The sequence below is a fragment of the Rhodomicrobium lacus genome (genome assembly GCF_003992725.1).
Classification (GTDB): Bacteria; Pseudomonadota; Alphaproteobacteria; order Rhizobiales; family Rhodomicrobiaceae; genus Rhodomicrobium; species Rhodomicrobium lacus.
The window spans coordinates 458,085-573,111 of the sequence record NZ_RZNF01000012.1; the positions used below are offsets into that span (position 1 = coordinate 458,085).

A 115,027-nucleotide genomic window follows, 5' to 3' on the forward strand; every position below is an offset into this window, starting at 1 on the left:
GGGCACGCCGAGATTTTCGAGCCGCTGCCGCGCGCCGCGACCCGCCGGCAGGGCTGTGTCCTTGATGCCGAGGTCGGTGACATATTGCGCCGCCGCCGCCGACAGCGTCGCGCTGTAGACATGCATCAGCGGCTCGCCCTTCTTCACCTTCGCGCCTGTTGTGATATGCGCGAGGTCGTCCAGGAAAGCGTCGAAGCGCAAGGCTACGACCGTCTGCCGGTGCTCGTCCGCCGCGATGGTGCCCGGCGCGCGGATCTCCGTCGCGATGACGCGGCGCGTGGCAGCCTCGGTCTGCACGCCCGTACGCTGAAGCCTTCCGGGCGCGACCGTCACCGCGCCGTCGTCGTCCGCGTCGCCCTCGTAAACGGGGATGTAATCCATCCCCATGGAATCCTTCTTCGGCGTTTGCGAAATGTCGGGCAGGCCCATCGGATTCCGGTAATAGAGGATCTTGCCCGTGCCCTTGGGCTTCTTCGGCTCGGCGGCCTTGAAGGTCGGCTCGTCCTCCTCATACACGGGGAGGTAAGCGCGTCCGTCCTTCGTCTTCTTCGGCTCGGGCGAGAAGTCGTTCTTTCCGTCCGGGTCCTTGTAATAAAGCGCCGCGCGCCCGGCCGCATTCGCGGCCAGAAGCGTGAAGCCATGGTCCGCGCCCGCCTCATATCGATGGAGAGCGACGGAGGACGCGAGGGCCGCCAGCGCGGCGGCCCTCGCGAGAGCTTTAGCGCGCGCCATGGCCGCTATGCGTAGCCGAGGCATCGCCCGCCGTCACGACGACGGAGCCTGACACTGTCTCGCTTTCCCCGGGCACCTTCGCCTGAAGCTTCAGCGCCCAGCGGCCCGGCATGGTGAAATCGCCCTTGAAGCGATAAACGCCCTTTTCTGTCGACGGCTCGCTCGTCACGCGCTCGGCCATGTCGCCCATGCCGTCCGGCTCCATGTCGAGGCGGGCGCGGAAAATCACCGCGTTCTCGACAGGTTTTCCGGTGCGCTTGTCGAAGAGATGCACCGCGACTGGCTGGTCGTCGGCGACCTTTACCGTGGCTGTTGCGGCGTGGAACTCGTAGTCGGTTGCGCCTGCGAAAGCCGGGCAGGCGACCGTCAGCGCCGCGAGGCCGAGGCCGGCGGCAGCGAGAAATTTCGAAGTCATCGTTTCAAATCCTGTTCGTCGGATATGCGGCGCGCTGCCTGACGCTCCGAACTCGGCGTTCGGACGCGAACCGGCGCTAACGCGCACGCGGGAGCACTGCTATCGGATGGCGAACGGGATCAGAGTTGGGGAGGAGGGGGCGGCGGCTGGCGCACGCTTCCCGGCGGAAGCGCGACAAGCGCGATCTCGTGACGGACGACGATCAGCCGGGCGCCGGTGTCGGCCGGTTTCAGGATGGCAGCCGCGCTGAAGCATTTGATGCAGGAACAGGATTGGTGCGCGCATTTCCCCTTGCCGGAGCAATGTTCGCAATCCTTCTGCACGGTGTCCGGTGTGGATCGGGCCGACGGTTCATGACATCCGCCGGTCTTCCCGACCGATGCGCCCAGCGCTTGCCCGTGGTGGCTGGATGCGGAGGAACCGGTCTGGCCTGCGTGGCCCGCAACAGCGGAGGCGTGATGCGGAGCGCTCTGGGTGCCACTCGCGGCCATGACCTGCCCGCCCGGTGCGAAAACCAGGCAAAGCGTCACGATCAGGGCCAACAGTCTTCGCATAGGCGCGCTCCCTCCTGCGAACTATGGCGTCCTAAGCGGTGGCGTCAAGCCCCTTCCGGCTCCGGGGCAGCCACGCACACATCGGCGCGGGGAAGGATCATTTGCATTTCTTCGAGAGCATTGCGCTCGCAACGGCGATCTCCTCGCCCTTGAGGCGTGCGATCTGGCCCTTGACGTCGGCGGCTTGCGAGCCCGCTTTTCCGGCCGAGACGGCGGCGAGGTCTTCGGAGATGCGCGCCTTGTCGCCCGCAAGCCTCTCGCAACTGAATCCCTTATAGGGCGCGGGATTGACCTTCGCCGGTTCGATGGCAGCCACCTTTTCGGCGGAAACCGGCTCGGATGCGGCGCCAGGTGTGCCCGCGGTGAGCCGCGTGTCGCCGCCCGTGGCGCATGCGCCGAGCACCGACGAAATCATGATGACGCCGATTTTCCGCACCATCCCCTCCCCTCTTGTCCGGAGCAAGGCTCCCTGGTCCGACTTGTCCGCCGGTTGACCTCTCCTTACGGATGACCGGCCGCGCCATCAACGAGACTTAGGGCGAATCCGCCTCGCCCTGCGGCGACGGCCAGCATTCTCCGGCAAAAGGCCAGCCATGCCGCAACCGATGGCGGCTTTTACACATTTCGCTCAGGCGCTATATCGATGCCGACCGCAAAGGCGCGAATTCGCACCTTTGACTTTGCTTGAGAAGCGCCGTTCGGTCACACTATATGCTTCTATGTAACCCCTTTTGCGCAGCGACAGGAAGACTTGCCCCAGGCCGTACTTTTTGCGTGCAATTACAATGCGATCAGGTCGCCCATGGCGGCCGCGATCCTGCGTTTCCTCGCGGGAACCCGGATCTATGTGCGCTCGGCGGGCGTGCGCGAGGGTGAAATCGATCCCTTCGTGATCGTGGTCATGGACGAAATCGGCATCGACATCACCCACCACCAGCCGCGCATAATCGAGGATCTGGAGGACACGTCCTTCGACCTGATCGTGACGCTCGCGCCGGAAGCCCATCACAAGGCGCTCGAATTCACGCGCACCATGGCCGTGGATGTCGAGTATTGGCCGACGCTCGATCCCTCCGCCGGCACCGGCAACCGCGAGCAGATCCTCGAAGGCTACCGCGCCGTGCGAGACCAGCTTTTCGAGCGCATCAAGAAGCGCTTCGACATCTCCGGCATGCCGCAGGCTTGAGCGCTTTCCGGTTCACCCACGCATCCCCACATCTCCCGCATGCAAGCCTTCGCCGCCCTTCTCGACCGGCTCTATTACACGCACTCGATCAACGACAAGGCCGCCGTGCTGAAGGCATATCTCGCGCGGACGCCCGACCCGGATCGCGGCTTTGCCGTCGGCGTGATTGCGGGCACGGTCACGTTCGAGCTGTTCAAGCGTGCGCTCGTGCGCGATCTCGTGGCCGAGCGTGTCGATCCGGTGCTGTTCGACCTGTCGTACGAGTACGTGGGCGAGATGTCGGAGACGGTGGCGCATATCTGGCCGCGCAACCCGCATCGCACGATCCTCAACCGCCTGCCGCCGCTGCATGTGGCGATCCACGAATTTCGCGCGCGCGGCAAGCCCGCCATTCGCGAATATCTCGCGCTGCTGCTCGACAACATGACGCCGCCCGAGCGCTGGGCGCTCCTCAAACTCGGCACGAGCACGCTGCGCATCGGCATGTCGGCGCGCTCGGTAAAGCACGTGCTGGCGGAGTTCGGCGGCGTTGAAATCGGTGAGATCGAGGAGGTGTGGCACGCGCAGACACCGCCCTATCTCGATCTGTTCGCGTGGCTCGAAGGCCGCGCGCCGAAACCCCAGGCGAAAGATGCTGTGACGTTCCATCCCGTGATGCTCGCGCATGCCATCGAGGAAACCGAGCTGGCGGCGATCACGCCTGACGCCTTCATGGCCGAATGGAAATATGACGGCATCCGCGTGCAGATCGTCTCCACGCCCGTCGGCAAGGCGCTCTTCTCGCGCACGGGCGACGACATCTCAGGCGCGTTCCCGGACGTCCTGGCGCGCGTCCGCTTCCGCGGCGTGCTCGACGGCGAACTCATCGTTCGCGAGGGCGAGCGGATCGCGAGCTTCAACCACCTTCAGCAGCGGCTGAACCGCAAGTCGCCCGATCCGAAGCTCATCGCGGCCTGGCCGGGTCACGTCATTCTCTACGACGCGCTCGACATCGACGGCCGCGACCTCCGCGCGCTGCCGCTCACCGAACGAAAGGCGGAGATGGCGCGCTGGTTCGGGGCGGCGCGGCCCGACGGCATGGAACTCGCCGCGCCGCTGACATTCCGCAATCCGGGCGAACTGCAAGCCCTTCGCGCGGAGGCCGCCACGCTCGCCTCGCCGCATATCGAAGGGCTCATGCTGAAACGGCTCGACAGCACCTATGTCGCGGGGCGCCCAAAAGGACTGTGGTACAAGTGGAAGCGCGACCCGATGCTCGTCGACGCGGTGGTGATGTACGCGCAGCGAGGGACGGGCAGGCGCTCGTCCTTCTATTCAGACTACACGTTCGGCCTTTGGCAAGACGGCGCGCTCTCGCCCATCGGCAAGGCGTATTTCGGCTTCACCGACGAGGAACTGAAGGAACTCGACAAGTGGGTGAGGCATCACACGGTGGCGCGTTTCGGGCCGGTGCGCGAGGTGGAAAAGGCGCTCGTGTTCGAGGTGGCGTTCGACGCCGTGCATCGCTCGACGCGGCACAAGTCGGGCGTGGCGCTGCGCTTCCCGCGCATCAATCGCATCCGCTGGGACAAGCCGGCAGCCGAGGCCGACGAACTGAACGCGCTCCTGAAGTGGGTGGATTAGGTTGGCCTGCTTAAGTCGGACTCGTGAGTTGCGCAGGATGCGGTAGACCCGGAACGCGCGACGCGGATCAAGCTGCCTTCGGCAGTGTCAGAGCCGGAAACGGTCGCGGACGATGGACCAGACCTTATCCTCGACGCGCGTCGGCGTATCGGACGCGTCGACCACAGCGCACCTCTCCGGCTCCGCCTTGGCGATGGCGAGGAACTCGCTGCGCAGGCTGCGATGGAAGGCGAGGTTCATGTTTTCGAAACGGTCCGGGGGTGGGGCATCCGAAGACGAAGAAGAGCGGCGCGTTATCGCGTCGTCGGCCACCGCGCCGGGCGCGTTTTCGGCGCTTGCCGGCGCCCGTTCCTCGGTGGAAGCGACCGGAGAGATGCTGTCGCGCCGCCGCTCGGCCGCCCGCCTGAGGCCAAGTTCGGGCGGCAAGTCGAAGATCAATGTGAGATCGGGCCTCGTTTCGCCCACCACAGCCTTGTCGAGCGTCTCGATCACCGAAAGCGGCAAGCCGCCCGCCGCCCCCTGATAGGCGCGCGTCGAATCGCTGAAGCGGTCGCAGATGACCCATGTGCCGCGTGCGAGCGCAGGACGAATGCCGAGTTCGAGATGCGATTCCCGCGCGGCGTAAAACAAAACCGCCTCGCCGAGCGCGCCGTAGCGCTTCGCCTTGCCCGACAGCAGCACGTCCCGGATGGCTTCGGCGCGGGGCGTTCCGCCCGGCTCGCGCGTGAGGAGCACATTGATGCCCTTGCGGCGAAGACGTTCCGCGAGCACCTTCGCCTGCGTGGTCTTGCCGGCGCCCTCGCCGCCTTCCAGCGTTATGAAGCGGCCGCGCACGTCAGGACTTCGGCGTGACGGCGGGCACCGCCGTATTCACGGGCTGCGTGTGCGGCTTCTTCAGATATTTCGTCACGGCCTGCGAGACATAGGCGTTCACGCCGAGCAGCAGCGAATCGACGCCCTTGGCAATGATCCCGCCCGCTTCGAGATCGGCCGCCGCGTAGAGAGGCGCGCTGTTGGATGTGCCCGCTTCGGAGGTGATGCGCACCTCTCCGACCGGATCGCCTTCCTTCAGCGGCGGCTTGACCGGCCCCTGATAGGCGATCTGTGCGCGGATGCGCTGATCCTTTGCGTTTACCGGGAGAAGAACGACAACGTCTTCCTTCGCCTTGACCGGAAGCGTCCATTTCTGGCCGCCCCACACGCGCACATCGCCCACCACCTCGTCCTTGTCGAAGACCTTGTAGGGCTTGAAGTTCACGAAGCCCCAGTTGAGCATCTTCTGCGCTTCTTCGCGGCGATCGCGCTCGCTTTCGAGGCCGTTCATCACGAGCACCAGCCGGCGCCCGTCGCGCACTGCGGATGCCGCGATGCTGTAGCCTACGCCTTCGGTGAATCCCGGCTTGAGGCCGTCGGCGGCGATGGCGGTCGCCTGCAACGGATTATGGTTCTTGAAGTTGAAGGTTCGGTATTTGAATTCCTTCTGCCCGAAGAACGGATACCATTCCGGATAGGTCTTGATGACGTGGATCGAAAGCGCGGCCAGCTCGCGCGCGGTCATCTGGTTGCCGGGATGCGGCAGGCCGGTGGAGTTACCGAACGTGGATTTCTGCAGTCCGAGCGCGCGGGCTTCTTCCGTCATGAGCTTGGCGAAAGCGTCTTCCGTGCCCGAAATGCCTTCCGCCACCGCAATGCAGGCATCGTTTGCATTCTGCACCGCGATGCCCTGTATGAGGTCGCTGACCTTCGCCGTCTGATTGAGCGGGATGAACATCGACGTCGTCCGCGAGGGCGCGCCGCCGTTTCTCCATGCGTAGAGGCTCACCGGGAATTCGGTGTCCATGGTAATCTCGCCGGCCTTGAGCTTTTTGAAGATGACGGCAAGCGTCATGATCTTGCTCATGCTCGCGGGCGCAAACAGCCTGTCCGCGTTTTTCTCGAAGAGGGTCGCGCCCGAGTCGACGTCGATCAGCGTCGCTTCCGCCGCAGCCGTCTGATAGCCGCCCGAAGACTGGGCGAGCGCGGGCTGAAAAATCTGGATGAAAACAAAAAACAAGAGGGCAAGGCGCATGGGCGTCGGTCCCGGTGAGTCGGCAGGGAAATCATAACAAACCGACCGCCTGTTGGCTAAGGTTCAGGCCAATGTCCCTTTACATAGTCTCACCGGCCGCCATTAAAAGCCATGCCCGTGGAGAAGGCAGGCCGCGAGTTTGTCGACCAACCGCTGCCCGTGTCCTGAACCGAGGCCTCAAAGCCCCCTTTCTTGACGACCAGAGGCTTGTCAAAGGGTTCCACCGAAGGTGCGGAAGCCGTGGCCGATGCCATGTACGTTTCGGACGGAAGCGGAGGAGGTGTAGCAGCGGCCGCCTTCACCGGAGGCGCTGTTTTCGCCGGCGCGGCGGCTTTGGCAGCGGTCGCCTGACGCGTCGGAACGGTCGTCGTGACCACGGGAGCCCAGGCGGTCATCGTGGCCGAGACGGCCACGGGCGCTGAAGCCGACTGCGCGCGCACCGGCGCAGCGGGCGCGGTTGCTTGCTTGCGGGCCGGAACGGCGGTGGCGGCGGCGATCTGAACGCTTGACGATGCCGGAGCGCTTGCCACCTGCGGGCGCGCGGGCGTCTGCACGCTCGAAACCGAATGCGTGGCCCAGGGCTGTTTGGCAAGAATGGAGCGCTCGAAGTGATCGTCGCCGTTCAGCGGAGCGGGCGCGAAGTAGCGCACGCGCACTGCGGCGGTGCCGCGTCCATGGAAACCGAGAAGCTCCGCCGCCTTGCGCGACAGGTCGATGATGCGCCCATCGTGGTAGGGGCCTCGATCATTGATGCGCACGATCACGGTGCGATTGTTTTCGAGGTTCGTCACCTGCGCATAGGTCGGCATCGGCAACGTGGGATGCGCGGCGGTCAGCGCGCCCATGTCGTATATTTCACCGTTGGCCGTCTTGCGCCCGTGGAAGAAATCGCCATACCAGGACGCAAGCCCGACCTGATCGTAATTCACGTCGTTGACGGGGGTGTACCACTTGCCGTTGGCGAGATAGGGGCTGCCGAGCTTGTATTCGCCGCCGCCCTTCGGAACCGGATCCCCCACCTTGATCACACGCGGACTGAGCGTGTGGGTTTCGTCGACCGGACCCTTCTGGGTAGAACACGCACTAAGCGATGCTACAAGCGCTGTGACGATCATGACCCTGCTTAAGGATTTGTTGACAACGCCCCGCAACTCGAACCGAAGGCGGGGAGAAACAAGTCCAGTAGGCAGATTCGGGCGAATGCTGGGCGCGGTTTTCTTCTTGCACCAAACTCGCGCGTTTGCCGCCGCTTTTTGCGGCAGGGACGCCATCGGGCAACAGTCGCAGATGCAAACTCGGCTCATGGGACACGCAAAACCCGGACACAACTTAAGGCTGCGTTGAGGCTAACCGCGGGTGGTTAACAGACCGTTGCGCTCGCTGAGACTCTCGGTCATTGTCTGCGGCTGGCGGCGGGCCGACGCGACCACCGCGCTTCTTTTCAAGGACCGATGGCATTGCGCAAGGCGTCGCCCGCTTTCTGGGAAAGGCTCGCCCATGAGATCGAGGGCGACGCTTCAAGCGACCTTTTCACGCGAGGCCGCTACGCCACCGACGCATCGATGTATCAGAGCTTCCCGGCGGGAGTGGCTTGCCCGAAGACCGAGAGCGACGTGGCCATCGTCCTCGAAATGGCGCGTGAGGAAGGGCTTTCCGTCATTGCGCGCGGCGGCGGCACGTCGACTGCGGGGCAGGCGCTCGGCGAGGGTGTCGTCCTCGACCTTACGAAATACATGCGCGGCATCGGCGCGATCGACGCGGAGAACGCGCGGTGCGTGGTGGCACCCGGATGCACGCCGGCGGCGCTCGCGGCGGCGCTCGAACCGCACGGCCTTTTCTTCCCCGTAGAGATCGCCTCCGCGCAATCGGCGACGATCGGCGGCATGCTCGGTAACAATTCGAGCGGCCTGCGGGCGCTGCGCTACGGCTCGATGCGCGACCGCATCCTCTCGGCCATGGCGCTCATGGCCGACGGGCAGCGCGTGCATTTCCGCGCCATCGGCGAGGATGAAACGGCAAGATTCCCCGGCCGCGACCGGCTGCTCGATCTCCTGCAATTCGGCGAAGCGCACGAAAAGGATATCGCGCGCGAGTTTCCGTTGCGCGCGCCGGGAACGCCGGAGCCGCCCGCCTACGATCTGCGCGCGCTGTTGCCCTATTCCGAAGACCAGAACCTGGCGCGACTTCTTGCGGGCTCCGAGGGTACGCTTGCCGTCGCCACGAGCCTGGAACTGAAGCTGGCGCGGCTCCCTCGAACGCGCGCGCTCGGGGTCTGCCGCTTCGCCGATCTCGGCGGCGCGCTGCGCGTCATCCCGAAGATCGCGCTCCTGAACCCGACCACCATCGAACTCCTCGACCGCACGCTGATCGACATCGTCGCGTCGCGGCGCGACCCGCACGCCGCCCGCCTTCTGCAGGGCGACCCCGAGGCGCTGCTGATCGTGGAGTTCGACGAGGAAAACCCGGTCGACAACACGCGGCTCCTCAAGGGCCTCTCCGACACCGTGGCCGAGGCCGACAAGGGCCGCTTCCCGCTTGTGGAAATCATCGGCGAGAATAACCGTGCCGCGCTCTGGCGGCTCCGGCACAACGCGGTGACGCGGGCGTGGCGCATGAAGTCGGCGGCACAGCCCCTGTCTTTCATGGAGGACGGCGCAGTGCCGCTCCACCGCCTCGCCGTCTACGGAGCGGAGCTTGAGGCGCTGCTCGGCAGGCACGGCGTCCGCTCGGCGCTCTATGGCAGCGCGGGGCGCGGCTGCCTGATCGTGCGGCCCGTGCTGAACCTGCGCCATGCGAACGACCGGGAGCGCATGCGCGCGCTGTCCGACGAGATGGCGGCGCTGATCGTCCGCCATGGCGGCGTTTTGAGCGGCGGCCATGGCATTGGCATCGCCCGAAGCGAGGCGCTGGAGCGCGCTCTTGCTCCGGGTGCGCTGCGGCTGTTCACGGATCTGAAGACGCAACTCGATCCGGGCTTCGTTCTGAACCCCGGCAAGATCATACGCCCGCCGGATTTCGACGATGCGGCGCTGCTCCGCGCCCCGCGCGAGGGGAAGCCTGCCGATGTGGCGGTTGCCCTTTCATGGGACGCCGAAGCGACGCCCGCGCGCGCGCTGGAGCATGCGCGCCGCTGCGCCGGGCACGCGCTCTGCCGCACGGCTGAACAGCGCTTCGCCTGCCCGTCCTATGCGGTGACGCATGACGAGCGCGAGTCCCCGCGCGGCCGGGCGCAGACGGTGCGGCTCGCCCTTTCTGGCCAACTCGGAGACGAGGCGCTCGGCTCGCCCGCGATGCTCGAAACCATGTCGCTTTGCGTGTCGTGCAAGGCGTGCAACTCCGCTTGCCCATTCGGCATCGACATCCCGAAGATGAAGATCGAGGCACTCGCCGCCGCGCGCGCGGCGGGCCGCTTTTCCCGCGCGCAGGAGCTTTACGCGAACCTCGCGGAGTACACTGATCGAGCGGCCCGCTGGCGATGGTTTCTCGCCCTCCGCGATCTGCTGCCGGGGCTGGCCCGCTTCACCGAGAGGAAGCTCGGGCTAGCCGCCGACCGCCCATGGCCGCGCTGGGCCGGGCGGAGGTTCCGCGCGCCGATCGAGGCCGAGCCGGGGCCGCGCGGGCTTGTGGCGCTGTTCGCGGACACGTTCAACCGCTCGTTCGAGACGGCGAACCTTCGCGCGGCGCAGAGCGTGCTTGAAGCGGCGGGCTACGGCGTCGTTGCCTTCACCGACGGTGAAGACGGCGCGCTGTGCTGCGGGCGCTGCGCCTACGATGCGGGCGACATCGAAAAGGCGCGGGCGCAGGCGATGCGCCTCTCCCGCGCGGCGGCGGCCTATGCCGAGCGCGGCGTCCCCGTCGTCGGCCTCGAACCGAACTGCGTGCTGATGATGCGCGACGAATATGCGGCGCTCGGCGTTGCGGTGGCGGACCCGCCGCCCGTGCAGCTGTTCGAGGAATTCATCGCGCGGCGCATCGAAGACGGCTTCCCGCTCCCGCTGAAGGCCATCGAGGCGACCGTGGTGCTGCATTCGCATTGCCACGAACGCGCCCACGGCGTCGACGCGCATGCGGAAGCGGTGCTGCGCCTCATTCCCGACCTTGCCATAACGCCAGCGCCGCCCTCCTGCTGCGGGCTGAACGGCCTCATGGGCATGACGCCCGACACGCTGGACGCATCGCTTGCCATTGCCGAGCAGGCGCTGTTTCCCGCGATCCGCAAGGCGGGCCGTGACGCGCTCGTTTCCGCCACGGGCTATTCCTGCCGCAAGCAGATACAGGATGGGCTGGGCCGCCCCGCGCGCCATCCCGCCATGCTGCTCGACCTTGCGCTGAAAGGCAACGCGGAAATCGTGGGATAATGCGCGGCGCTACCGCGTCGTGCGGTAACTCGGACGCGACCGACGCTGCCAATGCCGATTGCCGAGCTTGCCTGCGCCGAATCGGACCCGAGTTGACGCAGCGATCTAAACGCCGCCTGCGCGCAACCGCGCCAGCACTTTCAGCCCGGCATAGCCGTCCGCCGGCTGCATGCCGACCTTCCGCTGGAAACTCTGAATGGCTTTCATGGTATCCTTGCCGACGCGGCCATCGGTGCCGTCCGTGTCGAAACCCGCCGCCGTCAGCCGCTTCTGCAGTTCCTGAACCTCCGCCAGCGTGGGCGCGCGCTCGCCGCCCGGGAACTGCTGCACGAACGGCCCTTCGCCCTTCAGCCGGTCGCCGAGGTGGGCAATCGCCAGCGCGTAGGTGTTCGCCGGATTGTACGACTTGATCGCATCGAAATTCCGCGTGAGGAGAAACGCCGGGCCGCGCGCCACCGGCTGCCAGAGCCGCGCTTGTTCCGTGGGCCTCGGGAAGGGCTTGCCGTCCGCCCGCGTCACGCCCCTGTCCTGCCATGCCGCGATGGATTTCCAGCCGCCCGCGCCTTCCGCCGGCACGCGGACCTCGTAACCCCAGCCCTCCCCGCGCCGGTATTTCCCGCGTTTGGCGATATATTGTGCAGTGCCCGCAAGCGCATCATCAGGCGAGCCGAAGGGCGAGATCTTGCCGTCGCCGTTGAAATCCACGCCCATGTTGAGCCAGACCTCGGGCATCCATTGCGTATGCCCCATCGCGCCTGCCCACGAGCCGATCATCTCTTCCGGCTTCGCCCAGCCGCGATCGACGATGACGAGCGCGTTCAGAAGCTCCTGCTCCCAGTAGCTGCGGCGGCGCGGTTCGCCCCAGGCGAGCGCGGCGAGCGCCGGGAATACGGGGCGCATATGCTTCGGGTTCGTGACGACATCGCCGAACGCGCTTTCCATGCCCCAGAGGCCGAGCATCACATAACGGTCCACGCCGTAGGTACGCTCGATCTTCTCCAGCAGCGGCGCATATTCGCGCGCGCGTTCCATGCCGATGCCGATGCGCCAGTCGGACACGCGGCGATTGAGGTACTGCCAGACTTCTTCCTTGAATTCGGGCTGCGCCTTGTCGAGCGCGTAGACGGAGGTGTCGGGCTTGAGCGATCCCATGACACGCGCATAGGTCGCACCCGAGATGCCGCGCGACCGCGCGCGGGCGCCGAACGCCTCTACCCATTGCGAGAACGGCATGCGCGCGGATTGTGCAAATGCCGAGGGGGCAACGGCGCCGATTCCACAAGCGCCGGAAACCAGAGTGGCGAGCGCGCCCTGAAGCACCGCTCTGCGTGAGAAATTCATGGTCATCGCGTCGAGGTTGCCGAAAACAACAGCGAAATTGTGGTCGTGCCTTTAATATCAAGGACATCAGGAATTTTGGTGAATGCCGTTCGGCGCTCCGCACCTCCGAGCGCAGACTGAGCCACACCCAAAAGTGGCAGGAATTAACCATCCCCAACCTTGGCCTAAAAATTGCCTTCGATGGAGAGCAGTGGTCTTTTCGTCGAAGCAAGGATTCGTTTACCTTTTTTTCCCGCTCAGGTGACCGGCCCTTCAGCTTGCAGCAATTGGAAGGTTGATAAGTAATGCGGAAAAAGGAACTCGCGCTGGGTGCGTTCCTCGTCGCGCTGGTCGTTACCGGCGGATTTCTCTCCATGCCGCTCGTTCAGCGCCAACCCGCTCAGGCGACGAGCCCCGAAATCTACAAGAAACTCGAACTGTTCGGAGACGTGCTGGAGCGCGTGCGCGCGGAATATGTCGAGAAGCCCGACGACGCGAAACTCATCGAAAACGCGATCAAGGGCCTCGTGAACGGGCTCGATCCGCATTCGGCCTACCTCACGCCCAAGGAATATCAGGACGAGCAGGCCGACACGCGCGGCGAGTTCGGTGGCCTCGGCATCGACGTGATGATGGAAGAAGGCGCCATCAAGGTCATCGCGCCGCTCGACAACATGCCAGCCGACCGTGCGGGCGTGCTCGCGGGTGATGCAATAACGGCGCTCGACGGCCAATCGGTGAAGGGACTGAGCATGGATGCGGCCGTGGACCGGATGCGCGGACCGGTCGGCTCGCCGGTGACGCTCACGATCCAGCGAAAGGGCGCCACCGCCCCGATCACCGTGAAAGTCGTCCGCGATATCATCAAGGTCAACCCCGTGGCGTACAGCGTCGAGGGCGACGCGGGCTGGATCAAGGTGAAATCGTTCGAGAATGAGCATACGACCGAGTATGTCCAGAAGGCGGTCGAAGACATCAAGAAGACGCTCGACGGCAAGGTCTCGGGCTATGTGCTCGACCTGCGCAACAATCCCGGCGGTCTCCTCGATCAGGCCATCGACCTGACCGACGCGTTCCTCGACAAGGGCACCATTGTCGTAACGCGCGGTCGCGGCGCCGATGACATCGAGCGCACGACCGCGAAGCAGGGGGACATTTCCGACGGCAAGCCGGTGATCGTGCTTCTCAACGGCGGTTCGGCGTCGGCTTCCGAAGTCGTGGCGGGCGCGCTTCAGGACCACAATCGCGCGACGCTGCTCGGCACGCGCTCATTCGGCAAGGGATCGGTGCAAACGCTCATCCCGCTTGCCAACAAGGGCGCGATCCGCGTCACCACCGCACGCTATTTCACGCCGTCGGGCCGCTCGATTCAGGCGACCGGCATCGAGCCGGACTATGTTGTGGAGCCCGAACTTCCGCCGGAGCTGAAGCTGCAACTCGCCAGCGTGCCCTTCGAGTCCGAGGCTCAGCTGCGCGGCCATCTCAAGAACGCCGCCGCGACGGAGGAAGGGGGTGGCAGCATCTCCTACGTGCCGAAAGAGAAGGAAAAGGACAACCAGCTTCAGGCCGCGCTGGCCCTCCTCCACGGTCAGTTGCCGCAAACGGGAAAGAAGGCGACAGAGTCGCTGGATCAGGCGCGGGCCACGACTCCGGCGTCGAGCCCGCTGTCGAACGGCCCGTCGGGTGGCTGACCGCCGCCGTGCGTAAAGCCCGCGCACGCGCGGGCCATCGGCTGATGCCATACGACAGGGCGAACAAAAGGCCGTCACGCCCGCGCAGGCGCGGACTATCGATTGTCACGAGCAGCACAGCCACCACTGTGACCGTCACTCCCGCGCACGGGGGGGCCATCGGCGAAATGCGGTAGCTCCCCGGCCGAGCGAAGCGGCGAGCCGGCCAACCGGTTTGCGGCCTCGAAACCGTCTTGCAAAGCGCCGGAAGCGCGGGCGCCCTCCAGCGTCGCGGCGCAAACCCGGAAACGGCACAACGCGTACGATCGATCGAACTTCTTCGCGTGCGATCCATCCGATTCGACGCAGGTCTGATCCAAATCCCATCGCCCATCAGGAACGCGCTTTTCGACCTCTTGGCCTGCGAGCGCGGAATTTTCGGCAGGTACAACGGATCGGCCTGCGTTAAGTCGGCATCGATTTGACGGCAGAGAAGCTGATCGACACCCGAAACTTCGGCGTCCTGCTGCTTCCGGTTGGGCACGAAGCTGTGTTCGGGGGATTGGAAATCGCGGGCGAAAATCGCCGAAACAAGCGGCGCGTCGAGCGCGGATCGCGGACCTCCGGTCAGCGTCGCGGATGCCTGCCCCGAGCGCCCGATTCAGGCTGACCGCTGATTACGCCAGAGGCACCGCCTTTGATGAGTATCAAAGGCCCCCGCTCGATCCTTTGATTATCGCGTCTTGACGGAATACCCCGTCAAACTTTTGCGGCGCACTCTCCGTGGCCCGGCTCGGCTTCAGGAACGCTTTTCACCGAGAAGGGCCTGCAATTCGGCCTGTTCTTCGGGTGTGAGCGGCTTCGCACCCGCCGTTTCGAGGGGTTTGCGGCGGACGAGACGCGCGGCAAGCAACAAGCCTCCCCCGATGAGCAGCACAGGCGCTGCCCATAACAACAGGGTGTTGAATGTGAAAGGCGGCTTCAGAAGCACGAAGTTGCCGTACCGCGCCACCACATAGTCGAGCACTTCCGTGTTCGTTCGCCCTTTTTCGAGCTGCTGGCGGACGATGATGCGCAGATCCTTGGCGAGCGGCGCGTCGGAATCGTCGATGGACTGGTTCTGGCAGACGAGGCAGCGAAGCCCGGCAGAAATGTCGCGCGCGCGCTGTTCGAGGGCCGGGTCTTTCAGTTGCTCCTGCGGATCGACGGCGAGCGCGGGCGTGACCGCGGCGGCGAACGTCAGGGCGAGCAGTGCAAGGAAGGAACGCATGTCTTACTCCGCTGGCAGGGCCGGGCCGATCTTGGGCGATTGCGAAAGCGGCGGCTTCCCCGCTCGCTGGCCAACGCCGATGCGCAGGCGCCGATCGAGCAGAGACAGGAACCCGCCGATGAACATGAGAACCGCGCCGCCCCAGATCCACCGCACGAACGGGTGATAATAGGCACGGATCGAATAGGCACCGCCCGGCGCCTCATTCCCGAGCACCACGTAGACATCCGCGAACGGACGCACCGCGATGCCCGCCGCCGTGGTGGATTGCGGAGGCGCATCGTATTTTTTCTTCGCCGAGGTGATGGTGCCTATCACGCGATCGCCGCTCTTCAGCTCGAAGTCGCCAGCCTGCGCCGTGTAGTTCGGCCCCGGCTCGTCATAGACCTTCTTGAAGGTGATGCTGTAGCTGCCGACATCGATGCTGTCGCCGGGCTTCATGACCGCGAGATGCTCGGCATTCCATGCGGTCGTGCCCGCGATGCCGATGACGCTGACAGCGAGGCCGACATGTCCGAGCGTCGCGCCCCATTGGCTGCGCCGCATGTTGGCGATGCGCCGCGCCGTCTCGCCGAAGGAAACCTGGGCAAAACGCGCGCGCCAGAGCACTTCCCACACCGCGCCCGCGAATACCCATGCGCCCAGCGTCAGCGCGAGGCCGGTCTTGAAGCCGGCTCCCGCCATGACGGACGCGATCCCGACGATAACAGCGGCGACCGCAGCCGGGATGAGCCGGCGCGCCGCTTCATCGAGATCGCCACGCTTCCACGCGGTGAAGATGCCGAACGGAAGGAGAAGGAGCAGCGGCAGGAAGATCCAGACGACCGTCGAATTGAAGAACGGAGCGCCGACCGAAATCTTGTCGCCGGTGGCGGCTTCCAGCGCGAGCGGATAGAGGGTGCCGACAAAGACGACGCCGCAGGACACCGTAAGGAACAGATTGTTCAGCACGAGGCTCGATTCGCGCGACACCACCGAAAAGGCCGTGCTGGCGGCAAGCGAATTCGAGCGCCAGGAGAAAAGGAGCAGGCCGCCCGCCGTGAACAGACTCACGATGACGAGAATGAAGACGCCGCGCGACGGGTCCGATGCGAAGGAGTGCACCGAAGTCAGCACGCCCGAACGCACGAGGAAGGTGCCGAGCAGGCTGAAGCTGAAGGTAAGGATCGCAAGCAGGATCGTCCACGCCTTCAGACTGTCGCGCTTCTCCATCACGATGGCGGAATGCAACAGCGCCGTGCCGGTCAGCCACGGCATGAGCGAAGCATTCTCCACCGGATCCCAGAACCACCAGCCGCCCCAGCCGAGCGTGTAATAGGCCCACCAGGAACCGATGGCGATGCCGATGGTGAGGAAAATCCATGCAGCGAGCGTCCACGGCCGCACCCAGCGCGCCCATGCGCTGTCGACGCGCCCGAGAAGCAGCGCCGCAATGGCGAAGGAAAAGGCCATCGAGAAGCCGACATAACCCGCATAGAGCAGCGGCGGATGGATCGCGAGCGCCGGATCCTGCAGGATCGGGTTAAGCCCCTGCCCTTCGAACAGCGCATTCGGGATGCGGACGAACGGGTTCGATGTCACGACGATGAACAGCGTGAATGTGAAGAGGATCAGCCCCTGAATGGAGAGCACCGCCGACCGCAGATCGAGCGGCAGGTTCTGGCCGAACAGCCAAACCGCCGCGCCGAACAGTGCGAGGATCAGCACCCACAGGAGCATCGAGCCTTCGTGGTTCCCCCACACGCCGGAAATCTTGTAGAGAAGCGGCTTTGCCGAATGGGAGTTTTCCCAGACGTTCGCCACCGAGAAATCGGAATTGATATGCGCCCAGAGCAGCGCCGCGAAGGAGCCCGCGATCAGCAGGAAAGCGATCGGAGCGGCGGCGTCGGCCATGGCCATGAGGCGCGTATCGCGCATGCGCAAACCGGCGAGCGGCGCGGCAAACTGCACAACGGCGACGAAGAGAGCGAGGATGAGGGCGAAGTGGCCCAGTTCAACGATCACGGTCTTCTTTCTCCCATGCGCCTCTGGCGTTTTCGGTCGCCGTTTCGCGTGATTGTCTGTCGTTGCCGAGGTCCGCACGCCTTTGCCAGGATCCGGTTGCGTTCCTCGGTTCGCCAAGGTTCATCGAAAGGTTTCAGCCTTCCGATTTGAAAGCTTCTCGTTCGCGAGCCGAAATCGCTTCGCTGAAAATGCTCCCGGTTCCAAGCGCGCCCGGTCAGGTGCCGGGCGTCGGCGCGGGTTGCTTCCCGCTCTTCTCCTGCCAATGGCCGTTCTTTTTCAGCGCGTCCGCAACCTCCGGCGGCATGTAATTCTCGTCGTGCTTTGCGAGCACGGTATCGGCAACGAACACGCCGTTCACAAGGCGTCCCTCCGCGACCACGCCCTGCCCCTCGCGGAACAGGTCGGGCAGGATGCCCTTGTAGCTCACGGGCAAGGAAGCCGCGTTGTCGGTGACAGAGAAAACATTCACCGCGTCGGCTTCGCGCTTGTAGCTGCCCGCTGCAACGAGGCCGCCGAGGCGGAAACGCGTGGCAGGATCGGGCGCGGCCTTGGCCACCTCGGCCGGGCTCATGAAGAAAGTGACCTGCGTCTGGAGCGCACTCAGCACGAGCGTCGAGGCCACGCCGATCAGCGCAAGGCCCATCACGATCAAAACCGCGCGGCGTTTCTTTCTCGTCATGTCCTCGGTTGCCCTCCCTGCCCGTTGGCGCCAAGTCCGGCTTCTTTTACGGCGGCTTCGATCTCTCGAAGAGCCTTCGCGTCGGATGCGAAAGCTTGCCGCGCGGTTTCGGCGGCGTCTTTAGCCTTGTCGTTTTCCTTCAGCACCGCGTAGGAGCGGATCAGCCTTATCCAGCCTTCGAGGTCGGACTTGTTCTCCTTGAGGCGCGCGGCAAGCCCGTCCACCATGCCGCGGATCATCTTGCCCTGCTCTTCGGGGCTTGCCTGGGCGACATCGTTCGATTGATCCGGCGCAGAAAGAGCTGCAAGGCGCTGGTTCACAAGCTGCCTGAGCCCGGGATGCAGTTCGCCGGCGAGCATCGCCTTGTAAATTTTCTCGGCCTCGCCTCTGCGGCCATCCTGCTCGGCGATAAGACCGGTCCAGAGGCGGACGCGAAGCGACGTCGGGCTGAGCTTGGCCGCCGATTCGAAGGCGAGCCGCGCGCGATCGTTGATGCTGCCATCGTTGGCGAAGGTCAGCGCCTCTCCAAGGCCGAGAAGCTTCTCCTCGTCCATGCCGCCATATTCAATGGCGCGAGAATAGGCATCGGCTGCCTTGTCGAACAAACCGTTACGGAAATAGACCGGCGCGATGCGTATCCATCCGGCTACGTCTTTCGGGTTCGCTCGCAGTTCGCGCTCAGCCTTCGCGATATAGACGTCGACGGTCTGCCTCTCGGGCGGCACGTTCAGACGGGCTTCGAGCGGCATATCCCGCAAGCCGGGCTGTCCATAGACGACATAGGTCGCGATGGTGCCGAGCGCGAGCAGCGCAGCCGTGGCGGCAGCGGCCACCGCGCTGTTTCCGCCGAACCCCACGCCCACGCCTTGCGATGAAGCGTTGCCCTGCCGGCTGGCGCGCAGCAGGCGCCGCGAAAGTTCAAGCCTCGTCTGGCGGGTTTCCTCCTGCCCGACGGTGCCGCGTTCGGCCTCGCGGTCGAGTTCGGCGAGCTGCGCCTTGTAGACTTCCACCTCTGACGCGCCCGCATGGGCATCGGCGGGCGCGCGCCTGAGCGAACGCGTCACCGCCAGAATTACGCCGGCCGTCAATAAAGCAAAGATTATCCAGATCATCGCGCGCGACAGTACTCCGACAGCTTCGGGTGTCAAGGCTGTGAAAGACCAGTTAATGGGGACGAGATCAAGCTGTTCAAGCCGCCTCGCTCATTGGCGGAAGCCGGTCGCGGCGATTTTCGCCGGGAGGCCCCGAAGGCCGTCAAGCGGCGAAAGACGAACCAAGCCAAGCAGGCGCGGCCTCCGCGCCCCGACGCCGAAAGGACGCGCCGCCGGAGCGACGCGCCTTCGGGCGCGGCAATCGGTCCCGTCGAGCCATCGAAAAACCGCGCCGCCCCGCGCTAGCCCTTCTTGGAAAAGATCTTGCAGTAGCCGTTCGGGCTGATGGTGCCTTCGACGACGCGGCAGCTTGACGGAGCCTGGAAGTGCTGACACAGGGCGCAGTGCTTGCCGCTATTCGGAGAACCCTGATAACCGACGGCCGACTGCGCCGCCTTCTTCGCCACCTGCGCCTCCGCGCTGCCGGCCACGAGGCCGGCTGCACCGAGCGCGCCGAGCGCATAGGCACCGAATTTCAAAACCTCGCGGCGCGTGTTTCCGGCCTTGTTGCTGGTATCGTCCATGGGAGCGTTCCTCTTTCCTTTTGTTGGTTTTCGTTGCGCCGTTTTCCGGTTCTTCGCTATTGGCAGCCGCCGCGGAAAGTCCCTTGGCTGCGATAATCGTTACATGCTTCCGCGTCGCATCCCGCCTGAAGCGGCGAAATAATACCCCGCCAAAAGACTAGGATTTACCCGTCAGCACTTGCAGCAGGTGTATCTTTTGATCATAACTTCAGTAGAACTGGCGCCAATCCGACAATTCTACCGAGATAGACTTTATAGTGTGCTTAAGCTCGGCGTCAAGCCGAACGAGAATAATTCCAAGGTAGTAATTGTCGAATTTTTCGCGGAAAGATCGAAATCGAATAAAATGCGGTCAACGGGCGATGCCACTGAAATGCCGGGCATCGCCTCGTGCCCCAGTCGCCGCAAATCCGTTCCCGTGCGCCGGGCCGCTGTGGGGACGTCATGACCCGGCGCACGAAAGATGAAGTCAGGTTACGCCCCGCCGTATATTTCGGGCGGGGCGCGGCATTTACCATTTGAAGTTCAGCGACGTGGCGACGACGTGAACATCGTAGTTCGGATTGTAAGCGGCCATGGAGATATCGCGGCCCTGAGCCGAAGGATCAACCAGGTACATGTATGGCGTCACAAGATCGTTCTGCCAGTTGTCCACACGGGAGTGATCCCAACTGTACTTCAGTTTCCAGTATACATCACCATCGAAGCCCGTTTTCGTAACAAGTTCCGAGTCGAACTTGTACTTCAATACCGCATCGACACGCTGAAGGTTCGTGTTAACGGTTGGATAGGGCATACAACCGGCGAGGTAAGTAGCCGAGCCCGGTGTCGCGCAAGCGCTGTTGCCCGAGAGGTCGGTGGCCGTCCAGTTCTCCTTGCCAAAGGCGATCGAATAGCTCGCGCTGAAGTCAAACTGATCATTCAGGGCGATGTTCGCGCCGACGATGAAGGTGTCCACGTCCTCCTTCATGTTGCTCGCCCAGCGGGTATTCACAGCCGCGATGGCGCCTGTTGCGGTATTCTGCAGCGTGTTGCTGCCGACGAGATCCCTGTCGGAATTTTCATGAACATAGGCAAACACGATGCTTGTGCCCGGCTTGAACGAGTAAGCCGCCTCAATACCTCCGTTCCAGCTGTAATCCTTCAACAATCCCATCTCGTAAGTCGTCGAGGTGGTTGTCGTGTTGTTGAAAGTTACGCTGCGGGAATACGCCTTGTTCGGGTCCGTCAGATAGTCGTCATTCCGAATTCCGAAGCTTGGCGTCAACGAGAGGTTCGACAGGTACGGGATATTGTCGAACGAGAACAGCACATTGCCCTTGTTTCTGTCGCGGTTTGCGAGGTCGAACTTGCGCTCGCCCCAGTTGTTCGATGTGCCACCCGTGCCGTCCGGGTAGATCGTCGCATACCAAGCTTGTGGATCGTAACGATCGTAGCGCCTTTCCGAGTACTGGTAGCTTGCCCGCAACTGGCCGATGTCGTTCCAGCGTGCATCTGCGTAGACCTTGCCGATCAACTCGTCGGTGCGAAGCGCCTCGCGGTTGTCGCGCTCGATCCTCTCCCAGCCCGCTGAGCCGCCGACCGAGGCGTTCTTGAGAACATGGTAAGTCAAATCCCCGGACGCGTTCTGCTTGGTATAGGAATAGCCGAAGTTTCTTCTATCCACACTCAGGGCCGTATCTTCCGAAACCCATCTCCAGAAGGTCTCGGGAGTCTGGTTATCGTTGTCGTAGTATCGATAACGAAGCGTCGACTTGAGATCGTCGGTTATGCGCGTGTTGAGTACATTATTGACGAGCAGCGCATTGACCTCGCCATTGAGGCTGGTGGCGGTGTTGTACGTACGCCCGGTCGTGGCGTCATAGTAGGGCGAGTTGTACGTGTTTAACGTCGTGCTCCCGGTCGCGATCGTCATCGGCATGAACGGCTCGTCCTGCCGCATCGTCGTGTACTGGACGGTGTTCATGAAACGCGAACTGAACGGCAGATCGATACCGGAGGTGATATTGCCGGAATACGCCTGATTGCTTGGCATGAGGCTGACGCGTGCGCATGGCGAAGAGCTCAACGCCGTATTGTACGTACTGGCGCAGCCTGCCGAGGTTCCACCGTCCGGCAGCGTATAGAACGGATTCTGCACAGTGTAATAGCTGTATTCGTTATCGTACGTGGAAATACCACCCGTGATCTTGACGTTGTAATGGCCGTAAGCCCAGTCGCCGGAGCGCTCGCCGGACACCTTCGCATTCTGGGTGGTGTCATCGACCGGCCGCGGCACCTGCACCATCTGTGTACCGGCGACGCCGCCCCAGTTTACGCCGGCGACCTGCGTGCCCTCCCGCTTTTCGTGGAAATATTGGACACGCGCTTCCCAGTTGGGGGTTGGCGTCCAGCGCTGATCCGCTTCAAAGCGATCACGGTCGATGCCGATCTTGATCGTCTTCAGATTTGCCGCCAACGTGCTGTTGATCAGATTTTTGGCCGCGATGCCGTTGGCACTGAGCGGATTGATAAAATCGGTCTGCGCGTACTTCTTCGCCAAGTCGCCGAGATTGACATTCGTCGTCAGATAGTTGGTGCCGACGCCGTTCCAGATGCTCTGCGCGGTCGTGCTGTAGACATGCGGGATCTGGTCCCACGTCACGGTGCCGGTCAGCACACCGGTGATTCCCCAGTCGAAGATGTAGCGCTGGTTGTTGTTGCCCACATCGGTCGCGCGAAGCTCGGCCACGTACGCGCCGTCCTTGGTCTGGGCGCCGGCGGTCAGCCTCTCGAGATAGGCGCCTTCAGGAACGTTGCCATATTCTTCGTACTTCGCGATGCTTCCCTTGTCCGGGCGCTGAACGCTCGGTGTGACCCAGGCCCTGCCGATGTCGCGCGGCTTCTCAATGAAGTACCGCCCGCCGAACTCGATGTCGCCCCAGGTGTCGAGTTCGATCTTCTCTTCGGCTGCGGGCGCGGGAGCCGGGGCCGGCTTGTCGCCCGCTCGCGCCGACTGCACGGCGAACGATGCCACCGCAATCGAAAGAATACTCGTCAGCACTACCCTGCCATGAAACTCCATGATCCCCTCCCGCGCCGCCCAAGGCGCCTCTCCTGATTCGTCTCCGCCCATTCCTGACCGGTCCGCCCGAGACCGGTCAGGTTATTGTTTTTGCTTGGTTTATATTGCTACCGGTGCCATCTAGATCCCGACGGCGCGTTCGAGCCGTGGATATTGCTGTGGCAGTTCTGGCAGGCCAGACTGGTTGTCCGGCGCATGTTGTTCGCCACCGAGGGATCGGCCAGACCTGCAGTCGCATGCGGGACTGTATGGCACCGCTGGCAGAGCCGCTGGCGAGCCACCACGAGCAGGCTGTTGTGCATGGAGCCGTGCGGCTCGTGGCAGTTCATGCAGTTCTCGCGAACCGGCGCATGCTCGAAGAGGAACGGACCGCGCTTGTCGGCGTGGCACTGGTAGCAGGTGTCGTTGATGGTCGCTTCCTTCAGCATCGCCGTTTCCGAAGCGCTGCCGTGCGGGTTATGACAGCTGGAGCAGCTGATCTTGCCCTCGATCATCGGCATGTGGGCACTGCGGAGGCTCTGCGCGCGGCGATCCTTGTGGCACTGGAAGCAGGTGTCCTGCACCGTGCCCTTCGCGAGCTGGAAGCGCGGGGAAGTCTTGCGCATGACGGTGTGGCAGTCCGTGCAGGCGACGTCGCGCGTCTCGTGTGTGCTGCCCTTCCAGTAGGTGCGGTCGTTCTTCTCGTGGCACTGCAGGCAGACAGCGTTCGTGTCGGCGACGGACGTGCGCGGATCGGACTTGCGGAACGAGCGGATGCCCCCGCCGAGACGACCGCCACCCCCGTTCACGTGCGCCGATGCGGGGCCGTGGCAGGTTTCGCAGTCCATCTTGCCTTTGGGCGTGTCCTTGCCGGCCTCGAAATTGCGGCCCATGACCGTGAACTTGAATTCGTCGAACAGATAGGCGTGGCAGACCTTGCACGGCTCCGAGCCGACGTAATACCGGCCTTCCGGATCGTCGGGCGCGGCACGGACGACCTTCGCCTTCGCATCGGCGGCGGGAGCGGCCTCGGCGGCCTGCGCCTTGCCTGCGGGAGCCTTGGCCGCGTCCGGCTTGGCTGTGTCGGGTTTGGCGGACGGGACGGATTCCGCGACCATGATCAGATGTTCGGTTTCGGCGTCGACCCCGCCGCCGGAGCTGCCTGAGCTACCGACCAGACCGGCTTCCGGCGTGAAGAGCGCATGATTGAGGAGCGCTTTCGCGGGGCTCGCCTTCGACAGGGAAAGACCCGAGTGCGGATTTGTGCCAATGCCCCCGTGCGCGCTTTTTTTTGCTCCGTGCGCGCTCTTGGCGCCATGCGCATCGGCCGGGGCCATGCCCGAAACGTCGGGATGCCCTGCCGGAAGCGGCTTGTCGCCCGCCTGAGACTGCATCGCATAAACGAAAACGTCGGAACCGATCGCGGCGCTTTGTCCTGCCACCGCCTGCCCGCCCGCGATAGCGACCAGAAGGCCAAGTGCCGGCAGGGTCCAAATCGCTCGCTTTCGAAGGCGCAAACGCCCCCGCTCCGGCTCTCCACACGAAGAGCCGGTCAAATTAGAGAAAAACATGCGCCCCCTCCTTGCCCGTTTTCTGCGCGCTCGGACCCGACTGAGAAGCGGTCCTTTATCGCCCGTATATTGCGCGCTATGGTCAGATTATTACGAAGCAGCAATCATATGCGCAAGATCGCATTCCATCGTTCTTTGGATGTGGAACGATTATAAGGAAATCGGATAAGCCCTGTTGCAGTAACGCAACAAAATTACAAAGGATGACAAGGAACGAGAGCAATAAGCTCAACCTTTGATTTGCATCACTTATTTAAATGCAATCCTTCGTTGCATAAATGATCTTCTCCTGCGTGAGAGCGGGAAGAAAAAAGAGGACGCAAAATCTGGCAATGCCGAATCATTCTGGGCGCGGCGCAACAGTCGGGAGACGAGCGCAAGAGGATGAACCGCAGGGACCACTCGCTCCGACGCAGCGGCGGCGCATGCGGCACCATCAAGCCCCAGCCGAACCGCATCCGGCCTCGGACGTATAATTCGCAAGCCGGGTGGAGGTTGATCCGACATGGGCGGGGCGGAAAGCAAACGGCGCAGCAAATACGGGACTCTACAGCATCTTCCGTAAATCGAGCGCGGCGCCACGCTGTAGACTCATGCAGACGTTCGACTTGTCTCAGCCAGATTGCACCGATGAAGCGAGGCTGACCTCAGTGCTTGGAGAACAGATCCCGCAGCTTGCAAAGTGTCGTCGTGATGTCGAAGCGCTGATCCGGCAGCGCCTCGCCTGCAAGGATTCGGTTCAGCGCCGCCGTGGGATCGGTTTCGCCGGTCAGCAATACATCGGCGCCGCGCTTTTTCATGCGCCGCACGAAACCGTCGCCCGCGCTGCCTGCCACAACCACCTCGATGCCATCCAAGGGGTGCGGCGCGTCATCCTCGAAATAGTGCAGGATTTGAGCATTGGTGAGCTGGATATGCCGTGGCGTGGGCAAAGGGTCGCCCGCCTTCACCTCGGAAAGATCGTAAAGCAACCAGAATCGCGATTGCCCCGCATGTCCGGCGACACTTTGCCAGTCTTTCGTTGCGATTGCGATTTTCATGCTGCGCCCTCGTCTCGTGAAAAAATCTCCGGGCATTTTATACCGCATTATCGGACGGTCGCCCCCAATTTTGCAAAATCCGGCGCTTTCGGGTCTTCTTCAGCGCCGGAAAAAGGCATCTGCGTAAGCGAATGGCCGGGCGGCATTCCGACTGCGCCGCAAAAGGCGTCTTTGTCGACCCGACGCGCAACAAAGACTTGCGAAGCGGCAAAAACTGCTCCATTGTCCGGCCCTGATCAGCGGGCGGCGCGCCGCCCGCTGCTGGGGAATAGTTTAATGGTAGAACAGCGGACTCTGACTCCGCTAGTCTTGGTTCGAATCCAGGTTCCCCAGCCAATCTAAATTGGTCGCAGAAGTTCACACACATCAAAGACTTGTAGCAGGCCCACACAAGGTCTGCGTACCCATGTGTGTCCCAGTCTTCGTACCCATTCTTGCAGTCTGAGAGTTCGGCTGCCAACCCCGGTACTACCCAGAGAAGGCCATCAAGGCCGTTGAAGACGCCTTGGGAGAGCGCCGCCGCTCCATGCTGCTTGCCATGGAGACCGGCCGGCGACCTCACGTGAGCGAAGCTTTCGTCGCAAAACGCATCGAACAACGAATCGGACTCAACGCCGGTTCGGACATGGCCTTCAGCACCGCATTGTCGCTCGGCTCGGACAGCCTCGCGGCCAACGCAGGCGGCGCCATCGAGGTGGCCGCACCGCTCGACTGGCCGACCGGCTCGGTCGCGTTGAAATCGGGGAAAGATAACGCCATCGACGCGGCCCAAACCGTTCGAGCGGCTCACTCACGCTCGACGCGGCAACGATGCGCCGTCGTTACGCCACGCCATTCCCGGCAGCACATTCGTCCACGGTCCAGCGCGTGATGTCCTCTTCCTCGGCGATCAGCGCAAGCCCGTTGGCAATCGAAACGAACTCGTCGCCGGTATCGACCTTCTCGGCACCGAAACGCTGAGTGAACAGCCGTCGCACCGCGGGGACGAAGGACGTGCCGCCGGTGAGAAACACCCGGTCGATGGCACCTGCGGCAAGTCCGGCCTTCGCAAGCGCGTCGTCGATGCTGGCGGAGAGATGGGCGAGGTCTCTCGCGATCCAGCGCTCGAAGTCGGCGCGCGCGATTTCAGCATCAAGCTCCACGCCAGACGCCGAAAATGTCAGCCTGGCGCTTGCGTCGCGAGACAGCCGCGTCTTGGCCTCGGACACCGCCTTGTAAAGCGAATAGGCGACGTTGCCCTCGATGAGCGCGATGAAGCGCTCGATTTTCTCCGGCTCGACGCTCGCCGCAGCCAGTCTTTTCAGCTCAGCGACCGCGCCGGACGAGCGCATGAGGCAGAGATCGCTCCAGCGCGCGAAGCTGTGGTAGTAGCTTTGCGGCATGTCGAGCAGTTTTTCGAAGCTCCTGTATTTCGACCCCTTGCCGAGTACCGGCGCGACGACATGATCGATGATGCGGAAATCGAACGTGTCGCCTGCCACGCCGACGCCGGAGAATGCGAGAGGCCGGGCATGCATGCCGCTCGGCGTCGGCTCGAACGAGACGATGGAAAAGTCGCTCGTGCCGCCGCCGAAATCGCCGACCAGCACGGTCGATGCCCGCGTCTGCCTGTGGGCATAGTAGTAGGCGGCTGCGATCGGCTCCATGACATGATAGATCTCCTCGAAGCCGAAGCGCTTGAACGCCGCCTCGTAGCGCTGCTGGGCGAGCGCGGCATCCGGCTTGGGTCCGGCGAATTTCACCGGCCTTCCAAGCACGAGCCGGCGCGGCAGGGTCGCGGAATCGCCGGAGCGCCTGTTCACCTGTTCGAAGAACGCAGCCAGAATATCCTCGAAGAGATAGCGCTTTCCATACACCTGCGTGTTCTGGAAACTCCGGTTGGCGGCGTAGGTCTTGAAGGACTGGAAAAAGCGCGTGTCCGTCGGGTAGGCGATGAAGGCTTCGATAGCCCACGGGCCCGCTTCGCAATGCGTTTCGGGCAGCCATTCGCCTTCTTCCCGCCAGAAGGCAAGCACGGATCGAAAAGACGAAAACTCGGCATCGGCGTGCGGAAACCTGACCGGCTGCACGCTTCCATCCGCCGTCTTCATGGCAAGCACCGTATTGGTGGTGCCGAAATCGATACCGATCGAAGAATTCATGATCGCGCTCTCGAACTGGCGTTGGCGCCGCTTCTGGGAGCGCGCGACACTACAGGCTTCTACGTTCGAGGCAACCCCGGGTTTCTACCAGATGCACGGCTGCATCCGCCGTGGTGATCGACGAGTTCCACGAGGGGGCGAAGCACTCCCCGTGAGCGCATCTAGATGCCCGGAACAAATCGCCGCCGAACGGCGCTGCGCATTCAAAGCAGCTTCTACTTCAGCCGGTAGCCGACGCCGGTCTCGGTGATGATGTGCTCGGGACTTTCGGAATGCGCTTCGATCTTCGCGCGAAGCTGGCGCACATAGATGCGCAGATACTGCACGTCGGCGTTTGCGCCCCAAAGCTCGGCCATGATGAATTTGTGCGTCAAGACTTTCCCGGCATGAAGCGCAAGCAGGCGGAGAATGTCGTATTCCTTGGGGGAAAGCTTTACGTCGCTGCCGGAAAGCGTCACGCGGCGATGGACGAGGTCGATGCGCAGGTTGCCGCTTTCAAAAACCGGCTCGCCGCCTTCAGCCTGAACGCGATGGCGCAGCGAGGTGCGAAGCCGCGCGATCAGCTCGGCCACGCCGAAAGGCTTGGTGACGTAGTCGTCGGCACCGAGATCCAGCGCTTCGACCTTGGTCGCTTCCTCGCCACGGCTTGAAAGCACCACGATCGGCGTCTTGTCGCCGGAGCTTCGCAGCGTTCCGATGATCGCAAGCCCGTCCATGTCGGGCAGTCCGAGGTCGAGAAGGATGACTTCGGGCCGCTCGCGCGCGAGTGTCTCCAACGCAGCCTTGCCGTTCGTCGCCTCGATGATGGCAAATCCGTTCGCACCAAGACTTGTGCGCAGCAGCCTCCTGATTTGCGGCTCGTCCTCCACAACGAGAACGAGAGTGCGGTCTGCAACTGTCATGTGTCGCCCCGCTCGCGAGGTGGTCGGACGGTAGAGGATGCCGGAAAGGAAATCGCGAGGATCGCCCCCGTCCGGTCGGACCGGTTCGCGGCCGAAATGGCGCCGCCCATCGCTTCCACGAAGCCGCGACAGATCGCGAGACCGAGGCCGGTGCCAGCGCGCTGACGGTCGCCGTGATCCGCGCGGTGGAATTTCTCGAAGACCGCCGACAGCTTGTCCTCGGGAATAGCGGGGCCCTCATCGATCACGCAGATGCGGACCGAGGAACCTTCTTTCCGCGCTCTCAGCGTGATGGTTGATCCGGCGGGCGCATATTTCCCTGCATTGTCGAGAAGGTTGACGAACACCTGCTCCATGAGGACAGGGTCGAGGTTCAGCAGCGGCAAATCCGGCTCGATATCGAACTCGACAGAGCTGTGCTTGAGCAGCGCGGCAACCCGGCGAACGGCGGCACCGAGAACTTCGGCTACGTCCACCGGCTCAAGCCTGAGCTGGATTGCGCCCGATTCGAGCCTCATCATGTCGAGCAGATTGGCTACGAACCGCGACATGCGTTGCGCCTCCTCCTCGATGGTAAGGACGAGATCGGATTTCGCCTGCGCGTCGAACAGGTCGCCATATTCCCGAAGAGAGTTCGCCGCCCCGAGGATGGATGCGAGCGGCGTCCGGAGATCGTGCGAAAGCGATGTCAGGAGCGCGCCCCGCAGCCGCTCTGCCTCGGCAGCGACACGCGCGTCGTCCATCTCCTTGGCGAGTTTCACACGTTCGATGGCGACAGCCGTTTGATCCATCAGCGCGTCGAGCAGCCGCCGCTCGTCCGGCGTGAGGATGATGTCGGATCGCAAGCCGGGTCCAAGCCCCACGACGCCGATGATTCCGCGCCCGGTTCTCAGCGGCAGGAACAAGCGCCGCGCGCCCGGCAGGGTGTCCGCCCCTCTGCCCGCCGCAAGGCCGTTATCGATAGACCATTTGGCCGCGCCGACATCCGAGTCCTCGATCGTGTCGCCGGGAGGAAAGGCGGCTGCGGCGCTCATCTGTCCATCTTGATCGGGCAACAGGATCACCACATCCGCTTTCAGCGACGTCGCGATCTGCGAGACGGCCGCCCACAGAAGATCGTCGAGAGTGACATTGCTCGCGAGGTTTTTCGAGAAGGCGTAGAGCGCGCTTGTGATTGCGGCCCTGTTTCGCGCCAGTTCCGCCTGCCGCTTCACGCGTGCGGTCAGATTGCTGACGGCAAGCGCGGTGCAGAGAAAGAAGACGAGCGCGGAGACGTTGATCGGGTCCGCGATCGTGAACGTGTAGAGCGGCGGAAGGAAAAAGAAATTGTAGGCAAGCATGGCGGCAAAGGCGGCAAACAGCGAAGCCCCCAGCCCGAAATAATAGGCGATGCCGAGAACGCCCATAAGGAACAGGAGCGGGATCGTTTCGCCGCCCATGAAGGACTGCGCGAGGCGCGCCACGAGGACAACACCGGCGGTGGCGACAATCGCGGCAATGTAGCCGAGCGGATTGGCATGGTGCGACGCGGCGGCGGTCCGCACCGTCTTGCGCGGGATCGTCTCCTTGTTCAGCGCATCGCCCGCAATGACATGCACGCTGATGTTGGCGGAACGGCGAACAAGCTCGTGAACCACCGATCCATGCAGCAGTTCGAACCAGCGCGAGCGCTCCGATTTTCCGATGACGATCTGCGTGACGTTGTTGGACCGTGCGAAGTCCATTACATCGTCCGCCACGCGTCCGCGCCCCGGCAGCGTGGCCGCGACGCCCCCGAGCCGCTCCGCCAGCCGAAGCGTATCCGCGATGCGGTCGCGCTCGGCGACGGAGAGTTCCTGGCTGCGCAGCGTCTCGATGTAGAGCGCCGTCCAGGGTGCGCGCAAGCGGTCTGCGAGCCGCTTCGTATACCGCACGATCCCCGCCGAGCGCGGATCTTCGCTGATGCAGACGAGAACGCGGTCGCCGGCGGCCCAGGGCCCTTCGATGGCGTGCGCCTTCATGTGTGTAAGCAGTTGCTCGTCCACCCTCTGCGCGGTTCGCCTGAGAGCCAGTTCGCGGAGCGCCGTCAGATTGCCCGGCGAAAAATAGTGCTGAAGCGCGCGCTTCGCCTGCTCCGGCACATAGACCTTGCCCTCGCGAAGCCGCTGGATCAGTTCGTCCGGCGCGAGGTCGATCACCTCGATGTCGTCGGCCTTGTCGAGCACGAAATCGGGTACCGTTTCCTGCACGCGGATGCGCGTGATCTGCGCGACGACATCGTTCAGGCTGTCGACATGCTGGATGTTCAGCGTGGTGTAGACGTCGATCCCGGCCGCCAGCAGTTCTTCCACGTCGAGGTAGCGCTTGGGATGGCGGCTGCCGGGCGCGTTCGTGTGCGCAAGCTCGTCGACGAGCGCCACCTGCGGACGCCGCGCCAGAATGGCGTCGAGGTCCATTTCCTCGATGATGCGGCCCTTATAGCTTGCGGCCCTGCGAGGGACGATCTCGTAACCGGCGAGAAGCGCCGCCGTCTCCGGGCGGCCATGCGTTTCGACAACGCCGACCACGACATCCGCTCCCTCGGAGCGCTTCGCGCGCGCCGACAGCAGCATTTCGTAGGTCTTGCCGACGCCGGGAGCCGCGCCGAGGAAGATCTTCAACCGCCCGCGCTTTTCATCGCGGGCCAGTTCCAAGAGGGCGTCCGGCGACGGACGGTTCGTTTCCCTGGCGTCGGCCATCGGCTTTGCGCTCACCGGCTCTGAATGGAAGCCTGCTGGGAGTCCTTTTGCTCATCGTCCAAGGCGAGATTGAGCAGAAGGACATTAACGCGCCGCTCGCCAAGGAAGCCAAGCGTTCTTTCTTCCGTTGCGGCCTCGACGAGAGCCCGGACGCGAGCGGATGGCAGGTTGCGGGCAGTTGCCACGCGCTCCACCTGCGCGGCGGCATTCGCTGGCGAGATGTGCGGGTCGAGGCCGCTGGCCGATGTGGTGGCTGCATCCGCGGGAACCGGCCCCGCGCTGCCATTGGCTTGTCGGTAGTCGGCGACGCCCGTCTGAACGCGGTCGACCAACGTTTTCGAAGTGGGTCCCGCGTTGGAGCCGGCAGAGTTCGCGGCATTATAAGGAGCGGATACAGTTTTCGACGGGTCGGCCGGATCGGGCGCGACCGTGGCCGAGGGGCGGCCCTGGAAATAGCGCCCCGATGTGAAGGTCTGGCCGATCAGCGCCGATCCGACGACATGGCCGTCGCGCGTCAGAAGGCTGCCGTTTGCGCGCTCCGGGAACACGGCTTGAGAGAGCGACGTCACTGCGAGAGGATAGGCAATCCCGGTCAGCGCGGTCATGAAAAGGATCATGACAAGGGCGGGGCGGAGTGTTGCGAGCATGGTGAGCCTCTAGACCAATCCAATGGAGGTTATTGCGATGTCGATCAACTTGATGCCGATGAACGGCGCGACGATCCCGCCGACACCGTAGATCAGCAAGTTGCGCTGAAGGAGTTGCGCGGCTGGCCGGGGGCGGTAGCGCACGCCGCGAAGCGCCAGCGGGATCAGCGCGACGATGATCAGCGCGTTGAAGATGATCGCCGACAGGATCGCGCTTTGCGGCGTCGCAAGGCCGAGCACATTCAGCGCCTCTAGCTGCGGATAGAAGGCGATGAACATCGCGGGGATGATCGCGAAGTATTTCGCCACATCATTTGCGATGGAGAAGGTGGTGAGAGCGCCGCGCGTCATGAGCAGTTGCTTGCCGATGCCGACGATTTCGATGAGCTTGGTCGGATCGCTGTCGAGGTCGACCATGTTGCCCGCTTCGCGCGCGGCGACCGTGCCCGTGTTCATGGCAACGCCAACATCGGCTTGCGCCAGCGCAGGCGCGTCGTTGGTGCCATCGCCGCACATGGCGACGAGTTTGCCCTGCGCCTGCTCCTCGCGGATGAGCCTAAGCTTCGCTTCGGGCGTGGCTTCGGCGAGGAAATCGTCGACGCCCGCTTCCGCCGCGATAGCTGCCGCCGTCAGCGCGTTATCGCCGGTTATCATCACCGTTCGGATGCCCATCTGCCGCAACTCGGCGAAGCGCTCGCGGATGCCGCCCTTCACGATGTCCTTGAGATGGACAACGCCGAGGAGCCGCCCGCCGCGCGAGACGGCAAGCGGCGTTCCGCCCGATTTGGCAATGGTCTCGGCGGCGGTGCGCAGGTCGGACGGCAGTCCGATCACAGGATCTGCCCGCACCTGCCGGATATGCGCCAGAACGGCATCGACGGCGCCCTTGCGGATCGGCTCGCCATCGATATCGATACCGCTGATGCGGGTGTGCGCGCTGAAAGCGATGAACTGCACGGCATGTCCGGCAAGGTCGCGCCCGCGCAGGCCGTATTTCTCCTTGGCAAGCACGACGATGGAGCGCCCTTCCGGCGTTTCGTCCGAGAGCGAGGAAAGCTGCGCCGCATCCGCGAGGTCGCGTTCGCTCACCCCTGCAAGCGGAATGAACGCCGTTGCCTGACGGTCGCCCAGCGTGATCGTGCCGGTCTTGTCGAGCAGCAGCGTATCGACATCGCCCGCCGCCTCCACTGCGCGCCCCGACATCGCGAGCACATTGAAGCGCACCAGCCGATCCATGCCCGCGATGCCGATGGCCGACAGCAGCGCGCCGATGGTGGTCGGTATCAGCGTCACGAACAGCGCCACGAGCACCAGCACCGAAATCTGGCCCTCCGCATAGGCCGCGAAGCTCGGAATGCTCGCCACGGCGAGGACGAAGATGAGCGACATTCCGGCCAGCAGGATATTCAGCGCGATCTCGTTCGGCGTCTTCTGCCGCTGTGCACCCTCCACGAGCGATATCATGCGATCGAGAAACGTGGAGCCCTGCGCGGCGGTGATGCGCACGACGAGCCAGTCGGAAATGACCTGCGTGCCGCCGGTCACCGCCGAGCGGTCGCCGCCCGATTCGCGGATCACTGGCGCGGATTCGCCCGTGATCGCTGCTTCGTTCACCGAAGCGATGCCCTCGATCACCTCGCCATCGGACGGGACGATGTCGCCCGGCTTCAGCGAGAGCGCGGGCACGCCCTCGTAATTGCTGTCGCGGGCCGCGTTTTTCAGCCGTTTGGCGATGACATCGGTCCGGGTTGCCCGGAGGCTCGCCGCCTGCGCCTTGCCGCGCCCTTCGGCCACCGCCTCGGCGAAGTTTGCGAACAGCACGGTGAACCAGAGCCAGAGGATGACCTGAAGCGGAAAGCCGAGGTTCTCCGTTCCCGCAACCGCATCGCGGATGAACAGCACGGTGACGAGCGCCGCGAGCACCTCGACGAGAAACATGACCGGATTGCGGATCATGTGCTGTGGCGCGAGCTTCCTGAAGGCGCCTGCAAGCGCGGGGGCGAGAATGGCGGGATGAAGCGCGGACGGCCGCGCGGAAAGGGTCGACGTTTTCATGGGTGCCTCAGAAGGTTTGTCCGGCGATCATCGCGAGATGTTCGACGATGGGCCCGAGTGCGAGCGCAGGCAGGAAGGTCAGCCCGCCGACGAGGACGACGACGCCGATGAGGAGGGCGGCGAACAGGGGCCCGTTCGTCGGGAATGTGCCTGACGACGGCGGCACGATCTTTTTCGCGGCGAGCGAGCCCGCGATGGCGAGCATCGGCACGATCACGAAGAAACGCCCCACCAGCATGCCGACGGCGAGCGTCGTGTTGTAGAACAGGGTGTTCCCCGACAGCCCCGCGAACGCTGAGCCATTATTCGCCGCGGCCGACGTGTAGGCGTAGAGCACTTCCGAGAAGCCATGCGGACCGGCTGACGAGATGCTCGACAGGCCGTTCGGCGCGATGACCGCAATCGCCGTGAATCCGAGCATCATGAGCGGCAGGCACAGGATCGCCAGCATGGTGAGCTTCACCTCGCGCGCCTCGATCTTCTTGCCGAGATATTCCGGCGTGCGCCCGACCATCAGCCCGGCGACGAACACGGACAGGATGCCGAACAGAAGCATCCCGTAGAGCCCTGCGCCGACCCCGCCGATGACCACCTCGCCGAGCTGCATGTTGACGAGAGGTACGAGGCCGCCGAGCGGGGTCAGCGAGGCGTGCATCGCGTTCACGGCTCCGCATGACGCCGCCGTCGTGATCGTGGCGAAGAGGGCCGACGCCGCTATGCCGAACCGCGTCTCCTTGCCTTCCATGTTGCCGGGTGCGCCGTCGAGGCCGAGCGCGGTCAAAAGCGGATTGCCGTTCGCCTCGGCCCAATAGGCGAGCGAAACGCCCACCAGAAACAGCACGCCCATCGCGCCAAGGATCGCCCAGCCCTGGCGCTGATCGCCCGCCATGCGGCCGAAGACGTTGGTCAGCCCCGCGCCGAGCGCGAAGATCGCGATCATCTGGATCATGTTCGAAAGCGGCGTGGGATTCTCGTATGGGTGCGCGGCGTTGGCGTTGAAGAAGCCGCCGCCGTTGGTACCCAGCATCTTGATCGCCACCTGGCTCGCGACGGGGCCTTGCGCGATCACCTGCTTGCCGCCTTCGAGCGTTGTCGCCTCGACGTAGGGGTTGAGGTTCTGCGGCATGCCCTGCCACACCAGCGCGACCGCGATCAGGAGGGAAAGCGGCAGCAGGATATAGAGCGTGCAGCGCGTGAGATCGGCCCAGAAATTGCCGATTCCCGCCGCCGAGCGCCTCGTGAAGCCGCGAATGAGGGCAACGGCAAGCGCGATGCCGGTCGCGGCGGAGACGAAGTTCTGCACCGTAAGCCCGGCCATCTGCGCGAAATAGCCAAGCGTGCTTTCGCCGCCGTAGTTCTGCCAGTTCGTGTTGGTGACGAAACTCGCCGCCGTGTTCAGCGCGAGATCCGACGGCATGCCATCCATGCCTTGCGGGTTGAGCGGCAGCAGATCCTGAAGCCGCAGGATCGCGTAGAGCAACAGGAAGCCCGCGAAGTTGAAGGCGAGCATGGAGATCGCATAGGCGCTCCAGCGCTGCTCGGTCTTCGGATCGACGCCCGCAGTTGCGTAAACGACGCGTTCGGCGGGAGAAAGAACGAATGAAAAAAGCGTGCGCTCGCCCGAAAACACGCGCGTCATGTACGCGCCTGCGGGTTTTGCGAGCAGCACCACGATGGCGCAGAACACGAGGATCTGCGCCCAACCTGCGAGGGTCATGGCGGTGATTTCCTAGAATTTCTCTGGTTTCAAAAGCGCGTAGACGAGATAGGCGAAGAGCGCCGCCGTCACGCCGCCCGCAAGCAGATAATCGAACAGCATGGCCGCCTCACAATCGCTCGCAGCCGCGGACATAGAGCACGGCCGCCGCGAAAAACGCGACGCCGATGCAGAGCATGAGAACCTCGAACATGGGACTCCTCACCCGATGAGTTAATTTCACACGGGAAAGGATAGTCGGAGGGGCATATGTGTTCGACGGAGGAGAGAGCGCGAAAAAATAGGATTCTCATATACAAACGGCCACGGGCCTTGCGCGCTTTGGCTGTCGTCCCCTTGGCGGGGAGACCGTAAGCAGCACATCTACATGCCTATGGCCTGAAGCACCCTTCGCCTGGTGCTCCGCTTTTAACTATTGCGGTTACTCCGAGAATGGGCGACGGCATCCCGCCCCTTTCCATGCGGGCGCTATTGGGCCATGTCTTCCGAAGGAGGGCATCGGCTCGACTTTACGCGCCGCGAGCATCTGACGATCTTGAAGAGCCGCCGATCTTCGAGGCCAGGGTGGCGCTGGCCTGAAAGGAAGCCACTTGTCCGGGCTGTACGTTTTCCATGCCGATTTCACGCGCTTTCAGGTGCTCGACACCTTCAGCTTTGCGGAAGCCGCCTCGTTGCGGGAGTACCCGCTTCGCCCGGTGAGCCATGTGGCGAAGCGATCGATTGCCGCGCACAGGCACCAATAGACCACACCGATGAAAAGGAAGATTTCCGTCGGATAAATCATCGCGCGGTTGTTCACCTGCGTGGCCACGAACGAGAGTTCAGGCACACCGATGACGTAGGCGAGAGACGTATCCTTCACGAGCGATGCCCACTGGTTCACGAAAGACGGTGCCATCACGCGCAGGGCCTGGGGCAGGACGACGATGGCGAGGATCTGCCAGCGCCCGAAGCCCAGCGCATAGCCGGCGTTCCACTGCCCTGCATCGACGCTCTCGATACCTGCCGCCACGGTGTACGCCAGATACGCCCCGCCGACGAGCGACAGAGCCACAACGACGGTCCCCACTTCCGGCACGGACACGCGCATCAGGATCGGAAGCAGGAAATAGCTCCAGAAGATCAGCATGATGATCGGAATGCTGCGAAAGAAGCCGAGGAAGATCACGAGCGCGGTCTTGACAGGCCCGGAACTCATCGCGAGCGCGATACCGAAGATCAGCCCCAACACCCCGGAGGCGATGGCGGAGAGGACCGACAGGATCAGTGTCAGCGCAAGCCCGCCCAGGGGACCGTCTGGCCATGCCCCGATGAGCAGGTAGTCGAGGTTGTCGAGGATGACGGAGAAATTCATCGGCTTCTTGCCGCCGAGGCGAAAGGAGTGCTGCGCGCGACAGCGTGTCCGGCAGCCTCTGTCAGCGCGACGAGAAGGATGTAAAGGACGGTTGCGACCCCGAATGCCTGAAAGGTGAGAAAGGTTTCAGTCTCGACCTGGCGCGAGGCATAGGAAAGCTCCGCCAGCCCGATCGCCATGGTGATCGACGTGTTCTTGATCGTGCCGAGATATTGCCCGACGACCGGCAACCAGGCGATGCGGAGCGCTTGCGGTAGCACCACCAGCCGGAACACGAGGAAATCAGTCATGCCGAGCGCCATGGCGGCCGCCCGCTGGGTGGATTTCACGCCATTGATACCGGCGCGGACCTCCTCCGCAATAAATGCAGCGGCATAGAGTGTCAGACCGAAGAAGCCGGCCAGCGTCTCGAAGGCTGGCCATCGCAGCGAAAACAGATGCAGGTCGAGCACATGCTGCGTGTTGAGCCAGGCGACGAGGCCGGACGGCAGCAGCGAAGTCACGCCGAAATACCAGAAGAAGAGCTGGACCAGCAGAGGCGTATTGCGGATGACGCTGATATAGCCGTCCAGCAACGCCCGCAGCGGGCGGTACCCGCTGAGTTGCAGGCCGCTGACCGCGATGCCCAGCGCCGTCGACGCAACGATAACGGCCGCCGACAGGGCAATCGTCATGCCGAAGCCCTGAAGCAGCCAGAGCAGATAGCGCATTGCCATCGGCTCGCCGAAAAATTCCATGGACTTTCACTTTGACTTGCGTCGACCCGGTGACGTGAGGCTGGGAGGGGGGAGGACTGCAAGCAACCGTCGCCCGAGCAACTCGCGCGACGGCTGCCATTTCTATGCGTGGAATTATTACGACTTGTCGCCGATCTTGAAGAGGCGCGGCAACGGTGCCTTGGAATTGGGGCCGAACCAGGCATCGTAGATTTTGGCGGCCCGACCGCTGGCTTCGAGTTCGACCAGCGTCTCGTTCACGAAGTCGACGAGGCGCTTTTCACCCTTCGGAATACCGACGCCGATATAGTCGTCGGAGATGGTGAAGGCCGGAATCTCGTAGTTCTCCTTGTCAGGCACGTTGGCCAGAAGACCGACGAGCTTCGGACCGTCCTGCGTGATCGCCTGCACATTGCCGTTGCGCAGAGCCGTGAAAGCGAACGGTGTATCGTCGAAGGCAACGATCACGGCATTGGGGTAGTCGCGCCTGAGCACGATCTCGTTGGTTGTGCCCTTGTCCGCACCGATACGAAGACCGTTCAGCTGTTCGCGCGAGGAAAGCGTGCCCTTCTTGGCCAGAAACTGCTGACCGGACGAGAAATAGGGAATACTGAAATCGAGCTGCTTGGCACGCTCCTCGGTGATGGTGAAGTTTGCCAGCACCAGATCGACCTTGTCGGACGTCAGCAGCGGGATGCGATTGGCCGGATTCGTGGGACGCAGTTCCAGCTTGACGCCCAGTTTATCGGCGAGCGCTTGCGCGTAGTCGTCATCGAGCCCGGTTATCTGCCTCGTCTTCGGGTCGACGAATCCGAACGGCGGGTTGCTGTCGAAGGCTGCCACGCGAAGCACGCCGGCTTTCTTGATGTCGTCGAGCTTGTCGGCACTGGCCGTGCCGATGGTGAGAAGCGTGGCGAGCGCCACAAGGCCATATTTGAGCATAGCACATCCCCCATTGAGTCGCGGTCGAATGACCATTGATCAGAGCAGGCCAGCGTCCTGTCACACGGAGCGAAAGGCCGTCTGCCCATTTCTATAGCATATATCGTTCTTCAATAAAAATACTAGAAATTAGTTCCACGCAGGGGTGTGTGATGTGTCATTCGTTGGCATGATTTTTCAAGCGCTGCGGGTCTGACCAGAACCTCTGGTGCTTCCACAGCCGCCACGCTACCGCTTTAACCGCGCGCGCAGCGTTGAGTTGGCGGACCAGGGGCCGCAGCCAGAGAGCGTCGCCGGTCAGATATCCAGGTTCGACACCGACAGCGCGTTCTGCTGGATGAAGTCGCGGCGCGGCTCCACCACGTCGCCCATGAGCTTGGCGAAAATCTCGTCCGCGTCCGCAAGCTCGCCGAGCTTCACCTGAAGGAGGGTGCGCACATTCGGATCGAGGGTCGTCTCGCGGAGCTGCTCCGGGTTCATCTCGCCCAACCCTTTATAGCGCTGCATGGTGACGCCTACGCGACCCGCGGCAAATACCGCGTTCAGGAGGTCGCGCGGCCCATGCAGGGGCGTTTCCGTGCCCTTGCGCTCAAGCACGGTCTTGCCGGAGAAAAGCTCCGCAAACTCCGGGTGATAGGAATGCAGCTTGCGGGCGTCGGCGGAATGCGACAGTGCACTGTCGATGGCATGCGCTTCCCGGACGCTTCTCACTTCGCGCTCGAACACAAAGCCGCCGTCCGCTCCCCGACTCCACGACCAGCCTTGCTCGGCTTCCTCGGAGAGTGCCTTCATCCGTTCGACCACCTTGTCGGCGAGCCGAGCGGCCTCATCTTCGTCCTCGTCGAGAAGCTTCGGATTGAGAAGGCCAGCGATCGCCGCCTGCTCCACAACGGCGCGGGAATAGCGCAGATGCAGCCCGTCGAGCACATGGCTGAAGGAGCGAGCGCGCTCCACGGCCTGACGCAGATCGCGGCCCGAACGACGCTCGCCGTCGCCGTTCACAAACACCGAGCCTTCCAGCCCGCCGTCGATCAGGAAGTCCTCGAAGGCGCGCTGATCCTTGAGATAGTTCTCGGAACTGCCGCGCTTCACCTTGTACAGCGGCGGCTGGGCAATGTAGACGTGCCCCGACTCGATGAGCTGCGGCATCTGCCGATAGAAGAACGTAAGCAACAGCGTGCGGATATGCGCGCCGTCGACATCGGCGTCGGTCATGATGATGATGCGGTGATAGCGCAGCTTCGAGAGGTCGAAGTCGTCGCGACCGATGCCGGTGCCCAGCGCCGTGATGAGCGTGCCGATTTCCTGACTCGAGAGCATCTTGTCGAACCGCGCGCGCTCCACGTTCAGGATCTTGCCGCGAAGAGGCAGCACGGCCTGATTGGAACGGTCGCGGCCCTGCTTGGCCGAGCCGCCCGCGCTGTCGCCCTCGACGAGGAACACTTCCGATTTCGATGGATCGCGCTCCTGACAGTCGGCGAGCTTGCCGGGCAGGTTCGCGACATCGAGCACGCCCTTGCGGCGGGTGAGTTCACGCGCCTTCCGCGCCGCTTCGCGTGCCGCCGCCGCTTCCGCCACCTTGAGCAGGATCAGCTTGCCTTCGACCGGATGCTCCTCGAACCATGTGCCAAGAGTCTCCGTCATCGTGCTCTCGACGGCGGGGCGCACCTCGGACGACACGAGCTTGTCCTTGGTCTGACTGGAGAATTTCGGGTCCGCCACCTTCACCGACAAGACGCAGGTCAAGCCCTCTCGCGCGTCGTCGCCGGTGAGTTGCACCTTTTCCTTCTTGGCCACGCCGGTCGATGCGGCATAGGTGTTGATGGTGCGCGTCAACGCCGCGCGGAAGCCCGCCAAGTGCGTTCCGCCGTCGCGCTGCGGAATGTTGTTCGTAAAGCAGAGCACGTTCTCGTGGTAGCCGTCGTTCCACCACAGCGCGGCCTCCACCGCGACGCCATCGCGCTCCGACCGGACGAAAACCGGCACTGGGAAGAGCGGCGTTCTCGCGCGGTCCAGATATTCGACGAAAGCCTTGAGACCACCCTCGTACTTGAATTCACTTTTCACCGGCTCGACGCCACGCAGATCCGTGAGCCGGATATAAACGCCGGAGTTGAGGAAGGCGAGTTCGCGCAGCCGGAATTCGAGCGTCGCATAGTCGAAGTCGACCATGGTGAACGTCGCCGCGCTTGGCATGAAGGTCACGCGCGTGCCGCGCCGATCCGGCGCCGCGCCGACGATCTTCAGCGGCTCGACCGGAACGCCGTCCGCGAACGCCATGAAATGCTCATGCCCGCCGCGCCAGATGGTGAGTTCAAGCCGCGTCGACAGCGCATTCACCACCGACACGCCCACGCCGTGCAGGCCGCCAGACACCTTGTAGGAATTCTGGTCGAACTTGCCGCCCGCATGGAGCTGGGTCATGATGACTTCGGCTGCGGAGACGCCTTCCTGCGGATGGATTTCCGTGGGAATGCCGCGCCCGTTGTCCTCCACCGTGACGGAGCCGTCGGCGTTCAGCGTGACCGACACATAATCCGCATAGCCGCCCAGCGCCTCGTCGATGGCGTTATCCACCACCTCATAGACCATGTGGTGGAGGCCCGAGCCGTCGTCCGTGTCGCCGATATACATGCCGGGGCGCTTGCGCACCGCATCGAGGCCCTTGAGAACCTTGATGCTGTCGGCGCCATAGGCTTCCACCTCAGCGTCCCTGCGTCTTGCTGCTTCCATAAATGCACCTGGTTGTGCCGCCCTGGGCGACGAAGACATTCTCTTATCTAGTGTTTCGCAGCGCGTTCTGCATCATTCGCGGGCATTATAGAGCCGTTTGAAACAACGAAAAGCTGCGTTTCTATGGCGCTTCGCAGTGGCGTGAAGGTGGCGAGGTCGGTCCCCGTCATCCACACCTGCGCGTTGAGCGCGACGATGGATGAAAATAGCGCCTCGCGACGGCCGATGTCGAGGTGGGCGGCGATTTCATCGAGCAGAATCAACGGCGCAATCCCGGCCGCCGCGCGCTTGATGAGCCGCGCCTGCGCCAGAACGAGGCCGACCAGCAGCGCCTTCTGCTCGCCCGTCGAGCACATTCGCGCGGGCATCGCCTTCGGCCCGTGGGTTACGTCGAGGTCCGAGCGGTGCGGACCGGACAGCGTGCGCCCCGCCGCGCGGTCACGGTCTCGGCCATGGGCCAGCGAGCGGACGTAGCCCTCGCGCATGGCGTCTTCTGAAAGTGCGCCAGCCTGTTCTTCCAGCGAGCCGACGAGGGAAAGCGCCGCCCACGGGAAGAGCGAGTCGGGATCGCGGGCGCGTTCCGCTTCGATTTCCGCGGAAAGCGCCGAGACGGCCCGTGCCCGCGCAACCGCCATCGCCACGGCGGCCTCGGCCATCTGCGCCTCGATGGCGGTCAGCATCGGCGGCAAATCGAACTCTTCGAGCGCCTTGTTGCGTTGCCGCATGGCCCTCTCGAAAGAAGCGGCGGCAGCGGCATAGCCGGGGTCGAGGCTGAGCACCAGCCGGTCGAGGAAGCGCCGTCGGTCGGCTGCCGGGCCGGTAAACAGCCCGTCCATCGAGGGCGTGAGCCAGAGCATGCGGATGCGAGCCAGCGCGCCAGATCCCTTCGCAAGCGCATGATCGATCTTGACGGTGCGCGCGGCGCGCGCGGTCAGCATACCGTCGGGCGGGAGCTGAATTCCCGTGCCGATATGTATGTCCTCGCCCGCGACACCAAGCTCTGCGGCCACGGCCCAGCCGCCCGAGCCCCCGCTTCGCGCAAGTTCAGGAAATGGAAGCGAGCGAAGCCCGCGCCCCGCCGTCAGCAACGACACTGCTTCGAGGCAATTCGTCTTCCCGGCGCCGTTTGCCCCGGCAAGTACGACCGGTCCGGCCCCCGTCAGGAGCGTCGCCGCCCTGTAATTACGGAAGTCGGTCAGCGTCAGTTTGGCAATGGCGATTCGGTCGGTTGATTGCATCGAGATCCGGTCGGTGGGAAACGCAATTGCGGACGGAAAACCGGGCCCCACGATTACCGAAATCGCTGTAACGCATTTCCGTAAAACTGGACGCCGAATGTACGATCCTTGCTCGAATGCGGTAGCCCGCGCGCTGTCCTTCGAAAACGAGCGCTGATTGGCGAATAGAGTGCACGTCGAACCGGGACAAAGGCAAGAAAGACCGCAAAGGCGACCCGACACGCGGATGATGAACCAGGCTTTCGGCTGACGGGCTCAGGTCCATTCACGGTCTGGAGCAGCAAAACCCCTTGCCAAGCCCACCGCCTTCCTCAGGTCGCATCAAACGCGCATCGGCATGAGGACATAGAGCGACGTCGCATCCGCCTCATCCGAGATCAGTGTGGGCGAAGAGCCGTCGGCAAGCTTGAACAGCGCTTTCGTACCATCGATCTGCCCGGTGATGTCGAGCAGATAGCGTGCGTTGAAGCCGATTTCGAGCGGGTCGTTCTGGTAATCTGCCGAGATTTCTTCCGTCGCCGACCCCGATTCGGGGTTATTGGCGGAGACGACCAGACGCCCCTCCGCCGCGTTGAGCTTCACCGCCCTGCCCTTCTCCGAAGAAAGGGTCGAGACGCGATCCACCGCTTTCACCAGATCGGCATTTTCGAGTAGCAGCAGCTTCTTGTTGGTTGTCGGAATGACACGCGCATAATCGGGGAATGCCCCGTCGATCAGCTTCGATGTGAGCACGACGTCGCCGACGGCGAAACGGATTTTCGCTGGCGACAGCGTTACCTCGACAGGCGCGGCGCCCGCTTCGAGCAGCTTGATGACCTCACCGACCGCCTTGCGGGGCACGATCACGCCGGGCATGCCGTCCGCGCCTTCCGGGCGTGCCGTCTCGACCTGGGCAAGACGATGTCCATCGGTGGCCACGGCACGAAGCTTCGCGCCCTCCGGGCCATCGACCGAGTGAAGGTAGATGCCGTTCAGATAATAGCGCGTCTCTTCCGTGGAGATGGCAAAGCGCGCCTTCTCGAACAGGCGCTTGAGTTCGGCGGCATCCACGGTGAACCGCGTCGGCAGCTCGGTCTGTCCCATGTCCGGGAAATCGTCGGCAGGGAGGCTCGCCAGCTCAAAGCTCGCACGCCCGGCCGCCACCTTGAGGCGGCCTTCGTCGCCCTTGCGCTCGATCCTGATTTCCGCGCCTTCCGGCAGCTTTCGGACGATATCGTGCAGCGTGTGCGCGGGCACTGTTACCGCGCCCGCAACTTCGACCTTCGCGGGCACGCTTTCGATGGCCTCGATGTCGAGGTCGGTCGCCTTGAACGTCAGCCCGCCATCGCGATCCGCACCGATAAGGATGTTGCTCAGGATCGGAATGGTGTTCCGCCGCTCGACGATGCCCGTGATATGCCCCAGCGCGCGGAGCATTGCGTTCCGATCGACAACAAAGCGCATAAAAACTACCCCGCTGACGCGGTGTTCTCCTTGTTAGGCAAGCATTTGAAGGCCGCGGCGACGAAGAGTCAAGCGCAGCCCGAACAGCTCGTCAGACGTTGCCGTCCTTCAGCATGCGAGAGAGCGAGTCGAGTTCGTCCTTCAGCACACCATCCGCCTGTTTCAGCGACTCGATCTTGCGGATGGCGTGCAGCACCGTCGTGTGGTCGCGTCCGCCGAACCGGCGGCCGATTTCCGGAAGCGAGCGCGAGGTGAGTGTCTTCGCGAGATACATGCCGATCTGACGAGGTCTCACGATGGACTGGTTGCGGCGGCTGGAGAGGAGATCCCCGCGCTGGACGCCGTAGTGCTTGGCGACGATGCGGAGTATGTCATCGATCTTGACCCGCTTAGGCTCCTTCGAGCGGATCAGATCGCCGATGGTGTTTTCGGCGGCGTCGACCGTCACCTTCTCGCCCGTCAGCTGCCACGTCGCGTGCAGACGCGTGATCGCGCCTTCGAGTTCGCGGCCATTCTCGGTGAGCTGGGTTGCGAGATATTCGAGCACATCGCCGGGTACTTCAAACCCCCGCGAAAGCGCGATCTTTTCCGCCGTCCTGCGCTGCAGGATCTTGAGGCGAAGGTCGAAATCGAGCGCGGACATCTCCGCGACGAGCCCGCCCGACAGGCGCGAGCGCATCCGCGCGTCGAAGCTCTCCAGCAGCAAGGGCGCGCAGTCCGCCGCGACGACGACCTGCTTGCCGCCATCGATGAGCGAATTCAGCGTGTGGCAGAACTCCTGCTGGAAGGTGCGTCCCTGCAGGAACTCCATGTCGTCGATGATGAGCAGGTCGATGGTGCGCAGTTTTTCCTTGAAGGCGGGCGCGTCGCGCGTCTGAAGCGCTTCCGCGAAGCTGTACATGAAACGCTCGGCGGTGAGGTAGAGCACCTTCGCGTTCGGATTACGCGCCTTCATTTCCCACGCGATGGCGTGGAGAAGATGCGTCTTGCCCATCCCGACACGCGCGTGGATGTAAAGCGGATTGTACTTCAGCGGCTGATCGGGCGTGCTTTCCGCCACCTGAAACGCCGCCGCGTGAGCGAGCCGATTCGGCGAGCCGACCACGAACGACTGGAACGTGTAGCGCGGGTCGAGGGGCGACCCCTCGAAGCCCTCAAGCCCGGTGCGGCCATCGCGGGCGGGCGTGTTGACGATGCGAAGCGGCACGGCGGGCGACGGTGCGGCCTGCACCTTCGGCATCACCGGCTCCACCGCGGCCGTGGCCGCGGCGGGCGACGGCTTCATCTTCTCCACCGGAGCGAGATGAGGTTGGCGAACGCGGAATTCGAGGCGGTTGACGCCGTTCAATTCCGTGCCGCAGCAGGCGAGCAGCTTGTCGGAATAGTGAGATTGCAGCCAGTTGCGCAAAAACTTCGTCGGAACAGAAACCTGCACCACGCGTCCATCGCATGAGTCCAGCTCGACGCGACCAAACCAGCTCGTAAAGACGTCTTCGCCGAGTTCGGCGCGCAGGCGGCTCTGTATACGCCGCCATTTGTGTTCGATCGACGTCTGTTCGATCGAAGAGGTTGTCGAGAGATTCAGGGCTTCCATTTCAACATCCTCGCGGCCCGTTCCGGGCCTCAGCGTTTCATCAGATATGTTTGTTCGGCCTTGGAAATACGCGCTACGCCGCGAAGGCGAGCGCCCGGCCGTCGTCAATATCGAGCAAAGCGTCCTGACACCCCGGAATCACCGGGGCCAGAATACGATGCGGCCGCGCCGCCTTTCCGGGGCGCCGTCGCGTGATCAGGCTGGAAGGACGATCAGGCTCATGCTGGGAAGGATGGCTGGCCGGGGCGGACACAAAGACCGCGTCGGCGAGTTCGGATGCCAGATTCTGGAACTCCCTCGATGCGACATAAGCCTTCCATGGAAGGGAAGGATGCTCGGCCTTCGAGGTCTCGACCCGGTGGCGACGCTGATGTCGCGGAACGAGTCCGTGCGCCTGATCCGAAAGAATCGGACGCATATGGCGCGTAACAGGGAACTTCCACGCATAAACACATACAGATTGCGGCAGAGCCGCGATGCTTTCACTTCGCATACGTCTTCCTCCCGCCCAATGCCTTGCGGACAGAAGGTGAACACAACTCCGGACGGAGTCCGGCGCGCACCGACTATCCATTGCCTGATCATGGACATCGCGCTGCACCCGTGGAGGCCACCCCACTTGGCTCAGCTCGGTACGCATTACAAGGTTACACTTTCAGGAGGGGAACACCCCCGTTCGGAGACCCAACAATACAAAGGCTGGAGCCCCTGCGCAAGTGGCCTCCCCCTCGGCCCAAGCTCTAAATCCACACGCCAAGATTGCATTTCGCTCTTCGCGCCGACGCGGAAAATGGCTCGCAAGCGACTGGAATCGTTAACGATTCGTTTACTTTTGCGCCGCGACAAAAAATGCGGGGCCGCCTGTCGGCGGCTCCCGCATTGGTTGCTGATTTTCTTTGGCCGGAGAAGCGCGCTTAGCCCAGCGCAATGGGCGCCTTCGCGCACGAAGCACTAAGCATCTGAAACCGTTATAAATTTCGCTCCATCTTTTCAGCGGGAGCGAAACGCTCGCTTAAGTTACTGATGCAATTCCGCATCAGCTTTCAGAAATCTAGGCAGCCTGGCCGAGAGCCTTGATGCGAGCCGACAGCCGGGAGATCTTGCGAGACGCGGTGTTCTTGTGGAGGATGCCCTTCGAGGCCGAGCGCATGATCTCAGGTTGTGCCTCGCGCAGCGCCAGATTAGCGGCTTCCTTGTTGCCGGACGCGATTGCTTCCTCAACCTTACGCACGAAGGTGCGCACGCGGCTCTTGCGCGCCTTGTTGATCAGCGTGCGGCGTTCCGCCTGTCGGGCGGCTTTCTTGGCCGATTTCGTATTTGCCATATGACGTAGTCCTCTCGCGAGCGAACAACCCGCGCCTTCGAGCCGTTTCGGGAATGAAATACCGTGTCCGCTAGCCCCTTGGGCAGCAACCTGCCCTGCATATACCTGCGAAGCCGGCGAGCGTCAATGTCGGGCGGCGTGAAGCCACATTTCTCTCTCGGTAACGCTCTGGTTTCACGAGCCGAGAACGTTCAGAGCCACCGCGCGCGGATTGCGCGGCCCGTCATCGATCCGCAGCGGCTCCATCTTGACCACAAGCAGGGCGATCAGCAAGAGCGCAATGTAAAAAAGACCGATCGTGCCGATCACATCCGAAACGCTGCCTGCATCATCGCCGTCTTCGTTGCCGCGACCGTACCGCATCGGCCCTCCCTATCAAACGACGCGAGTGACAAGAATGTCACCTGCAAGACTAAGGTATGAGAGGGAGGTCTGAGAAGTCTTAAGTTTCCGGGTGCGATCCCGCCAAGCCGTTCGGGCGCGCGTTCTTCTCCTCAAGCGCAAGAAGCGTCTCGCGGTCGAGCGTGAAGCCGCTGGCGATGAACCGCTCTTCCAGATAGCGCAGATGCGCGCCGAGCCCCGGACCGGGCAGCCACCCCTCGTTCAGAAGATCCGCGCCGTTGACCGGGAATTTGGGGCGCTGCCATTCGCGCGGCAGTTCGGCCGCGAATCGCCACGCCCCATCGTCCAAAGGCGCGCCGGACGCAGCCCACCCGATCAGCACGCTGCCGAGATAGGTGCGCGCGCCGATTCGATAGAGGAGCGTTTCGAGATCCCGCTTGCCCAGCGGTGCACGAAACCACGGCGCAACGGAAGCGAGCCCCATCAGATCGTTTCGCTCGTCGTTCGATAGCCGCAACCTGCCTGCGAGCCGCTCGGCGTCCTCCTCGACGAAGACCGAGAGCGCGGCGAGCCGGTACATCGGATCAGGCATCATCTCAAGTTCAGCCTCGATCGCAGCGATGCGCTCGAATCGGCTGCGCCGGGCGATGCCGCCGAGCACGATGAGAAGGAGCCCGCTTTCGTCCATGACGCGAATCGCGTCGGGGGCTCGCACCGTCACCAGAATTCGCAGCATTTCCGCGCGAACGCGCTCCGCCGAAAGGCGCTTCAATCCATGCCGCTCGCGAATCGCGGCGGCCACACCGTCCGCGTCGAAGTCGCCATTCGCATAGTCGGCGCTGAAGCGGAAGAATCGCAGAATGCGCAAATAGTCTTCGCGGATGCGCGTATCCGCGTCGCCGACAAACCGCACGCGCCGCGCGAGAAGGTCCGCCAGTCCATCGAGCGGATCGTAAACCGCACCGGCAGCGTCTGCATAAAGGGCGTTGAGCGTGAAATCACGGCGGCGCGCGTCCTCAGCCCAGTTGTCGGCGAAGGCCACAGTCGCGCGTCTTCCGTCGGTATCGACATCGCGGCGCAGCGTCGTCACCTCGAAGGGAACGCCGTCCACCACGAGCGTGATCGTGCCGTGGTCGATGCCGGTCGGGACCGTCTTGATGCCGGCGGCGGCGGCAAGGCGAAGCGTGTCGTCCGGCTTCGCGGTCGTCGCGAAATCGACGTCCATCACCGGCTCGTCGAGAAGCGCGTTGCGCACCGCGCCGCCGACCGCGCGCACCTCGAACCCCTCGCGGTTGAGGCAGGCGAACACGGCCCGCACCTCGGGCGCGCGAAACCACGCCGCATCAGCCACAGTCACGTTTTCAAGCTTGGTCATATGTCGTCTCGCCCTCGTATCGCGGGGCATACAGCCTTTCGTAAAGGTTGCGCAACATTGCAGCCGTCGCGCCCCAGATGAACCGCTCCTCGAACTGCATCGCGTGAAACAGGATGCGGTAGTCCTGCCACTCGCGCAAATGGCGCAGATGATTCCGCTCGTTCATGAGAAAGGAGAGCGGCACCTCGAAAACGTCTGCCACCTCGTTCGGCTCGGGTTGGGGCACGAAGGCCGGGTCCACCAGCCCCATCACGGGGATGACGCGAAAGCCCGTACCGGTGTTATGAAGATCGAGCAGCGCGAGGGGCTTCACCAATTCCGGGAGAAGGCCGATTTCCTCGCGCGCCTCGCGCAGCGCGCTGTGGATGGGCGTCGGATCCGACGTTTCGATTTTTCCGCCCGGAAACGCCACCTGCCCGGCATGCGCGGACAGATGCGCCGTGCGCAGCGTCAGCAACACCGTCACCTCGGGCTCGCGCGCGACGATGGGCACGAGCACCGCCGCCATGCGCCATTTCTCGGGGGGAATGAGAAATTCGAGCCTTAAATTTGCGTTAGGATTACCCGTCTCGTCGAGGCGCCGCCCCGCGTCGATGCCGTAGGTAACCGGCTGTTTCGCCATCCAGACCGCCTTTTCGAGGCCGATGCCGCGCGAATGCGCCAGGGCGGAAAAACCCGTTGGCGAAAAGGGACTTATCTCAAGCCCGGATACCTGCGCCGAAAGCCCTGCCATGGGCACCGTCTCCACAAAACGAACAAAGTGATGCAGCGCTCTTCCAGAATGTGAGCCGCTGCCAGGGCGCGCCGCCAGGCGTTAAGGCTGCTCCCCGGCGGTTGTATCACCGGGGCGCGGCAGCATATACTCTCATTATCGAAGTGCGTCTTAACCCAGCAGGTTTGAATCGATGCTGCATCCCTCCGAGCCGGACATCGTTTCCCGCGTGGACGACATTCGCGCAAAAGTTGCGCGCGTCAAGGAATCGATCTCCCGCGTCATCTTCGGGCAGGATGCCGTGATCGAGCTTGTGCTCGTCAACATCCTGTCCGGCGGCCACGCGCTGCTGATCGGCGTACCTGGCCTCGCGAAGACCTCGCTCGTGGAGGCGCTGGGCTCTGCCCTCGGACTTGACGCGAAGCGCATCCAGTTCACGCCCGACCTCATGCCGTCCGACATCGTCGGCACCGAAGTGCTTGAGGAGAAAGACGGTCGCCGCAGCTTCCGCTTCGTGCCGGGGCCGGTCTTCGCGCAGCTTCTCATGGCGGACGAGATCAATCGCGCCAGCCCGAAGACGCAATCCGCGCTCCTTCAGGCGATGCAGGAACAGCAGGTGACCTATGCCGGGCAGACCTACCCGCTGCCGTCGCCCTTCTTCGTGCTCGCGACGCAAAACCCGCTTGAACAGGAAGGCACTTATCCTCTTCCCGAGGCGCAGCTCGACCGCTTCCTGCTTCAGGTGGACGTGTCCTATCCCGACGCGGCCGCGGAACGCCGCATGCTTTATTCCACCACCGGCACCGAGGATCGCACCGTGCAGCCCGTGCTGACGGCAGACGAAGTGATCGCGGCGCAGCGGCTCGTGCGCCAGGTTCCGGCGGGCGACAGCGTGGTCGACGCCATCCTTGGGCTTGTCCGCTCCGCGCGTCCGAACACGCAGGAAGCCGGGCCGCGCGTGAACGAACTCGTCGCCTGGGGTCCGGGTCCGCGCGCGAGCCAGTCGCTCATGCTTACGGTCCGCGCCCGCGCCCTGCTCGACGGCCGGTTCGCGCCGTCCATCGACGATGTGATTGCGCTCGCCAAGCCCGTGTTGCGCCACCGCATGGCGCTGACCTTCGGGGCGCGCACGGAGAACGTCACCGTCGACGAGGTCATCGATTCCCTGCTCGCGAAGCTGAAATAGCCGAGGCCGCCCCCTTTGACGACTGCGTCGGAACTCCTTTCGCGGCCCTCGGCCCTCGCTCTTGAAGGCGCATCGCAGGATCTCGTGGCCAAGCTGCCCGCGCTTCTGATGGAAGCGCGGCGCGTGGCGATCACGGTCGCGCAGGGAACGCATGGACGGCGGCGCGCGGGGCCTGGCGAAACCTTCTGGCAATACCGCACTTTCGAGGCGGGCGACCCGTCCGCGCTGATCGACTGGCGGCGCTCCGCCGGTTCGAGCCACCTTTACGTCCGCGAACGCGAGTGGGAGGCGGCCCACACGGTCTGGATCTGGATCGACCTTTCGGCTTCCATGATGTTTCGCTCGCACCTGGCATCGCAATCGAAGGCAGAGCGGGCAGTGGTTCTGGCGCTCGCGCTGGCGACGCTCCTTTCCGAAGCGGGCGAGCGCGTCGGCATTCCGGGCCTCATGGAGCCGAAGACGAGGCGGAATGCCGCCACCGCGATGGTCGAGGCGATTGCGCGGGGTATCGGCGCGCTGGACGGGCTGCCGGAAGGCGGCCGACGCGTCAGCCGTCATTCGGAAATCGTGATCTTCAGCGACTTTCTTGAGCCGGAAGCCTCGCTCGCGGCGCGTTTCGCGCTCCTCGCGCGACAGGGGTCGCGCGGCCATCTCATGCGTATCCTCGACCCCGCCGAGGAGAGCCTTCCCTATCAGGGCCGCGTCGACTTCGTGGACGCCGAAAACGGCGAGCATTACGTCGCCGAGCGCGCCGAAAGCCTGCGGGACGACTATGGCGCCAGACTTGCCGCTCATAAGGCCGCGCTCGCCCAGCATGCCCGTGCCGTCGGCTGGTCGCCCTTTCTGCATCACACCGATCGCGCCGCGACTGAAGCGCTGCTCGCGCTGCACATGCATCTGTCGGGCCTCGAAAAAGCCTACCGTGCGACAGGCTTCGTGAAGGGCCAACCGCAGGCGGGGAACGATCCATGATCGGCGCGCTTCAATCGCTAAGCTTTTCCGCGCCCTGGATGCTGACGGGGCTTGCCGCGCTGCCGCTGATCTGGTGGCTGCTTCGCGCGACGCCGCCGCGCCCGGACACCGTCGCCTTCCCGCCGACCTCCATCCTTGTCGGGCTGAAGCATCGGGAGAAGACGCCCGTGCGCAGCCCGTGGTGGCTGACAGCCTTGCGCATTCTCGTTGCCGCAGCCGTGATCGGCGCGCTCGCCGGGCCGCATATCAAGCCCCAGGCAACCGCCAGTTCGACGCTCGCGCAGCCGCTCCTTGTCGTCGTGGACAACGGCTGGCAGAGCGCGAGCCGCTGGGCCGCGCGCCGTGCCTTCGCCGAGCAACTCGCCGCTCTCGCCGAAGGCAGTGGACAGACGCTGTTTCTTGGAGTCACAGCCGGCCCGGCCGCGCCGCTTCAGCCGATGACCCCTGTGGAATTCCGCCAGCGCTTCGCCTCGCTCTTGCCGCAGCCGTACCCCGGCGACCGCGCGGGGCTTGCCGCGCAGGTCGAGCGCGAGCTTGGCGCGCAGCGCGGCGAGCTTTCCGTGGCCTGGCTCGCGGACGGCATCGAGGACAGCGGCGCCTCGGCGCTCAACAAGGCGCTGGCGAACGTCGCTGCGGGCGGTGTCATCGACCTTTACGGCGATCCGAACGGCGCGGGCGCGGTCGCGCTGACCCGGGCGACGTCTGCGAATGCCGGACCGATCGCGGCGAAGATCCTGCGAGCGGAATCGTCGCCCCAGAGCGGTCAGGTCGCAGCGTTGACGGCGCGCGGCGAGCGGTTGTCGGTGGCGTCCTTCGATCTCAGGAGCGGAGCATCATCGGCGGAAGTCGCCTTTGACCTGCCGCTTGATCTTCGCAATCAGGTCGCGCGGCTCGAAATCGTGGGCGAGGCGTCAGCGGGCGCTGTTTTTCTGCTCGACGGGCGCTCGCAGCGCCGTCGCGTGGGCCTCGTGGCGACCGAAGGAAACGACGAAGCGCAGCCGCTCCTGTCGCCGACCTATTATCTCGAACGCGCACTGACGCCCTTCGCGGAGATCGTTCGTCCGCGCACCGCCAATCTCGACGTCGCGACCGCCGATCTGGTGGCGGCGAAGCCCTCGGTGATCATCCTTTCCGACGTGGGGCGCCTGTCCGGTTCCGTCCGCGAACGGCTGAACGCCTTCGTGGAAGGCGGCGGGATGCTGATCCGTTTCGCCGGGCCGAGGCTCGAACAGGGCGGCGATACGCTTCTTCCCGCGCCGTTGCGCGAAGGCGGGCGCACGCTTGGCGGGGCTATGACGTGGACATCGCCCCAGACGCCCGCAGCCTTCGAGGAGGAGTCGCCGTTCAACCGGCTGGCGATCCCGAAGGATGTCGCCATAACGCGGCAGGTTCTGGCCGACCCGGCCAAGATGCCACGAGAAACGAAAGTCTGGGCACGCCTTTCCGACGGAACGCCGCTTGTCACTGCGGCGCGGCGCGGCACCGGAACTTTAGTCTTTTTTCACATTACCGCGAACCCGGATTGGTCTAATCTACCTATTTCGGGTCTTTTCGTCGAAATGATGCGTAAAACACTTGAAGCGTCGCCGTTGCAGTTTTCTCCGACCTCGAAAACGGGGGCCGATCCGTTGGACATGCAGGCGGCCGCCCTCAATCAGGATGTTCCGCTGAAACCCTGGCGCGTCCTCGACGGATTTGGAAAGCTTGGCGTACCGGGCGAACGCGCGCAGCCAATAGCGGCTGGCGCCGCCGATACGGCCCGGGTCAACGCAGCGAACCCGCCCGGGCTTTATGGCCCGCAGAACGCAGTGCGCGCCCTGAACGCCGTTCAGGACGGCGACACCTTCGCATCGCTCAAGGCGGTGGACGGCGCGCGCGTGTCCGTATTCACCGAGGCCAAGACCATCGCGCTCGCGCCCTGGCTTTTCCTCGCCGCGCTCTGCCTCTTCCTGCTCGACGGCGTGGCATGCGCACTCTTCCTCGGCCGCAGCGCACCGCGCTGGCGGAAACCGGCTGCCGCCGCGCTCGCTCTCGGCTTGGGCCTCGCTCTCAGCTTCGCGCCCGAGTCGCGCGCAGAAGCCCGCAACGTTGCGCCCAAGCCTGCCGCGAATGCGTCCGACCTCTCCAAGGATGCCGCCGACTTCGCCATGGCGGCCTCGCTTGAAACGCGCTTCGCTTACGTTCTCACGGGCAATTCCGAGGCGGACAGCGTGAGCCAGGCGGGCCTCGCGGGGCTCTCCCGCATCCTGTCCGCGCGCACGGCGGTGGAGCCGGGCGAGCCGATCGCGGTCGACCCGGCGAAGGACGAACTCGTGTTCTTCCCGCTCATCTACTGGCCGGTGCTGGCGAACGCCGAACCGCTGCCGGATCACGTGCTGGCGAAAGTGGATGCCTACATGAAACAGGGCGGCCTCATCATTTTCGACACAAAGAACGATGAGGCGAGCCCCGAGAGTCTGCTTGCTCGTGGCGGCCGGACGCCGCTGTCTCAGCTTCTCGGCAAGCTCGACATTCCGCCGCTCCAGCGCGTGCCGGACGATCACGTGCTCACGCGGTCGTTTTATCTGCTGCAATCCTTCCCCGGCCGCTGGGACAACGGCGATCCATGGGTGGAGGCGCGGCAGGAGTCCGGCGACGCGGCGCGGCGCGGCGTGAAGTCGGACGGCGTCAGCTCCATCATCGTCACGTCGAACGATCTCGCCTCCGCCTGGGCGATGGACGACGCGGACCGGCCGATGTTCGCTGTCGTGCCCGGCGGGGAGGATCAGCGCGAAATGTCGTACCGCGTCGGCGTCAATATCGCGATGTACGCGCTCACGGGGAACTACAAGGCCGATCAGGTCCATGTGCCCGCCATCCTCGAACGGCTGGGGCATTAGGCACGCGATGAATTGGTCGTTCGAGTTTTTTCCGTTTTTCCCGCGCGAAGTGCTGATCGCGCTGGCGGTTGCCAGCCTTGTGGTGCTCGCGCTCTCGGCCTGGCGCAACCGACGCGGCCTTTTCCTGCGGGCGCTCGCACTCGCCTGTCTCCTTCTCGCGCTTGCCAATCCCAATCTGAAGAACGAGGTGCGTCAGTCTCTCTCCAACATCGCCGTGGTGGTGGTGGACGAAAGCTCCAGCATGCAGCTCGCCGGTCGCGCCGACCGCGCCCGCGACATCGAAGCGGCGCTGAAGGAAAAATTCTCTCAGATTCCCGATCTCGAAGTGCGCTGGGTGCACGCCGCGCCGACCGACCAGCAAGGCGGCGAGTCGACCGAACTTTTCGCCGCGCTCGACAAGGCCATGGGCGACATCCCGCCGGGACGCGTAGCGGGCGCCGTGTTCGTCACCGATGGACAGATACACGACGTGCCCGCCGACAAGACGCGGCTCGGCTTCGATGCGCCGGTTCACGCGCTGATCGCGGGCGCGCCCGACGAAAAGGACAATCGTATCGAGGTTGTCTCGGCGCCGCGCTTCGGCCTTGTCGGCTCCGAGCAGACCGCCGAGATCCGCGCGGAGAAAAGCGGCAAGGATGGCGACGGGATGGCAACCATCTCGATTCGCCGCGCTTCCGGGCCGGTCGAGACCATTACCGCGCCTTACGGCAAGACTGTGCCGATCAGGATGCGTTTCGACCGCGCCGGGCCCAATATCGTGGAAATCGATCTGAAGGCGGAGCCGGGCGAACTCACAACGATCAACAACAAGACCGTCATTCAGGCGCATGGCGTCCGCGAGAACTTGCGCGTGCTGCTGGTTTCGGGCGAGCCGCATGCGGGCGAACGCACATGGCGCAACCTGCTGCGCTCCGACGCGGCGGTCGACCTCGTGCATTTCACCATCCTCCGGCCGCCGGAGAAACACGACGGCACGCCGATCGACCAGCTTTCGCTGATCGCGTTTCCGACGCGCGAGCTTTTTTCCGAGAAGCTGAACCAGTTCGATCTCATCATCTTCGACCGATATCAGCGCCGCGCGGTGCTGCCGATGGTCTATCTCGATAATGTCGCGCGCTATGTCGAGCAGGGCGGCGCGGTGCTCGTGGCGGCTGGCGCGGATTACGCCTCACCCGTGAGCCTCGCGCGGACGCCGCTCGGTCAGGTGCTGCCCGCGCGTCCGACCGGCCGCGTGGTGGAGGAACCGTTCCGTCCCTCCATCACCAAGGAGGGCGAGAAACATCCCGTCACGGCGGGGCTTCCCGGCTCGCCGAAGAAGGACGGACAGGAGCCGAAATGGGGCCACTGGTTCCGCGTGGTGGATAGTCAGGCCGATCGCGGCGAGGTGGTCATGAGCGGTGCCGAAGGCAAGCCTCTGCTCGTGCTCGACAGGCGCGGCGAGGGCCGCGTGGCGCTGCTGCTCTCCGATCACGCCTGGCTCTGGGCGCGTGGCTATGAAGGCGGCGGCCCGCATGTGGATTTGCTGCGACGCCTCGCGCACTGGCTGATGAAGGAACCGGACCTCGAAGAAGAGGCGCTTTCGGCGCGCGCGGGCCGGAGCGAGATCACAGTGGAACGCCGCTCCGTGAAAAGCGAAATCGGCGAGGCGACGCTGACCCTACCCTCGGGCAAGGAGGTGAAGGTTGCCCTCGACGAAACCGCACCGGGTCGCTTCTCCAAAACAATACCGACGAATGAGGCGGGAGTGCATCGGGTCGCGATGGACGGACTGACAGCCGTAGCCATCGCGGGCGACCTGAATTCGCCCGAGTTCCGCAAGGTTATCGCAACCAGCGAACCGATACGACCAATCCTCGAAAAGAGCGGCGGCGGCGCGTTTTATCTCGGCGGCACGATGAACGCGCCGGCGAAGGACGTGCCCTCGATATCGATGGTGAAATCCGGTCATCGCTTCGCTGGTGGAACGTGGCTCGGCCTGAAGGCGCAGGACGCATTTGAGGTCAAGGCCGTGTCCTACACGCCGCTCGTGGCGGGATTCGCCGCGCTCGGCCTCGCGCTCGGCCTCCTCGCGCTGACCTGGTATCGCGAGGGCCGTTAGTCTCCGGCCGGTCGGTTCCGCAGCGTCTGTCGGTGAACACCTCTCGGGCGCTTGCAGGCGGCACCGTTTACCGTCCGGTTTGAAGCGCAATCGGACTTGCATTACCCTCGGAGACGCAGCGGAGGCGGCCGATTTACGGCATGACGCTGGACACTTTCGCTCGCACGGCTTCCACCAGCGAAGCAACGTTGCGCCGCTTGCGTAAATGGTGCAAAAAAGGACGATAGCCGCGCGAAGCGCTGCATCTCCCATTCGCGAACGAGCCTCGATGACCGAACTTCTTCAGCAATATTTTCCGCTTGTGATCTTCCTCGGCGTCTCGCTCGTTATCGGGCTTGGCCTGCTTGTCGCGCCGTTCTTCGTTGCGCCCAACAATCCCGATCCCGAGAAGGTCGCGGCCTATGAGTGCGGTTTCCCGGCTTTCGACGACGCCCGCATGAAGTTTGACGTGCGCTTCTATCTCGTCGCGATCCTTTTCATTATCTTCGATCTCGAAGTCGCCTTCCTCTTCCCGTGGGCGGTAGCCTTCAAGGAGGCCGGTCTTGCCGGCTTCTGGGCGATGATGGTGTTCCTTGCCGTTCTCACCATCGGCTTCATCTACGAATGGAAGAAGGGCGCGCTCGACTGGGATTGAGCAGGCTCTGCCGAATCGTAAAAACCGCTTGGCGTTTGCCTCCATCTCGCCATATATCGACCAGGGTTAAGCGCGCACTGTTGGATCGATGACCACGCTCGGATTTCCTCAGCCATTTTATGACACCCCCGGCCGCTCGCCGGCAGGGGCAGCCGTCGATTTCGATGGACTCAATGCTCAGCTTTCGGACAAGGGGTTCCTTGTCACGAGCACAGAGGACGTAATCAACTGGGCGCGCACCGGCTCGCTCATGTGGATGACATTCGGCCTCGCATGCTGCGCCGTGGAAATGATCCAGGTGTCGATGCCGCGCTACGATCTCGAACGTTTCGGCACCGCTCCGCGCGCCAGCCCGCGCCAGTCTGACCTGATGATCGTGGCCGGCACGCTATGCAACAAGATGGCGCCTGCGCTTCGCAAGGTCTACGACCAGATGCCGGAGCCGCGCTACGTCATCTCCATGGGCTCATGCGCCAATGGCGGCGGCTATTACCACTATTCCTATTCGGTGGTGCGCGGCTGCGATCGTATTGTGCCCGTCGATGTCTACATCCCCGGTTGCCCTCCCTCCGCCGAAGCGCTGCTTTACGGCATCATGCTTCTCCAGAAGAAAATCCGCCGCACCGGCACGATTGAACGATAGGCGAATCGATGACGAATACGGCGAAGCTCGAAGCGCTGGGCGAAGCTCTGAAGGGCGGCTTTCCGGAAGGCGTCATAGAGACGCGGCTCGCGTTCGGCGAACTGACGGTGATTGCCGATCGAGCCCATATTCCCGCCATTGCGGCGTTTCTGCGCGATGATCCGGCGTGGCGCTTCACGACTCTCATAGACATCTGCGGAGCGGATTATCCCGAGCGCGCGGAACGCTTCGATGTCGTCTATCACTTGTTGAGCGTGTATCAGAATTTGCGTGTGAGGCTCAAGACCGCGACCGACGCGTCGACACCGGTGCCAAGCATCGTGGGCGTGTTTCCCGCTGCGAACTGGTTCGAGCGCGAGGCTTACGACCTTTACGGCATCCTGTTCCAGGGCCATCCCGACCTGCGCCGTATCCTTACAGACTATGGCTTCCGAGGCCATCCGCTGCGAAAGGATTTCCCGCTCACGGGCTTTGTGGAACTGCGTTACGACGAAGAGCAGAAGCGCGTCGTATATGAGCCGGTGAAGCTCCCGCAGGAGTTCCGCAACTTCGACTTTCTCTCTCCTTGGGAAGGAGCGGATTACCTGCTTCCCGGTGACGAGAAGGCGACGAACTAAGGTCGATTACATTCAGCGGCGGTATCCGGATCTGGCCGGCGCATGGCGTCCCGGTTCGGTCGGGCTGTGTCTGTGTTGCAGGCCGGTGCCAGTCTTTTGCAAGCAAGTTACATTCGGCTACATTTCATTTGCACATCGGCGTGCATCGTCTAAATCTACCTTGGTTATTTAGCTTGGGCGGGGCGTTTTATGTTGGTCGAAAAGAATTTTCCTCGGACGACGGGATGGTCGCCGAACGGGCCTCATCGCGAAAGTTGGCATGACAGGGCAACTCTCGCCGCACGGCTTCTGCGGACCGGGGATGTCGTCTGCGACCTCGGCGCCGGTTCCCAATCCTTCAAACAGGTCTTGCCGGCCGGCGTCGGATACATCCCCGTGGATTGTTACGATGCAATTCCGGGGACCCATATTGCGGATTTCAACCAGCCCGCATTCACGCTCCCCGACGCGCCGTTCAACGTTCTGACGGCTTTGGGCGTCATCAATTGGCTCGACGATCCGGAAGCATTCCTGCAGCGCCTGAGCGAACTGGCAGATGGCAGGTTTTTCATTTTTACCTACGATTTGTGGCCCAACAAAAACAACATACGGGGTTTCGCGCACCCCGGCATGGATACGATGGAAGGAGCCGTCCGTGTGTTTTCTCCCTTTATCCAGAATTTGACCCCGGTGATTGTTTATCGCCGCCGCGTTCTGTTCTCCGGCACTCTGGGAACCGGCCAGACGGCGAACGAAGTCAAGCCATCTGCGACAAAGATATATTTGAAATACCTTCGTCCGCAGGAGTTCATCCTCATGAAACTTTTTAGGCTAGACATGATGCCTTCGTGGCTTGCATAAGTGTTGGGTTAACAGACCCACTGCAAGACGAGCTTAGAGAAATGGCTGACGGCAGCGCGACCGTTGTGTCGCACGAACTGGATTCCACGACCTGCGAACGTCCGCCGGAGAACCGCAACTTCACGATCAATTTCGGGCCGCAGCATCCGGCCGCGCACGGCGTGCTCCGGATGATCCTCGAACTTGACGGCGAGGTCGTGCATCGCGTCGATCCGCATATCGGACTTCTGCATCGCGGCACGGAAAAGCTTATCGAGCACAAGACCTATCTTCAGGCGATCCCCTATTTCGACCGGCTGGATTACGTGTCGCCGATGAATCAGGAGCACGCCTTCTGCCTCGCCATCGAGAAGCTGCTGGGCGTGACCGCGCCCATTCGCGGCCAGCTCATTCGCGTGCTTTATTCGGAACTCGGCCGCATCCTGAATCACCTCCTGAACGTCACCACCTTCGCGCTCGACATCGGCGCGCTGACGCCGCCGCTCTGGGGGTTCGAAGAACGCGAAAAAGGCATGGTGTTCTATGAGCGGGCGAGCGGCGCGCGGCTTCACGCGAACTACTTCCGCCCCGGTGGCGTCCATCAGGATCTGCCGCAGGCGCTCATCGACGATATGGAGGCGTGGTGCGACAGCTTCCTCAAGGTGCTGGACGACCTCGACACGCTCCTTACCGATAACCGCATCTTCAAGCAGCGCACCGTCGATATCGGCGTCGTCAGCCTCGACGACGCGATGGCGTGGGGCTTCACGGGCACGATGATACGCGGCTCCGGCGGGGCTTGGGATCTGCGCAAGAGCCAGCCCTACGAATGCTATGCGGATCTCGACTTCGACATCCCGATCGGCAAGAACGGCGACAACTGGGACCGCTATCTCATCCGCATGGAAGAAATGCGCCAGTCGATCCGCATCATGAAGCAGTGCATCGAGCGGCTGAATTCACCCGCAGGCAAGGGGCCGGTGCTGCTGCCGAATAACAAGGTCACGCCGCCGCGCCGCGAAGAGATGAAGCGGTCGATGGAAGCGCTCATCCATCACTTCAAGCTCTATACCGAGGGCTTTCGCGTGCCGGAAGGCGAGGTTTACGCGGCCGTGGAAGCGCCGAAAGGCGAGTTCGGGGTCTACCTCGTGGCGGACGGAACCAACCGCCCCTATCGCTGCAAGATCCGCGCACCCGGCTTTCCGCATCTCGCCGCGATGGACTTCCTCTGCAAGGGGCACATGCTGGCGGACGTGTCGGCCATTCTCGGCAGTATCGATATCGTGTTCGGCGAGATCGACCGCTGATCGCTTTTGTGACGGGTGCCGGCGGATGCCTTGAAGGGACAGGGCGTGCGGTCGGAGGCCGTACCGCAGCGCTCAGGGGCTAAAGGAAACGCAATAGTTGGGGGGAAGCCGCGCAATGTGGAATGTGGTTGCCTGGGTGCTTGCCGCCGTCGTTGGCGCAGGGTTTGGCGCTTTTGCGAAGTCTACCGGCATCCTCGGCATTGACGCCGGGCCGTTCTCGGTCGTCTTCATGTTCCTGTCGCTGCTGCTGATCTCGTTCGTGTATCAGTTTCGCATCAACATGCGTGACAAGGGCGACGGTCGCGGCCTCAGGATCGCGCCGCCTTCCCCGTCTATCCTCGTCGACGCGGCCATCTTCTTCGCGGGCGCGCTGTCGGCGATGAAGAACGTCTGACGCTCGAAATGGGCGCGGCGATGTGCTCCTTTTCCGGAGGGTTCCGGCGCGTTGTGTGCAGGAGGGGCAGATGACGGATCTGGCAGAGACGGAAGAGGTGGTGGTCGCAACTCCCGATAGCCGCTTTTCCTCGCCTGAGCGTCTTGGCCTCCACCTCCTCGAAATCGGGCGCATCCAGAACAATTCAGGCTCGCTTCTGCAATTCGTTGCGATCCTGTTCGCGGTCTGCATCTACTTCTTCAACGCGCTCGTCTATCCGGCCTCGCCGCACCGCGCGCTCTACGCCACGGTGCTCGCCGTAGACGCCACGCTCATCGTGGTCGCGTGCTTTTTCTATCTGCGCTGCCTGACGCTGTCGGTCGGATGGAGCGCGATCAGAAATCCGCAGACGAACTATCATCTTCTGTCGACGCTCGGCGAAAACGAGATGGAGGAGACGCTCCGCCGCGTCATCCGCTCTTTCCGCCGCGGCACCTATTGTTTCGCGGCGAGTTTCTTCACGACGCTTGTCTCGCTCGTACTCGTCGCTCTGGGATACACCAACATGCTGCCATCCTGAGCGCTTTCCCGCCGATATTCCTGCACCCTGCGCCCGCTTAACCTCTGGCGAACACGGCGCATCTCGGTTATTAACCTGCCAGAACTTCTGGGAACCCGCATGTCCGTCCGACGCCTCGATCCGAATCAGCCGAGCGACTTCGAATTCACGCCTGAAAATCTGGCGTGGGCGAAGGAGCAGATCAAGAAATACCCCGAAGGCCGCCATCAGGCCGCCGTCATCCCGCTTCTCTGGCGCGCGCAGGAGCAGAACGACCGCTGGCTGCCCGAACCCGCGATCCGTTATGTCGGCGATCTGCTCGGAATGCCCTATATCAGGGTTTACGAGATCGCGACCTTCTACTCGATGTTCAACCTGTCGCCCGTCGGCCGCTATCATGTGCAGGTCTGCGGTACGACGCCTTGCATGCTTCGCGGTGCGGAAGAGATCAAGAAGGTCTGCAAGCGAGAAATCGGCGCCGAGCGCGAGGTAACGCCCGAAGGCGTCTTCTCGTGGGTCGAGGTGGAATGCCTCGGCGCGTGCGTGAATGCGCCCATGGTGCAGATCAACGACGATTATTACGAAGACCTGACGCCGGAGAACTTCGAAGCTGTCCTCTCGGGGCTTCGGCGCGGGCGCGAGGTGAAGCCCGGCTCGCAGATCGGGCGTCAGTTCTCGGCGCCGGAAGGCGGCCCGACAACGCTTCTCTTCCGCGATGACGACGAGCCCAGGGAGACGCAGCCGGAGCGCGCCGCCGGGGAAGCTCAGACGCAGGCGGAGGTTCAGGGAGCGGTCGAGGCCGCCTCGCCGGTTCAGCCGCCGGAAGCGAAGTCCGGCGATGTGGAGAAGGGCGCGGAAGAGCGCGCGCGCTTCGAGCGGCCGGAAGGCGACCCGGACGACCTGACGAAGCTCGCCGACCTCGACCCCGACGCGCAGCACGCGTTGAACGCCATCGGCATCACCCGCTACGGCCAGGTTGGCCGCCTCACGGCAGAGGATGTGGAGTGGATCGAAACGCGCTATCCTCGTTTCAAGGGCAAGACGGCCGAGTGGCTCGCGGCCGCGAAAGCGCTGATCGAAACGGATACGCCGGGCGGCGTCGCCCCCGATGCGGCGGGACGCGAGACCGAGCCGAAAGATAAGGACTGAGCATGCTTTCCGATAAAGACCGCATCTTCAAAAACCTATACGGACAGCATGACTGGGGCCTGAAAGGCGCGCGCGAGCGCGGCGCGTGGGACAACACCAAGGCGATCCTCGAAAAGGGGCAGGACTGGATCATCGAGGAGATGAAGGCGAGCGGGCTGCGCGGGCGCGGCGGCGCGGGCTTCTCCACCGGCATGAAATGGTCCTTCATGCCCAAGAAATCGGACGGGCGCCCGCATTACCTCGTTGTCAACGCGGACGAGTCCGAGCCTGGCACCTGCAAGGACCGCGAAATCATCCGCCACGATCCGCACCTTCTCATCGAGGGCTCGCTCATCGGCGCTTTCGCCATGCGGGCGCACACCGTCTACATCTACATTCGCGGCGAGTTCATCCGCGAGCGCCAGCGCCTGCAGGCCGCCATCGATCAGGCCTATGAAGCGCGCCTCATCGGCAAGAACAACATCCACGGCTGGGACGTCGATATCTACGTTCACCATGGCGCGGGCGCGTATATCTGCGGCGAGGAAACGGCGCAGCTCGAAAGCATCGAAGGCAAGAAGGGCCAGCCGCGCCTGAAACCGCCGTTCCCGGCCAATGCGGGCCTGTGGGGCGCGCCGACGACGGTCAACAACGTCGAATCCATTGCGGTTGCCCCCGACATCCTGCGGCGCGGCGCGGCATGGTTCGCCGGCCTCGGCAAGCCGAATAACACGGGCACGAAGCTCTTCTGCATCTCGGGCCACGTCGAGCGGCCTTGCAACGTCGAAGAGGAAATGGGCATCAGCTTCCGCGAACTCGTGGAGAAGCACGCGGGCGGCATTCGCGGCGGCTGGGACAATCTGCTCGCCATCATTCCCGGCGGTTCGTCGGTGCCGTGCGTTCCGGCGCATATGTGCAACGACCTCGGCATGGACTTCGACAGCCTGCGCAAGGTCGGCTCCGGCCTCGGCACGGCTGCGGTGATCGTGATGGACAAGTCCACCGACATCGTGAAGGCCATCTCGCGCCTGTCATACTTCTACAAGCACGAAAGCTGCGGCCAGTGCACGCCCTGCCGCGAGGGCACCGGCTGGATGTGGCGCGTGATGGAGCGCATGGTCGAAGGACGCGCCGAGCACGCGGAAATCGACATGCTTTGGGACGTCTCGAAGCAGATCGAAGGCCACACCATCTGCGCGCTGGGCGATGCCGCCGCGTGGCCGGTGCAGGGCCTGATCCGGCACTTCCGCCATGAGATGGAAGCGCGCATCGACGCGTTCCACGCACAGCACAAGGCGCGCGTCGCGGCGGAATAGGCTGTCAGGGGAGCGTCGATGACCAGGTCCGGCGTTCCCGATTCGGCCTGGCTGAAGATCAGGCCCATGGCCCTTCGCGTGGCGGCCTGAGCATCACCGCCCGAGGTGGAATGCGTCAGGCGGCCCTGCTCTGGTTGCGCAGACGCAGATCGCGCCCCCGCTCCGCCAGGCGCTTGACCGTCGAGATGAAACAATCGCTCTTGAGCGGTTTCGCCATATACCCGTCGGCGCCCGCAGAGGCGTGATATTCTTCCGCCCCCTTCATGGCATCGGCCGTAAGGGACAGGATCGGAATATCCCGCTTCCAGTCGGCGCGGTGACGGATGATACGGATAGCCTCGACGCCATTCATGATGGGCATCTGACTATCCATGATGATGAGGTCGTAATCGCGCTTTTCGAGCTTCACGAGAACCTGCTGGCCATTCTCCGCCGAATGCGTTTCGCATCCGGCGGCCTGCAGGAGCGCGAGCGCGAGCTTGAGGTTGATCGGGTGGTCTTCGGCTACGAGCACATCGTAGACGCAGGGCGTGAGTCGCGCCGTTTCTTCCTCACCCGCGTGGCTCCCTGAGGAAGCTGGCAACTGCGCCTGTTCGGTGTCGAGCCACAGTGGCAGCCAGACCCGGAATGTAGAGCCTTCTCCGCGCTCGCTTGCCACCGTGATCACCCCGCCCATCAGTTCGACGAGTTCCTTGGCGATGGCGAGGCCCAGGCCGCTGCCCCGAACCTTTCCGGAGCAGTCCTCGCCCTGGTAGAAACGGTTGAAGATCTTGCGCAACCGGTCCGGCGCGATGCCCGGTCCCGTGTCGCTGACCGAAATGGCAAGTCCGTTACTCTCGGCCGTTATCGAAAGCATCACAGAACCGGCTTCGGTGAACTTGATCGCATTGCCGAGAAGATTGACGAGAACCTGGCGGATACGCTTCAAGTCGCCGACGGCTATTGTTTGTCCCGACAGATTACAGGAGATCTTCAAGCCGAGAGATTTCTCTTCGGCCAGGGCTTGAAGCGAGCGCGCCGCTGAAATCAGCTCGCTCATCTTGAAAGGTGCACTCTGGATTTCAAGCGTGCCTCGCTCGATCTTGCCAAGGTCCAGGATTTCGTCGATCAGCGACATGAGCGACTTCGATGACGATTGGATGAGGGTTGCATAATCGCGCTGCGTGTCGCTCAGATCGCCCTGAAGCAGCAAATCGTTGAATCCGATGATTCCATTCATCGGCGTACGCATTTCGTGGCTCATGTTGGTCAGGAACTGGCTTTTTGCCCTGTCGGCCGATTCGGCGCGCAAACGGGCTTCCTCAAGTTCGGCCTGCTGGCGTTTCAAGGAGCTGATGTCCGTCCATATGCGAACGGTCTCGTTGTTTTCCATCCGCTTGTGCCGGCGCGACATCCAGCAACCGTTAGCAAACCGCATGTGCATCTCGGAAAATGAGTGTTTGGAGGCGGCGAGCTGTCGGTCGATCCAGCGATCCGGATCTTCCTTTCCGATATCGACGAGCCCTTTCGCCACCGTACCTCGCAACAGATCTTCGAAGGACGCTCCGGGGCCGATGGTGTTTTCGATGCCCTCGTGAAGCTTGGTGAACGCCTCGTTGGCAATGAGAAGCCGATCGTTTTCGTCGTAAATGGCGAAACCGTCCGAAATGGCTTCGACCGCCGCGCGCAAACGCCCTTCAGCCTTGCTGCTGCCGAGCATGGCCTTGGTGACGTCGCAATCCCTTCCGACACAAAAGGTGATATCGCGCTGAATGGCGACGAATCCGCGGATGTGTCCTTTCGCGTCGAGAAGCGGCATCACTTCGAGGTCGAACCAGACGGGAATGCCTCGTCTTTCGCCCAGCACCTGTGTCTTTACCGGCTCGCGCGCTTCGAGCGCATGCAGGAGAGCGGCAGCCACCACGTTCTCGTTCAAGCCGGGCGATTGAAGCAGCGAAGACGGAGTGCGCGCGGCGATTTCGTGCGGGGGAACTCCCGTGAGCTGCGCAAAGCCGGCGTTGGCCCAAAGGAATTTGCCCGTCTCGTCCGTTACGACGACAGCGTCTCGCATGCCGTCATCCGGCGGAGCGCACAGTTCTTCCTTTGCAAGGTTTTGCAGGATCATCCTCGAAATCCGAACAGCGGGATCAACATAACCACCGGCAACGACATATTGCGGCGGCGCCATCAACGGACAAAGTGCCATCTATTTGTCATCAAACTGCGCGCTTGAGCGTCAGGGTCAAGTGAAATGCCATAAATGGAGAGGTCACTGCTTGCACCGAACTAACGATTGGCATACAATTTTAGAAAATTACTTCGCGCATGACACCTAAGTCATTGAAACAAGGAAGTATATCCTTCACGAAAAAGGACATATTCCACAAAAACCAAGATACAAAATCGATCGCCTGCGAGGAGATCCCGCAGTGAAAATTGCATGAAAGCTTCGCTTCCCGGAACCGAGCCCGGCTGCCGGCCAAGACCCTGCCTGGACCGCGTCCCGGACATGTGTGAAACGGCTTTTTTCCGGTAAGACGCGCGACAAACTGGAAAGATAGAGCGCGCTTTCGATCCAATCAAAAGCGGGTAGGCTCCCGGGCGCTCGGCCTCCGGGTTACGGCGTCACTGGCGTACGTCTTCGCTTCCGGCTCGCGCGGCGTTCCGCCGCTCGTCCGACCGGCTCTGAGGGACCGGGCCAGCAGAGCGCTGGGTCTCGCGTGCCGGCGGACGCATATCGCGACGTCGCTCTTCCGCCTGATCCGTGGAGGGTCTCGCTACCCGGGGCGCTGAAACAGTCGCAGGGATCGACAGCTTCGCGAGAATATCCGGCTTCGGCACGAAATTGGCGGCCGGCACGATCTGAACGATCTTGAAGCCTTCGATTTCCATGTTGACCAGGACGCTGTCGAGCGCGTCCACGGTAGTCTTGCTGGTATCGCGAAAAACGAGGACGCCTTTGCCAGCTTCCTTGAGCCTTGCAAGGGTTCGGTTGGCGAAAGCAGTCGGGGTGAGGCCCGGATCGCCATCGCCCGATTCGATGTCGGCATGCCAGAGGCTGACGCCCCGCTCTTCGAGATAGGCCCGCAACTCGGGCGTGAGCGCTCGTTGCGACACGCGAAGGAACGGCGCCACCGCTTCGTTCGACGCCTTTGCGACCGCGGCGAGCCCGCTCTCCGTCTCATTTCTGGCGTCTTCGAACTTGACCGCTTCCGCCGCGCCCGCTTTCGGCCAGAGGCCCGCGGCCAGCGTATGACCGCGTCGCGCTACATCGCGCACGGTCGCGGCATTTGCCAGCGCCGCGCTTCCCTTGAGGAAGAAAGTTGCCTTGACGCAGTGCTTGTCGAGGATGTCGAGGATATATTTCGTGTAGGCGCTGTGCGGTCCCTGCTCGAAGAAAAGCACGATTTCCTTCTCACCGAGCAAAGACGGTTCGGACATCACCTCGCCCGCGTTCTGCTCGCCGCCATAGGCATGTCGTTTCGCCGAGTCGACCGCCACCACGCGCGCGAGGAAGCTCTTGTTTTCGGCATAGACGCACTCTTTCGCATCAGCCAGAGCCGGGAACAGAACGACGGCCGATAAACCAAGCAACCCAATCTTCATCAGTGCCCCCGCTGCCTCGGCGGTCTTCACGCAAAGTTCTCCGGCGAACGATGGTTCGCATGGCAAGAGCCGACACGTGCGTGTCGGCTCTTGCCGGGGAGTTCATCAAACGCAGCTTTGGGGCCGATGTTTGTTTCCGATGTTGAATTGCTTACACATACGTGAGACGGCGCCGCCAGAATTCAGCGGTGGAACTTGCGGACGTCGAGATGCTCGGCGCGAATCCAGCGCACCGTGCGAGTGGATGAGCGCATGATCACGGTGTGTGTCTCGATGCGACCGTCGAAGAAGCGCGCGCCCGGCAGCAACGGGCCGTCCGTGACGCCCGTCGCGGCGAAGATGATGTCCCCCGAGACCATATCCTCAACACGGAAGATCTTTCGGGGGTTTTCGATGCCGAGCGTCTCTGCGTGCCGAGCCTGCTCGTCATTGAGGCCCCAGAGCCGCCCCTCGATCTGGCCGCCGAGGCAGGCGAGCGCGGCGGCTGCGAGGACGCCTTCGGCGGAACCGCCCGTGCCGAGGTAGATATCGATGCCGGTTTCGTCCGGCTTGCAGGTCTGGATCACGCCCGCTATGTCGCCATCGCCGATCAGAGCCACGGCTGCGCCGGCTGAACGGATCTCCTCGATCAGCCTCGCATGGCGTGGCCTGTCGAGCACGCACGCCGTCAGTTCGGAAACGCGCACGCCCTTTGCGGATGCGAGGCGCGCGAGATTTTCTTCAATGGGGCGGTCGAGGCTCACCAGTCCCGGTTCATAGCCCGGACCGATGGCGATCTTCTCCATGTAGACGTCCGGCACCTTGAGCATGCAGTCGCGCTCGGTCATCGTTACGACCGCGAGCGCGCCCGGCAGGGATTTCGCGCAGAGCGTCGTGCCTTCGAGCGGATCGACCGCAATGTCGACGGGCTGCCCGCCGACGCCCAGTTCCTCCCCCTCGTAGAGAAGAGGCACTTCGTCCCGCTCGCCCTCACCGACCACGATGCGGCCGTCGATGGCGAGTTCGGCAAGCTCGCGATGCATGGCCGTGGCGGCGGCGGCGTCCGCCTGCCGTTCGTCGCCCCGCCCGCGGAGTTTGGCCGCCGCGACGGCGGCGCCCTCCGTCACACGAGCGATATCGAGCGAAAGCGTGCGCATGAGACTGCTCGCCGGTCTGGCGAATGACGGCTCGTTTGCCATGGTCCTGGCCCTCCCGCGAAACTCAGGTGGCTAAAGCTGTAGCACTTAAAGCGCCTCGATCCGTATCGTTTGGGGCACGCCGGAAACATGCCCATCCTCGACGATAGCGTCGAGCGCCGCGCGAAGACGTTCCTCGCGCGTGCGATGCGTGATGAGGACGACAGGCGTCGATTCTGCTCCGTTACCCGGTCGCCGGAAACCGGGCAGATCGGTCGGCGCGCGCCTCTGAACGATGCTTTCGAGCGAGATATCCTGTTCGGCCATGCGTGTGGCAATGGCGGCGATGGCGCCGGGGCGGTCGTAGACGGAGAGGCGAATGTAGAAGCCGCCCTCATGCGACGACATGCCGGGCCGCGTCTGGGGGCGAAGCCTCGCAACGGGCAGGATGAAGGGGGGGCTGATGTGGTTGCGGGCGATGTCGATGATATCTCCCGCCACAGACGACGCGGTCGCGCGCGCGCCGGCGCCCGGCCCGGCGAGGATGATCAGCCCTGCGTAATCGCCCTCGACGGCCACAGAATTCAGCGCTCCGTCCACACGGGCAAGAGCGCTTGTCTTCGGGATCATGGTTGGCGAGACACGCGCCTCGATGCCGTCCTCCGTCTGGATGGCGACGGCGAGCAACTTGATTCGGTAGCCGAGTTCTTCGGCGGCGTCGAAATCGAACGGTTCGATGCGGCGGATGCCTTCGAGGTGAATCGAGCCAAAGTCCGGGCGGACGCCGAAGGCGAGCGCCGCGAGAAGCGCGAGCTTGTGGCCCGCATCCTGTCCGTCGATGTCGAAACTCGGGTCTGCTTCCGCATAGCCGAGCGCCTGCGCCTCGGCCAGCACCTCCGCGAAGGGCAGCTTCTCCCGCTGCATACGTGTCAGGATATAATTGCTCGTGCCGTTCAGAATGCCGTAGACGCGACTTATGGAATTGCCGAGCAGGCTCTCGCGCAGCCCCTTCACGATGGGAATGCCGCCCGCGATGGCCGCCTCGAAATTGAGCGCGAGGTTCTTCTTCTCGGCAAGCCCGGCGAGATAGACGCCGTGGCGCGCAAGAAGCGCCTTGTTCGCGGTTACGACATGCTTGCCCGCTTCGAGCGCGGCTTCCACGCTTTGAAGCGCGGGGCCTTCCTCGCCGCCGATCAACTCCACGAATACGTCGATGGCATCGCTTCTTGCGAGATCCGCGGCATTCGCGAACCACGCAATGCCCGTAAGGTCCACGCCGCGATCCTTGCCGGGGTTGCGTGCCGACACCCCAGCGACCTCGATGCTGCGCCCCGAGCGCTCGGCGATGGCCGCGCCGTTTTCGTGCAGCAGGGACACCAGTCCCGCGCCCACCGTGCCGAGACCGGCGATGCCCAATCGAAGCGGGGGAAGATCAGTCATGTCTCGTCGATCCTTATCGCGCGTCCCCTGGAGTCCTGGCGGCAAGCGCAGTCACCCTGCGCGGCTACAGGCTGACGCACACCAAATCACATCATTATCGGTATCTCTCGGGCGATGCAATTAGGGAGCGTCTGCGTGACAGCGACCGGCTGCCTCGGAACGCGGGGTTTCATCAGCCATCGACGAGGCAGACGTTTCCCGGCCGTCTCCGGTATGGATGTGACATGCGCCTAAGCGCGAGCCCCGCCGCGCTCGTACCAGCCGCGCGACGACTTGACGAGGCGCACCACGGACAGCATCACCGGCACCTCCACCAGCACGCCGACCACGGTTGCCAGCGCCGCGCCGGACTGGAACCCGAACAGCACGATCGCTGTCGCCACGGCCAGTTCGAAGAAGTTGCTCGCGCCGATGAGCGCGGACGGCCCCGCCACGCACCACGCCACGCCGAAACGCCGGTTCAGCCAATAGGCCAGCCCCGCATTGAAATAGACCTGGATGACGATCGGCACCGCAAGCAGCGCGATAATGAAAGGTTGCCGCACGATCTGCTCGCCCTGAAGACCAAACAGCAGCACGAGCGTCAGCAGCAGAGCGGTCAGCGAAAACGGCCCAAGCGCCTTCAGCGTGCGATCGAGCACCGCCCGTCCTCCGGCGCGCAGCGTCGCCGCGCGCCAGGTTTGCGCGATCAGCACCGGAATGATGATGTAAAGCAGCACCGAAAGCAGCAGCGTTTCCCACGGCACCGAGATCGCGGACAACCCGAGCAACAGCCCGACAAGGGGCGCGAAAGCAATCACCATGATTGCGTCGTTCAGAGCCACCTGACTGAGCGTAAAATGCGGCTCGCCATCGACGAGGTTCGACCACACGAACACCATGGCGGTGCAAGGCGCGGCGGCGAGCAGGATAAGCCCCGCAATGTAACTGTCGATTTGGTCTGCGGGCAGAAGCGGACGGAAGAGGGAGCCGATGAACAGCCAGCCGAGCAGCGCCATCGAGAACGGCTTGACGAGCCAGTTCACCCCGACCGTCGTGGCGATGCCGCGCCAGTGCGCACCGACTTCGCGCAGCGCCGCCGGGTCGATCTTCAGCAGCATCGGGATGATCATCACCCACACGAGGACCGCCACCGGAAGGTTGATCTCCGCCACCGTGGCCGCGCCGATGGTCTGAAACAGCGACGGCGCGAAGTGTCCCGCCGCAATGCCGACGACGATGCAGAGCGCGACCCACAGAGTGAGCCAGCGCTCGAAGATGCCGAGCGCGGCGGGCGCTTCGGCTGTGGCGAGATTCACGGACGCTTCGCTCATTCGCTGCGGTCCGCCTTCGCCGTTGCGCCTTCCATGCGGCCGATGTCCCGCAACGTGTCGGAAAGGGCGAGCTTGCTGACGGTGCGAAGCGGCAGGGCGGTAAAGACCTGGATGCGATTGCGCAGATAACGGAACGCATCATTGAAGGCGCGCTGCTTCTCGATGTCGGTGCCTTCGACGGCCGCCGGGTCTTCGATGCCCCAGTGCGCGGTCATCGGTTGCCCCGGCCAGAAGGGGCAGGTTTCGCCCGCCGCGTTGTCGCAGACGGTGAAAACGAAATCCATCTTCGGCGCATCGGCGGCGGCGAACTCATCCCAGCTTTTCGAGCGGAAGCCGTCGGCCGGGTAGTCGTAGGCCGCCAGCGTCTTCAGCGCATACGGGTTGACGACGCCTTTCGGCTGGCTGCCCGCCGAGAAGGCGTTGAAGCGGCCCGCGCCGTCCCTGCGCAGGATGCCTTCCGCCAGGATCGAGCGTGCCGTGTTGCCCGTGCAGAGAAACAGGACGTTGTAAACGGTGTCGGTCATTTTTCTCTCCCCCTGTCCTATCCGCAGCAGCACGATTTCTTGGGCTTCACCGCGCGCACGAAGGCGCTCATGAGTTTGCCGTCGAGTTGCCCGGCGATCGCGTCCACATCGATGCCCTTGCCTGAGAGGAACTCGCGCGCGTCCTCGCCGCGATAGAGGCGCGTCGGCTCGATGCCGATGGCCTCGAAGCCGGCGGCGGCGAGCTTCTGCGCATATTCGCCTTCTTCCAGCGCGCCCGCGATGCAGCCCGCCCAGGCGAGCACGTTCTTGCGGATGTCGTCGGGGATCTCGCCGCGCGTGACGATGTCGGACACAGCGAAGCGCCCGCCCGGCTTCAGCACGCGAAACGCCTCGCGCAGCACGCGGTCCTTGTCGCCCGAGAGGTTGATGACGCAGTTCGAAATGATGACGTCCACCGAATTGTCGGGCAGCGGGATGGCTTCGATCTCGCCTTTCAGGAACTCGACGTTCTCGACGCCCGCCTGTTTCTGGTTCTCGCGGGCGAGCGCCAGCATGTCGTCGGTCATATCGAGGCCGTAAGCCTTGCCAGTCGGGCCGACGCGGCGCGCCGAAAGGAGCACGTCAATGCCGCCGCCCGAGCCAAGGTCGAGCACGGTTTCGCCCGGCGCGAGCTGCGCCAGCGCCGTGGGATTGCCGCAGCCGAGAGAGGCCAGCACCGCCGCTTCGGGCAGCATCCCCTTCTCGGACACGTCATAAAGGTTCGACGTGATCGGCTCGGAGCCTTCGAGCGCCGCATTGCCGCCGCAACACGACCGCCCTTCGCTGACGCGCCTTGCCGCTTCGCCGTAACGGTCGCGTACGGCTTCCTTCACATCGGTGTCGCTCATGGTGTGTGCTCCTGACAGCAGGTGACTTCTTCCGGGCTGATGGCGCGGTTGCGCGTGCAGCATTCCGCAAAAAGGAAGGCGAGAATGTCCTGCAGCGCCTGCGTATTCGCCGTGTAGCGAAGGAACGTGCTTTCGCGGCGGACCTTCACGAGGTCTTCGTTCTTCAGCTTTTCGAGATGGTGGGAGAGCGTCGAGGACGGAATGCCGAGTTCCGAGCCGATTTCGCCGACGACGAGGCCATAAGGGTGCGCGGACAAAAGAAGGCGCACGATGCGAAGCCGCGTTTCGGTGCCGAGCGCTGCCATCATGTCGGCATAGCGCGCAATCTGTTCGTCCTGCGTAGCGTCGGCCATTGTCGCCCTCAATTCCTGTATTTCTATAAATACCGAAATATAGAAATGCAAGGGTTTTCGGGCGAGCGGACAGCGCTCGCGCGGCGTTCAGAACAGTATCGGGACGAAAAGCACGGTATTCGGCGGCGCGACGGCCTTCACGGGGCGTTCGGGCTGCAAACCGATAGCGTCAGGCGGTGCGACGCGGGCGCGGCGAGGCGCGGCGCCGGTCGCGCCACAGACGACCGGCCACCTGACCTAAAGCGTCCCGCCTGAACGGCGGGACGGGCGTCACGTTATGTTTGATCAGAGCTTCAGGCCGGAATGAATGGCCGCGATGCCGCCCGACAGGTTGCGATATTGCACGCGGCTGAAGCCCGCCTTTTCGATCATGCCGGCGAACTTCTTCTGGTCCGGGAAGGCGCGGATGCTGTCCACGAGGTAGCGATAGGGCTCGGCGTCGCCCGCCACCACGCGGCCGAGCGGCGGCACCACGGCATCGGAATAGACCTCGTAGACCTTGTCGAACAAGGGCACCTGCACGCGCGAAAATTCGAGGCAGAGGAAACGCCCGCCCGGCTTCAGAACGCGGAAAGCCTCGTTCAGCGCGTTCTGCTTGTTGTCCACGTTCCGAATGCCGAAGGAGATCGTGTAGAAGTCGGACGTGTTGTCGCGATAGGGCAGGCTCTCGGCATTCGCCTGCACGAACGACACCTTGCCCGCAAAATCGGGATGCTTGTCGCGGCCCGCGTCCATCATCGAATGGTTGATGTCGGTGATGATCGAACGCGATCCGGGACCGGCCGCCTTGAGGAACCGCTTCGTGATGTCGCCGGTGCCTCCCGCGACGTCGATCAAGAGCGACGCGCTCGACTTCGACGGAGCGAGCCAGTTGATCGCCGCATCCTTCCAGATGCGGTGCACGCCGCCCGACATCAGATCGTTCATCAGGTCGTAGCGTGTGGCGACGCGGTCAAAGACGGTATTGACGAACCCCTGAAAGCCAAGGTTCTGGATTTTGTGATCGTAAGCAGTCATTCCGTTCGCTCCGGGGGCGAGTGAGAAAATTTGATGCGATATGTGGCGCACGGGCGGCACAATGTAAACGCGTCATTATGCTTGAAGGCATTAACCGCTAGCAGAGTGTTGCAATGCAATAGGACTGTACAACCGCCACATTTCTCGGAGAGGATAGTTTGTTTGCATCCTAGAGAAAATTTTAAGCCATGGTACGCACTCCCCATCCCTATGATCTCGTCATTGCCGGTGCAAGCTTCGCAGGCTTGGTAGCCGCCAAGACGGCGGCCATCCGCGGGCTGAAAGTGGCCGTGCTCGAACCGAAGGCAGCAGCCGGCCAGCATGTGTCTTCGACGGGCATCCTGACCAAGGAAGCGGCGCAGGAAATCGACCTCCCCTACACCCTGACGCGGCGCGTTTACGGCGTGCGGCTTTACGCTCCCAACCTCCGCCACGTCGACCTGTTCGCGCCGGACAGCTTCTTTTTGACAACGGATACCGGGCGCGTCCTCGGCTGGCTCGCGCAGGAAGCGCAGCGGGCCGGGGCGCAAATTCTCTGGCGCACCCCGTTTCAGGGCGCGGAGCGCAAGGACGGCGTATTCGTTTTCAAGGGCGTCAACATCTCCGCGCGGCACATCATCGGCGCGGATGGCGCGCAGTCGGCCGTGGCGCGAGCCTTCGGGCTTGGGCTGAACGAGCGCTTCATGCTCGCCACCGAGCACGAATATGACGGGTTGAACGCAGACCCGCGCTTTCTGCACTGCTTCCTCGATTCGAGGCTTGCGCCGGGGCATATCGCCTGGGTCGCGCCCGGCCCCTCGCTTTTTCATGCGGGGCTTGCCGCCCGACCGGGGCGCCGCCCGCGTCTGGCCGCCTTCCTCGCCAAGACCGCGCCGATCTTCGGTTTCGAGGATGCAAGTCTCGTGGAGCGGCGGACGGGGCGCATTCCGTGCGGCGGCGTGGTTCGTCCGTTCGCCACCGACGGCGTGACGCTGATCGGCGACGCGGCGGGGATGGCTTCGCCGACAACCGGCGGCGGCGTCGGCTTCGCCTTCCAGTACGGGCGGCGCGCGGCGCAAGTCGTGGCCGATCACCTCCTGCATCTCGGGCCATCGCCGGAGGTGGCGCTCGCGAGGGAACTGCCGCGTTTCGGCCTCAGTCACCTGACGCGGCTCGCGCTCAACCTCGCACCGCCGAACGCCCTCCTGTCGGCCGCGCTCGGCACCGCCCCCATGCGCAGGTTCGCGCAACACGTCTATTTCCGCGAACGCGGCGGCAAGGGCATCAGCTTCGCCGACTTCCAGGCAAGGCTGAACGGACTCGAAAGGCCGCCGTTTACCGCCAACGGCGTCGCTCCGCGAAATATCCCGTAGACCTGGGAAGGCGTGTGTTTTACGAAATGTCGAACGGTGCGATGCGACCCGCGCCGGATGACGAGATTTCCGAACCGCCTTTTGAGAGACACGGAGACTTTCCATGCCGATGCATCGCTTTCTTGAGTGGCATGCCAGTCAGTTCATGACGAAGGACGTCGAATCCGTTCCTTCGTCGCTGACACTCCGCGAACTCGGCGCGCTGTTCGATCATAATGACTACAATTCATTTCCGGTCGTCGACAACGACGTGCTCGTCGGTCTCGTCACGAAGCTCGACTTCCTGAAGGCGTTCATTTTCGACACCAGCCACCTCATGCCGCATTATGGAGAGGTGATGTCCAAGACGGTGGCCGAAGTGATGATGAAGGACATCGTTCATGTCGAGCCGGAAACGCCACTGACGAAGGTGCTGGAACTCATGGTGAAGCTTCGCACACGCGGCTTCCCCGTGCTCGACGAGGGCAAGCTTGTCGGCTTCATCTCTCGCACCGACCTCACACACGCGCTGACGCTCGCAACCCGCGACGAGTAAGCCGCGCTCACACCAGACATTCGGGCGGCCGCAGGCGCCGCCCCAGGAACAGGTTTTCGCCATGTCGCAGCACGCCCTTTCCGTAACGCGCGAACAGAATTTTCCCGAGTGGTATCAGGCCGTTGTCCGCGACGCGGATCTTGCGGAAACCTCACCGGTGCGCGGCTGCATGATCATCAAGCCGTGGGGTTATGGCATCTGGGAGCGGGTGCAGAAGGGGCTCGACGAGCGCATCAAGGAGACCGGGCACGAAAACTGCTATTTCCCGATCTTCATCCCGATGAGCTTCATCGCCAAGGAAGCGGAGCACGTCGAAGGCTTCGCGAAGGAAATGGCGGTCGTCACCCATCACCGCCTCAAGAACATAGACGGCAAGCTCGTACCCGATCCCGAAGCCGAGCTTCAGGAACCGCTGATCGTGCGCCCGACGTCGGAAACGATCATCGGCGACGCCTTCCAGCGCTGGGTCAAGAGCTACCGCGACCTGCCCATCCTCATCAACCAGTGGGCGAACGTGGTGCGCTGGGAAATGCGCACGCGCATGTTTCTGCGCACGGCGGAGTTTCTCTGGCAGGAGGGCCACACCGCGCATGCCGACAAGGCCGACGCCATGGCCGAGACGCTCCGCATGCTGGAAGTCTACCGCAGCTTCGCCGAGGATGTGCTGGCGATGCCGGTCGTAGCGGGCGAAAAGCCCGAGAACGAGCGCTTCCCCGGCGCTGACAACACCTATTCGATCGAAGCCATGATGCAGGACGGGAAGGCCCTTCAGGCCGGAACCTCGCATTACCTCGGAACGCACTTCGCGCAGGCGCAAAACATCCGCTTCCAGAACGAGGCGGGCGAACTCGCTCTCTGCCATACAACGAGCTGGGGCGTGTCCACGCGGCTCATCGGCGGCGTGATCATGACGCATGGCGACGACGACGGCTTGCGCCTTCCGCCCGCCATCGCGCCGAAACAGATCGTCATCGTGCCGATGCTGCGCGACAAGCCGGAAGACGCGGCCGTGGTCGAATTCTGTACGGGCCTCGCGGCGGAGCTTAACGCGAAGACGGCATTCGGTGAGCCGATCCGCGCGCATATCGACAGCCGCAAGATCAAATCGGCCGACAAGCGCTGGGACTGGGTGCGCCGCGGCGCGCCGCTCATCCTCGAAATCGGCCCGCGCGACGCGAGCGGCGGCAACGTCACGTTCACGCGCCGCGACCGCTTACGCGATGGCCCCAAGGTGAAATCGCATGCGCTGCCCCGCGCGGAGTTCGTCGCCGGGGTGGAGGCGCTGCTTCGCGAGATCCAGAACGCGCTATACACAGACGCGAAGAAGCGGCTCGACGCCAACATCCGCTCCGACATCAAGAGCTTCGACGAACTGGCCACGTATTTCGGCCCGGCCGAAGAGGATGAGGGCGGCGCGTTCAAGGGCTGGGTGCGCGTATCGTGGTCGCGTCCCACCGGCCCCGCGCTCGAACAGATCGCCGACAAGCTCAAGGCGCTGAAACTCACCATCCGCAACACGCCGCTCGACGGGAAAACTACGGACGCGGCTTGCTTCTTCACCGGCGGCGCGGCGGTCGAAGACATCATCATCTCTCGGGCTTATTGACCCGGAGGCGCTTCATGCCGGTTTCACAATGCTATACCCTCGTTTCGGGTTTTCCGCACATGGGGATTGCAAATGATAACCGACTGGCAAACGATCCGCGCGTTAATGGCAGCGGCCATCGATTTCGCCGAAGCTGTCGAGCGCGCGGGCCTCTCGGAAGAGGATCGCGGCCGAACCGTACATGTCGATGGCCGGACGGTCAGCCTTTTCGACATCATGGCGAGCGCCTCGACCCTACCCGAGGCACTGCGCTACCGCATTATCCGAGACCGGCACGACTTGGGAGCGGATGCCCCTTATGTATCGGAGAACGCGCGAATCGTCATGGCGATGACGGGCGCCTGTGTCGAACTTATCGGCGCGGGCTACGCGAATCCCGCACCTGAAGACATCCGCAAAGCCATCGGCTGGTATCGGGATCATGCCTTGCCGCTCCTCCTGAAGGCAAAGGCAGAGCAACCCGGTCAATCCTGATCCGCAGGCCGCTCATGGCGCTCCCGGTGCACCGCGGAAGGCCGTTTGGCGAAATCGCCGCTCGTTTTGCGCGACGTCCGCGCGCTTACGGCTTGCAAAATCAACCCCCGCGCGCTTTAACAACCCTCTCACGGATCGTTACGAGCGCGTGAAGCCGCGCTCGCGATCAGCCGAAAAAGCATTCAGGAGACGCCGATCCGATGGTTCTGCGCGTCGTGTTCATGGGGACACCGGACTTTTCCGTTCCCACCCTTAGCGAAATCGTCGCGGCCGGACATGATGTCGTCGGCGTTTATACGCAGCCGCCGAGACCCGCCGGGCGCGGCATGGAGCCGAAAAAATCGCCCGTCCATGCCTTCGCCGAAGAAGCGGGTTTGCATGTCCTCACGCCGAAATCGCTGAAAAAGCCCGAGGCGCAGGCCGAGTTCGCGGCGCTCGGCGCGGACGTGGCCGTGGTCGTCGCCTATGGGCTGATTCTGCCGAAGCCGGTGCTCGCCGCGCCGCCGCTTGGCTGTCTCAACCTGCACGCCTCTCTTTTGCCCCGATGGCGCGGCGCCGCGCCCATTCAGCGCGCGATCATCGCAGGCGACACCGAAACCGGCGTGATGGTGATGAAAATGGAGGAGGGCCTCGACACCGGCCCTATCGCGCTCGCGGACCGGATTTCCATCGGCGCCGACGCCACTGCGGGCGAAATCCACGATCACCTTTCGCTCATGGGCGCGCCGCTGATGCTGACGGCGCTCGACCGGCTTCCGCGCGGGGAACTCGCCTTCACGCCGCAATCCGAGGAAGGCGTGACGTACGCCGCCAAGATCTCGAAGGACGAAACGCGTATCGACTGGTCGCGTCCGGGGCCCGAAGTGCACGACAAGATCCGCGGACTGTCTCCATATCCCGGCGCCTGGTTCGAGGCGCTGCTTGGGGGCAAATGCGAGCGCGTCAAGGTGCTGCGCTCGGTGCTGGTGCCCGGCAAGGGCGATCCGGGTCAGCTTCTCGACGGGCATCTGACGGTCGCATGCGGCTCGCAGGCCGTGCGGCTCACAAGGGTGCAGCGCGCGGGCAAGCGTGCTGTAGGCGGCGACGAGTTCCTGCGCGGCTTCCCCCTCGGCAAGGGTACACAATTCGAGTAACGACGTGCCCGACGGCGCGTCGAAGCAGCCCGATTGCGAAGAAAAGCTCATAATTTCAGAAACTTGCCGCATGCCATCTCATTCACGGCATAGCTTTGGCGGTTTGAATCGCCGAAACGTGAAGAAAAACAAGGAGTCGTGACTGGGAATTGAAGGTCTTACCGCGCAAGGTAGAAAGCGGACCATCGATTTCGGAGGCTCTCTTGACGCGCTTAGCATCGGTTGGCCGCCTTTTTCTCACAGGCGCTCTCGCCATTATGTGCGCGGCAAGCGCGACGCTTGCCGGTTCACCAAACGAGAAGACATCCGTTGTGGAATTGTTCTCGAGTCAAGGCTGCTCCCGCTGCCCACCGGCGCACAGGATACTGCAACAGCTTTCGCGTCGGCCCGGCATCGTGGTGCTGAGTTTCCCGGTCAATTACTGGGACTATCTCGGCTGGAAAGACACGCTGGCACGCCCGGAATATGGCGAACGCCAGCGCGATTACGCAGCGCTTCTCACCAGGGGCGAGGTTTTCACGCCGCTGGCCGTCGTGAACGGCATGCGCAATTGCGTCGGCAGCAACCTCGGCGAGATCGACGCGGCAATCAAGTCCACATCGGCCACGCTCGCGAGCCAGTCTGTGTCTCTCTCCGTCCGCCAGGAAGATGGAAATCTCTTTGTCGAGGTCGGCGAAAGCGCCACTCCCTCGCGCCATCGCAGCGGCAAGCTCTGGATCGCAACCGTGCTCCGCTCGCGGTCTGAGAAAATCGGCGCGGGCGATAATGCCGGACAAATGGTTGCTTATACAAACGTCGTGCGCCGCTTGACGGATGCCGGAGACTGGCTGGGCGCGCCCACCTCCTATTCGCTGCCGGTAGACGCGCTGTCGAAAGACGGCGACATGCTCGTCGTGTTCTTGCAGACGGGAAAGCTCGGTCCCATACTTGCCGCAACATTGGTGGACATGGGCTTCAACGGAAACTGACGGCGCAATGGCTTACTGGCTTTTCAAGACGGAACCGGGGACATTTTCCTGGGACGATCAACTCAAGGCCGGAGCCAAGGGCGAGGAGTGGAGCGGCGTCCGCAACGCCCTCGCGCAGAAACACATGCGGGCGATGAAAAAGGACGACCTCGGCTTCTTCTATCATTCCGTGCATGAAAAGCGCATTGTCGGCGTGGTCCGCGTCCTGAACGAAATTCACCCGGATTCGACAGATCCGACCGGACGGTGGAATTGCGTGGACGTCGTTGCGGTCGCGCCTATTCCCCAGCCCGTCACGCTTGCCGAAATCAAGAGCGAACCGCAGCTCTCCGATATGGCGCTGGTGAAATACTCTCGGCTGTCCGTTCAGCCCGTCAAGCCCGAAGAATGGGAGATCGTCTGCCGCATGGGGGGCTACAAGCCTGCGCGATGAGGCCAGCAGGAACGGCGACCGGCGTTTCCGGAATTGCCTTATAAATTACTGAATTGTCTTATAAAAATGAATAGACAAGGTAGCCTGCCACCGCGAGCAGGATGATCGCCAGAAGATAAAGAAATGGGGCGGCTGCGGACGAAAGCCGCTCGTCGAGGATCAGATCGGGAGCACCGGGCGGCGGCGGCTCATGCGAAGCTGCTGGCTCTGCTGCGGGCGCCTTCTGACGCGCCTGTGCGGCATCCGACAACGAAGTTTCGTGATGAGCGGGCTGACCATCGGGCGGCGGAATTTCGCTTTCCGCTGCACGCGCATCTTCGCCGCGAGCGGTCTCGGCCTCAGCGAGGTCATCCGGGTTCGGCGACGCGAGGGCGGCATCTTCAATGGCGACCGCAATAGGCCGGTCCTCCTGCCCGCTCGCACCGCCAGCGGCTGGATCGGCGGCAATCTCTTCGCTCTGAGAGTTCGCATCGACCTTGGTGCTTTCGTTGCCTCCCATCGCTCTCTCCTTCTCAGGCTTACCGCCTGTCAAAGCGCTGACGCCTCCCCGGCGGACCGAGCCGGACAAGCGGATCGAAGACTATTCTCTAACCTCTTTCTTTGGGCCGAACCTTGCAGCACATTATAAATGGGTTTCACGCGCCGGAAAAGATATGAGATAGGCCCCGCGCTTCGTCGCCGCGCATGAAGCGAAATCGGGCAATTTCCCTCCTGCATGGCCGCCTTCTTGCTTCTGCCCCCCTGACGGGAGCCTTTGTATGAAAACCTACCTCGACTGGTCGGCCTACGACACCTATGGCATCGGCGACGCCTACTCGGGCATTCCCGCCACCGGCGGCAATTATGCAAAAGCCGTGGCGGTCTGCATGCACAGCCGCGACTGCCGCAAGAAAGGCAAGGGCCTCATGTGCCCGAGCTTCCGCGTCACAGACGACCCGGCGCATTCGCCGGAGGCCCGCGTCGCCGCCTTCAAGGCCGCGCTCAACGGGCAGTATGGCGCCGAGCCGTTCACGGACGCGCGGCTCGCCGAGGCGATGGACCTGTGCGTGTCCTGCAAGGGCTGCAAGAAGGAATGCCCGAGCGCGGTCGACATGACGCTCATCAAGACGGAATATCTTGCGCAGCGCAACGCCGCGCAGGGCGTGCCGCGGCGTACGTGGCTTTTCGCGAACCTGCCGCGCTGGACGACCTATCACCGCGGGCTCCTGCGCGCCGCCATCGGCTTTCGCAACCGCTCGAAGCTGGCGGCAAAGCTCGCCGAGCGCCTGTTCGGGATCGCCGCAAAGGCGCCGCTGCCGATGCCCGCACGGCGGCAATACGAGCATCAAGTCCCGGAAACGCCCGCGCCGCGCGGCGATGTCTATCTGTTCGCCGATTGCTTCGCGACGCATTTCGAGCCGGAAATCGCGGCGGCGGCGACGCAAGTGCTGACCGCGTGCGGCTATCGCGTGCGCGTGCTTTCGCCCGCACCCGGCGATCCGGAAAGAGACCGCGCGCTCTGCTGCGGCCGTACCTACCTCACCCACGGGCTCGTAGACGAAGCGCGCCGCGAAGGCGCCCGCGTGCTCGCCGCGCTGCGCCCCGCCATCGAGACGAAAACGCCCGTGATCGGCATCGAACCGTCGTGCCTTCTGTCGCTGCGCGACGAGCTTTATTGCCTCGGCCTCGGCGCGGAAGTGGGCGCGGCAGGCAAGCAGCTCTTTCTGTTCGAGGAATTCCTGTCGCGCGAGATTCAGCGCAACGGCCTCGTGCTGCCGCTGAAGGACGGCGCATCGCAAAAGGTGCTGGTGCACGGGCACTGCCATCAGAAAGCGTTCGGCACGATGAAGGCGCTCAGGAAAACGCTCGGCGCAATTCCGGGACTGGAAGCCGAAATCGTGGAATCGAGCTGTTGCGGCATGGCAGGCAGCTTCGGCCTCGAAGCCGAGCATCGCGAGGTTTCCCAATCCATGGCCGAGGCGTCGCTTTTGCCCGCGATGCGCGCGGCCGCCGCCGACACGCGGCTCGTCGCAAACGGCTTCTCGTGCCGCCACCAGATCGCGAACGGCACCGGCCGCAAGCCAGACCACATCGCGCTGGTTCTGCGGGACGCGCTCGACGAGACCGGAGCGCCTCCATACCGGAGAGCGTGAGACGCCCTCAATCGGCAATCAGGGCACTGAGGGATGCGCTCCACCCGGCGCGGGGCGACTCAACTTCAGGTAGGCAAGCGCCCGCCCGCGTGGCCAGGGCGCGGATTTTGACCGAACCCGCCCTCAAAACCAGCAACGAGCAATATTCATCCCCGATATCGGGGGCGTTCTCGCAATAATTTCCGCGTGAGCGCTAAAACGGGGCTGACTCGTTATCGTTGTCCCCGCCACGGGCCGCCCGATCGCGCCCGGATCTCTCCGACAAACGCGCAGATTCTCGAAGCGCGCCGCGCTGGCGACGCTTGAGCCGCGCTCCCGGCTTAAAGAGGCGTACGGAGCACACCTGAACGAAAATATCGAAATTACGCTGTAAATTCCGTGACTTGACCCGGAATAAACCACCGTGGCCGATTTGCACCGGTCAGCCCAAGAACAGTTTGGATGGGTTCCAATGCAACCTGTGGTTGGTGTAGATTGTCAGCGTGCTCCACTAAAAAGGTGACGTGGGGTTCACCGATGGCAGCGCGCAGGGAAAGCAGATGCGTAGCGGCCAATGCAAACAAATTTGGCGCTGAGAAAAGGGAATATGGGCATGACTGGGGGAATCTTCAACAGGACGAGCGCCTTTGCGCTTGTCGCGGCTGCTGGCCTTATGATGGGCGGCCTCTCCTTCGCTACCACTTCTGCCAAGGCGGCTGACCTTGGCGCTGACGATCTCGAAGCGCGCGTCGCCGAGCTCGAAGCCACCACGGCTCGCAAGGGCAACCGCAAGGTTTCGCTGACGATCTCCGGTCAGGTCAACAAGGCCATCCTGGCGTGGGACGACGGCAAGGACAGCGATGCTTACATCGTTGACAACACGCAGTCTTCCTCGCGCATCAGCCTCAAGGGCTCGGGCACGATCTCGTCAGACCTGAAAGCCGGCTTCTATCAGGAATTCGAATACCGTGACGCCGCTTCGGGCACCGTCGCTTATGACAATTCCGCTGGCAAGAACTGGGATACGGACGGTTTCCGCACGCGCCAGAACAACGCATGGATCGAAAGCAAGACATTCGGTCGCGTGACCGTCGGTCTGCAGAACGTCGCGACGAAGGACATCGTTTACGTGAACCTCGCTCCGACCATCGGTTCGGACTCGGATAACAACTACTTTGCCGGCTTCAAGGCCACCGACGGCAACAGCCGCAGCAACCTGAACACCAGCGTGTTCTGGAACTCGCTGGACTCGAGCCGCGTCGAAGCTGTCCGCTACGACACGCCTTCGCTGTACGGCTTCATCGTTTCGGCTTCGTTCGCCGGTAACGACTTCTACGACGTCGCGCTGCGCTACCAGAAGGAGTTCAACTCCATCCGTGTCGCCGCCGGCATCGGTTATGCTTGGTCCGGCCTGAATAGCGATAGCAGCAGCAATCGCATCAGCTACGGTGTCTCCATCGATACCACCACCCCGGCAAACAGTCAGGTTCTGGCCAGCAGCACGGGCAAGAGTTCGAAGCTCGAAGTTGTGAGCGGCTCGATTTCGGCGCAGCACGTTCCGACCGGCCTTTATGCTTCGTTCGCCGCAGGCTCGCGTGAAATCACGAACCCGAACTTCGGCGCCGCAATCACAAACGAAGCTAGCTACTTCTATATTCAGGCTGGTATCTCGAAGCGCTTCCTCGATTACGGCGCGACGACGGTTTATGGCGAATACGGCCAGTATGACGACTTCGCCGCCGGCGCGACCTTCAAGGCTGACAATACGGGCAGCGGAGTGCGGATCGGTTCCTCGACCGCTGAGCGCTATGGCGCTGGCGTGATCCAGGCCTTCGATGCGGCTGCTCTCGACGTCTATGCGATCTATCAGCACATCGATCTCGAAGCCAAGGACACGGCTGGTGTGGACCTCAAGCTGAACTCGACGGACGCGGTCATCAGCGGCCTTCGCCTGAAGTTCTAATCTGGTTCAAACCGGATTTCATGGAAAGGCCGCCTTCGGGCGGCCTTTTCTTTTTGCTCCGCCGCGGCGTCGTTCGCCGGAGCCCCAGGTCTTCCGACGCGTCAGCGATGTCTGCGCCGCCGCGCCGCCCGAGGCAAGCCCGCCCGCAAACCTGCCGCGCCAGCGCCTTCCCGCGCGCATCGCCGCACCGCAAGCGCATCCGCCTTCAGCCAAAGCCCCTTGATGCGACCGTTCCAATCAAGCTAAACAAGCAACGTTGAGCCAGTGCTCAGGCGCGCACGTCTGTTTTCCCTCTCCCTACTCGCGAGCAAACGCATGCGCCTTGAGAGCACTGGCAATTTATTGAATCCTTTGCGGTTGAGAATTTGACCTTCGATAGGGAGCCCGCCGCTCGGGTGCATCGAATGTCAAGTTCACCGCGCTGGCGGGGAGCACGGCCACATGCACGCATTTTTCGGTTTCATCGCGATGGTGATCTCGCTCTTCATCTGGGTGATCATCATCAGCGCCATCCTGAGCTGGCTCATCGCTTTCGACGTGGTGAACCGCCGCAATCGCGTGGTCTACACCATCGCGGACGGCCTCTATCGCCTGACCGAGCCGCTGCTTCGCCCGATCCGCAACGTGTTGCCCGATCTTGGCGGCCTTGACCTGTCGCCCGTGGTGCTGATCCTCGGCCTGATCTTCCTGCGCGATGTCGTCATCTTCGGATGGATTCTTTAGCGCCGGTCCGTTGAGCGCGATGTCGCTTCCCGCGACGCCGAAGCCCGGCGGCGTGCTGCTTCACGTGCGGCTGACGCCGAAGGCGAGTTCGGCGCGCGTCGCGGGCGTCGAGGCGTTCGACGGCAAGCCCGTGCTGAAAGCCTATGTCACGACGCCGCCGGAAGACGGCAAGGCGAATGCGGCGCTCGGGGTGCTCATCGCGGGCTGGCTCGGCGTGCCGAAATCGACCGTTTCCATGGCGGCGGGGCAGAAATCGCGGCTCAAGACGGTGGCGGTTGCGGGCGATGCCGATGACCTGCTCGCGAAAATTGCCCTGTCTCTCGACAAGACGGGCTGAATCATCGCGCCGGAGGGTGTATGCGTTTCGCATGGCCCGATGCGGCGAAAGCCCCGCCCCGAAAAATTCAAGCGTTTTTCGGCCGAGGCGGTGCGGTAAGGAAAGAAGGTGAGCGCGATGGCTGAAGCGAAGATACTGGACGGCGTCGCCATGGCGGCGGAAATCAAGGCCGAGGCGGCAAAGCTCGCGGCGGCGTTCGCGGAGAAGACCGGGCGCGCGCCGGGGCTCGCGGTGGTGCTCGTGGGCGAGAACCCGGCGAGCCAGGTTTACGTGCGCTCGAAGCTGAAGCTCGCGCGCGAACTCGGCTTTCATTCGGTGGAAGAGCGCCCCGCCGCCGATATCGACCGCGCAGGGCTGCTGGCGCTGATCGCGCGGCTCAATGCCGATCCGGCGGTCGACGGCATTCTCGTGCAGCTTCCCCTGCCCTCGCATCTCGACGCGGACGACGCCATCGCTGCCATCGCGCCCGAGAAGGACGTCGACGGCTTCCATGTGGTGAACGCGGGCAAGCTGTTCGCGGGGCTGCCCGGTTTCGTGCCGTGTACGCCGCTCGGCTGCCTGAAGCTCATCAAGAGCGTTCACCCGAACCTCGCGGGCGCGAACGCGGTCGTCGTGGGCCGCTCGAACATCGTCGGCAAGCCGATGGCGCATCTCCTGTTGCAGGAAAACTGTACCGTCACCATCGCGCACTCGAAGACGCGCGATCTGCCCGCCGTCATCGCGGGCGCGGATGTGCTCGTCGCCGCCGTGGGGCGCCCGAGCATGATTCCGGGCAAGTGGATCAAGCCGGGCGCGATCGTGGTGGATGTCGGCATCAATCGCGTGCCCGCGCTCGACGGCAAGTCGAAGCTCGTCGGCGACGTGGATTTCGAGAGCGCGAAGCATGTCGCGGGCGCGATCACGCCGGTGCCGGGCGGCGTCGGGCCGATGACGGTGGCCTATCTGATGGTCAACACCTGCCGCGCCGCTTATCTGCGCGCGGGGCTGGAGTGGGGCGGCGTGTAGCGCCGTCGTCCGGCAGCCTCGCCGGTGGCGAGAACGCTCCGGCCACAGTGTGGCGTTCCCTGCGGCAACCCTTGCCGCTTCCGCGGCAGGCGCTCCGGGATCGCTTTCGTCGCGTCAAGCCGCGCGCTGAAGATCGGGCGCTGCCTCCCGCCGGTCGGCGCTCTTCAGCCACGTATCGATAAAATGCGCCGTCCACGCGCGGAGCTTCGCTCCGTGCAGGGCGTGCGATTCGATATGGCCTTTGGCATTCTGAGCACCCGGATGCGCGAGCTTGGCGGCGCCGCGCACCGTCCAGCCGTGGATCATCGCAAGCGTGATCTCGGGATGGAATTGCAGACCGAAAGCGTTGCTGCCGTGGCGAAACGCCTGATTTTCGAACACTTCGCCCGCCGCCAGCCGCACCGAGTCGCGGCAGAGCGAAAAGCCCTCGAAATGCCAGTGATAGACGTGGCTCGGCCACGGCCCCAGAGTCTGGTCGTGCGGATGGATCGGTTCCCATCCCGCCTCAAGATGGCCTGCCGGGTGCGGCGTAACCGTCGCGCCGAGATGCTTCGCCAGCATCTGCGCGCCAAGGCATATGCCGAGGAAGGGTTTGCCCTCGGAAAGAGGTACGCCGATCCAGTCGATTTCGCGACGGATGTAATCGTCGGGATCGTTGGCGCTCATCGGACCGCCGAACACCATTGCACCCGCATATCCGTCGAGCGAAGCGGGAAGAGGATCCCCGAAGCGCGGCCGCCTGATGTCGAGGGCATGCCCGTGCGCTCGGAGCAGTTGACCGACGGCTCCCGGCTGGGACTCGCGTCGATGCATGACGACGAGAACAGGTTCCCTGGCATGCTGAGCCGGATTTGCCGGGCCGGTAAATGAAAGCAATTCAGACATGTGTCACTTGCAACAAAACCATGATGCCGGTGCAATACTCAAGACATGTGCCACAATAGCTCGAACGGGAGTATTACCGTTCGAGAAGCTACAACCTAAAGGCTACAGGCCGGGGTTTCAACCCCCGACGACGGGCCGGCGGACAATAAAGAAGAAAGCTTTCGGCGAAAGGGATCGCGCAATGTCTTCGTTCTATCCTCGCGCCGGAGTTGCGATAGCGGTTTTTCGAGGTCTGGCCACGCTTCTCGTTCGGCGCAGCAAACAGCCCTATGCCGGGATGTGGTCGCTGCCCGGTGGCGCGGTGCTTCTCGGCGAAACCGCGCGCGAGGCAGCATCCCGCGAACTCTTCGAGGAGACAGGGCTTCTTGCCTCGGCTTTGACTTTGGGCGATGTTGCCGATGCGATAGCGCGGGACGACGAGGGCGCGGTGATTGCACACTTCATGATTGCCGTTTTCGCGACGGAAGCCGTTACCGGCGCGCCTGTCGCGGGCAGCGATGTTACCGAGGCTTGTTTTTTTACCGACGAGCAGCGCGGACACCTCACCTGCACGCCGGGGCTTGAGACGGCAATACGGAGCGCGAAGGCTGCACTCTGCAAAGGCTCATCATGATAGGCATGACACGGAAATGTCTGAGAGGCGCTGCGGCGATCGCCATGGCGTGGGCGGCCTTCGCAGCGATGCAACCCGCCGAGGCGCAGTTCTTCGACAGGTTATTGCAACCGCAACAGCCTCCGCAGCAACAGCGCCGCGCGCCCCCGCGCCAGCAGCCCGCTCCGCCGCCGCCCCAGGTTCAGCAGGAAGCCGCGCCGCAGGGCAAACTCGGCTCCGAAGACCGCCCTTACGACGCACAGCTTTTCCGCCTTGCCGAGATTCTTGGCACCTTGCACTATTTGCGGGAGCTTTGCGGGGCGAATGAGGGGCAGGTCTGGCGCGAGCATATGCGCGAGCTTGTCAGTTCGGAAGGAACGAGCGCGCTGAGGCGGGCCAAGCTCGTCGAAGCCTTCAATCGCGGCTATCGAGACTACTCCCGCACCTACCGGACGTGCACACAACCGGCACTGGTTGCGATCAAGCGTTTCATGGATCAGGCCACGACCATCACCGACGGGCTCGCCGCGAACGACAAATAGCCCTGTCCTCCCCGTATCACCTTGCTTTTAACGGCAACGGCACAAGGAAACGCGGCGGATTTCATGAAACGAGACAACATTTGCTCTTGCCGTCCCCGAAATCATCGCCGGGGACGGCATGAGCCTTTGCGACATCGATGTCAGTCGACCGCTCAGCTATCGGAATCGTCGTCGTCTCGGGCATAGCGCACGTAATAGCGCTTCTGTCCGCGTGCATTCGCGCTCCGCACGCCCGGCCTTTGCTGTTTCCGCGCAGCGTAGCGAACCGCGCCGCCATCATCCACATGGCCGCAATCGTTGAAACTGCATCCGTCGCGGAAGCCATGTTTGGCGATGATTGCGCGCGCCTGGTACATGAAAGAGGTCGTCAGCCCCCAGCCGCGCTGATCGAAATCGCAGGCCGCGCCCGAGTAGTGACGCGAGTTGGGAACATGTCCGCCGTGAGCATGGCAATGGACCGAACGCGGCTTGTAGCCGTGCGCGACGAAGTCGGCGATCAGGGCCTGAAAGCGCCCGGCGAGATGAGCGGCGACGCGGATCGGCCCGGCTGCCGTGGTGATTGTGACGAGGCCGCCGCTGCTGCCTCTGCCGAGGCTCGCCTCGCTCGTACCGAGCTGCTTGGCGTGATGACGATGCCGATGGGTTGCGTTGGCCGGAATTGCGAAAAGCATGACAATGGCTGCTGTGAGAAGCAGTCGCATACTCACCTACCTGTTACGAGTGATGACAGAGGATGCTTACACCGGACATGCGCGCTTTCAGCGTCGCGTCGGCGTCGAGATCATCCTCGCCGGCTCATGTGGCACAGCTTCCGCTGGCGACCGGCGACCTTTTTCGCTAAAGTTTAATTAAGGCGGTGCCGCGGCTCCAAATTGCGATGCCAGAAGCGGGGAGGTCGCTCGGCGACGCTCTGTATTAAAATTCGTTAATTTTTCAGTCTCTTATCAAGTAAAATGCCTGCGACAATATGTTGTATGCCAGACCTAAGTCTCGGCATTTCTGCGAAGGCTGCGAGAGCGGAAATCCGGCGAGCCGAAGGCGCGGATGTCGGACCACACCGGCGGCAGTCGTCGCCTGGATCAGATTTTCTGATTATATTCGCCGATCTCGGGATAGGTGGCGAGATGCTGGTCGATCTCGGCGAAGATCGCGCGCATGTTCGCGTCCGATGCTGGACTTTCAACGACGACCACGAGTTCCGGCTTGTTCGACGAGGCGCGCACGAGGCCCCACGTACCGTCTTCGAGCACGAGGCGGATTCCGTTCACGGTGAGGATTTCGGAAATCTTCTGGCCCGCGATCTCGCCGCCCTGGTCCGCGATCGCCTTGAAATGCGCGATCACGCGGTCGACCACGTCATATTTCTTCTCGTCGTCGCAATGGGGCGACATCGTCGGCGACTGCCACGTCTTCGGCAGATCGCGGTAAAGCTCCGCCATGGTCTTGTCGGGGTTGCGCGAAAGCATGTCGCAAATCGCGATGGCCGACACGATGCCGTCGTCATAGCCGCGCCCGAGCGGCGGGTTGAAGAAATAATGGCCCGACTTCTCGAAGCCGACGAGCGCGCCCGTCTGGTGACTGTAGCGCTTGATATAGGAATGGCCGGTCTTCCAGTAGGCGGTCTGGGCACCGTTCTTGACGAGCACGGGGTCCGTTGAGAACAGACCCGTCGACTTCACGTCCACCACGAATTTCGCGTCGTTGTGCAAACCCGAAATATCGCGCGCGAGCATCACGCCAACCTTGTCGGCGAAAATCTCCGTGCCTTCGTTGTCGACCACGCCGCAACGGTCGCCGTCGCCGTCGAAGGCAAGGCCGACATCGGCGCCCGAGAGCCGCACCGCGTTCGACACCGCATGCAGCATCTTCAGCGATTCCGGGTTGGGGTTATGGTTGGGGAAGGTGTAGTCGAGATCGGTGTTGAGCGGGATAACCTCCACGCCGAGCTTCGCCAGCACCTCCGGCGCGAAAGCGCCCGCCGTGCCGTTGCCGCACGCAACCACCGCCTTGATCCTGCGCGTGAGGGGCTTGCGGTCGGTGAGATCGGCGATATAGCGTTCGGCGATGTCGCCGTGGAAATGACACGTCCCGCCCTCATGCGGCGCGAAGCGGCCTTCGAGCACGATCGCCTTGAGTTCGCTCATGTCTTCCGGGCCGAAGGTGAGCGGCCGCGCCATGCCGAGCTTGATGCCGGTCCAGCCATTGTCGTTGTGGCTCGCAGTGACCATCGCCACGCCCTCCACTTCAAGCGCGAACTGCGCGAAATAGGCGGTCGGCGAGAGCGCAAGGCCGATATCGTGAACCTCGGCGCCGCCCGCCAGCAGCCCGGCGATGAGCGCGGATTTGATGCTCGACGAATAGGAGCGGTAGTCATGGCCCGTCACGATGCGCACCGGCACGCCCCGCTCGCGCATCAGGGTCGTGAGCCCGATCCCCAGCGCCTGCATTCCCATGAGATTGATCTCCTGCGGGAACAGCCAGCGCGCGTCGTATTCGCGAAAACCCGTCGGCTTGACATAGGGAAGACGCTCGAATTCCGCCGTGTTCGGCCTGATGTCCGTGCGCGGCTTGGGAAATACTGCGGCTGTCATGACGGCTCCGGGGGGGCTTTCTGTGATTGAACACTGGCATACCTGCGTTGCACGGGGCTGCCAAGTTTGTTCGGTGACGGCTGTGTCCCGGTCGACGCCGACGCTCTTCGCCGGGATGCGTGCAAGAGCGGATACAGTCCGGGTCTTTCCAAGAAGCCGATCCGGCTATAAGAGCATGTCGAGCGTCCGGATGCTCCGGCGTACCCGTTCGATGCGAGCCGAAAGTTGGTTTGATTTGAGCGTCCACCGCCGGATGCATCAAATGGCGAACCCACTTCAGAGATTTGATTCCGAACTATTCCCACGCCCATGTCGAACGATGATACCGCCACCTGGTCGCGGCTGAAGGCGTTGCCTCGGGCATCGCTTTTCCTTGTCGCGGTGATCGCGCTCGCCTTCGTGGATGTGTTCACGGGATGGAGGCCAGCCGCCTTCATCGCGCTGCCGTTCCTGATCGCCTATTTCGCCTGTGTCTGGAACCGCATGATCCTGAACGCGAAGATCCTGCTCGCGGGCTGCGCGGCGATAGGCATCTTCGCCGCATTCCAGCCCGGGGGCATTGCGATCCTTGGCGCCGGCGCGAGTCGAATGGTTTATCTGCCGACCTTCATTGCGCTGCTCGGCCTTCTGCGCGCGGCGGCGAGCGCGTCCACGATGATCGCGCTCGCAGGTCGCCACCTCGTGAACCAGCCGCCCTCGCGCCGTTATCTGTCGCTGTCCTTCGGAGCGCATTTCTTCGGCGTCCTGCTCAACATCGGCGGCCTGGCGCTTCTCGTCGAGATGGTGCGCGACGCCAACACGCTGAAAGCGGCGGGCGGCAATGAACGGATCGTCGCCTGGCGCGAGCGGCGCATGACAGCGGCGGCGCTGCGCGGCTTTTCCGCCATCGTGTTCTGGTCGCCGCTCGGCGTTTCCTTCAATCTGCTGCTCGTCTCGGTGCCCGGCTTGACATGGGCGGAAGCAGGGCCGCTTGGCATCCTCGGCGCAACGGCGTTCATTCTGCTCGGCTGGATTTTCGATCAGGTGCAGAAGCCGAAAGGATTTCAGCGGCAGGAACCGCAGAGGATAGCAGGCGGGATGCTCGCGGTCGCCGCATTGATCGGCCATGTCGCGGCGATTTCGGTTGCGACGGGCTTCGTCGAGCGCGAGCTGGACCTGTCGTTCCAGACTGCGCTTCTCGTCGCGGTGCCCGTTTACGCCTTCCTGTGGGCGCTCGGCATCTCGATGGCGAGCGCGCGGCCCGCGCCTGTGAAGGCGAGCGCCGCAATCCTCATCGACAAGGGCGTCGCGGCATTTCCGGGCTATGCGAACGAAATCGCGGTCTTCGCGGCGTCGGGCTTCCTGGGCGCTGCCCTCGTCGCGCTCGTGCCGCAGGATGCGATGCGCGCCTTCTTCCACACGATACCGCTGCCGCCCGCGCTGTTCGCCTGCGGGCTTTGCCTCAGCGTTGCGGCGATGGGGCAGATCGGGCTCAATCCGATGATCGGCGCGACCATCCTTGCGAGCGCTGTCGCGTCCGTCGACATGCCCGGCCTTTCCAAGACGGCCATCGTGCTTGCCATCGCAGCGGGCTGGACATGCTCGGTCATATCATCGCCGTTCAACTCGTCGCTCGTGATGACGGCGTCGCTCGTCAACCGCCGTCCCGGCGAGGTGGCCTACAAATGGAACGGGCTCTTTACGCTGGCCGCGCTTTTCCTGAGTTGCCTTGTGCTTGCACTCACCCTGCCGCTGGCGCGCTGATCGCAAGCTCGGGCGTGGCTGCCATAATTGCATGCGCAATTGACGCTAGTGGAGCGAATTTGACATTTGAGTCCCGGTGGCTGCGCGCTTGCGAGCAAATGTCAAATTCAAAACTCCACTAGAATCATGATATTGCTAGTGGTCTTTTCGATTCCGACATTTGCTCGCAAGCGTGCTGCAAACGATGCAAATGTCGGAATCGGACCACTAGACTGCGACAAAACGTGCGAGCGTGGCAGCGCTCACACCGATTTTGCCCTTCCTTCAAGTCGACGGCGTCCGCCGTCCTGGCGAGAGATTCCCGAGATGATCGTTCGCAAGTCGCCGAACATGCTGGCGATGCTGTTTACCTTGCGCGGAACCGTGGTGATTCAGATCTGGCAGCGGCTGCTCATCGTTGCCGTCGTGTCGACCTTCGTGGCCGTCTTCCCGCATGTGTGGTCGGAACCGCTGCCGTCGGTTTCGCTGGCGCCCTTCAGCCTGATCGGCCTTGTGCTGTCCATCTTCCTCGGCTTTCGGAACAACGCCTGCTACGACCGCTGGTGGGAAGCACGCAAGCAATGGGGCCATCTCATCGCTCAGTCGCGGGCGCTCGCTCGCGAGGCGCGTGCGCTGCACGATCCCGAAGTGACGGAGCGGATCGCGCGGCGTTCCATCGGTTTCGCCGCCGTGCTTGCGGCACGCCTTCGCGGGCAAGACGAGGCGGCCGCTTTGCGCCCCTGGCTCTCGGAGGCGGAGGCGGTCGCGGTGCTCGCGACCCGCAACCGGCCTCAGGCCGTCCTTCAGCTCCTGACGGTGGAAATCGTCGACGTCCATCGCAGGGGAAACTGCGGCGAGATCCTGCTGCGGATGCTTGAAGACCGCGTGGAGGAAATGAACGCGATCCAGACCGCCTGCGAGCGGATCAAGAACACGCCCGCGCCCTTCGCCTATTCGCTGCTGCTGCACCGGACATCGTGGATTTTCTGCCTTGTCTCGCCGTTCGGCCTTTGGGAGACCTGCGGGCTTGCAACGCCGCTTTTCACCCTTGTGCTGGCTTACGCATTCTTCGGCCTCGATGCCGTCGGCGACGAGTTGGAGGAGCCTTTCAGCCTTTTGCCCAACGGCCTGCCCCTCAATGCCATGGTGCGCACCATCGAGATCGATCTTCTTGAGACGATCGGCGCGAAGGAAATCCCGGAGCCCTTGCAGCCGGTCGACGGCTGGCTTCTCACCTGAGGCGGCGGCGCCTATTCCGCCGCCGTGCTCGCATCGGACGCCCGAAGATCCTGCCAGCCCGAGCCGAGCGTGCGCCTGTCGAACGAGACGGACTTCACGATGGCGAACACCGGTTCGCCGACGGCAAGCTTGAGCCGCTCCACCGAAAAGCGCGTGAGCCGCGCGACGAGCATCTCGCCCTTGCAGTCGACGCGCAGCTCGACGCTCGGGCCATCCGTAGCGCCCAGCTCCGCCACCACGCCGCGAAACACGTTCAGCGCGCTGACATCGTCCGGCTTCTCGCGCGCAATCATCACGTCGCGCGCCTTGATCTGCATGCGGACATCCTTGCCCTCGGCGATGTCGAGGCGCGGCATCCGCCATTCCCCCGCCTGCGAAACGAGAGTGGTGAGATCGTAATCGGCATCGTGCTTCTCGACCTTGGCGAGGATGACCGCGCCCGCATCGTCGCCGCCCTCCGCTGCCGGGAACAGATCGACGCGCCGCATCAGATCCAGCGTCGGGCCGAACGCGCGCATCTTGCCTGCCGAGAGCACGACAAGCGTGTCGGACAGACGCGCCACTTCCGCCACCGAATGGCTCACATAGACGATGGGGATGCCCGCCTCGTCGCGGAGCCGTTCCAGATACGGCATGATTTCGAGTTTGCGCGCGTCGTCGAGCGAGGCGAGCGGCTCGTCCATGAGGAGCAGCTTCGGCGCGGCCAGGAGCGCTCGACCGATGGCGACGCGCTGCTTCTCGCCGCCGGAGAGCCGGTTCGGGTAGCGCGCGAGAAGGTGATCGATGCCGAGAAGATCGGCGACGCGCGCGAGTTCTCCGCCGCTCTTGTCCACTGCGCCCGCGAACCATGCGCCATAGAGCAGGTTCTGCTTGACGGACAGGTGCGGGAACAGGCGGCCTTCCTGAAACACCATGCCGAGCCTGCGCTTGCAGGCGGGCACGAAGATGCCGCGCGCCGTATCGACAAGCGTCTCGCCGTCGATGACGATGCGGCCGCGAGCAGGCCGCGTCAGCCCCGCGATCAGGTTGATGAGCGTGGTTTTCCCCGACCCCGAATGGCCGAACAGCGCAACGAAGCGCCCGTCGGTCTCGAAGTCGACATCGAGCGCGAACGCGCCGAGATTTTGCGCCACAGCGACTTCGATCATGACGTGATGCTCCTCGCGCCGCCCGCGCGCCGGGCCAGCCACTCGGATGCGATCAGCGCCCCCATCGAGATGACGAGCGAAACGAGCGTAAGCCGAAGCGCGCCTTCGTCGCCGCCCGGCACCTGCGTGAAGGTGTAGATCGCCGAAGGCAGCGTCTGAGTCTCGCCGGGAATGTTGGAGACGAAAGTTATCGTCGCGCCGAATTCGCCCATGGCGCGCGCGAAGCAAAGGATCATGCCCGCGATGACGCCGGAGGCGATGAGCGGCAGCGTAACCGTGAGGAACACCCACGCCGGACTCGCGCCGAGAGTGCCCGCCGCGTCTTCGAGCCGACGGTCGACGGATTCGAGCGAAAGGCGGATGGCGCGCACCATGAGCGGAAAGCCCATGACGGCGCAGGCGAGCGCAGCGCCCGTCCATCGGAACGAAAAGACGAGTCCGCAGCACTGCTCGAAGAACTGCCCGGCGGGGCCTTTCCTGCCGAAGGAGATAAGAAGCAGATAGCCTGTCACGACGGGAGGCAGGACGAGGGGAAGATGAACGATGCCGTTGAGGAGGGACTTCCCCCAGAATTCGCGCCTCGCCAGCACCCAAGCGATGGCGAGCCCGAAAGGCAGGCTCGCCACGACTGCGACGGTCGCGACCAGGAGGCTCAGCCGGATGGCGGTCCACTCATCCGGGCTGAGCGTCCAGAAGTCGTTCAGGACTTCTTGTCCGCGAGAACGGTGAAGCCCTGCTTCTCGAAGTGAGGCGCGGCCGCGGGCGACTTGATGAAGCTATAGAACGACTTCGCGTCCTCGCCCGCCTTCGTGGTCAGCGCAATCGGATAGATGATCGCGGGATGCGAGGAGGCCGGGAAGGTGGCGATGACCTTTACGTTCGCGTCGGAAACCGCGTCGCTCGCATAGACGATGCCGAGGGGCGCTTCGCCGCGGCTGACGAGGAGGAGCGCCGCGCGCACGCTTTCAGCCTGCGCCAGCTTGTTTTCCACCTCCGACCAGAGGCCCAGCTTTTCGAGCGCGGCCTTGCCGTATTTGCCGGCGGGCACGGACGTGACCTGACCGACCGCGAGGCGCCCGTCTCCGAGGATCTTGCCGAGATCGGCGCCTTCCTTCAGCTCGATCGTCGCGGTGCTATCCTTCGGCGCGATGAGGACGATCGCGTTGCCGAGCAGGTTCGCGCGCGTCTGGTTGTCGATCAGCGCCTTCTTCTCTACGTAGTCCATCCAGTCGAGATCGGCGGAGATGAAGATATCGGCTGGCGCATCCTGTTCGAGCTGCTTGGCGAGCGCGGAACTTGCCGCGTAGCTGGTCTTCACGGACTTGCCTTCGTTCGCCTTCTGCCAGTCGGCGGAGATGGCATCGAGCGCGTTCTTCAGGCTCGCCGCGGCGAAGACGATGACGGGTTTCGTTTCCTCGGCGATGGCCTGCGGCACGACGAGCGCAGCCGAGAGAAGCGCGGCGGAGACCGTCGCCATGAAGCGTGATCTGAAGCTCATTCTTTTCCTCATTCGATCCGATATCGGACAGGTGGGTAGATATATCTGCGTCTATATATGCGTTGTATCGCTGTCTATATAGTTGAGGGGAAAAACTGTCGACATCAAACGAGCGCGTGTCCGTTCACGGAACCGCTAGGCAAAATGCCCGGCTTCGCGCAAAATGACGCAGCGCGGTTCAGGGACATTCCGCCCGTAGGGCCCAATCGAAAAAACGCATTGTGCGAAGCAGCGCCGTCCGGGTTTTCTTTGCTGAAGACGGCGGGTGAAAAACGAGTTCGGCTCAAAGAGGTGCCATGATCGACACGCTTAGCCCTGCCCTCGGCGGTCTTCCCGATCTCGAGTCCCGCCTGCAGGACGATATCCGCCTTCTCGGCGCGCTCTTGGGCGACACCATCCGCGAACAGGAGGGCGACGAAGCCTTCCGGATCATCGAGATGATCCGTCGGCTGAGCGTGGCCTTCGAGCGCGAAGCCGATACCGACGCCGCCCGCGCCCTGGACGACATCATGGCCCGCGTCACGCCGGAACAGGCGGTCATCATCGCGCGGGCCTTCAGCTATTTCTCGCATCTCGCCAACATCGCCGAGGACAGGCATCGCATCCGCGCGGCGCGGGTCGCGCTCGAACGGCGCCCCGACGAGCAGGAAGGAAGCCTGGACCTCACCTTCGAGCGCCTGGCAAAGGCGGGGATCGCGCCCGACACCGTTTTCGACATGCTGGGGAACAGCCTCGTTTCGCCGGTGCTCACGGCGCATCCGACCGAGGTGCAGCGGCGCAGCATCCTCGACGCGACAAGCTCGATAGAACGCCTGCTCGAAGAACGCGACCGCCTCACCGGGCTCGAACTGAAACGCAACGAAGCCTTGTTACGCGGGCGCGTGCTGCAACTTTGGCAGACGCGGCTTCTGCGCTCCACTCATCTCACCGTCGCCGACGAGATCGAGAACGCGCTGCGCTTTTACAAGTCCAGCTTTCTGTCGGAGATTCCCCGCCTTTACGAGACGCTGGAACAGCGCATCGGCAGGCCGCATGTCGGCTCGTTCTTCCAGATGGGATCGTGGATCGGCGGCGACCGCGACGGCAACCCGAACGTCAACGCCGATACGCTGAGGCTCGCTCTCAGGCGGCAAAGCGAAATCGCGCTGCGCAACTACCTCACCGAAGTGAATGAACTCGGCATCGAAATGCCGCTGTCCACCCGCCTCACCCAATGCACGCCCGAGCTTCAGGCGCTGGCCGAACGCTCGAACGACAACGATCCGCACCGGGCGGACGAGCCCTACCGCCGCGCGCTCACAGGCATCTACGCCCGGCTCGCGATGACGCTGCGAAAGCTCGCCGACAAATCCGCTCTCCGGCCGCCGCTTACATCCGCCGAGCCTTATGCGCAGGCCGAGGATTTACTTGCCGACCTCGTCGTGATCGAAGAATCGCTGCTGGCGAACAAGGGCGGCGCGCTGATCGAAACGCGGCTCGGGCCCTTGCGCCGCGCGGTGGAGGTGTTCGGCTTCCATCTCGCCACCGTCGACCTGCGTCAGAACTCCGACAAGCATGAGGAGGTGGTCGGCGAGCTTCTGGCGACAGCGCGCGTCGCGCCCGACTACAAGGGGCTCGGCGAGGAAGAGAAGCAGGCCGTGCTGCTCTCCGTGCTGCGCGATCCGCGCCAGCTTCGCATTCCGACCGCCGCCTATTCCGACCTCGCCGCCTCTGAACTCGCCATCCTCGACACGGCGCGGGCCATGCGCGCAACCTATGGCGAGCGCGCCATCCGGCAATACATCATCAGCCACACCGAGAGCGTGAGCGACCTCCTCGAAGTGATCGTGCTTCAGAAAGAGGCGGGACTGATGAAGGGCGCGCTTGGCGACGCGGACGCGCGCGCGGCGCTGATCGTGGTGCCGCTGTTCGAGACCATCCCCGACCTTCGCCGCGCCGAGCACATCATGCGCGACTTCCTCGCGCTGCCCGGCATCCATTCGCTCGCGGCGGCGGGCGACGGCATTCAGGAAGTCATGCTCGGCTATTCCGACAGCAACAAGGACGGCGGCTTTTTCACGAGCAACTGGGAAGTATGCCGCGCGTCGGTGGCTCTGGAACGGCTCTGCTCGGAAGACGGGCTTCGCCTGCGCCTTTTCCACGGGCGCGGCGGCACGGTGGGACGCGGCGGCGGCCCGACCTATCAGGCCGTATTGGCGCAGCCCGCAGGCACGGTAAACGGCCAGATCCGCATCACGGAACAGGGCGAGGTGATCGCGTCGAAATATGCGCATGCGGAAATCGCCCGCCGCAATCTCGAGTCGCTTGCCGCCGCATCCATCGAAGCGACGTTGCTGTCGCCCCGTCAGCCCGTCCCGCCCGAGTTTCTCGAAGCGGCCGAGGAGCTTTCGGCGCTGAGCATGAAATCCTATCGCGCGCTGGTCTACGATCTGGAGGGCTTCGACGCCTTCTTCTTCGCCGCAACGCCCATCGCGGAAATAGCGGAACTCAACATCGGCTCGCGCCCCGCCTCCAGAAAGGCGAACCAGCGCATCGAGGATCTGCGCGCGATCCCATGGAGCTTCTCCTGGGGGCAGGCGCGCGCGGCGCTGCCGGGCTGGTACGGCTTCGGCACGGCGGTGCGCGCCTACGCGAAGGAAGCCCCGTTCGAGCGCACCGCGCTTTTGCGGCGCATGCGTCGGGAGTGGCCGTTCTTCCGCACGCTGCTTTCCAACATGGACATGGTGCTTGCAAAGGCTGACATGCGGATCGCGCGCCGCTATGCCGATCTCGTGCCGGACAGACAGCTTGCAAGCCGTGTAACGGGAGCGCTGCTCGTGGAATGGAACGCCACCGTCGAAGCGTTGAACATCATCACCGGCTCGCCGGATCGCCTTGCCGACAATCCGCCGCTCGCGCGCGTGATCTCGCGGCGCATTCCCTATATCGCGCCGCTGAACCATCTCCAGGTCGAGTTGCTGAGACGCTGGCGGCGTGGCGATCACGCGGAGAAAATCCGTCTCGCGATCCAGATTTCGATCAACGGCGTGGCCGCCGGGATACGGAATACCGGCTGACGTAAGAACTCCACACAGCTTCCTTGGAGGCAAGTGATATATATAATTAAGTATACAGATGGATCAGCCGATGCTGGCCGCGCGTATGAGAAAGCCAAACGCTGGACCACCCGCCCCACCATCACCGAGGCAGGAAGAAGTCGGACAGACCTCGGCACAGGTTCAGCAATAATTCAGCCCGTTTGGGCAGCAATGACCACGTTGGCGGCTTCGACAAACCCCACACCGCCCGGCCCGTTGGTAATCCACTGGGGCGCCGTGGGAATTTCGGATAAATAGCGCGTTACGGTGCTGACCCCCACCGAATGCCGGAAAAAGGCAAACATTGGTGCATCGTTGGTCGAATCCCCCACATAAAGAACCGCCTGATTTTCCACGGCAATATCCGTTTGATAGGTCTCGGCCAAAACCCGACGGGCCATAGCAAGTTTGTCGTATCCCCCCAACCACCCCAGAATCCACAGGTTGTTGACCGTTGTATCGGCCTTGTTTTCGCGCAGTGCGGCAAGGATGGCTGCCGCCATGTCCGGGTCATGGGGTTGCGCAAAGGCGATTGAGGTCAGCCGGAATTTTTGATCTTCGGCAAACCGGGCGGACGGAACGGCGGTTAAAACCCGCTGACCGATCCGGGCCAATTCTTCTGCCAATTTTTCATGATGTTCGGGCGCATGCCAGAAGTTCCGTTTTACGCCATGCCGGGTGGGCTCGCGTTCAAAAAAGAACCCGCCATTTTCGCCGATCACGCCATCCACCGGCCACATCCGGGCCATCTGATCGCACCACCCTGCCGGAGCAGCCGTCACCGGAATGACTTTGATCCCCGCCTGTTGCAATCGTTCCAGAGCATGATAGGCCGCCGCGGCCAAGCGCCCATGATGGGTCAGCGTTTCATCCATATCGGTCAATACGAAACGAACATTCCTGAAAATCGAAACATCGGCTTGGGCCAGAGGAAGCATGGTCGACCTGATCAGAGACAATGAGCGAGAAAAAACGTTATAAATTTTTAGAAGCTTAACAAGCCTTTGCGGTGTGAATCCACAATGGAGATGTAACCGATATTTCCAAGATGGGTGGCCCATCCGCCCGTCAACATGGAGCCGGTTTCCGTGGGCGAGCGTCGTCAATCATCTCCAGGATGCGGCGAAACAGGTCACGCGGCACAGCAACCTCGGTCATTTGGAAGATGGTGTAGCGGGCATGGGCGATTACAACATTGCCTTGAATCCGCACTTGCAGTTTCCCGGAAAAGCCATATTTTACGATGCGACTTTATACTGATCGTTTGAAGAAGGAACCGCCCGATGAAAGTCAGCGCCCGGAATGTGTTCACCGGTAAAATAACGAAAGTTATCAAGGGGGCGACGACGGCTCATGTGGTCCTCGATGTCGGTGGCACACCCATCACGGCCTCGATCACGAATGAATCCGTCGAAGATCTGGGCCTGAAAGAAGGTCAGGAGGCATCGGCGATCATCAAGTCTTCCGATGTCATCATCGCCGTGAAGTAAGTTTTGCACTCCGCCAACCGAGGAAGCGCGGTCGTCATCACTCGCGCTTTTCTTTGGATGGATAATCCCTGAGAATAAAAAGCAGCGCTGCAATTGCCGCGCTGCTTTTTTCAATCTACACGCGGTCCGCCGTCTCGATTTCGCGGCCACGTCCGGCGTTGATGAAGAAATTGCGGATTTCCGGCCGGCGTTCGAGCTGAATCCGGTAGATCGCCCCCGCCGCGCGCGTGAATTCGCCGTCCCGGCCAAGGATCGCCTCGCCATATTCAAGAATGCGCAGGTTCGGCCATGCCTTGTCCCGCATCGCCAGAATGTGCTGCATGATCGTGTCGGCGGACAGCACCGTTTGCGACTGAGCCAGAAGCAGCGCCATCATGGCGGTCGAGCGCGAAATTCCCATGTGGCAATGAACGAGCAGGTGCCTGAGGCTTCCGGCCTCGGCTTCCGAATCGCGGCCGAACGCCAGCATTCTTGCCACATCATCGGGCGTAGGAGCGACGTGTCCGGCAGTCTCCTCTATGATGTCGTGAAACCGCATCTCAAGTCGAGCGTGCTCCCCATAAGCGCCGAATGCCTCCGGCTCTGGCTCGTCAGGATCGAGAATCGACAGAACATGGCTCACCTCGCGCGACGAATGCCCGGCCAGTTCCTCAAGACCGCAGACAGTGGTGAGGAACGGCGTTTCGATTAGCGGCATCGTGGAATTTCCCCTTCGACAGATCGGCTCCCGCGGACCTCTTATAGCCCAAAATCGGAGCGCCGCGGACCGAAACAAGCCCGATTTCGAAAATTGCGCCAGACTGAGAGCCTGCGTTATCTTCGTACAAAAAGGCGTTCAGCTTATACCAAAGAAGCAAGCTTCCGCTTCTTTGGATGGCCTATTTGCCGCAGTTCGCATCTTGCGGAACAGGCGCCTGTTTGAGCACTATGCGGGCAATTCTGGAGGATTGCTGATGACTTCGCCAAACCCGGCTCAAAGCCGCTATTTCGACGTTTATGAGAGCTGGAAGCGCGACCCGGAAGGTTTCTGGGCGGATGCCGCGCGCGAGATCGACTGGTTCGAGCAGCCGAAGAAGATCTTCGACGCGAACGAAGGCGTTTACGGGCGCTGGTTCACGGGCGGCGTCACGAACACCGCGTATAACGCCATCGACCGCCATGTGAAGAACGGCCGCGCCGATCAGCCTGCCATCATCTACGACAGCCCCGTTACCGGGCAGGTTCGCATTCTGACCTATGCCGACCTTCTGACGGAAGTGGCGACCTTCGCGGGCGTGCTGAAGGAAAAGGGCATCGGCAAGGGCGACCGCGTCATCGTTTACATGCCGATGATCGCCGAGGCGCTGATCGCGATGCTGGCCTGCGCCCGCATCGGCGCGATCCATTCCGTGGTGTTCGGCGGCTTCGCGGCGAACGAGCTTGCCATCCGCATCGAGGACACGCAGGCGAAGGCGATCGTCACCGCATCCTGCGGCATCGAAGTGACGCGTGTCGTCCATTACAAGCCGCTCCTCGATCACGCCATCGAGCTTTCCTCGGTGAAGCCCGAGGTCTGCATCATCGTGCAGCGTCCGCAGGAACTCGCGACACTCATCGAAGGCCGCGACTACGATTACGCGGCGCTCGTCGAAGACGCGAAGGCGCGCGGTGTCACCGCCCCTTGCGAGCCGATGGCATCGACCGATCCGGCCTACATCCTTTACACGTCCGGCACCACGGGGCGCCCCAAGGGCGTCGTCCGCGACGTCGGCGGCCATATGGTCGCGCTCAAATGGACGATGAAGAACCATTACGACATCGATCCGGGCGAAGTGTTCTGGGCCTCGTCGGACGTGGGCTGGGTCGTCGGCCACTCGTACATCGTTTACGGTCCGCTGCTGCACGGCGCGACCACAATCGTCTACGAAGGCAAGCCCGTCGGCACGCCGGATGCGGGCGCGTTCTGGCGCGTGATCTCGCAGCACAAGGTGAAGGCGCTGTTCACCGCGCCGACCGCGTTCCGCGCGATCAAGAAGGAAGATCCGCAAGGCTCTTTCCTCGGCAATTACGACATTTCGAGCCTGAAATATCTGTTCCTCGCGGGCGAGCGCGCGGACCCGAACACGGTGCAGTGGGCCGAAGAGCTGCTGAAGGTTCCGGTCATCGACCATTGGTGGCAGACGGAAACGGGCTGGGCCATCGCGGGGAACTGCGCGGGGCTCGGCGCGCTGCCGATCAAGCTCGGCTCGCCCACCTATCCGCTGCCGGGCTACGAGCTTCACGTGCTGAACGAGTCGAACGAGGAAGTCGCGCGCGGCCAGACCGGCGCGCTGTCGATCCGCCTGCCGATGCCGCCCGGCTGTCTGCCGACGCTCTGGAACAACGAGCAGGGCTTCATCGAAAGCTACCTCGTCGAATATCCGGGCTACTACAAGACCGCGGACGCGGGCTATATCGATGAAGACGGCTATGTCTTCGTGATGGCGCGCACCGACGACATCATCAACGTGGCAGGCCATCGCCTTTCCACCGGCGCCATCGAGGAAGTGGTCGCGAACCATCCCGACGTCGCCGAATGCGCCGTGATCGGCGTGGCGGACGGTCTCAAGGGGCAGGTCGCCGCCGGCTTCGTGCTGCTGAAGTCGGGCGTCGTGCGCGAGATCAACGTGATCGAGAAAGAGATCGTCGCCATGGTGCGCGATCAGATCGGCCCGGTGGCGGCATTCAAGACCGTGCTGACGGTGAACCGCCTGCCGAAGACGCGCTCGGGCAAGATCCTGCGCGGCACGATGCGCAAGATCGCCGACGGCGAGGCGTACAAGATGCCCGCCACGATCGACGATCCGGCGATCCTCGAAGAAATCGCGGCCGCGCTCAAGGCGAAGGGCTTCGGGACTTCGAGCGAAGCCGCGTAAGCGCTTACACACGGAGGCTTCCGCCTCCTTCGGGCAACTCGAAGCCCCCGTTCGGCTCGTCCGGGCGGGGGCTTTTTTGTCGAGGGAGAAGAACGACGCGCGCAAACAGGTCCCGATTTGACTTGAAAGCCGACATCCCGAACGACATGTCTTCGCCCCGAAGCCGCGCATCGAGGATGGGTGCTTATTGGCTAAATAGCCACAGTCGCAGGAGCAAGGGGCCGCGCAGGACCGGACGGACCTTTTGCCGCGAGCCAGGCTCGTGTATTGGATTTCGGCGCTTTGACGCTAGCGGTCCGAACCCGACATCGGCTTAGCTCTGTCGCAACCTTCGCGGGCAAATGCCGGAGTGAGAACTCGCAGCAAGTCAAATTTGCTCCGCCAGGGCTGGGCGGCGCAGGGGCACGGGCACAGGGGCAGGGCACGGGGGAATGCGTATGAGATGTTGGATCGCGCTGCTTCCGGCGCTTGCGGCCGGGCTCGTGGCGGGGACGGTCTCTGCAACCGCGTTGGAAAACTGGGTCGACAACCGCCCGGTTTTCGAGAGCGACATCCGAAAGCAGGCGGAGCAGGAGGAGGCCGAGCGTGCCGAGCGGCGCAAGTCCCTTGCCCCGGTTGTCTATCCGAAATTCATGGATGGCGGCGATCGACCCGACATCAAGCCCGCCGAACCGCCGATCGTCTACTTCAATCAGAACGAGGAAGTCGGCTCCATCATTGTCGACACCCAGAACCGCAGGCTCTATTTCGTGCTGCCCGGCAAAAGAGCCTATGAATATCCGGTCTCGGTCGGTCGCGATGGCTTTACCTGGTCCGGCACGGAGCGTATCACGCGCGTGGCGGCGTGGCCGGCCTGGACGCCGCCGCCGGAAATGCACAAGCGCCAACCCGGTCTGCCGATCACGGTGTCGGGAGGCTTGCGCAACCCTCAGGGCGCGCGCGCGCTCTACCTGGGCAATACCATATACCGCATCCACGGCACCAACAACGACCGGACCGTCGGGCGGGCGAACTCGTCCGGCTGCTTCCGCCTGACAAACGAACACGTGGTGCATCTGGCCTCGATCGCGAAGGTCGGGACCAAGGTGAAGGTGTTGCCGTCCTACAAGGGCGGTGTCAGCCAGAGCGCCCCGCTGTCGTCGCTGTTCAGCTCGTCGTCGAATGCCGAGCAGTCGTCCGCTGCGACGGTGAGGCGTTAAAAGCCGGAAGTCGTCCGCTTTCCGACAAGACGCGACGCATGGCTGATGCGCCGCAAGCTCAGCGAATGCCATCACGAGGGCGGCGGCGGAAAAGCATGACGTTCAAGGCTACTCTGCCTGGCTGAACTGTCCCGCGCGCTCGCCTTCCGCAGCCGCGCGCCGCGAAACTTCCACCAGCACGCCGTCATTGAGTTGCAGAACGCGATCCATCCGCCCGGCCAGCTCGAAATTATGCGTGGCGATGAGCGCGGCGACGCCCGAATTGCGGATGAAGAACACGAGTTCGTCGAACACCCGGTCGGCTGTGTGCGGATCGAGGTTGCCCGTCGGCTCGTCGGCGAGCAGCACGCACGGGCTGTTCGCGACCGCGCGCGCGATGGCCACGCGCTGCTGTTCGCCGCCCGAAAGTTCCGCCGGGCGATGCGAGGCACGCTCGTAAAGGCCGAAGGTCGAGAGCAATTCCAGGGCGCGTTCCTTCGCATCCTTCCGGCGCACGCCCGCGAGAAGCTGCGGCATCATCACGTTTTCCAGCGCCGAGAACTCGGGCAGAAGATTGTGAGACTGATAGACGAAGCCGATCTCGTTGCGGCGCACGCGCGTGCGGTCCTTGTCGTTCAGCGCGGTGCAATCGACGCCGTTCAGCAGCACCGCGCCACCGCCCGGCTTTTCGAGCAGGCCCGCCATATGCAGAAGCGAGGATTTGCCGGAGCCGGACGGGCCGACGAGCGCAACGGCCTCGCCGTCGCAGATTTCGGCGGAGGCGCGGCGCAGCACCTCCAGCGTGCGGTTGCCCTGCTCGTAGGTGCGCTCGAGTTCCACGAGTTGCAGAACGGGCCTCGTGCCCGCGAAATCGCGCGTGACGGTTTTCATTCGTAGCGCAGAGCCTCCACGGGATCGAGACGCGCCGCCTGAAGCGCGGGATAGATCGTTGCGCCCATCGAAAGCAGCAGCGCGATCACGACGACCACGATCACTTCGGCGGGATCGAGCTGCGACGGCAGGCTCGACAGGAAATAGACGCTCGGATCGAACAGGTGCGTGTTCGTGAGCCAGGACACCAGCTGGCGAATGTCTTCGAGGTGCAGGCTTATGAGCACGCCGAGGATCACCCCGACAAGCGTGCCGATCAGCCCAATGCTCGTGCCCGAAATGAAGAACACGCGCATGACCGCCCCACGCGTCGCGCCCATGGTGCGCAACACGGCGATGTCGCGTCCCTTGTTCTTCACGAGCATGGTGAGGCCGGAGATGATGTTGAGCGTCGCCACCAGCACGATGAGCATCACGATGATGAACATCACGTTCCGCTCGACCTTGAGCGTGTTGTAGAAGGTGGCGTTGCGCTGCCGCCAGTCGGTAAGCAGCATGTCGGGGCCGCCAGCGTCCTGCAATGCGCCGCGCATCGCCTCCACATTGTCCGGGTTGTCGATCACCACTTCCAGCACGTGCACCGCTTCGCCGAGATTGAAGAAGCCCTGCGCCTCCTTCATCGGCATGAAGGCGATGGAGCCGTCATATTCCGACATGCCCATCTCGAAGACGGCGGCGACCCGATAGCGCTTCACGCGCGGCGCCGTTCCGAACGGCGTCGAAGCACCTCGCGGCGCGAGCAGCGTCACCTCGCTGCCGACAAAGACATTGAGCGTGTTCGCAAGGCGCGTGCCGATGGCGATGCCGCCCGAATCGTCGAAGCCGTCGAGCGTGCCGTAGCGGATATTGCCCGAAATCGACTTCAAGGCTTCGAGGTCGCGGCCCATGAGCCCGCGCACGATCACGCCGGAAGAGCCGCTCTGCGAGGAGATCATCACCTGTCCCTCGACGACCGCGAGCGCATGATCGACGCCCTTCACGGCGTTAAGCCGCTTCGCAACCTCGTCATAATCGGTGAAGGGGCGAGCGAGAGGCCTCACGATGACATGGCCGTTGAGCCCGAGGATCTTGTCGAACAGTTCCTTGCGGAAGCCGTTCATGACCGAAAGCACGATGATGAGCGTCGCCACGCCGAGCGCGATACCGAGCACGCAGAAGAACGCGATGACGGACACCGAGCCCTTCTTGCGGCGCGCGCGCAGATAGCGGAAAGCAAGCAGCCATTCGAACGGCGCGAACGCGCCCGGTTCTTTCACGGCTTTTTCTGTCATGCCTCGTCCCGCGCGTTGATTATCGACAGGCATCCGCGCGCACGCGATTTCGCGACCGCAACGCCGGGCTGTGTGTTGCAACGGATTTATGGCTGCATCAAGGGCGAAAATGCGTCCTTGCCGGGGCGTCACGCGCGGGCGATATCGAAAAGGGGTCGCGTCGGCTGCGATGATGCGTCCCGGTCGTGCGCCATATCTGCCTGAAAGTATAGGTTGCGCGCGGAGAACAGAAGCGGCCAGATTGTGCTTTTACCAGCGGGAAACGAAGATGGCGGCAAAAACGTCGGTTTTGTTCGTGTGCCTCGGCAATATCTGCCGGTCGCCGCTTGCCGAAGCGGCCTTCCGGGCCGAAGCGAGGAAACTCGGTCTCGACGTCGAAGTCGATTCGGCGGGGACGGGTGACTGGCATGTGGGCGAGCCGCCCGACCGGCGCGCGCAGGCGGTGGCGCGGAAGAACGGCGAGGACATCGGGGGCTACCGCGCACGGCTAGTCACGCCGGACGACTTCCGCCGTTTCACGCATATCATCGCCCTCGACGGATCGAACCTGTCCGTGCTGCGCTCGATGCGTCCTTCCGACGGCAACGCGAAACTTGCGCTCCTGCTCGACTACGTGGACGAGCGCAGGGGCGAGGCGGTTGCGGACCCGTATTACGGCGACGAAGCGGGGTTCGATACCACCTGGGGGGATGTGACCGAAGGGGCGAAGGCGCTGGCCCGCGCCCTGTCCGAAGGACAATGAGCGCGCGGGCTCCCCTGCCACCGCGAGGCGACGCCCGCATTGCGGCCGAAGAGCATTGAACCCTGTTAACACTTTCGCGTTGTAACTCTTGTGGGCGGTCGCAGCGAGGATAGCCAGATGTCGGGTTTTACAGCACTCGGCAAGGCGGGTGCCACGCTTCTGGGCGGCACACTTGCAATGGAGACCGCGCTCGGCGGCGGTTCGCTGTCGGAGATCGTGCGCATTCGTCTCGCCAGCGGGCGCGAGGCGGTCGTGAAAGGCGGCGGTCGGCCAGAGATTGAAGCGCGGATGCTGCGGGCCATTGCGGACGCAGGCGCGCCCGCACCGGTCGTGCTGGCGGTGGGCGATGGTGTGCTTGTGATCGAGGCCGTCGACACGGGCGGATCGATCAGCCAGGCGTGGCCGCAGATCGGCGCAGCGCTGGCCACGCTCCATGCCGCGAAGGGTGATTCATGCGGTTGGAACGAAGACTACGCCTTTGCGCGTGTCGCCATCGAGAACCGCCGGATGCGGAGCTGGCCTGCCTTCTGGGCCGAACGGCGTCTCCTCGTGAATGTTCCGCATGTGGATGCCGCCCTCGCCCGCCGCATCGAAGCGCTGGCGAAAGCGCTGCCCGACCGGCTGCCGGAGCTATCAGCCCCTAGCCTTCTCCACGGAGATTTGTGGGGCGGCAATGTGCTCGTGGCGCACGGCGGCGCTGTGTCTTTCATCGATCCCGCCTGCTATTTTGGCCATGGCGAGGTCGATATCGCGATGCTGAACCTGTTCGACACGCCGCCGCCCGCCTTCTACGACGCCTACGGCCCGCTTGAACCCGGCTTCGACGAGCGCCAGCCGATTTACAGGCTGTGGCCCGCGCTCGTGCATCTGAGACTGTTCGGCTCAGCCTATCTCGGCATGGTTCAGCGGTTGCTTGCGGCGGCGAGGGTTTGAGGGCGCGCCCCCAGCCTCACCCCCGGCATGAGAGCCGGCATTGCCGTGCGTGCGGTATCGCCTTGCGCAAATCGTCGCGGTAGCGCTTGGCACAGCTAATGGAAAAGGCGTGCCGTGACTTAAGCGCGATTGACCTTACGCAACGGGAAGCCCAAAGGCTGCCTCTCACGGTAAAGCTTGTTGCCCCGCGCATCGAGAAGGCCGGTGAACAGTTCTTTTTCCTGCTCGTGGACCGTGAGCGTATGACCGTTCCCCTGCTCGTAATCGTAGAACCAATCTTCTGATGAATACCAACTCTTCGAGGGGGACTTTTTCATGGACTGCACTTCTTAAGTTTCCAACACACAACGGCCGGTTGGCGGCACTTACAACATCGCGGATTGTGCGGGAGCAAGCGCGACCGTAACGGCGCGTGACCTTATTGCATCACAAATACCGCTATCGCGGTTTGATGCAAATCAAATTTGCAACCCCCGGGCGACTTTAAGACGCCATTAATAACGTCCCTACCCTTCTAATTGCTCCGTTTTTTCAATGCGGTTTCCTTGGCGGGGGCAGTTTCGGCCGTCGGCTTCTGTGGCACAGCCGCCACGGCCTGCGGCTTGACCGCATCCACGGCGATCCCCTCGACACGCCAGACGCCATCGAGCCGGATGAACGACAGGTCGTACTGAACCTGCAGGGGCTGGGTCGGGAAATTGCCGACGATGCGCAATTTTCTGTTTTGCGTCAGTTCGGGATTTTTGGTGAGGTTCGGCGCGAGCAATAAAACCGGCGTGAGATTGATCTTGCGTGCGCGAAGATTGGCAAAGAACGCGGTGACTTGCGCCTGATCGAAACGCTCGCGGAAAACCGGCGAACCCATATCGCGCAGCACCGAATAATTACCGGTCTGGTTCGCGTGCTGAAGCGCAAGGATCGTCGATTTGATCAGCATTGCGAGTTCGGCGGCTTCGATCCTGATTTCAGGCTTCGCCTCAGGGCTTTTTGCGGTCGCCTCTGGCCGGGGTTTATCCGCCGGTCCCTTCGTCTGCGCCGTCGCGGCCAAGGGCAAGGCTGAAATCGCTGCCGCACAGAGCCAGAAACGCACTGCTCGCATCGGACCACTCCACTATTTGCAACAAAAAAGGCTGCCGCCGAAGCGGCAGCCTGATGCGTCTGCCTCGACCCGGCAGTTACCAGGTGAACTGAACGCCGGCGCGACCGCCGACATTGTCGCGCTCGGTGGCGAAGCCGACGCCGCCCGTCAGGGCCACGCGCTCGCCGAAGCCGAACAGGTTCTTGCCGAGAACGCCCTGCAGGCCGACGCCGATCGCGTTCGAGCCGTCATAGGTGCCGAAGTTCACGGACACGCCAAACTTCTCGCCAGCGACGAGGTCGGGCGTCTGTACTGCGAGCGCGATGGCGACGCCGTCACGCACGTCCTTGATGCGGTCGTTCAAAAGCGCGTCTCGGGAGTCGACATAAGCCTTGTTCGTAGCATCGGTCGCAGCGATAGGGGTCCCAACGTTCTGGATGCGGTTGCCGCCGAAGTCGACGTCCGTGCCGGCGCTGACGGTAAGGCTGTCGGAGATCACCGCGCCGCCGCTGAGCGTGGACAGACCTGTGACCGTGTGGGTACCTGTCACAGTGGAATTGCCCGCGACCACAAGATTGCCGCCGATGGCCGCGTCAGTCGTCACGCTGAGCGTGTCGGTCGTCGTGCCGCCCGTGATGTTAGCGCCGCCAGCCGTGACGGTAAGCGCGCCGCCCGAAGTGATGCCGCCTGCGCCAGCTACCAGCGCGGAACCCGAAAGCGTACCGGTGCTCGTCACGCCAGTCGCGTTGACGGTGGTGGAATCGGTTCCGTCGGTCACGGTCAGCACACCATCCGTCGTCAGGCCGGCGGCGGTCAGAGTCGTCGTGTTGGTGCCATCAGTTGATTCGACGGTACCAGTCGTCGCCAGGCCGCTCGCATTCAGAGTCGTCGTATTGGTGCCGTTGGTCGACTCAACGCGGGTGCTGGTCACAGAGGTCGTGTTCCCGCTGGTGTCGTTGACTGAGAAACCGGCACCGGCGATCACGGACGAGCTCGTTCCATCGGTCGCAGTGATCGACGTGGCGGTGTTCGTGCCGTCAGAAAGATTGCCGCTCGCGTCGGTGAGAACCGGTGTGCCCGCAGCCACGCCCCCAAGCTGCACGGTTGCTTGCGCGAAGCCCGCCCCGCTCGAAAGCGCGAGCACGCTGGCGCCTGCGATAAGTGTCGCCAGAGTTTTGTTCATTTGCATCGGATTGCCCTTTCCTGAAGCCAAGGCGATTTAAAGGAGACTCAAAAAGCGAATACTCCACTTAATACTCGTCTAGGTTGCAAAGAACATTCAGCAACTCAAGCTCGAAATGACCTTGTGGGAATGAAACGGTAGGCTGTGGTGCAACCATGCAACTATCATTGGTTGCATCTCCGGAGCCCAGGCGACCTTTCGCGTGGCATGACGCGCCTGTTGCACGGTGCCGGGCATCGGCGGATACGGAGTTGTTTTTATTATATCTTATCGAAAGTAAGGGCCGATTGAATCGGACGGACGCGCGTCGCCGGCGTCTCCCGACAAGCGAAAGCCTCCGGTCACAAGCGCGCTCCACAGCGGACGGCCACCAGCCGCATCCGCTTTGCATCGAGTGCGCGCCCTCTCTTCTTGGTTTGTTCGCGTCGTGCCTGAAAATCGCTTCGCACTTATCCAGGCGCTCTCCAAAGCGGTCGCGGGCGACCGATAGGACCGGCCTCGGCCTGGGCGACGTCAACCGACCATCGCAACCTGATAGATATATCGGTTGACCACCTCGCGTTTTCGTAAATACTTGGGTTATTCGGCTGACGCGTTGTGGGAGGTTCGATGCCCCTGAGAGAAACCATTTCCCGCCTCTGGGAAAAGTTCCTATGCAAAGAGAACCCCGAGGAAAGCCAGGAACGTCTTAACGATTCGCTGTTGTGCGATATCGAACAGAGGGCGCTTGAGATCGTTCGGTCGAATCGGGATTTGTGCAGTGGGGAGCCGTCGCAGATCCGCGATGCCAGGGACGCGGCCTAGAAACGCCGCGCGCCGATAGGCTCTGTCGGCAATCGCGCACAGAACCGGCCCCCGGAAAATCGAGCGGGATCGAATCCTTGAGCGATACTCCGGCTCAACGCCGCCGAGGTGTGCAGAAGCCGCTGTCATCAGGCAGGCCATGAATGCCAAGGCTTGCGGGCCGGGGGACGACGCACCGCACATCGAATCTGCGGCATTCCGACAGGTGGCAGATACGACAATGGCCGGGTTTCCCCGGCCATTGGTTTTTCTGCGGTTGTGCCGGCCTGTGCCAGCAAGCTGCCTAGGCGCCTACTGGTGAGCCAGCACGGCGAGGATCAGAAGCGCCACGATATTGGTGATCTTGATCATCGGGTTGACTGCCGGTCCGGCGGTGTCCTTGTAGGGATCGCCCACCGTGTCGCCGGTCACCGACGCCTTGTGAGCATCGGAACCCTTCAAATGCCGGACGCCGTCCTTGTCGACGAAGCCGTCTTCGAACGACTTCTTGGCGTTATCCCACGCGCCGCCGCCCGAGGTCATCGAGATGGCGACGAAAAGACCCGTGATGATGACGCCGAGAAGCATCGCACCGAGGGCGGAGAACGCGGCCGATTTGCCCGCTATCGCGTTGATGATCACGAAGATCGCGACCGGCGACAGGACCGGCAGAAGCGACGGGATCACCATTTCCTTGATGGCGGCCTTGGTCAGCATGTCGACCGCGCGACCGTAGTCGGGCTTCTCGGTGCCCTTCATGATGCCCGGCTTTTCGCGGAACTGACGGCGGACCTCTTCAACGATGGAACTCGCCGCGCGTCCGACAGCCGTCATGCCCATCGCCGCGAAGAGATAAGGCAGCAGGCCGCCGAAAAGCAGGCCGACCACGACATACGGGTTCGAAAGCGAGAAGTCGACGGTCACGTTCTTGAAGTACTGGAAGTGATCCGGGCTCGTCGCCGCCTGGTTGATGAAATAACGCAGGTCTTCCGTATAAGCCGCGAACAGGACGAGCGCGCCGAGGCCCGCGGAACCGATGGCATAACCCTTCGTCACGGCCTTTGTGGTGTTGCCGACCGCGTCGAGCGCGTCGGTGGTCTTGCGGACAGCCGATGGCAGATCCGACATCTCGGCGATGCCGCCGGCATTGTCCGTCACCGGGCCGAAAGCATCGAGCGCGACGACCATACCGGCCAGCGCGAGCATCGTGGTCACTGCAATCGCGATGCCGTAAAGACCGGCGAGGTTGTAGGTCGACAGGATGCCCGCGATGATGACGATTGCCGGAAGCGCGGTCGCCTCAAGCGAAACGGCGAGACCCTGAATGACGTTCGTGCCATGTCCGGTCACGGACGCTTGCGCGATCGACTTCACGGGGCGATAGCCCGTGCCGGTGTAGTACTCCGTGATCACGACGATGGCCGTTGTAACCGCGAGACCGATTACGCCGCACCAGAACAGGTCGAAGCCTGTGAACGTCGCTTCATTGGCTTTCAGCGTCGTTCCGAGGCCGACGAGATAGTCGGTCAGCGGATAGAGGGCGATCAGCGAGAGGACGCCGGTGGCGATGAACCCCTTGTAGAGCGCGCCCATGATCGAGTTGTTAGAGCCGAGACGGACGAAGAACGTGCCGACGATGGACGTTACGACGCAGGCCGCACCGATGGCGAGCGGGAAGATCATCATCCGCGACAGGAGGGCCGGATCGTAGGCGAAGTAGATGGAGGAAAGCACCATCGTCGCAACGACGGTCACGGCGTAGGTCTCGAACAGGTCGGCAGCCATGCCGGCGCAGTCGCCGACGTTGTCGCCGACGTTGTCGGCGATGGTTGCCGGGTTGCGCGGGTCGTCTTCTGGGATACCGGCTTCCACCTTGCCGACGAGGTCGCCGCCGACGTCCGCGCCTTTCGTGAAGATGCCGCCGCCGAGGCGCGCGAAGATCGAGATCAGCGAGGCGCCGAAGCCGAGAGCGACGAGCGCATCGATGACGCGGCGGTCATTCGGCGCGTAGCCGAGATACTGCGTCAGCACGGTGTAATAGATGGTCACACCGAGCAGCGCGAGGCCGGCCACGAGAAGCCCCGTCACCGCGCCAGCCTTGAAGGCCATGGACAGGCCCTGTCCGAGGCTTTCCGAAGACGCCTGCGTCGTCCGCACATTCGCGCGCACCGACACGAGCATGCCGATGAAGCCCGCTGCGCCGGACAGAAGCGCGCCGATCAGAAAGCCGACACCGACCGTCAAGGAAAGCAGATAGGCGAGGATGACGAAGATGACAGCGCCGACAATCGCGATCGTGGTGTACTGCCGCGCCAGATAGGCGGATGCGCCTTCCTGAATGGCCGCCGCGATTTCCTGCATGCGCGCGTTGCCGGAACTTGCCGCCAACAGCGAGCGCGTGGTCAGCGCGCCGTAAAGGATGGAGAGCGCGCCTCCAGCAATAATGATCCAAAGTACTTGGTTCATGGATGAGATCCTGGAACGAGAGGGTTGGGCGAAAGATGCCCACCGCCGGACGAGTGGGATTATCGTTTAGCTCCCGGCACAGCGCCGCGACCTTAGAAAACTTGGCCGCACAAGGCAACACGCGAGTGTCAACACATTTTCCGGAGCCGCATGGCTGGTATCATTGTCAAGGCGCGGAAGACTCGAGCATGTTTTTTCTGGAAGCGCCTTTGTCGTGACAAGTTGTCCGACGGCCTATAGTCGCAGTTCTGCTTGCGGGGGCGCAGAGCGGGCGGCCGCGCGCCTTGCGCGAAACCGC

The 115,027-nt window shown here is 63.2% G+C and carries 98 protein-coding genes and 1 tRNA gene (1 of these 99 running past the window's edge); 41 read left to right on the forward strand and 58 right to left on the reverse strand.

The window, feature by feature from the left end; translation table 11 throughout:
- The 4 genes from EK416_RS11525 to EK416_RS11540 form a co-directional block, all read right to left on the reverse strand.
- On the reverse strand, nucleotides 1-732 hold the 5' portion of the coding sequence (locus EK416_RS11525; RefSeq protein WP_127077635.1) for an efflux RND transporter periplasmic adaptor subunit. It extends 654 nt beyond the left edge of the window; only the first 732 of its 1,386 coding nucleotides appear in the window; it begins with the start codon at nucleotides 730-732; its stop codon lies off the left edge, out of view.
- Entirely contained in the window at nucleotides 719-1,147 is a 429-nt protein-coding gene (locus EK416_RS11530; protein WP_127077636.1) for a FixH family protein, read from the reverse strand. Before EK416_RS11530 ends, EK416_RS11525 begins: the two co-directional genes overlap by 14 nt.
- 119 nt (nucleotides 1,148-1,266) lie before the next feature.
- Nucleotides 1,267-1,701, reverse strand: coding sequence for a hypothetical protein (locus EK416_RS11535; protein ID WP_127077637.1), 435 nt, complete (start codon nucleotides 1,699-1,701; stop codon nucleotides 1,267-1,269).
- Nucleotides 1,702-1,798: 97 nt separating this feature from the next.
- A complete protein-coding gene (locus EK416_RS11540) occupies nucleotides 1,799-2,140 on the reverse strand; it encodes a hypothetical protein (protein ID WP_127077638.1) in 342 nt (113 codons plus the stop codon).
- Nucleotides 2,141-2,503: 363 nt separating this feature from the next.
- On the opposite strand from EK416_RS11540, the gene EK416_RS11545 reads away from it, so the two are divergent.
- Complete coding sequence (locus EK416_RS11545) at nucleotides 2,504-2,887, forward strand: arsenate reductase/protein-tyrosine-phosphatase family protein (RefSeq protein ID WP_245434097.1); 384 nt, start codon at nucleotides 2,504-2,506, stop codon at nucleotides 2,885-2,887.
- A gap of 39 nt (nucleotides 2,888-2,926) precedes the next feature.
- Nucleotides 2,927-4,510, forward strand: a complete 1,584-nt coding sequence (locus EK416_RS11550) for a cisplatin damage response ATP-dependent DNA ligase (protein ID WP_127077640.1) — start codon at nucleotides 2,927-2,929, stop codon at nucleotides 4,508-4,510.
- An 87-nt stretch (nucleotides 4,511-4,597) separates the two neighbouring features.
- On the opposite strand, the gene tmk is transcribed toward EK416_RS11550, so the two are convergent.
- The 3 genes from tmk to EK416_RS11565 all read right to left on the reverse strand — a co-directional run bounded on the left by tmk (nucleotide 4,598) and on the right by EK416_RS11565 (nucleotide 7,693).
- Entirely contained in the window at nucleotides 4,598-5,344 is a 747-nt protein-coding gene (tmk, locus tag EK416_RS11555) for a dTMP kinase (protein WP_127077641.1), read from the reverse strand.
- A gap of 1 nt (nucleotide 5,345) precedes the next feature.
- On the reverse strand, nucleotides 5,346-6,578 hold the full coding sequence (locus tag EK416_RS11560; RefSeq protein WP_127077642.1) for a D-alanyl-D-alanine carboxypeptidase family protein: 1,233 nt from the start codon (nucleotides 6,576-6,578) through the stop codon (nucleotides 5,346-5,348).
- A gap of 89 nt (nucleotides 6,579-6,667) precedes the next feature.
- Nucleotides 6,668-7,693, reverse strand: a complete 1,026-nt coding sequence (locus EK416_RS11565; protein WP_127077643.1) for a septal ring lytic transglycosylase RlpA family protein — start codon at nucleotides 7,691-7,693, stop codon at nucleotides 6,668-6,670.
- A 336-nt stretch (nucleotides 7,694-8,029) separates the two neighbouring features.
- Between EK416_RS11565 and EK416_RS11570 the strand changes: the two genes are divergently transcribed.
- Nucleotides 8,030-10,936 (forward strand): FAD-binding and (Fe-S)-binding domain-containing protein, encoded by a 2,907-nt coding sequence (locus tag EK416_RS11570; RefSeq protein ID WP_127077644.1) that lies wholly within the window; start codon nucleotides 8,030-8,032, stop codon nucleotides 10,934-10,936.
- Nucleotides 10,937-11,041: 105 nt separating this feature from the next.
- On the opposite strand, the gene EK416_RS11575 is transcribed toward EK416_RS11570, so the two are convergent.
- Nucleotides 11,042-12,283, reverse strand: a complete 1,242-nt coding sequence (locus EK416_RS11575) for a lytic murein transglycosylase (protein WP_127077645.1) — start codon at nucleotides 12,281-12,283, stop codon at nucleotides 11,042-11,044.
- Between the two features lie 278 nt (nucleotides 12,284-12,561).
- Here EK416_RS11575 and EK416_RS11580 point away from each other — a divergent pair, with 278 nt between their 5' ends.
- Nucleotides 12,562-13,947, forward strand: a complete 1,386-nt coding sequence (locus EK416_RS11580; RefSeq protein WP_127077646.1) for a S41 family peptidase — start codon at nucleotides 12,562-12,564, stop codon at nucleotides 13,945-13,947.
- 778 nt (nucleotides 13,948-14,725) lie between these two features.
- Here the strand turns inward: EK416_RS11580 and EK416_RS11585 are convergent.
- The 8 genes from EK416_RS11585 to EK416_RS11620 all read right to left on the reverse strand — a co-directional run bounded on the left by EK416_RS11585 (nucleotide 14,726) and on the right by EK416_RS11620 (nucleotide 25,208).
- Entirely contained in the window at nucleotides 14,726-15,196 is a 471-nt protein-coding gene (locus EK416_RS11585; protein ID WP_127077647.1) for a cytochrome c-type biogenesis protein, read from the reverse strand.
- Between the two features lie 3 nt (nucleotides 15,197-15,199).
- Nucleotides 15,200-17,200, reverse strand: coding sequence for a heme lyase CcmF/NrfE family subunit (locus tag EK416_RS11590; protein WP_127077648.1), 2,001 nt, complete (start codon nucleotides 17,198-17,200; stop codon nucleotides 15,200-15,202).
- Between the two features lie 214 nt (nucleotides 17,201-17,414).
- The gene (gene ccmE, locus EK416_RS11595; RefSeq protein WP_127077649.1) at nucleotides 17,415-17,879 is read right to left on the reverse strand and encodes a cytochrome c maturation protein CcmE; all 465 of its coding nucleotides are present in this window, start codon (nucleotides 17,877-17,879) and stop codon (nucleotides 17,415-17,417) included.
- Nucleotides 17,876-18,991, reverse strand: a complete 1,116-nt coding sequence (ccmI, locus tag EK416_RS11600) for a c-type cytochrome biogenesis protein CcmI (RefSeq protein WP_127077650.1) — start codon at nucleotides 18,989-18,991, stop codon at nucleotides 17,876-17,878. The genes ccmE and ccmI overlap by 4 nt, the downstream gene beginning before the upstream one ends.
- Nucleotides 18,992-19,272: 281 nt before the next feature.
- The gene (locus EK416_RS11605; RefSeq protein WP_127077651.1) at nucleotides 19,273-19,554 is read right to left on the reverse strand and encodes a high potential iron sulfur protein; all 282 of its coding nucleotides are present in this window, start codon (nucleotides 19,552-19,554) and stop codon (nucleotides 19,273-19,275) included.
- Between the two features lie 511 nt (nucleotides 19,555-20,065).
- Nucleotides 20,066-22,669, reverse strand: coding sequence for an MtrB/PioB family decaheme-associated outer membrane protein (locus tag EK416_RS11610; RefSeq protein WP_127077652.1), 2,604 nt, complete (start codon nucleotides 22,667-22,669; stop codon nucleotides 20,066-20,068).
- A gap of 56 nt (nucleotides 22,670-22,725) precedes the next feature.
- Entirely contained in the window at nucleotides 22,726-24,039 is a 1,314-nt protein-coding gene (locus EK416_RS11615) for a DmsE family decaheme c-type cytochrome (RefSeq protein ID WP_245434032.1), read from the reverse strand.
- A gap of 776 nt (nucleotides 24,040-24,815) precedes the next feature.
- The gene (locus EK416_RS11620; RefSeq protein WP_127077654.1) at nucleotides 24,816-25,208 is read right to left on the reverse strand and encodes a NifB/NifX family molybdenum-iron cluster-binding protein; all 393 of its coding nucleotides are present in this window, start codon (nucleotides 25,206-25,208) and stop codon (nucleotides 24,816-24,818) included.
- A 262-nt stretch (nucleotides 25,209-25,470) separates the two neighbouring features.
- On the opposite strand from EK416_RS11620, the gene EK416_RS11625 reads away from it, so the two are divergent.
- Both EK416_RS11625 and EK416_RS11630 read left to right on the forward strand, forming a co-directional pair.
- Nucleotides 25,471-25,544, forward strand: a tRNA-Gln gene (locus EK416_RS11625).
- A gap of 190 nt (nucleotides 25,545-25,734) precedes the next feature.
- Complete coding sequence (locus EK416_RS11630; RefSeq protein ID WP_127077655.1) at nucleotides 25,735-26,079, forward strand: hypothetical protein; 345 nt, start codon at nucleotides 25,735-25,737, stop codon at nucleotides 26,077-26,079.
- Here EK416_RS11630 and EK416_RS11635 read toward each other — a convergent pair.
- From EK416_RS11635 to EK416_RS11720, 18 genes are all read right to left on the reverse strand, one after another.
- On the reverse strand, nucleotides 26,030-27,349 hold the full coding sequence (locus EK416_RS11635) for an Hsp70 family protein (protein ID WP_127077656.1): 1,320 nt from the start codon (nucleotides 27,347-27,349) through the stop codon (nucleotides 26,030-26,032). The genes EK416_RS11630 and EK416_RS11635 overlap by 50 nt on opposite strands.
- 215 nt (nucleotides 27,350-27,564) lie before the next feature.
- Nucleotides 27,565-28,251 (reverse strand): response regulator transcription factor, encoded by a 687-nt coding sequence (locus tag EK416_RS11640; protein WP_127077657.1) that lies wholly within the window; start codon nucleotides 28,249-28,251, stop codon nucleotides 27,565-27,567.
- Nucleotides 28,248-30,968 carry a sensor histidine kinase gene (locus EK416_RS11645; RefSeq protein ID WP_127077658.1) on the reverse strand — a complete coding sequence of 907 codons (2,721 nt, stop codon included), beginning with the start codon at nucleotides 30,966-30,968 and terminating at the stop codon, nucleotides 28,248-28,250. The genes EK416_RS11640 and EK416_RS11645 overlap by 4 nt, the downstream gene beginning before the upstream one ends.
- Nucleotides 30,969-30,979: 11 nt before the next feature.
- Nucleotides 30,980-31,615, reverse strand: coding sequence for a potassium-transporting ATPase subunit KdpC (gene kdpC, locus EK416_RS11650; protein WP_127077659.1), 636 nt, complete (start codon nucleotides 31,613-31,615; stop codon nucleotides 30,980-30,982).
- Between the two features lie 9 nt (nucleotides 31,616-31,624).
- Nucleotides 31,625-33,670, reverse strand: coding sequence for a potassium-transporting ATPase subunit KdpB (gene kdpB / locus EK416_RS11655; RefSeq protein WP_127077660.1), 2,046 nt, complete (start codon nucleotides 33,668-33,670; stop codon nucleotides 31,625-31,627).
- Between the two features lie 7 nt (nucleotides 33,671-33,677).
- Nucleotides 33,678-35,387, reverse strand: coding sequence for a potassium-transporting ATPase subunit KdpA (gene kdpA / locus EK416_RS11660; protein WP_127077661.1), 1,710 nt, complete (start codon nucleotides 35,385-35,387; stop codon nucleotides 33,678-33,680).
- Between the two features lie 12 nt (nucleotides 35,388-35,399).
- A complete protein-coding gene (gene kdpF / locus EK416_RS11665; RefSeq protein ID WP_127077662.1) occupies nucleotides 35,400-35,489 on the reverse strand; it encodes a K(+)-transporting ATPase subunit F in 90 nt (29 codons plus the stop codon).
- Between the two features lie 529 nt (nucleotides 35,490-36,018).
- Complete coding sequence (locus EK416_RS11670) at nucleotides 36,019-36,741, reverse strand: amino acid ABC transporter permease (protein ID WP_127077663.1); 723 nt, start codon at nucleotides 36,739-36,741, stop codon at nucleotides 36,019-36,021.
- A complete protein-coding gene (locus EK416_RS11675; protein WP_127077664.1) occupies nucleotides 36,738-37,478 on the reverse strand; it encodes an amino acid ABC transporter permease in 741 nt (246 codons plus the stop codon). The genes EK416_RS11670 and EK416_RS11675 overlap by 4 nt, the downstream gene beginning before the upstream one ends.
- Before the next feature lie 117 nt (nucleotides 37,479-37,595).
- Nucleotides 37,596-38,399 carry an ABC transporter substrate-binding protein gene (locus EK416_RS11680; RefSeq protein ID WP_127077665.1) on the reverse strand — a complete coding sequence of 268 codons (804 nt, stop codon included), beginning with the start codon at nucleotides 38,397-38,399 and terminating at the stop codon, nucleotides 37,596-37,598.
- Nucleotides 38,400-38,696: 297 nt separating this feature from the next.
- Complete coding sequence (gene gyrB, locus EK416_RS11685; RefSeq protein ID WP_127077666.1) at nucleotides 38,697-41,132, reverse strand: DNA topoisomerase (ATP-hydrolyzing) subunit B; 2,436 nt, start codon at nucleotides 41,130-41,132, stop codon at nucleotides 38,697-38,699.
- Between the two features lie 47 nt (nucleotides 41,133-41,179).
- Complete coding sequence (gene recF / locus EK416_RS11690) at nucleotides 41,180-42,370, reverse strand: DNA replication/repair protein RecF (protein ID WP_127077667.1); 1,191 nt, start codon at nucleotides 42,368-42,370, stop codon at nucleotides 41,180-41,182.
- Nucleotides 42,371-42,691: 321 nt separating this feature from the next.
- Nucleotides 42,692-43,813 (reverse strand): DNA polymerase III subunit beta, encoded by a 1,122-nt coding sequence (dnaN, locus tag EK416_RS11695; RefSeq protein WP_127077668.1) that lies wholly within the window; start codon nucleotides 43,811-43,813, stop codon nucleotides 42,692-42,694.
- Nucleotides 43,814-43,904: 91 nt separating this feature from the next.
- Entirely contained in the window at nucleotides 43,905-45,407 is a 1,503-nt protein-coding gene (gene dnaA / locus EK416_RS11700; RefSeq protein ID WP_127077669.1) for a chromosomal replication initiator protein DnaA, read from the reverse strand.
- Nucleotides 45,408-46,458: 1,051 nt separating this feature from the next.
- The gene (gene rpsT / locus EK416_RS11705; RefSeq protein ID WP_127077670.1) at nucleotides 46,459-46,731 is read right to left on the reverse strand and encodes a 30S ribosomal protein S20; all 273 of its coding nucleotides are present in this window, start codon (nucleotides 46,729-46,731) and stop codon (nucleotides 46,459-46,461) included.
- A 174-nt stretch (nucleotides 46,732-46,905) separates the two neighbouring features.
- Nucleotides 46,906-47,094 carry a hypothetical protein gene (locus EK416_RS11710; protein WP_127077671.1) on the reverse strand — a complete coding sequence of 63 codons (189 nt, stop codon included), beginning with the start codon at nucleotides 47,092-47,094 and terminating at the stop codon, nucleotides 46,906-46,908.
- A 79-nt stretch (nucleotides 47,095-47,173) separates the two neighbouring features.
- On the reverse strand, nucleotides 47,174-48,448 hold the full coding sequence (locus tag EK416_RS11715; RefSeq protein WP_127077673.1) for a CCA tRNA nucleotidyltransferase: 1,275 nt from the start codon (nucleotides 48,446-48,448) through the stop codon (nucleotides 47,174-47,176).
- Nucleotides 48,435-49,181 (reverse strand): CoA pyrophosphatase, encoded by a 747-nt coding sequence (locus EK416_RS11720; protein ID WP_245434033.1) that lies wholly within the window; start codon nucleotides 49,179-49,181, stop codon nucleotides 48,435-48,437. Before EK416_RS11720 ends, EK416_RS11715 begins: the two co-directional genes overlap by 14 nt.
- A gap of 172 nt (nucleotides 49,182-49,353) precedes the next feature.
- On the opposite strand from EK416_RS11720, the gene EK416_RS11725 reads away from it, so the two are divergent.
- The 13 genes from EK416_RS11725 (at nucleotide 49,354) to nuoF (ending at nucleotide 63,691) form a co-directional block, all read left to right on the forward strand.
- Nucleotides 49,354-50,346, forward strand: a complete 993-nt coding sequence (locus tag EK416_RS11725; protein WP_127077675.1) for an AAA family ATPase — start codon at nucleotides 49,354-49,356, stop codon at nucleotides 50,344-50,346.
- Between the two features lie 15 nt (nucleotides 50,347-50,361).
- The gene (locus EK416_RS11730; protein WP_127077677.1) at nucleotides 50,362-51,318 is read left to right on the forward strand and encodes a DUF58 domain-containing protein; all 957 of its coding nucleotides are present in this window, start codon (nucleotides 50,362-50,364) and stop codon (nucleotides 51,316-51,318) included.
- Nucleotides 51,315-54,197, forward strand: a complete 2,883-nt coding sequence (locus EK416_RS11735) for a DUF4159 domain-containing protein (RefSeq protein WP_127077679.1) — start codon at nucleotides 51,315-51,317, stop codon at nucleotides 54,195-54,197. The genes EK416_RS11730 and EK416_RS11735 overlap by 4 nt, the downstream gene beginning before the upstream one ends.
- Nucleotides 54,198-54,204: 7 nt before the next feature.
- On the forward strand, nucleotides 54,205-56,295 hold the full coding sequence (locus EK416_RS11740; protein ID WP_127077681.1) for a hypothetical protein: 2,091 nt from the start codon (nucleotides 54,205-54,207) through the stop codon (nucleotides 56,293-56,295).
- A 268-nt stretch (nucleotides 56,296-56,563) separates the two neighbouring features.
- Nucleotides 56,564-56,929, forward strand: a complete 366-nt coding sequence (locus EK416_RS11745) for an NADH-quinone oxidoreductase subunit A (protein ID WP_127077683.1) — start codon at nucleotides 56,564-56,566, stop codon at nucleotides 56,927-56,929.
- An 88-nt stretch (nucleotides 56,930-57,017) separates the two neighbouring features.
- Entirely contained in the window at nucleotides 57,018-57,572 is a 555-nt protein-coding gene (locus EK416_RS11750) for an NADH-quinone oxidoreductase subunit NuoB (protein WP_127077685.1), read from the forward strand.
- An 8-nt stretch (nucleotides 57,573-57,580) separates the two neighbouring features.
- The gene (locus tag EK416_RS11755; RefSeq protein ID WP_127077687.1) at nucleotides 57,581-58,189 is read left to right on the forward strand and encodes an NADH-quinone oxidoreductase subunit C; all 609 of its coding nucleotides are present in this window, start codon (nucleotides 57,581-57,583) and stop codon (nucleotides 58,187-58,189) included.
- A 189-nt stretch (nucleotides 58,190-58,378) separates the two neighbouring features.
- Entirely contained in the window at nucleotides 58,379-59,029 is a 651-nt protein-coding gene (locus EK416_RS11760) for a methyltransferase domain-containing protein (RefSeq protein WP_127077689.1), read from the forward strand.
- A gap of 41 nt (nucleotides 59,030-59,070) precedes the next feature.
- A complete protein-coding gene (locus EK416_RS11765; protein WP_245434034.1) occupies nucleotides 59,071-60,315 on the forward strand; it encodes an NADH-quinone oxidoreductase subunit D in 1,245 nt (414 codons plus the stop codon).
- A gap of 115 nt (nucleotides 60,316-60,430) precedes the next feature.
- Nucleotides 60,431-60,709 (forward strand): hypothetical protein, encoded by a 279-nt coding sequence (locus EK416_RS11770; protein WP_127077691.1) that lies wholly within the window; start codon nucleotides 60,431-60,433, stop codon nucleotides 60,707-60,709.
- Nucleotides 60,710-60,779: 70 nt separating this feature from the next.
- A complete protein-coding gene (locus tag EK416_RS11775; protein WP_127077693.1) occupies nucleotides 60,780-61,268 on the forward strand; it encodes a hypothetical protein in 489 nt (162 codons plus the stop codon).
- 99 nt (nucleotides 61,269-61,367) lie between these two features.
- On the forward strand, nucleotides 61,368-62,396 hold the full coding sequence (gene nuoE, locus EK416_RS11780; RefSeq protein ID WP_127077695.1) for an NADH-quinone oxidoreductase subunit NuoE: 1,029 nt from the start codon (nucleotides 61,368-61,370) through the stop codon (nucleotides 62,394-62,396).
- Nucleotides 62,397-62,398: 2 nt separating this feature from the next.
- Nucleotides 62,399-63,691 (forward strand): NADH-quinone oxidoreductase subunit NuoF, encoded by a 1,293-nt coding sequence (gene nuoF / locus EK416_RS11785; protein ID WP_127077697.1) that lies wholly within the window; start codon nucleotides 62,399-62,401, stop codon nucleotides 63,689-63,691.
- A gap of 115 nt (nucleotides 63,692-63,806) precedes the next feature.
- Here the strand turns inward: nuoF and EK416_RS11790 are convergent, their stop codons facing one another.
- The 9 genes from EK416_RS11790 to ubiE all read right to left on the reverse strand — a co-directional run bounded on the left by EK416_RS11790 (nucleotide 63,807) and on the right by ubiE (nucleotide 73,886).
- The gene (locus EK416_RS11790; protein ID WP_164730002.1) at nucleotides 63,807-65,741 is read right to left on the reverse strand and encodes a PAS domain-containing hybrid sensor histidine kinase/response regulator; all 1,935 of its coding nucleotides are present in this window, start codon (nucleotides 65,739-65,741) and stop codon (nucleotides 63,807-63,809) included.
- A 554-nt stretch (nucleotides 65,742-66,295) separates the two neighbouring features.
- On the reverse strand, nucleotides 66,296-67,276 hold the full coding sequence (locus EK416_RS11795) for a polysaccharide deacetylase family protein (RefSeq protein WP_127077701.1): 981 nt from the start codon (nucleotides 67,274-67,276) through the stop codon (nucleotides 66,296-66,298).
- Nucleotides 67,277-67,458: 182 nt separating this feature from the next.
- The gene (glpX, locus tag EK416_RS11800) at nucleotides 67,459-68,454 is read right to left on the reverse strand and encodes a class II fructose-bisphosphatase (RefSeq protein ID WP_127077703.1); all 996 of its coding nucleotides are present in this window, start codon (nucleotides 68,452-68,454) and stop codon (nucleotides 67,459-67,461) included.
- 45 nt (nucleotides 68,455-68,499) lie between these two features.
- Nucleotides 68,500-69,831: a homoserine dehydrogenase gene (locus EK416_RS11805; protein WP_127077705.1), complete on the reverse strand. Its 1,332-nt coding sequence runs from the start codon at nucleotides 69,829-69,831 to the stop codon at nucleotides 68,500-68,502.
- A 230-nt stretch (nucleotides 69,832-70,061) separates the two neighbouring features.
- Entirely contained in the window at nucleotides 70,062-71,144 is a 1,083-nt protein-coding gene (arsB, locus tag EK416_RS11810; protein WP_127077707.1) for an ACR3 family arsenite efflux transporter, read from the reverse strand.
- Nucleotides 71,141-71,668: an arsenate reductase ArsC gene (locus EK416_RS11815; protein WP_127077709.1), complete on the reverse strand. Its 528-nt coding sequence runs from the start codon at nucleotides 71,666-71,668 to the stop codon at nucleotides 71,141-71,143. The genes arsB and EK416_RS11815 overlap by 4 nt, the downstream gene beginning before the upstream one ends.
- A gap of 17 nt (nucleotides 71,669-71,685) precedes the next feature.
- Nucleotides 71,686-72,516, reverse strand: a complete 831-nt coding sequence (locus tag EK416_RS11820; protein ID WP_127077711.1) for an arsenite methyltransferase — start codon at nucleotides 72,514-72,516, stop codon at nucleotides 71,686-71,688.
- Nucleotides 72,513-72,869, reverse strand: coding sequence for an ArsR/SmtB family transcription factor (locus tag EK416_RS11825; protein WP_127077713.1), 357 nt, complete (start codon nucleotides 72,867-72,869; stop codon nucleotides 72,513-72,515). Before EK416_RS11825 ends, EK416_RS11820 begins: the two co-directional genes overlap by 4 nt.
- A gap of 285 nt (nucleotides 72,870-73,154) precedes the next feature.
- Nucleotides 73,155-73,886, reverse strand: coding sequence for a bifunctional demethylmenaquinone methyltransferase/2-methoxy-6-polyprenyl-1,4-benzoquinol methylase UbiE (gene ubiE / locus EK416_RS11830; protein WP_127077715.1), 732 nt, complete (start codon nucleotides 73,884-73,886; stop codon nucleotides 73,155-73,157).
- A 188-nt stretch (nucleotides 73,887-74,074) separates the two neighbouring features.
- On the opposite strand from ubiE, the gene EK416_RS11835 reads away from it, so the two are divergent.
- The 7 genes from EK416_RS11835 (at nucleotide 74,075) to EK416_RS11865 (ending at nucleotide 80,387) form a co-directional block, all read left to right on the forward strand.
- Nucleotides 74,075-75,238: an NAD(P)/FAD-dependent oxidoreductase gene (locus EK416_RS11835; RefSeq protein ID WP_127077717.1), complete on the forward strand. Its 1,164-nt coding sequence runs from the start codon at nucleotides 74,075-74,077 to the stop codon at nucleotides 75,236-75,238.
- 103 nt (nucleotides 75,239-75,341) lie between these two features.
- Entirely contained in the window at nucleotides 75,342-75,773 is a 432-nt protein-coding gene (locus tag EK416_RS11840; RefSeq protein ID WP_245434035.1) for a CBS domain-containing protein, read from the forward strand.
- Between the two features lie 61 nt (nucleotides 75,774-75,834).
- On the forward strand, nucleotides 75,835-77,379 hold the full coding sequence (proS, locus tag EK416_RS11845) for a proline--tRNA ligase (protein ID WP_127077719.1): 1,545 nt from the start codon (nucleotides 75,835-75,837) through the stop codon (nucleotides 77,377-77,379).
- A gap of 72 nt (nucleotides 77,380-77,451) precedes the next feature.
- On the forward strand, nucleotides 77,452-77,853 hold the full coding sequence (locus tag EK416_RS11850) for a hypothetical protein (protein WP_127077721.1): 402 nt from the start codon (nucleotides 77,452-77,454) through the stop codon (nucleotides 77,851-77,853).
- 200 nt (nucleotides 77,854-78,053) lie between these two features.
- Complete coding sequence (fmt, locus tag EK416_RS11855) at nucleotides 78,054-78,986, forward strand: methionyl-tRNA formyltransferase (protein WP_127077723.1); 933 nt, start codon at nucleotides 78,054-78,056, stop codon at nucleotides 78,984-78,986.
- A gap of 203 nt (nucleotides 78,987-79,189) precedes the next feature.
- Nucleotides 79,190-79,954 (forward strand): DUF1223 domain-containing protein, encoded by a 765-nt coding sequence (locus EK416_RS11860; protein ID WP_127077725.1) that lies wholly within the window; start codon nucleotides 79,190-79,192, stop codon nucleotides 79,952-79,954.
- A 7-nt stretch (nucleotides 79,955-79,961) separates the two neighbouring features.
- Entirely contained in the window at nucleotides 79,962-80,387 is a 426-nt protein-coding gene (locus EK416_RS11865; RefSeq protein WP_127077727.1) for an EVE domain-containing protein, read from the forward strand.
- Nucleotides 80,388-80,445: 58 nt separating this feature from the next.
- Here the strand turns inward: EK416_RS11865 and EK416_RS11870 are convergent, their stop codons facing one another.
- Entirely contained in the window at nucleotides 80,446-80,886 is a 441-nt protein-coding gene (locus tag EK416_RS11870) for a hypothetical protein (protein WP_127077729.1), read from the reverse strand.
- Between the two features lie 259 nt (nucleotides 80,887-81,145).
- On the opposite strand from EK416_RS11870, the gene EK416_RS11875 reads away from it, so the two are divergent.
- The 5 genes from EK416_RS11875 (at nucleotide 81,146) to folD (ending at nucleotide 86,526) form a co-directional block, all read left to right on the forward strand.
- A complete protein-coding gene (locus tag EK416_RS11875; protein ID WP_127077731.1) occupies nucleotides 81,146-82,519 on the forward strand; it encodes a (Fe-S)-binding protein in 1,374 nt (457 codons plus the stop codon).
- Nucleotides 82,520-83,111: 592 nt separating this feature from the next.
- Nucleotides 83,112-84,461: a porin gene (locus EK416_RS11880; RefSeq protein ID WP_127077733.1), complete on the forward strand. Its 1,350-nt coding sequence runs from the start codon at nucleotides 83,112-83,114 to the stop codon at nucleotides 84,459-84,461.
- A 441-nt stretch (nucleotides 84,462-84,902) separates the two neighbouring features.
- Complete coding sequence (locus EK416_RS11885; protein ID WP_127077735.1) at nucleotides 84,903-85,184, forward strand: YggT family protein; 282 nt, start codon at nucleotides 84,903-84,905, stop codon at nucleotides 85,182-85,184.
- Nucleotides 85,185-85,203: 19 nt separating this feature from the next.
- Nucleotides 85,204-85,521, forward strand: coding sequence for a DUF167 domain-containing protein (locus EK416_RS11890; RefSeq protein WP_127077737.1), 318 nt, complete (start codon nucleotides 85,204-85,206; stop codon nucleotides 85,519-85,521).
- Nucleotides 85,522-85,638: 117 nt separating this feature from the next.
- Nucleotides 85,639-86,526, forward strand: a complete 888-nt coding sequence (gene folD / locus EK416_RS11895) for a bifunctional methylenetetrahydrofolate dehydrogenase/methenyltetrahydrofolate cyclohydrolase FolD (RefSeq protein ID WP_127077740.1) — start codon at nucleotides 85,639-85,641, stop codon at nucleotides 86,524-86,526.
- A 114-nt stretch (nucleotides 86,527-86,640) separates the two neighbouring features.
- Here the strand turns inward: folD and EK416_RS11900 are convergent, their stop codons facing one another.
- Nucleotides 86,641-87,411 (reverse strand): glutamine amidotransferase, encoded by a 771-nt coding sequence (locus EK416_RS11900; protein WP_127077742.1) that lies wholly within the window; start codon nucleotides 87,409-87,411, stop codon nucleotides 86,641-86,643.
- A gap of 181 nt (nucleotides 87,412-87,592) precedes the next feature.
- On the opposite strand from EK416_RS11900, the gene EK416_RS11905 reads away from it, so the two are divergent.
- Both EK416_RS11905 and EK416_RS11910 read left to right on the forward strand, forming a co-directional pair.
- A complete protein-coding gene (locus tag EK416_RS11905) occupies nucleotides 87,593-88,024 on the forward strand; it encodes an NUDIX hydrolase (protein WP_164730003.1) in 432 nt (143 codons plus the stop codon).
- A gap of 5 nt (nucleotides 88,025-88,029) precedes the next feature.
- Nucleotides 88,030-88,545, forward strand: a complete 516-nt coding sequence (locus tag EK416_RS11910) for a TIGR02301 family protein (RefSeq protein WP_245434036.1) — start codon at nucleotides 88,030-88,032, stop codon at nucleotides 88,543-88,545.
- Nucleotides 88,546-88,697: 152 nt separating this feature from the next.
- Here EK416_RS11910 and EK416_RS11915 read toward each other — a convergent pair whose 3' ends face one another.
- Together EK416_RS11915 and EK416_RS11920 are read right to left on the reverse strand one after the other, a co-directional pair.
- The gene (locus tag EK416_RS11915; RefSeq protein WP_127077746.1) at nucleotides 88,698-89,246 is read right to left on the reverse strand and encodes a hypothetical protein; all 549 of its coding nucleotides are present in this window, start codon (nucleotides 89,244-89,246) and stop codon (nucleotides 88,698-88,700) included.
- Nucleotides 89,247-89,624: 378 nt separating this feature from the next.
- Nucleotides 89,625-91,136 carry a phosphomannomutase/phosphoglucomutase gene (locus EK416_RS11920; RefSeq protein WP_127077748.1) on the reverse strand — a complete coding sequence of 504 codons (1,512 nt, stop codon included), beginning with the start codon at nucleotides 91,134-91,136 and terminating at the stop codon, nucleotides 89,625-89,627.
- Between the two features lie 309 nt (nucleotides 91,137-91,445).
- On the opposite strand from EK416_RS11920, the gene EK416_RS11925 reads away from it, so the two are divergent.
- Entirely contained in the window at nucleotides 91,446-92,879 is a 1,434-nt protein-coding gene (locus EK416_RS11925; RefSeq protein WP_127077750.1) for a hypothetical protein, read from the forward strand.
- Nucleotides 92,880-93,185: 306 nt separating this feature from the next.
- On the forward strand, nucleotides 93,186-94,097 hold the full coding sequence (locus EK416_RS11930) for a bestrophin family protein (protein WP_127077752.1): 912 nt from the start codon (nucleotides 93,186-93,188) through the stop codon (nucleotides 94,095-94,097).
- Between the two features lie 11 nt (nucleotides 94,098-94,108).
- Here the strand turns inward: EK416_RS11930 and modC are convergent, their stop codons facing one another.
- The 3 genes from modC to modA are packed head-to-tail and all read right to left on the reverse strand — an operon-like array spanning nucleotide 94,109 to nucleotide 96,743.
- The gene (gene modC, locus EK416_RS11935) at nucleotides 94,109-95,245 is read right to left on the reverse strand and encodes a molybdenum ABC transporter ATP-binding protein (protein ID WP_127077754.1); all 1,137 of its coding nucleotides are present in this window, start codon (nucleotides 95,243-95,245) and stop codon (nucleotides 94,109-94,111) included.
- On the reverse strand, nucleotides 95,242-95,949 hold the full coding sequence (gene modB / locus EK416_RS11940) for a molybdate ABC transporter permease subunit (protein ID WP_127077756.1): 708 nt from the start codon (nucleotides 95,947-95,949) through the stop codon (nucleotides 95,242-95,244). The genes modC and modB overlap by 4 nt, the downstream gene beginning before the upstream one ends.
- Nucleotides 95,946-96,743, reverse strand: coding sequence for a molybdate ABC transporter substrate-binding protein (gene modA / locus EK416_RS11945; protein WP_127077758.1), 798 nt, complete (start codon nucleotides 96,741-96,743; stop codon nucleotides 95,946-95,948). The genes modB and modA overlap by 4 nt, the downstream gene beginning before the upstream one ends.
- A gap of 296 nt (nucleotides 96,744-97,039) precedes the next feature.
- Here modA and ppc point away from each other — a divergent pair, with 296 nt between their 5' ends.
- Nucleotides 97,040-99,799, forward strand: coding sequence for a phosphoenolpyruvate carboxylase (gene ppc / locus EK416_RS11950; protein WP_127077760.1), 2,760 nt, complete (start codon nucleotides 97,040-97,042; stop codon nucleotides 99,797-99,799).
- Between the two features lie 173 nt (nucleotides 99,800-99,972).
- Here the strand turns inward: ppc and EK416_RS11955 are convergent, their stop codons facing one another.
- The gene (locus EK416_RS11955) at nucleotides 99,973-100,758 is read right to left on the reverse strand and encodes an HAD-IIB family hydrolase (RefSeq protein WP_127077762.1); all 786 of its coding nucleotides are present in this window, start codon (nucleotides 100,756-100,758) and stop codon (nucleotides 99,973-99,975) included.
- A 345-nt stretch (nucleotides 100,759-101,103) separates the two neighbouring features.
- Between EK416_RS11955 and EK416_RS11960 the strand changes: the two genes are divergently transcribed.
- Complete coding sequence (locus EK416_RS11960; protein ID WP_127077764.1) at nucleotides 101,104-101,310, forward strand: TOBE domain-containing protein; 207 nt, start codon at nucleotides 101,104-101,106, stop codon at nucleotides 101,308-101,310.
- A gap of 115 nt (nucleotides 101,311-101,425) precedes the next feature.
- Here the strand turns inward: EK416_RS11960 and EK416_RS11965 are convergent, their stop codons facing one another.
- A complete protein-coding gene (locus tag EK416_RS11965) occupies nucleotides 101,426-102,007 on the reverse strand; it encodes a tyrosine phosphatase family protein (RefSeq protein ID WP_127077766.1) in 582 nt (193 codons plus the stop codon).
- A gap of 256 nt (nucleotides 102,008-102,263) precedes the next feature.
- On the opposite strand from EK416_RS11965, the gene EK416_RS11970 reads away from it, so the two are divergent.
- Both EK416_RS11970 and EK416_RS11975 read left to right on the forward strand, forming a co-directional pair.
- Nucleotides 102,264-104,204: a propionyl-CoA synthetase gene (locus tag EK416_RS11970; RefSeq protein WP_127077768.1), complete on the forward strand. Its 1,941-nt coding sequence runs from the start codon at nucleotides 102,264-102,266 to the stop codon at nucleotides 104,202-104,204.
- 437 nt (nucleotides 104,205-104,641) lie between these two features.
- Entirely contained in the window at nucleotides 104,642-105,403 is a 762-nt protein-coding gene (locus EK416_RS11975) for a L,D-transpeptidase (protein ID WP_127077770.1), read from the forward strand.
- Nucleotides 105,404-105,511: 108 nt separating this feature from the next.
- Here the strand turns inward: EK416_RS11975 and EK416_RS11980 are convergent, their stop codons facing one another.
- Both EK416_RS11980 and EK416_RS11985 read right to left on the reverse strand, forming a co-directional pair.
- Nucleotides 105,512-106,273: an ABC transporter ATP-binding protein gene (locus EK416_RS11980; protein WP_127077772.1), complete on the reverse strand. Its 762-nt coding sequence runs from the start codon at nucleotides 106,271-106,273 to the stop codon at nucleotides 105,512-105,514.
- Entirely contained in the window at nucleotides 106,270-107,544 is a 1,275-nt protein-coding gene (locus tag EK416_RS11985) for a lipoprotein-releasing ABC transporter permease subunit (RefSeq protein ID WP_127077774.1), read from the reverse strand. The genes EK416_RS11980 and EK416_RS11985 overlap by 4 nt, the downstream gene beginning before the upstream one ends.
- A gap of 268 nt (nucleotides 107,545-107,812) precedes the next feature.
- Between EK416_RS11985 and EK416_RS11990 the strand changes: the two genes are divergently transcribed.
- Nucleotides 107,813-108,286 (forward strand): low molecular weight protein-tyrosine-phosphatase, encoded by a 474-nt coding sequence (locus EK416_RS11990; RefSeq protein WP_127077776.1) that lies wholly within the window; start codon nucleotides 107,813-107,815, stop codon nucleotides 108,284-108,286.
- A gap of 117 nt (nucleotides 108,287-108,403) precedes the next feature.
- On the forward strand, nucleotides 108,404-109,219 hold the full coding sequence (locus EK416_RS11995; protein ID WP_127077778.1) for a fructosamine kinase family protein: 816 nt from the start codon (nucleotides 108,404-108,406) through the stop codon (nucleotides 109,217-109,219).
- A gap of 119 nt (nucleotides 109,220-109,338) precedes the next feature.
- Here the strand turns inward: EK416_RS11995 and EK416_RS12000 are convergent, their stop codons facing one another.
- From EK416_RS12000 to EK416_RS12015, 4 genes are all read right to left on the reverse strand, one after another.
- Nucleotides 109,339-109,536: a hypothetical protein gene (locus EK416_RS12000; protein WP_127077780.1), complete on the reverse strand. Its 198-nt coding sequence runs from the start codon at nucleotides 109,534-109,536 to the stop codon at nucleotides 109,339-109,341.
- Between the two features lie 197 nt (nucleotides 109,537-109,733).
- Entirely contained in the window at nucleotides 109,734-110,318 is a 585-nt protein-coding gene (locus EK416_RS12005; protein WP_127077782.1) for a hypothetical protein, read from the reverse strand.
- A gap of 76 nt (nucleotides 110,319-110,394) precedes the next feature.
- Nucleotides 110,395-111,480: a YadA-like family protein gene (locus EK416_RS12010; protein ID WP_164730004.1), complete on the reverse strand. Its 1,086-nt coding sequence runs from the start codon at nucleotides 111,478-111,480 to the stop codon at nucleotides 110,395-110,397.
- 1,095 nt (nucleotides 111,481-112,575) lie between these two features.
- Nucleotides 112,576-114,729, reverse strand: a complete 2,154-nt coding sequence (locus EK416_RS12015) for a sodium-translocating pyrophosphatase (protein WP_127077786.1) — start codon at nucleotides 114,727-114,729, stop codon at nucleotides 112,576-112,578.
- Nucleotides 114,730-115,027: the final 298 nt, after the last annotated feature.

Bases quoted from the DNA above. Each gene is read 5' to 3' on its own strand.
- EK416_RS11530 (WP_127077636.1), bottom strand. From the start codon at position 1,147: ATGACTTCGAAATTTCTCGCTGCCGCCGGCCTCGGCCTCGCGGCGCTG.
- EK416_RS11535 (WP_127077637.1), bottom strand. From the start codon at position 1,701: ATGCGAAGACTGTTGGCCCTGATCGTGACGCTTTGCCTGGTTTTCGCA.
- EK416_RS11540 (WP_127077638.1), bottom strand. From the start codon at position 2,140: ATGGTGCGGAAAATCGGCGTCATCATGATTTCGTCGGTGCTCGGCGCA.
- EK416_RS11545 (WP_245434097.1), top strand. From the start codon at position 2,504: ATGGCGGCCGCGATCCTGCGTTTCCTCGCGGGAACCCGGATCTATGTG.
- EK416_RS11550 (WP_127077640.1), top strand. From the start codon at position 2,927: ATGCAAGCCTTCGCCGCCCTTCTCGACCGGCTCTATTACACGCACTCG.
- EK416_RS11560 (WP_127077642.1), bottom strand. From the start codon at position 6,578: ATGCGCCTTGCCCTCTTGTTTTTTGTTTTCATCCAGATTTTTCAGCCC.
- EK416_RS11565 (WP_127077643.1), bottom strand. From the start codon at position 7,693: ATGATCGTCACAGCGCTTGTAGCATCGCTTAGTGCGTGTTCTACCCAG.
- EK416_RS11570 (WP_127077644.1), top strand. From the start codon at position 8,030: ATGGCATTGCGCAAGGCGTCGCCCGCTTTCTGGGAAAGGCTCGCCCAT.
- EK416_RS11575 (WP_127077645.1), bottom strand. From the start codon at position 12,283: ATGACCATGAATTTCTCACGCAGAGCGGTGCTTCAGGGCGCGCTCGCC.
- EK416_RS11580 (WP_127077646.1), top strand. From the start codon at position 12,562: ATGCGGAAAAAGGAACTCGCGCTGGGTGCGTTCCTCGTCGCGCTGGTC.
- EK416_RS11585 (WP_127077647.1), bottom strand. From the start codon at position 15,196: ATGCGTTCCTTCCTTGCACTGCTCGCCCTGACGTTCGCCGCCGCGGTC.
- ccmE (WP_127077649.1), bottom strand. From the start codon at position 17,879: ATGACGAGAAAGAAACGCCGCGCGGTTTTGATCGTGATGGGCCTTGCG.
- ccmI (WP_127077650.1), bottom strand. From the start codon at position 18,991: ATGATCTGGATAATCTTTGCTTTATTGACGGCCGGCGTAATTCTGGCG.
- EK416_RS11605 (WP_127077651.1), bottom strand. From the start codon at position 19,554: ATGGACGATACCAGCAACAAGGCCGGAAACACGCGCCGCGAGGTTTTG.
- EK416_RS11610 (WP_127077652.1), bottom strand. From the start codon at position 22,669: ATGGGCGGAGACGAATCAGGAGAGGCGCCTTGGGCGGCGCGGGAGGGG.
- EK416_RS11620 (WP_127077654.1), bottom strand. From the start codon at position 25,208: ATGAAAATCGCAATCGCAACGAAAGACTGGCAAAGTGTCGCCGGACAT.
- EK416_RS11630 (WP_127077655.1), top strand. From the start codon at position 25,735: ATGCTGCTTGCCATGGAGACCGGCCGGCGACCTCACGTGAGCGAAGCT.
- EK416_RS11635 (WP_127077656.1), bottom strand. From the start codon at position 27,349: ATGAATTCTTCGATCGGTATCGATTTCGGCACCACCAATACGGTGCTT.
- EK416_RS11640 (WP_127077657.1), bottom strand. From the start codon at position 28,251: ATGACAGTTGCAGACCGCACTCTCGTTCTCGTTGTGGAGGACGAGCCG.
- EK416_RS11645 (WP_127077658.1), bottom strand. From the start codon at position 30,968: ATGGCCGACGCCAGGGAAACGAACCGTCCGTCGCCGGACGCCCTCTTG.
- kdpC (WP_127077659.1), bottom strand. From the start codon at position 31,615: ATGCTCGCAACACTCCGCCCCGCCCTTGTCATGATCCTTTTCATGACC.
- kdpB (WP_127077660.1), bottom strand. From the start codon at position 33,670: ATGAAAACGTCGACCCTTTCCGCGCGGCCGTCCGCGCTTCATCCCGCC.
- kdpA (WP_127077661.1), bottom strand. From the start codon at position 35,387: ATGACCCTCGCAGGTTGGGCGCAGATCCTCGTGTTCTGCGCCATCGTG.
- kdpF (WP_127077662.1), bottom strand. From the start codon at position 35,489: ATGCTGTTCGATTATCTGCTTGCGGGCGGCGTGACGGCGGCGCTCTTC.
- EK416_RS11670 (WP_127077663.1), bottom strand. From the start codon at position 36,741: ATGAATTTCTCCGTCATCCTCGACAACCTCGACTACCTGCTCATCGGG.
- EK416_RS11675 (WP_127077664.1), bottom strand. From the start codon at position 37,478: ATGGAATTTTTCGGCGAGCCGATGGCAATGCGCTATCTGCTCTGGCTG.
- EK416_RS11680 (WP_127077665.1), bottom strand. From the start codon at position 38,399: ATGCTCAAATATGGCCTTGTGGCGCTCGCCACGCTTCTCACCATCGGC.
- gyrB (WP_127077666.1), bottom strand. From the start codon at position 41,132: ATGGAAGCAGCAAGACGCAGGGACGCTGAGGTGGAAGCCTATGGCGCC.
- recF (WP_127077667.1), bottom strand. From the start codon at position 42,370: ATGCAATCAACCGACCGAATCGCCATTGCCAAACTGACGCTGACCGAC.
- dnaN (WP_127077668.1), bottom strand. From the start codon at position 43,813: ATGCGCTTTGTTGTCGATCGGAACGCAATGCTCCGCGCGCTGGGGCAT.
- dnaA (WP_127077669.1), bottom strand. From the start codon at position 45,407: ATGGAAGCCCTGAATCTCTCGACAACCTCTTCGATCGAACAGACGTCG.
- rpsT (WP_127077670.1), bottom strand. From the start codon at position 46,731: ATGGCAAATACGAAATCGGCCAAGAAAGCCGCCCGACAGGCGGAACGC.
- EK416_RS11710 (WP_127077671.1), bottom strand. From the start codon at position 47,094: ATGCGGTACGGTCGCGGCAACGAAGACGGCGATGATGCAGGCAGCGTT.
- EK416_RS11715 (WP_127077673.1), bottom strand. From the start codon at position 48,448: ATGACCAAGCTTGAAAACGTGACTGTGGCTGATGCGGCGTGGTTTCGC.
- EK416_RS11720 (WP_245434033.1), bottom strand. From the start codon at position 49,181: ATGGCAGGGCTTTCGGCGCAGGTATCCGGGCTTGAGATAAGTCCCTTT.
- EK416_RS11725 (WP_127077675.1), top strand. From the start codon at position 49,354: ATGCTGCATCCCTCCGAGCCGGACATCGTTTCCCGCGTGGACGACATT.
- EK416_RS11735 (WP_127077679.1), top strand. From the start codon at position 51,315: ATGATCGGCGCGCTTCAATCGCTAAGCTTTTCCGCGCCCTGGATGCTG.
- EK416_RS11740 (WP_127077681.1), top strand. From the start codon at position 54,205: ATGAATTGGTCGTTCGAGTTTTTTCCGTTTTTCCCGCGCGAAGTGCTG.
- EK416_RS11745 (WP_127077683.1), top strand. From the start codon at position 56,564: ATGACCGAACTTCTTCAGCAATATTTTCCGCTTGTGATCTTCCTCGGC.
- EK416_RS11750 (WP_127077685.1), top strand. From the start codon at position 57,018: ATGACCACGCTCGGATTTCCTCAGCCATTTTATGACACCCCCGGCCGC.
- EK416_RS11755 (WP_127077687.1), top strand. From the start codon at position 57,581: ATGACGAATACGGCGAAGCTCGAAGCGCTGGGCGAAGCTCTGAAGGGC.
- EK416_RS11760 (WP_127077689.1), top strand. From the start codon at position 58,379: ATGTTGGTCGAAAAGAATTTTCCTCGGACGACGGGATGGTCGCCGAAC.
- EK416_RS11765 (WP_245434034.1), top strand. From the start codon at position 59,071: ATGGCTGACGGCAGCGCGACCGTTGTGTCGCACGAACTGGATTCCACG.
- EK416_RS11770 (WP_127077691.1), top strand. From the start codon at position 60,431: ATGTGGAATGTGGTTGCCTGGGTGCTTGCCGCCGTCGTTGGCGCAGGG.
- EK416_RS11775 (WP_127077693.1), top strand. From the start codon at position 60,780: ATGACGGATCTGGCAGAGACGGAAGAGGTGGTGGTCGCAACTCCCGAT.
- nuoE (WP_127077695.1), top strand. From the start codon at position 61,368: ATGTCCGTCCGACGCCTCGATCCGAATCAGCCGAGCGACTTCGAATTC.
- nuoF (WP_127077697.1), top strand. From the start codon at position 62,399: ATGCTTTCCGATAAAGACCGCATCTTCAAAAACCTATACGGACAGCAT.
- EK416_RS11790 (WP_164730002.1), bottom strand. From the start codon at position 65,741: ATGCGAGACGCTGTCGTCGTAACGGACGAGACGGGCAAATTCCTTTGG.
- EK416_RS11795 (WP_127077701.1), bottom strand. From the start codon at position 67,276: ATGAAGATTGGGTTGCTTGGTTTATCGGCCGTCGTTCTGTTCCCGGCT.
- glpX (WP_127077703.1), bottom strand. From the start codon at position 68,454: ATGGCAAACGAGCCGTCATTCGCCAGACCGGCGAGCAGTCTCATGCGC.
- EK416_RS11805 (WP_127077705.1), bottom strand. From the start codon at position 69,831: ATGACTGATCTTCCCCCGCTTCGATTGGGCATCGCCGGTCTCGGCACG.
- arsB (WP_127077707.1), bottom strand. From the start codon at position 71,144: ATGAGCGAAGCGTCCGTGAATCTCGCCACAGCCGAAGCGCCCGCCGCG.
- EK416_RS11815 (WP_127077709.1), bottom strand. From the start codon at position 71,668: ATGACCGACACCGTTTACAACGTCCTGTTTCTCTGCACGGGCAACACG.
- EK416_RS11820 (WP_127077711.1), bottom strand. From the start codon at position 72,516: ATGAGCGACACCGATGTGAAGGAAGCCGTACGCGACCGTTACGGCGAA.
- EK416_RS11825 (WP_127077713.1), bottom strand. From the start codon at position 72,869: ATGGCCGACGCTACGCAGGACGAACAGATTGCGCGCTATGCCGACATG.
- ubiE (WP_127077715.1), bottom strand. From the start codon at position 73,886: ATGACTGCTTACGATCACAAAATCCAGAACCTTGGCTTTCAGGGGTTC.
- EK416_RS11835 (WP_127077717.1), top strand. From the start codon at position 74,075: ATGGTACGCACTCCCCATCCCTATGATCTCGTCATTGCCGGTGCAAGC.
- EK416_RS11840 (WP_245434035.1), top strand. From the start codon at position 75,342: ATGCCGATGCATCGCTTTCTTGAGTGGCATGCCAGTCAGTTCATGACG.
- proS (WP_127077719.1), top strand. From the start codon at position 75,835: ATGTCGCAGCACGCCCTTTCCGTAACGCGCGAACAGAATTTTCCCGAG.
- EK416_RS11850 (WP_127077721.1), top strand. From the start codon at position 77,452: ATGATAACCGACTGGCAAACGATCCGCGCGTTAATGGCAGCGGCCATC.
- fmt (WP_127077723.1), top strand. From the start codon at position 78,054: ATGGTTCTGCGCGTCGTGTTCATGGGGACACCGGACTTTTCCGTTCCC.
- EK416_RS11865 (WP_127077727.1), top strand. From the start codon at position 79,962: ATGGCTTACTGGCTTTTCAAGACGGAACCGGGGACATTTTCCTGGGAC.
- EK416_RS11870 (WP_127077729.1), bottom strand. From the start codon at position 80,886: ATGGGAGGCAACGAAAGCACCAAGGTCGATGCGAACTCTCAGAGCGAA.
- EK416_RS11875 (WP_127077731.1), top strand. From the start codon at position 81,146: ATGAAAACCTACCTCGACTGGTCGGCCTACGACACCTATGGCATCGGC.
- EK416_RS11880 (WP_127077733.1), top strand. From the start codon at position 83,112: ATGACTGGGGGAATCTTCAACAGGACGAGCGCCTTTGCGCTTGTCGCG.
- EK416_RS11885 (WP_127077735.1), top strand. From the start codon at position 84,903: ATGCACGCATTTTTCGGTTTCATCGCGATGGTGATCTCGCTCTTCATC.
- EK416_RS11890 (WP_127077737.1), top strand. From the start codon at position 85,204: ATGTCGCTTCCCGCGACGCCGAAGCCCGGCGGCGTGCTGCTTCACGTG.
- folD (WP_127077740.1), top strand. From the start codon at position 85,639: ATGGCTGAAGCGAAGATACTGGACGGCGTCGCCATGGCGGCGGAAATC.
- EK416_RS11900 (WP_127077742.1), bottom strand. From the start codon at position 87,411: ATGTCTGAATTGCTTTCATTTACCGGCCCGGCAAATCCGGCTCAGCAT.
- EK416_RS11905 (WP_164730003.1), top strand. From the start codon at position 87,593: ATGTCTTCGTTCTATCCTCGCGCCGGAGTTGCGATAGCGGTTTTTCGA.
- EK416_RS11910 (WP_245434036.1), top strand. From the start codon at position 88,030: ATGACACGGAAATGTCTGAGAGGCGCTGCGGCGATCGCCATGGCGTGG.
- EK416_RS11915 (WP_127077746.1), bottom strand. From the start codon at position 89,246: ATGCGACTGCTTCTCACAGCAGCCATTGTCATGCTTTTCGCAATTCCG.
- EK416_RS11920 (WP_127077748.1), bottom strand. From the start codon at position 91,136: ATGACAGCCGCAGTATTTCCCAAGCCGCGCACGGACATCAGGCCGAAC.
- EK416_RS11925 (WP_127077750.1), top strand. From the start codon at position 91,446: ATGTCGAACGATGATACCGCCACCTGGTCGCGGCTGAAGGCGTTGCCT.
- EK416_RS11930 (WP_127077752.1), top strand. From the start codon at position 93,186: ATGATCGTTCGCAAGTCGCCGAACATGCTGGCGATGCTGTTTACCTTG.
- modC (WP_127077754.1), bottom strand. From the start codon at position 95,245: ATGATCGAAGTCGCTGTGGCGCAAAATCTCGGCGCGTTCGCGCTCGAT.
- modA (WP_127077758.1), bottom strand. From the start codon at position 96,743: ATGAGCTTCAGATCACGCTTCATGGCGACGGTCTCCGCCGCGCTTCTC.
- ppc (WP_127077760.1), top strand. From the start codon at position 97,040: ATGATCGACACGCTTAGCCCTGCCCTCGGCGGTCTTCCCGATCTCGAG.
- EK416_RS11955 (WP_127077762.1), bottom strand. From the start codon at position 100,758: ATGCTTCCTCTGGCCCAAGCCGATGTTTCGATTTTCAGGAATGTTCGT.
- EK416_RS11960 (WP_127077764.1), top strand. From the start codon at position 101,104: ATGAAAGTCAGCGCCCGGAATGTGTTCACCGGTAAAATAACGAAAGTT.
- EK416_RS11965 (WP_127077766.1), bottom strand. From the start codon at position 102,007: ATGCCGCTAATCGAAACGCCGTTCCTCACCACTGTCTGCGGTCTTGAG.
- EK416_RS11970 (WP_127077768.1), top strand. From the start codon at position 102,264: ATGACTTCGCCAAACCCGGCTCAAAGCCGCTATTTCGACGTTTATGAG.
- EK416_RS11975 (WP_127077770.1), top strand. From the start codon at position 104,642: ATGAGATGTTGGATCGCGCTGCTTCCGGCGCTTGCGGCCGGGCTCGTG.
- EK416_RS11980 (WP_127077772.1), bottom strand. From the start codon at position 106,273: ATGAAAACCGTCACGCGCGATTTCGCGGGCACGAGGCCCGTTCTGCAA.
- EK416_RS11985 (WP_127077774.1), bottom strand. From the start codon at position 107,544: ATGACAGAAAAAGCCGTGAAAGAACCGGGCGCGTTCGCGCCGTTCGAA.
- EK416_RS11990 (WP_127077776.1), top strand. From the start codon at position 107,813: ATGGCGGCAAAAACGTCGGTTTTGTTCGTGTGCCTCGGCAATATCTGC.
- EK416_RS11995 (WP_127077778.1), top strand. From the start codon at position 108,404: ATGTCGGGTTTTACAGCACTCGGCAAGGCGGGTGCCACGCTTCTGGGC.
- EK416_RS12000 (WP_127077780.1), bottom strand. From the start codon at position 109,536: ATGAAAAAGTCCCCCTCGAAGAGTTGGTATTCATCAGAAGATTGGTTC.
- EK416_RS12005 (WP_127077782.1), bottom strand. From the start codon at position 110,318: ATGCGAGCAGTGCGTTTCTGGCTCTGTGCGGCAGCGATTTCAGCCTTG.
- EK416_RS12010 (WP_164730004.1), bottom strand. From the start codon at position 111,480: ATGAACAAAACTCTGGCGACACTTATCGCAGGCGCCAGCGTGCTCGCG.
- EK416_RS12015 (WP_127077786.1), bottom strand. From the start codon at position 114,729: ATGAACCAAGTACTTTGGATCATTATTGCTGGAGGCGCGCTCTCCATC.